Origin of the sequence: Mycobacterium sp. Aquia_216 (genome assembly GCF_026723865.1) — a bacterium.
Classification (GTDB): Bacteria; Actinomycetota; Actinomycetes; order Mycobacteriales; family Mycobacteriaceae; genus Mycobacterium.
The window spans coordinates 3,615,845-3,731,187 of record NZ_CP113529.1 but is presented as its reverse complement, the minus strand read 5'-3'; the positions used below and the strand labels follow the sequence as shown (position 1 = coordinate 3,731,187).

The 115,343-nt window shown below is 65.9% G+C and carries 95 protein-coding genes and 4 pseudogenes (2 of these 99 running past the window's edge); 55 read left to right on the top strand and 44 right to left on the bottom strand.

Features of this window, described 5'->3' with window-relative positions:
• Window positions 1-2,054, top strand: the 3' portion of a protein-coding gene (metH, locus tag OK015_RS17410) for a methionine synthase (RefSeq protein WP_268132837.1). The gene continues 1,630 nt to the left of window position 1, outside the view; the window shows 2,054 of its 3,684 coding nt (coding positions 1,631-3,684); the start codon falls outside the window, past its left edge; its stop codon occupies window positions 2,052-2,054.
• An 11-nt stretch (window positions 2,055-2,065) separates the two neighbouring features.
• On the opposite strand, the gene OK015_RS17405 is transcribed toward metH, so the two are convergent.
• From OK015_RS17405 to OK015_RS17355, 11 genes are all read right to left on the bottom strand, one after another.
• Window positions 2,066-2,965 carry a class I SAM-dependent methyltransferase gene (locus OK015_RS17405; protein ID WP_268124836.1) on the bottom strand — a complete coding sequence of 300 codons (900 nt, stop codon included), beginning with the start codon at window positions 2,963-2,965 and terminating at the stop codon, window positions 2,066-2,068.
• 85 nt (window positions 2,966-3,050) lie between these two features.
• Window positions 3,051-3,818, bottom strand: coding sequence for a mannan-binding family protein (locus OK015_RS17400; protein WP_268124834.1), 768 nt, complete (start codon window positions 3,816-3,818; stop codon window positions 3,051-3,053).
• The gene (locus OK015_RS17395; protein ID WP_442791125.1) at window positions 3,815-4,540 is read right to left on the bottom strand and encodes a tetratricopeptide repeat protein; all 726 of its coding nucleotides are present in this window, start codon (window positions 4,538-4,540) and stop codon (window positions 3,815-3,817) included. The genes OK015_RS17400 and OK015_RS17395 overlap by 4 nt, the downstream gene beginning before the upstream one ends.
• Window positions 4,541-4,569: 29 nt before the next feature.
• Window positions 4,570-5,820: an MlaD family protein gene (locus OK015_RS17390; protein ID WP_268124832.1), complete on the bottom strand. Its 1,251-nt coding sequence runs from the start codon at window positions 5,818-5,820 to the stop codon at window positions 4,570-4,572.
• A complete protein-coding gene (locus OK015_RS17385) occupies window positions 5,817-7,034 on the bottom strand; it encodes an MCE family protein (RefSeq protein ID WP_268124830.1) in 1,218 nt (405 codons plus the stop codon). Before OK015_RS17385 ends, OK015_RS17390 begins: the two co-directional genes overlap by 4 nt.
• Window positions 7,031-8,152, bottom strand: a complete 1,122-nt coding sequence (locus tag OK015_RS17380) for an MCE family protein (protein WP_268124828.1) — start codon at window positions 8,150-8,152, stop codon at window positions 7,031-7,033. The genes OK015_RS17385 and OK015_RS17380 overlap by 4 nt, the downstream gene beginning before the upstream one ends.
• Window positions 8,149-9,168 carry an MlaD family protein gene (locus OK015_RS17375; RefSeq protein WP_268132833.1) on the bottom strand — a complete coding sequence of 340 codons (1,020 nt, stop codon included), beginning with the start codon at window positions 9,166-9,168 and terminating at the stop codon, window positions 8,149-8,151. The genes OK015_RS17380 and OK015_RS17375 overlap by 4 nt, the downstream gene beginning before the upstream one ends.
• A 28-nt stretch (window positions 9,169-9,196) precedes the next feature.
• Window positions 9,197-10,252 carry an MCE family protein gene (locus tag OK015_RS17370; protein WP_268124826.1) on the bottom strand — a complete coding sequence of 352 codons (1,056 nt, stop codon included), beginning with the start codon at window positions 10,250-10,252 and terminating at the stop codon, window positions 9,197-9,199.
• Entirely contained in the window at window positions 10,249-11,835 is a 1,587-nt protein-coding gene (locus tag OK015_RS17365; RefSeq protein WP_268124824.1) for an MlaD family protein, read from the bottom strand. The genes OK015_RS17370 and OK015_RS17365 overlap by 4 nt, the downstream gene beginning before the upstream one ends.
• 4 nt (window positions 11,836-11,839) lie before the next feature.
• Window positions 11,840-12,703, bottom strand: a complete 864-nt coding sequence (locus OK015_RS17360) for an ABC transporter permease (protein ID WP_268124822.1) — start codon at window positions 12,701-12,703, stop codon at window positions 11,840-11,842.
• Window position 12,704: 1 nt separating this feature from the next.
• Window positions 12,705-13,544 (bottom strand): MlaE family ABC transporter permease, encoded by an 840-nt coding sequence (locus tag OK015_RS17355; RefSeq protein WP_268124820.1) that lies wholly within the window; start codon window positions 13,542-13,544, stop codon window positions 12,705-12,707.
• Between the two features lie 302 nt (window positions 13,545-13,846).
• On the opposite strand from OK015_RS17355, the gene OK015_RS17350 reads away from it, so the two are divergent.
• The 5 genes from OK015_RS17350 to OK015_RS17330 all read left to right on the top strand — a co-directional run bounded on the left by OK015_RS17350 (window position 13,847) and on the right by OK015_RS17330 (window position 17,679).
• Window positions 13,847-14,449, top strand: coding sequence for a TetR/AcrR family transcriptional regulator (locus tag OK015_RS17350; protein WP_268124818.1), 603 nt, complete (start codon window positions 13,847-13,849; stop codon window positions 14,447-14,449).
• 94 nt (window positions 14,450-14,543) lie between these two features.
• Window positions 14,544-14,825: a phosphoribosyl-ATP diphosphatase gene (locus OK015_RS17345; RefSeq protein WP_085220407.1), complete on the top strand. Its 282-nt coding sequence runs from the start codon at window positions 14,544-14,546 to the stop codon at window positions 14,823-14,825.
• Between the two features lie 2 nt (window positions 14,826-14,827).
• The gene (hisG, locus tag OK015_RS17340) at window positions 14,828-15,685 is read left to right on the top strand and encodes an ATP phosphoribosyltransferase (protein ID WP_268124813.1); all 858 of its coding nucleotides are present in this window, start codon (window positions 14,828-14,830) and stop codon (window positions 15,683-15,685) included.
• Window positions 15,686-15,799: 114 nt separating this feature from the next.
• Window positions 15,800-16,312, top strand: a complete 513-nt coding sequence (locus tag OK015_RS17335) for a DUF4126 domain-containing protein (RefSeq protein ID WP_268124811.1) — start codon at window positions 15,800-15,802, stop codon at window positions 16,310-16,312.
• Window positions 16,309-17,679 carry an FAD-containing oxidoreductase gene (locus tag OK015_RS17330; RefSeq protein ID WP_268124809.1) on the top strand — a complete coding sequence of 457 codons (1,371 nt, stop codon included), beginning with the start codon at window positions 16,309-16,311 and terminating at the stop codon, window positions 17,677-17,679. The genes OK015_RS17335 and OK015_RS17330 overlap by 4 nt, the downstream gene beginning before the upstream one ends.
• Before the next feature lie 12 nt (window positions 17,680-17,691).
• Here the strand turns inward: OK015_RS17330 and OK015_RS17325 are convergent, their stop codons facing one another.
• Both OK015_RS17325 and OK015_RS17320 read right to left on the bottom strand, forming a co-directional pair.
• A complete protein-coding gene (locus OK015_RS17325; RefSeq protein WP_268124807.1) occupies window positions 17,692-18,501 on the bottom strand; it encodes a thioesterase family protein in 810 nt (269 codons plus the stop codon).
• Window positions 18,498-19,376: a RecB family exonuclease gene (locus OK015_RS17320; RefSeq protein ID WP_268124805.1), complete on the bottom strand. Its 879-nt coding sequence runs from the start codon at window positions 19,374-19,376 to the stop codon at window positions 18,498-18,500. Before OK015_RS17320 ends, OK015_RS17325 begins: the two co-directional genes overlap by 4 nt.
• 73 nt (window positions 19,377-19,449) lie before the next feature.
• Here OK015_RS17320 and trmI point away from each other — a divergent pair, with 73 nt between their 5' ends.
• Window positions 19,450-20,292, top strand: a complete 843-nt coding sequence (gene trmI, locus OK015_RS17315) for a tRNA (adenine(58)-N(1))-methyltransferase TrmI (RefSeq protein WP_268124803.1) — start codon at window positions 19,450-19,452, stop codon at window positions 20,290-20,292.
• Here the strand turns inward: trmI and OK015_RS17310 are convergent.
• Window positions 20,289-20,588, bottom strand: a complete 300-nt coding sequence (locus OK015_RS17310; protein WP_268124801.1) for a DUF503 domain-containing protein — start codon at window positions 20,586-20,588, stop codon at window positions 20,289-20,291. The genes trmI and OK015_RS17310 overlap by 4 nt on opposite strands.
• A 188-nt stretch (window positions 20,589-20,776) precedes the next feature.
• Window positions 20,777-21,376: pseudogene (locus OK015_RS17305) on the bottom strand (hypothetical protein); the annotation flags it as partial.
• Window positions 21,377-21,687: 311 nt separating this feature from the next.
• Between OK015_RS17305 and arc the strand changes: the two are divergent.
• The gene (gene arc, locus OK015_RS17300; protein ID WP_268124798.1) at window positions 21,688-23,517 is read left to right on the top strand and encodes a proteasome ATPase; all 1,830 of its coding nucleotides are present in this window, start codon (window positions 21,688-21,690) and stop codon (window positions 23,515-23,517) included.
• A gap of 20 nt (window positions 23,518-23,537) precedes the next feature.
• Here arc and OK015_RS17295 read toward each other — a convergent pair.
• Window positions 23,538-23,927, bottom strand: a pseudogene (locus OK015_RS17295) (hypothetical protein); the annotation flags it as partial.
• A gap of 19 nt (window positions 23,928-23,946) precedes the next feature.
• A complete protein-coding gene (locus tag OK015_RS17290) occupies window positions 23,947-25,140 on the bottom strand; it encodes a hypothetical protein (protein ID WP_268124796.1) in 1,194 nt (397 codons plus the stop codon).
• Window positions 25,141-25,311: 171 nt separating this feature from the next.
• Here OK015_RS17290 and dop point away from each other — a divergent pair, with 171 nt between their 5' ends.
• The 5 genes from dop to pafA all read left to right on the top strand — a co-directional run bounded on the left by dop (window position 25,312) and on the right by pafA (window position 30,175).
• Window positions 25,312-26,820, top strand: coding sequence for a pup deamidase/depupylase (gene dop / locus OK015_RS17285; RefSeq protein WP_268124794.1), 1,509 nt, complete (start codon window positions 25,312-25,314; stop codon window positions 26,818-26,820).
• Between the two features lie 103 nt (window positions 26,821-26,923).
• Window positions 26,924-27,118, top strand: a complete 195-nt coding sequence (locus OK015_RS17280; RefSeq protein ID WP_066814536.1) for a ubiquitin-like protein Pup — start codon at window positions 26,924-26,926, stop codon at window positions 27,116-27,118.
• Window positions 27,115-27,996, top strand: a complete 882-nt coding sequence (gene prcB, locus OK015_RS17275; RefSeq protein WP_268124784.1) for a proteasome subunit beta — start codon at window positions 27,115-27,117, stop codon at window positions 27,994-27,996. Before OK015_RS17280 ends, prcB begins: the two co-directional genes overlap by 4 nt.
• A complete protein-coding gene (gene prcA, locus OK015_RS17270; protein ID WP_268124782.1) occupies window positions 27,993-28,760 on the top strand; it encodes a proteasome subunit alpha in 768 nt (255 codons plus the stop codon). Before prcB ends, prcA begins: the two co-directional genes overlap by 4 nt.
• 56 nt (window positions 28,761-28,816) lie before the next feature.
• A complete protein-coding gene (gene pafA / locus OK015_RS17265) occupies window positions 28,817-30,175 on the top strand; it encodes a Pup--protein ligase (RefSeq protein ID WP_268124780.1) in 1,359 nt (452 codons plus the stop codon).
• Window positions 30,176-30,181: 6 nt separating this feature from the next.
• On the opposite strand, the gene OK015_RS17260 is transcribed toward pafA, so the two are convergent.
• The 3 genes from OK015_RS17260 to OK015_RS17250 form a co-directional block, all read right to left on the bottom strand.
• Complete coding sequence (locus OK015_RS17260; protein WP_268124778.1) at window positions 30,182-31,123, bottom strand: ferritin-like domain-containing protein; 942 nt, start codon at window positions 31,121-31,123, stop codon at window positions 30,182-30,184.
• Window positions 31,124-31,209: 86 nt separating this feature from the next.
• Window positions 31,210-31,380, bottom strand: coding sequence for a CsbD family protein (locus OK015_RS17255; protein ID WP_268124776.1), 171 nt, complete (start codon window positions 31,378-31,380; stop codon window positions 31,210-31,212).
• A 67-nt stretch (window positions 31,381-31,447) separates the two neighbouring features.
• Complete coding sequence (locus OK015_RS17250; protein ID WP_268124774.1) at window positions 31,448-31,768, bottom strand: hypothetical protein; 321 nt, start codon at window positions 31,766-31,768, stop codon at window positions 31,448-31,450.
• A gap of 552 nt (window positions 31,769-32,320) precedes the next feature.
• On the opposite strand from OK015_RS17250, the gene OK015_RS17245 reads away from it, so the two are divergent.
• The 4 genes from OK015_RS17245 (at window position 32,321) to OK015_RS17230 (ending at window position 34,462) form a co-directional block, all read left to right on the top strand.
• Window positions 32,321-32,464, top strand: coding sequence for an alpha/beta fold hydrolase (locus OK015_RS17245; protein ID WP_268124772.1), 144 nt, complete (start codon window positions 32,321-32,323; stop codon window positions 32,462-32,464).
• Window positions 32,461-32,850, top strand: coding sequence for an alpha/beta fold hydrolase (locus tag OK015_RS17240; RefSeq protein WP_268124770.1), 390 nt, complete (start codon window positions 32,461-32,463; stop codon window positions 32,848-32,850). The genes OK015_RS17245 and OK015_RS17240 overlap by 4 nt, the downstream gene beginning before the upstream one ends.
• Window positions 32,851-32,928: 78 nt before the next feature.
• Window positions 32,929-33,636 carry a GAF and ANTAR domain-containing protein gene (locus tag OK015_RS17235; RefSeq protein WP_268132831.1) on the top strand — a complete coding sequence of 236 codons (708 nt, stop codon included), beginning with the start codon at window positions 32,929-32,931 and terminating at the stop codon, window positions 33,634-33,636.
• 70 nt (window positions 33,637-33,706) lie between these two features.
• A complete protein-coding gene (locus OK015_RS17230; protein WP_268124769.1) occupies window positions 33,707-34,462 on the top strand; it encodes a GAF and ANTAR domain-containing protein in 756 nt (251 codons plus the stop codon).
• Window positions 34,463-34,468: 6 nt separating this feature from the next.
• On the opposite strand, the gene OK015_RS17225 is transcribed toward OK015_RS17230, so the two are convergent.
• Window positions 34,469-35,281 (bottom strand): GAF and ANTAR domain-containing protein, encoded by an 813-nt coding sequence (locus OK015_RS17225; protein WP_326498551.1) that lies wholly within the window; start codon window positions 35,279-35,281, stop codon window positions 34,469-34,471.
• A gap of 103 nt (window positions 35,282-35,384) precedes the next feature.
• Here OK015_RS17225 and OK015_RS17220 point away from each other — a divergent pair, with 103 nt between their 5' ends.
• The 6 genes from OK015_RS17220 to OK015_RS17195 all read left to right on the top strand — a co-directional run bounded on the left by OK015_RS17220 (window position 35,385) and on the right by OK015_RS17195 (window position 42,337).
• A complete protein-coding gene (locus OK015_RS17220) occupies window positions 35,385-36,413 on the top strand; it encodes a helix-turn-helix transcriptional regulator (protein WP_268124765.1) in 1,029 nt (342 codons plus the stop codon).
• A complete protein-coding gene (locus OK015_RS17215) occupies window positions 36,410-37,381 on the top strand; it encodes a helix-turn-helix transcriptional regulator (RefSeq protein WP_268124763.1) in 972 nt (323 codons plus the stop codon). Before OK015_RS17220 ends, OK015_RS17215 begins: the two co-directional genes overlap by 4 nt.
• A 72-nt stretch (window positions 37,382-37,453) precedes the next feature.
• Complete coding sequence (tatA, locus tag OK015_RS17210) at window positions 37,454-37,720, top strand: Sec-independent protein translocase subunit TatA (RefSeq protein WP_268124761.1); 267 nt, start codon at window positions 37,454-37,456, stop codon at window positions 37,718-37,720.
• Window positions 37,721-37,762: 42 nt separating this feature from the next.
• The gene (tatC, locus tag OK015_RS17205; RefSeq protein ID WP_442791124.1) at window positions 37,763-38,719 is read left to right on the top strand and encodes a twin-arginine translocase subunit TatC; all 957 of its coding nucleotides are present in this window, start codon (window positions 37,763-37,765) and stop codon (window positions 38,717-38,719) included.
• Between the two features lie 23 nt (window positions 38,720-38,742).
• Entirely contained in the window at window positions 38,743-41,505 is a 2,763-nt protein-coding gene (locus OK015_RS17200) for a DEAD/DEAH box helicase (protein ID WP_268132829.1), read from the top strand.
• A 55-nt stretch (window positions 41,506-41,560) separates the two neighbouring features.
• Complete coding sequence (locus OK015_RS17195) at window positions 41,561-42,337, top strand: DUF4333 domain-containing protein (RefSeq protein WP_268124759.1); 777 nt, start codon at window positions 41,561-41,563, stop codon at window positions 42,335-42,337.
• A gap of 4 nt (window positions 42,338-42,341) precedes the next feature.
• Here the strand turns inward: OK015_RS17195 and OK015_RS17190 are convergent, their stop codons facing one another.
• On the bottom strand, window positions 42,342-43,298 hold the full coding sequence (locus OK015_RS17190) for a 5'-3' exonuclease (RefSeq protein WP_268124757.1): 957 nt from the start codon (window positions 43,296-43,298) through the stop codon (window positions 42,342-42,344).
• 47 nt (window positions 43,299-43,345) lie between these two features.
• On the opposite strand from OK015_RS17190, the gene OK015_RS17185 reads away from it, so the two are divergent.
• The 3 genes from OK015_RS17185 (at window position 43,346) to OK015_RS17175 (ending at window position 46,853) form a co-directional block, all read left to right on the top strand.
• The gene (locus tag OK015_RS17185) at window positions 43,346-44,473 is read left to right on the top strand and encodes a M24 family metallopeptidase (RefSeq protein ID WP_268124755.1); all 1,128 of its coding nucleotides are present in this window, start codon (window positions 43,346-43,348) and stop codon (window positions 44,471-44,473) included.
• A gap of 448 nt (window positions 44,474-44,921) precedes the next feature.
• Window positions 44,922-45,626 carry a sensor domain-containing protein gene (locus OK015_RS17180; protein WP_268124753.1) on the top strand — a complete coding sequence of 235 codons (705 nt, stop codon included), beginning with the start codon at window positions 44,922-44,924 and terminating at the stop codon, window positions 45,624-45,626.
• Between the two features lie 150 nt (window positions 45,627-45,776).
• Window positions 45,777-46,853: a DUF7373 family lipoprotein gene (locus OK015_RS17175; protein ID WP_268124751.1), complete on the top strand. Its 1,077-nt coding sequence runs from the start codon at window positions 45,777-45,779 to the stop codon at window positions 46,851-46,853.
• 18 nt (window positions 46,854-46,871) lie between these two features.
• On the opposite strand, the gene OK015_RS17170 is transcribed toward OK015_RS17175, so the two are convergent.
• From OK015_RS17170 to OK015_RS17150, 5 genes are all read right to left on the bottom strand, one after another.
• The gene (locus OK015_RS17170; protein WP_268124750.1) at window positions 46,872-47,186 is read right to left on the bottom strand and encodes a DUF2563 family protein; all 315 of its coding nucleotides are present in this window, start codon (window positions 47,184-47,186) and stop codon (window positions 46,872-46,874) included.
• Window positions 47,187-47,197: 11 nt separating this feature from the next.
• Window positions 47,198-49,045: a DUF5631 domain-containing protein gene (locus OK015_RS17165; protein ID WP_268124748.1), complete on the bottom strand. Its 1,848-nt coding sequence runs from the start codon at window positions 49,043-49,045 to the stop codon at window positions 47,198-47,200.
• A gap of 323 nt (window positions 49,046-49,368) precedes the next feature.
• On the bottom strand, window positions 49,369-49,821 hold the full coding sequence (locus OK015_RS17160) for a hypothetical protein (protein ID WP_268124746.1): 453 nt from the start codon (window positions 49,819-49,821) through the stop codon (window positions 49,369-49,371).
• A gap of 932 nt (window positions 49,822-50,753) precedes the next feature.
• Window positions 50,754-51,671, bottom strand: coding sequence for a hypothetical protein (locus OK015_RS17155; RefSeq protein WP_268124744.1), 918 nt, complete (start codon window positions 51,669-51,671; stop codon window positions 50,754-50,756).
• 278 nt (window positions 51,672-51,949) lie between these two features.
• Window positions 51,950-52,210, bottom strand: coding sequence for a hypothetical protein (locus OK015_RS17150; RefSeq protein ID WP_268124742.1), 261 nt, complete (start codon window positions 52,208-52,210; stop codon window positions 51,950-51,952).
• A 478-nt stretch (window positions 52,211-52,688) separates the two neighbouring features.
• Here OK015_RS17150 and OK015_RS17145 point away from each other — a divergent pair, with 478 nt between their 5' ends.
• The gene (locus OK015_RS17145) at window positions 52,689-55,247 is read left to right on the top strand and encodes a WXG100-like domain-containing protein (protein ID WP_268124741.1); all 2,559 of its coding nucleotides are present in this window, start codon (window positions 52,689-52,691) and stop codon (window positions 55,245-55,247) included.
• A gap of 12 nt (window positions 55,248-55,259) precedes the next feature.
• Window positions 55,260-55,523, top strand: coding sequence for a hypothetical protein (locus tag OK015_RS17140; protein WP_268124739.1), 264 nt, complete (start codon window positions 55,260-55,262; stop codon window positions 55,521-55,523).
• Window positions 55,524-55,758: 235 nt separating this feature from the next.
• Here OK015_RS17140 and OK015_RS17135 read toward each other — a convergent pair whose 3' ends face one another.
• The gene (locus OK015_RS17135) at window positions 55,759-56,169 is read right to left on the bottom strand and encodes a F420-dependent biliverdin reductase (RefSeq protein ID WP_268124737.1); all 411 of its coding nucleotides are present in this window, start codon (window positions 56,167-56,169) and stop codon (window positions 55,759-55,761) included.
• A 35-nt stretch (window positions 56,170-56,204) separates the two neighbouring features.
• Between OK015_RS17135 and OK015_RS17130 the strand changes: the two genes are divergently transcribed.
• The 4 genes from OK015_RS17130 to OK015_RS17115 are packed head-to-tail and all read left to right on the top strand — an operon-like array spanning window position 56,205 to window position 59,585.
• Window positions 56,205-56,954: an SDR family NAD(P)-dependent oxidoreductase gene (locus OK015_RS17130; protein ID WP_268124735.1), complete on the top strand. Its 750-nt coding sequence runs from the start codon at window positions 56,205-56,207 to the stop codon at window positions 56,952-56,954.
• Window positions 56,951-58,108: a precorrin-6y C5,15-methyltransferase (decarboxylating) subunit CbiE gene (cbiE, locus tag OK015_RS17125; RefSeq protein WP_268124733.1), complete on the top strand. Its 1,158-nt coding sequence runs from the start codon at window positions 56,951-56,953 to the stop codon at window positions 58,106-58,108. Before OK015_RS17130 ends, cbiE begins: the two co-directional genes overlap by 4 nt.
• Window positions 58,105-58,860, top strand: coding sequence for a precorrin-4 C(11)-methyltransferase (cobM, locus tag OK015_RS17120; RefSeq protein WP_268124731.1), 756 nt, complete (start codon window positions 58,105-58,107; stop codon window positions 58,858-58,860). The genes cbiE and cobM overlap by 4 nt, the downstream gene beginning before the upstream one ends.
• Window positions 58,860-59,585, top strand: coding sequence for a cobalt-precorrin-6A reductase (locus OK015_RS17115; protein ID WP_268124729.1), 726 nt, complete (start codon window positions 58,860-58,862; stop codon window positions 59,583-59,585). Before cobM ends, OK015_RS17115 begins: the two co-directional genes overlap by 1 nt.
• Here the strand turns inward: OK015_RS17115 and sigC are convergent.
• Both sigC and OK015_RS17105 read right to left on the bottom strand, forming a co-directional pair.
• Entirely contained in the window at window positions 59,582-60,136 is a 555-nt protein-coding gene (gene sigC / locus OK015_RS17110) for an RNA polymerase sigma factor SigC (RefSeq protein WP_268132827.1), read from the bottom strand. The two genes, OK015_RS17115 and sigC, sit on opposite strands and share 4 nt — an antisense overlap.
• Window positions 60,137-60,364: 228 nt before the next feature.
• Window positions 60,365-60,934, bottom strand: a pseudogene (locus OK015_RS17105) (DUF2275 domain-containing protein); the annotation flags it as partial.
• Window positions 60,935-61,106: 172 nt separating this feature from the next.
• Between OK015_RS17105 and OK015_RS17100 the strand changes: the two are divergent.
• The gene (locus OK015_RS17100; protein WP_268124727.1) at window positions 61,107-62,669 is read left to right on the top strand and encodes a PPE family protein; all 1,563 of its coding nucleotides are present in this window, start codon (window positions 61,107-61,109) and stop codon (window positions 62,667-62,669) included.
• A gap of 9 nt (window positions 62,670-62,678) precedes the next feature.
• Here OK015_RS17100 and OK015_RS17095 read toward each other — a convergent pair whose 3' ends face one another.
• From OK015_RS17095 to cobG, 3 genes are read right to left on the bottom strand one after another with little or no spacing between them, the layout of a single operon-like run.
• Window positions 62,679-64,166, bottom strand: coding sequence for a precorrin-2 C(20)-methyltransferase (locus OK015_RS17095; RefSeq protein ID WP_268124725.1), 1,488 nt, complete (start codon window positions 64,164-64,166; stop codon window positions 62,679-62,681).
• Entirely contained in the window at window positions 64,163-64,789 is a 627-nt protein-coding gene (locus tag OK015_RS17090) for a precorrin-8X methylmutase (protein ID WP_268124723.1), read from the bottom strand. The genes OK015_RS17095 and OK015_RS17090 overlap by 4 nt, the downstream gene beginning before the upstream one ends.
• A gap of 9 nt (window positions 64,790-64,798) precedes the next feature.
• Window positions 64,799-65,911, bottom strand: coding sequence for a precorrin-3B synthase (gene cobG / locus OK015_RS17085; protein ID WP_268124721.1), 1,113 nt, complete (start codon window positions 65,909-65,911; stop codon window positions 64,799-64,801).
• 120 nt (window positions 65,912-66,031) lie between these two features.
• Between cobG and OK015_RS17080 the strand changes: the two genes are divergently transcribed.
• Window positions 66,032-67,486: a flavin-containing monooxygenase gene (locus OK015_RS17080; RefSeq protein WP_268124719.1), complete on the top strand. Its 1,455-nt coding sequence runs from the start codon at window positions 66,032-66,034 to the stop codon at window positions 67,484-67,486.
• A 2-nt stretch (window positions 67,487-67,488) separates the two neighbouring features.
• On the opposite strand, the gene OK015_RS17075 is transcribed toward OK015_RS17080, so the two are convergent.
• Entirely contained in the window at window positions 67,489-68,943 is a 1,455-nt protein-coding gene (locus OK015_RS17075) for an HNH endonuclease signature motif containing protein (protein ID WP_268124718.1), read from the bottom strand.
• Between the two features lie 71 nt (window positions 68,944-69,014).
• Here OK015_RS17075 and OK015_RS17070 point away from each other — a divergent pair, with 71 nt between their 5' ends.
• Together OK015_RS17070 and cobN are read left to right on the top strand one after the other, a co-directional pair.
• Window positions 69,015-69,683, top strand: coding sequence for an alpha/beta hydrolase (locus OK015_RS17070; RefSeq protein WP_268124716.1), 669 nt, complete (start codon window positions 69,015-69,017; stop codon window positions 69,681-69,683).
• Window positions 69,684-69,686: 3 nt separating this feature from the next.
• Window positions 69,687-73,274 carry a cobaltochelatase subunit CobN gene (cobN, locus tag OK015_RS17065; protein WP_268124715.1) on the top strand — a complete coding sequence of 1,196 codons (3,588 nt, stop codon included), beginning with the start codon at window positions 69,687-69,689 and terminating at the stop codon, window positions 73,272-73,274.
• Between the two features lie 13 nt (window positions 73,275-73,287).
• Here the strand turns inward: cobN and OK015_RS17060 are convergent, their stop codons facing one another.
• From OK015_RS17060 to OK015_RS17045, 4 genes are read right to left on the bottom strand one after another with little or no spacing between them, the layout of a single operon-like run.
• Window positions 73,288-74,091, bottom strand: coding sequence for an SDR family NAD(P)-dependent oxidoreductase (locus OK015_RS17060; RefSeq protein WP_268124713.1), 804 nt, complete (start codon window positions 74,089-74,091; stop codon window positions 73,288-73,290).
• A gap of 11 nt (window positions 74,092-74,102) precedes the next feature.
• The gene (locus OK015_RS17055) at window positions 74,103-74,741 is read right to left on the bottom strand and encodes a TetR/AcrR family transcriptional regulator (protein WP_268124711.1); all 639 of its coding nucleotides are present in this window, start codon (window positions 74,739-74,741) and stop codon (window positions 74,103-74,105) included.
• The gene (locus OK015_RS17050) at window positions 74,738-75,883 is read right to left on the bottom strand and encodes a sulfotransferase family protein (protein ID WP_268124709.1); all 1,146 of its coding nucleotides are present in this window, start codon (window positions 75,881-75,883) and stop codon (window positions 74,738-74,740) included. The genes OK015_RS17055 and OK015_RS17050 overlap by 4 nt, the downstream gene beginning before the upstream one ends.
• Entirely contained in the window at window positions 75,883-77,091 is a 1,209-nt protein-coding gene (locus OK015_RS17045) for a DUF1214 domain-containing protein (protein WP_442791309.1), read from the bottom strand. Before OK015_RS17045 ends, OK015_RS17050 begins: the two co-directional genes overlap by 1 nt.
• A 121-nt stretch (window positions 77,092-77,212) precedes the next feature.
• On the opposite strand from OK015_RS17045, the gene OK015_RS17040 reads away from it, so the two are divergent.
• Window positions 77,213-77,608, top strand: coding sequence for a PPOX class F420-dependent oxidoreductase (locus OK015_RS17040; protein WP_268124705.1), 396 nt, complete (start codon window positions 77,213-77,215; stop codon window positions 77,606-77,608).
• Window positions 77,609-77,616: 8 nt separating this feature from the next.
• Window positions 77,617-78,474, top strand: a complete 858-nt coding sequence (locus OK015_RS17035) for a type 1 glutamine amidotransferase domain-containing protein (RefSeq protein WP_268124704.1) — start codon at window positions 77,617-77,619, stop codon at window positions 78,472-78,474.
• Between the two features lie 13 nt (window positions 78,475-78,487).
• On the opposite strand, the gene OK015_RS17030 is transcribed toward OK015_RS17035, so the two are convergent.
• Complete coding sequence (locus OK015_RS17030) at window positions 78,488-79,180, bottom strand: dienelactone hydrolase family protein (protein ID WP_268124703.1); 693 nt, start codon at window positions 79,178-79,180, stop codon at window positions 78,488-78,490.
• A gap of 73 nt (window positions 79,181-79,253) precedes the next feature.
• Between OK015_RS17030 and OK015_RS17025 the strand changes: the two genes are divergently transcribed.
• The 3 genes and pseudogenes from OK015_RS17025 (at window position 79,254) to lnt (ending at window position 84,282) form a co-directional block, all read left to right on the top strand.
• Window positions 79,254-79,799 carry an FxsA family protein gene (locus tag OK015_RS17025; protein WP_268124701.1) on the top strand — a complete coding sequence of 182 codons (546 nt, stop codon included), beginning with the start codon at window positions 79,254-79,256 and terminating at the stop codon, window positions 79,797-79,799.
• Between the two features lie 106 nt (window positions 79,800-79,905).
• Complete coding sequence (locus tag OK015_RS17020; protein WP_268132825.1) at window positions 79,906-81,438, top strand: amidohydrolase; 1,533 nt, start codon at window positions 79,906-79,908, stop codon at window positions 81,436-81,438.
• Window positions 81,431-84,282, top strand: a pseudogene (gene lnt, locus OK015_RS17015) (apolipoprotein N-acyltransferase). The gene OK015_RS17020 and the pseudogene lnt overlap by 8 nt, the downstream one beginning before the upstream one ends.
• Before the next feature lie 21 nt (window positions 84,283-84,303).
• On the opposite strand, the gene OK015_RS17010 reads toward lnt, so the two are convergent.
• Window positions 84,304-84,639 carry an RNA polymerase-binding protein RbpA gene (locus tag OK015_RS17010; protein ID WP_036469641.1) on the bottom strand — a complete coding sequence of 112 codons (336 nt, stop codon included), beginning with the start codon at window positions 84,637-84,639 and terminating at the stop codon, window positions 84,304-84,306.
• Window positions 84,640-84,809: 170 nt separating this feature from the next.
• Here OK015_RS17010 and OK015_RS17005 point away from each other — a divergent pair, with 170 nt between their 5' ends.
• From OK015_RS17005 to OK015_RS16995, 3 genes are all read left to right on the top strand, one after another.
• Window positions 84,810-85,160: a hypothetical protein gene (locus OK015_RS17005; RefSeq protein ID WP_268124693.1), complete on the top strand. Its 351-nt coding sequence runs from the start codon at window positions 84,810-84,812 to the stop codon at window positions 85,158-85,160.
• 315 nt (window positions 85,161-85,475) lie between these two features.
• On the top strand, window positions 85,476-98,006 hold the full coding sequence (locus OK015_RS17000) for a type I polyketide synthase (RefSeq protein ID WP_268124691.1): 12,531 nt from the start codon (window positions 85,476-85,478) through the stop codon (window positions 98,004-98,006).
• Window positions 98,007-98,025: 19 nt separating this feature from the next.
• Entirely contained in the window at window positions 98,026-100,614 is a 2,589-nt protein-coding gene (locus tag OK015_RS16995) for a sugar epimerase family protein (protein WP_268124689.1), read from the top strand.
• A 118-nt stretch (window positions 100,615-100,732) separates the two neighbouring features.
• Here the strand turns inward: OK015_RS16995 and OK015_RS16990 are convergent, their stop codons facing one another.
• Window positions 100,733-101,362, bottom strand: a complete 630-nt coding sequence (locus OK015_RS16990) for a TetR/AcrR family transcriptional regulator (protein ID WP_268124687.1) — start codon at window positions 101,360-101,362, stop codon at window positions 100,733-100,735.
• Between the two features lie 93 nt (window positions 101,363-101,455).
• Here OK015_RS16990 and OK015_RS16985 point away from each other — a divergent pair, with 93 nt between their 5' ends.
• A complete protein-coding gene (locus OK015_RS16985; RefSeq protein ID WP_268124685.1) occupies window positions 101,456-102,670 on the top strand; it encodes a cytochrome P450 in 1,215 nt (404 codons plus the stop codon).
• 141 nt (window positions 102,671-102,811) lie between these two features.
• On the opposite strand, the gene OK015_RS16980 is transcribed toward OK015_RS16985, so the two are convergent.
• Window positions 102,812-103,495 (bottom strand): hypothetical protein, encoded by a 684-nt coding sequence (locus OK015_RS16980; RefSeq protein WP_268124683.1) that lies wholly within the window; start codon window positions 103,493-103,495, stop codon window positions 102,812-102,814.
• A gap of 78 nt (window positions 103,496-103,573) precedes the next feature.
• Here OK015_RS16980 and OK015_RS16975 point away from each other — a divergent pair, with 78 nt between their 5' ends.
• From OK015_RS16975 to OK015_RS16965, 3 genes are read left to right on the top strand one after another with little or no spacing between them, the layout of a single operon-like run.
• Window positions 103,574-105,079, top strand: a complete 1,506-nt coding sequence (locus tag OK015_RS16975; protein WP_268124681.1) for a carboxylesterase/lipase family protein — start codon at window positions 103,574-103,576, stop codon at window positions 105,077-105,079.
• A gap of 54 nt (window positions 105,080-105,133) precedes the next feature.
• Window positions 105,134-107,128 carry a DUF7064 domain-containing protein gene (locus OK015_RS16970; protein WP_268124679.1) on the top strand — a complete coding sequence of 665 codons (1,995 nt, stop codon included), beginning with the start codon at window positions 105,134-105,136 and terminating at the stop codon, window positions 107,126-107,128.
• Window positions 107,129-107,166: 38 nt separating this feature from the next.
• Window positions 107,167-107,655: a gluconokinase gene (locus OK015_RS16965; RefSeq protein WP_268132823.1), complete on the top strand. Its 489-nt coding sequence runs from the start codon at window positions 107,167-107,169 to the stop codon at window positions 107,653-107,655.
• Between the two features lie 10 nt (window positions 107,656-107,665).
• On the opposite strand, the gene OK015_RS16960 is transcribed toward OK015_RS16965, so the two are convergent.
• Window positions 107,666-108,643: a DoxX family protein gene (locus OK015_RS16960; RefSeq protein WP_268124677.1), complete on the bottom strand. Its 978-nt coding sequence runs from the start codon at window positions 108,641-108,643 to the stop codon at window positions 107,666-107,668.
• Between the two features lie 78 nt (window positions 108,644-108,721).
• Between OK015_RS16960 and pncA the strand changes: the two genes are divergently transcribed.
• The 3 genes from pncA to OK015_RS16945 all read left to right on the top strand — a co-directional run bounded on the left by pncA (window position 108,722) and on the right by OK015_RS16945 (window position 110,872).
• The gene (gene pncA, locus OK015_RS16955; RefSeq protein WP_268124675.1) at window positions 108,722-109,282 is read left to right on the top strand and encodes a pyrazinamidase PncA; all 561 of its coding nucleotides are present in this window, start codon (window positions 108,722-108,724) and stop codon (window positions 109,280-109,282) included.
• Entirely contained in the window at window positions 109,282-110,082 is an 801-nt protein-coding gene (locus tag OK015_RS16950; protein WP_268124673.1) for a ketosteroid isomerase family protein, read from the top strand. The genes pncA and OK015_RS16950 overlap by 1 nt, the downstream gene beginning before the upstream one ends.
• Window positions 110,083-110,242: 160 nt before the next feature.
• Window positions 110,243-110,872, top strand: coding sequence for a hypothetical protein (locus OK015_RS16945; protein WP_268124671.1), 630 nt, complete (start codon window positions 110,243-110,245; stop codon window positions 110,870-110,872).
• On the opposite strand, the gene OK015_RS16940 is transcribed toward OK015_RS16945, so the two are convergent.
• Window positions 110,869-111,225 (bottom strand): DoxX family protein, encoded by a 357-nt coding sequence (locus OK015_RS16940; protein ID WP_268124669.1) that lies wholly within the window; start codon window positions 111,223-111,225, stop codon window positions 110,869-110,871. The genes OK015_RS16945 and OK015_RS16940 overlap by 4 nt on opposite strands.
• A 218-nt stretch (window positions 111,226-111,443) precedes the next feature.
• On the opposite strand from OK015_RS16940, the gene OK015_RS16935 reads away from it, so the two are divergent.
• From OK015_RS16935 to OK015_RS16920, 4 genes are all read left to right on the top strand, one after another.
• A complete protein-coding gene (locus OK015_RS16935; protein ID WP_268124667.1) occupies window positions 111,444-112,448 on the top strand; it encodes a sigma-70 family RNA polymerase sigma factor in 1,005 nt (334 codons plus the stop codon).
• Complete coding sequence (locus OK015_RS16930; RefSeq protein ID WP_268124665.1) at window positions 112,438-113,763, top strand: ABC transporter substrate-binding protein; 1,326 nt, start codon at window positions 112,438-112,440, stop codon at window positions 113,761-113,763. The genes OK015_RS16935 and OK015_RS16930 overlap by 11 nt, the downstream gene beginning before the upstream one ends.
• A gap of 95 nt (window positions 113,764-113,858) precedes the next feature.
• Window positions 113,859-114,722, top strand: a complete 864-nt coding sequence (locus OK015_RS16925) for a carbohydrate ABC transporter permease (protein ID WP_268132821.1) — start codon at window positions 113,859-113,861, stop codon at window positions 114,720-114,722.
• Window positions 114,709-115,343 carry the 5' portion of a carbohydrate ABC transporter permease gene (locus OK015_RS16920; RefSeq protein ID WP_268124663.1) on the top strand. 208 nt of this gene lie beyond the right edge of the window, so 635 of the gene's 843 nt are visible here — the first part of the coding sequence; it begins with the start codon at window positions 114,709-114,711; its stop codon lies beyond the right edge, outside the window. Before OK015_RS16925 ends, OK015_RS16920 begins: the two co-directional genes overlap by 14 nt.

Sequence of the window (115,343 nt, the reverse complement as noted above, 5' to 3'; positions counted from 1 at the left end):
TCTCGAACGTCTCGTTCTCGTTCCGCGGCAACAACCCCGTCCGCGAGGCGATCCACGCGGTGTTCCTGTACCACGCCATCAAGGCCGGCCTGGACATGGGCATCGTCAACGCCGGCGCGCTGGTGCCCTACGACTCGATCGACCCCGAGCTGCGGGACCGCATCGAGGACGTCGTCCTGAACCGCCGCGAGGACGCGGCCGAAAGGCTCCTGGAAATCGCGGAGCGGTTCAACAAGTCGGAGAAGACCGAGGACCCGAAGGCGGCCGAGTGGCGCAGCTTCCCGGTCCGCGAGCGGATCACGCACGCCCTCGTCAAGGGGATCGACGCCCACGTCGATGCCGACACCGAGGAATTGCGGGCCGAGATCGCCGCCGCGGGTGGTCGCCCGATCGAGGTGATCGAGGGCCCGCTGATGGACGGCATGAACGTCGTCGGCGATCTCTTCGGCTCGGGCAAGATGTTCCTGCCTCAGGTCGTGAAGTCGGCCCGGGTGATGAAGAAGGCCGTAGCGTACCTGCTGCCGTACATCGAGGCGGAGAAGGAAGAATCCGGTGCCTCCCAAGATGGAAAAGCCGGGAAGGACACCAACGGCACGATCATCATGGCGACCGTCAAGGGCGACGTCCACGACATCGGTAAGAACATCGTCGGGGTCGTCTTGCAGTGCAACAACTTCGAAGTGATCGACCTCGGTGTGATGGTGCCGGCCGAGAAGATTCTGGCCGCGGCGAAGGAACACGAGGCCGACATCATCGGGCTGTCCGGGCTGATCACCCCGTCGCTGGACGAGATGGTCAACTTTGCCGTCGAGATGGAACGCGAGGGGCTCGAGATCCCGCTGCTGATCGGCGGCGCGACTACCTCGCGGGCGCACACGGCGGTGAAGGTATCGCCGCGCCGTAGCGGTCCGGTGGTCTGGGTCAAGGACGCGTCCCGCTCGGTGCCGGTGGCTGCCGCGCTGCTCGACGACAAGCAGCGTCCAGCCCTATTGGAGGCCACCGAGAACGACTATGCAGCCCTGCGCGAGCGGCATGCCCAGAAGAACGAGCGGCCGATGCTGACGCTGGAGAAGGCCCGCGCGAACCGGACGCCGATCGAGTGGGACGGTTACACGCCGCCGGTGCCCGCGCAAGGTGTGGGCGTACGAGAATTTCATGATTACGACCTCGCCGAGCTGCGCGAGTACATCGACTGGCAGCCGTTCTTCAACGCCTGGGAGATGAAGGGCAGGTTCCCCGACATCCTCAACAACCCGGTGTCGGGCGAGACGGCCCGCAAGCTGTACGACGACGCCCAGGAGATGCTCGACACCCTGATCAAGGAGAAGTGGCTCACGGCCAACGGGGTGATCGGATTCTTCCCCGCTAACGCAGTGGGCTCAGGCGGTGAAGATATCGAGGTCTACACCGACGAGACCCGTAGCGAGGTGCTGACCACGCTGCACAACCTGCGCCAGCAGGGCGAGCACCGGGACGGCATCCCGAACCGGTCGCTGGGCGACTACATCGCGCCCAAGGACACGGGTCTGGCCGATTACGTCGGCGCCTTCGCCGTCACCGCAGGCCTCGGCAGCCAGGACAAGATCGCTGAGTTCAAGGCAGCCAATGACGACTACAGCGCGATCCTGCTGGAGTCGATCGCCGACCGGCTGGCAGAGGCTTTCGCCGAACGGATGCACCAGCGGGTCCGCAAGGAGTTCTGGGGATTCCAGCCGGACGAGCAGCTGGACAACGAGGCACTCATCAACGAGAAGTACAGGGGAATCCGCCCCGCCCCCGGCTACCCGGCCTGCCCGGAGCACACCGAGAAGGCGACGCTCTGGAAGTTGATGGACGTTCGGGAGCGCACCGGCATCGAGCTGACCGAGTCGATGGCGATGTGGCCCGGTGCCGCCGTCAGCGGCTGGTATTTCTCGCATCCGCAGTCGCAGTACTTCGTGGTCGGCCGGATGGCCCAGGACCAGGTCGCCGACTACGCGAAGCGCAAGGGCTGGACCCTGGCCGAAGCCGAGCGCTGGCTCGGCCCCAACCTCGGCTACAACCCGGAGGACTGAGGCAACCCGTTTCAGTCCAGCACTGCCGACAGGTAGCCCGAGGATCCACCGAACGAAGCCAGCTCGTCCTGGGGCACCTGAAAGCCGTTGGCGGCGAAGGCTTGCTCGGTGGTCCGGATGTCGACGCGCCAGCCGCGCTCGGTGAGGTACTCGCCGGCGGCATTGCGGTCTCCGGTGTAGAACAACTCGGCCAAATTGATCTCGGAGCCGATACGCCGCGACCTTTCGGTGAGCTTTTCCGCCCAATCCGCGGGAATGTTGCGGAAATCCATGTGCTCGCAGGCAATCCGGCTGCCCGGCGCCGACAGCGCAGCGACGCTGTCGAACAAGCGGTCCTGCGCCTCCGGCGGCAGGTAGACCAGCAGGCCTTCGGCGCTCCACGCGGTCGGCTTCGCGGGATCGAGTCCGGCGTCGACGAGTGCGGCGGGCCAGTCATCGCGCAAGTCGATCGCGACCGTGCGACGTTCTGCGGGGGGCTTCGCACCCAGGTCGGCCAGCGTGCGGGTCTTGAAGTCGATCACGCCGGGTTGGTCGATTTCGTAGACCACCGTGTCCGCCGGCCACGGTAGCCGGTAGGCCCGGGTGTCCAGGCCGGACGCCAGAATCACGGCCTGCCGGATGCCCGCATCGGCGGCTTGCAAGAAGAAGTCGTCGAAGAACCGGGTACGCACGGCAATCTGCTCGAGCACGGCCTGCCGCTTCAACACGGGATCGTCGGTGTCGCCGAGCTTTCCGTCGATCAGCTTGATGAAGGTGTCGCTGCCCACCGCACGCACCAGGGGATCGGCCCACGGGTCGTTCAGCAGCGCATCCGGCCCCTGCGAAGCCATCGCGCGCTGTGTCGCGACCGCGGTCGCGGTCGCGCCCACGCTGGACGCCAAATCCCAGGTGTCATTCTCGGTGCGCGCCATGCCGGGCCCCTTCTAGTCTCTGCGTTAGTTAGGTGGCTTAATTACTACCGCCACTGTACGCGGAGACCGGACGGGCCACCCGCGACTAGATGCGCAGGACCGAGCCCAGCGCGGAGAGCGGGATGTGCGCTTGCACGGTGCCGCCGTCCATGTACCACTGCGGGAGGCCGGGCGAGAAGTTGATCGGCTCGTCGTGGCCGACGGGGTAGTCCGGCATGTAGATGATCAATTCGTCGGGGGTCAGGGCCCACGCCTTGTACGCACCGGAGTAGACCTTGTCGGGGGTCCAGCGGTCCACCTGAAACGGATAGCTGCCCGGATCATGCGGCGGTGGTGCTTGATTGAGCGCGGTTTCGATGAAGGGTTGCGCCAGCGGCGGGATCGCGGTCAGCGGATTCGACGTCGTCAGATCCGACAGCTGCAGCCGCCTGCCGCTGGCCATGTCGAACGTGAAGGTGCGGTAGGCGTTGTTGGGCTGGGGCCCGTTGGCGTGGTAATCCTCGTGGAACACCGCGCTGAGCAGGTTGCCGTGCTGGAAGATCTGATAGTTCTCTTCGCCGTAGCTGTCGGCGGCCATGTGCGCATTAGCGTTGCGCCAGTTGTTGACCAGCGTGTGCAAGTAGTCGCGCACCACCCCGCTGGTGGTGAGGTTGTCGATGAGCTCGCCGGGCACCGCGACCTTGATGTCGCGCACGGCATTGCGTTCCGAGGTCGCCGACGTGTGGCAGTATTGACCGTCCCAGTCGCCACCGAGCTCGCCGCAGAAGGACGGGGCCGAGGCGCGCGCGTACGCAGCGTTGGGAATCGTTGCGGCGGAGGCTAATACGATCGCCGCGAGGAGCCTTCGGATCACAGTAGCTGCACCTTGCTGGCCCGCCAGCGACCGTCGACCTTCTCCATGGTCATCTTGATCCTGCTGCGGTCGATGCGCGGGTCGGGTGACGTGGAATTCGCTACCGTTTGGTCGATAAAGACCAGCACGACAACCTTATTCGTAGATTCGGACTGTATGGCCGAGTCCACCACCACCCCGTGTGCGCTGGCTTTGTTGTCGATCAAAAGTTGCCGAAGCTGGACGCTGGACTGGGTGTACATGTCCTTGAACTCGCCGGTCGCGCCGTCCAGTACCTGCCGGAAGTTCTCGTCGACCTTGTTCGAGTCGATGCTCGTCAGCACTTGTGCGTAGGCGATGGCCGCTTGCTGGGCCTGTTGGCCGGCTAGCTCGACTTGATGCTGTTGCCATAGCTTCCAGCCGAGGAAGCCGGAAACCGCAAGTGAGGCAACGAGTAACAGCGGCAGCGCGCTGCGGCGCAGATATCGCCCCCAGGGCCGATTGCGGAGCGAGGTCCTCTCGCGCTCCGGCTTCTTGGCTTGACGCCCGAACGGAATATCCTCGTCGTCTTCACCGTTCGCTTCGGTGTCCTCGGGGTCGGTGTCCCCGGAGTCGGCGTCGGTCTCCTTGGCATCCACGTCGTCGTCTTCGGCGTCGGTGCCGTCGACGTCGTCGGGTTCGGCTTCTGCGCCTGGCGCTTCGGGCATTTCGGCCTCGGCACCTTTCTCGGAGGTAGCGGTCACAAGCAACTCCTTCTGAGCTTAGATCGGTCCTAGTGCGGCGGTTCGATCGGCAGCGGGGGACCGCCGTAGGGTGTGGGAATTGTGAAGCGGCCCTTGGGGGTCGGATCGGTTCGGCGCCCCAGGTCCGCTCCGGCCGGTGGACCGGCGGTGTCGTCGCCGCCCGGCCGCGGCGCGTTCTTGGCTCCCCGGATTGAGACGGCGGGGTCGGTGTCGCGGCAGTAGGTGTACATGAACGGCTCGTAGTAGTCGGCGGCCGAGGGGGGATGGGCGGGCGTTCCGTAGTCACACACGTAGCGAGGGTAGAGGTCGGCGATCGCCCACACACCGTGGTCGTGAAACGCGCTGGACACGGCGTCGAGCACCGAGCCGCGGTAGTCGGGGAACAGCGCGTTGAGCGCCGGCACTCGCACGTACAGGAGCTGCGACAGCGTGGCCATGCTGCCCAGCAGCTGCACCATGGTGTCGGAATTGTCGGAGAACAAGTTGTCGACGGCCGACAGCGTGCGCGGTGTCTGTGCGGTGAGCCGCCGGTAGCCGGCCTGCATTCGGGCGACGCCGGACAGCGTGTGGTTGAGTTCGGTCGCGGTGGCGGCCAAGCCGGCGTCTTTATCGCTGGCCAGAGTGAGTACCACCCGGCTGGTCTTGATGATGCTGGTGGTCTGGGGCAGCACCGAATCAAGCGTCGACAGCAGGAAAGTGCCGCCGTCGACGATCGCCGCCAGCTTCGCCGGGCCCTCCTTGCTCAGGCTCAGTTCCTTCTTGATCAGCTCGACCTTGCGCGGGTCGACCTGCGCCAGCAGCCCGTCGGCGTCGCCGAGCAACTGCGCCAGGCTGACCGGCACGGTCGCATGGTCCAGCGCGATGCGGCTGCCGTCGTGCAGATACGGCCCGGCGTCGGATGCGGCTTCGAAGTTGATGTACTGCTCACCGGCCGGCGACAGCGCCGACACGTGCACGACGCTGTTCGCCGGGATCCGCACCGTCGACGAGATGCTGGCGACGGCGTTGATACCGGTGTCGGTGATGCGCAGCGATTCGACCCGTCCAATCCGCACGCCGCGCAACGCCACATCCTGATTGGGCAGCAAGCCGCCGGATTCCGGCAATTGCACGGTGACCCGGTAGGACGACGCGAACGGCGTGACCCGCAGTGCACCGATCAGCAGATAGGCGGTTCCCACCACCAGGGTCAGCACCAATCCGGCCACCGAGAGCCAGACCTGTTGGCGGTGACCGGCCCGCACCGCGCGGACCACCACGTTGGCGATGTCGGCGATCATGGCTGCGGTCCAGGAGGTGGTGGGCCCGGCGCCGGCGGGGGCGGACCGGGGGCGACATCGATTTGGCCCGGGATATTCGGGTCGGGAACAACGGGAACCTGCGCAGAATTCGGTCCCCTGCCGACCACCCGCTCCTGTAGACGCCACAGGGTGTACTTCAGGGTGCCGACGAGCAGGTTCATGTTGTAGTGGTGTGGTCCGTGCAGCCCGATGTCACCGGGATAGCCGATGTCGGGGAGCGATCCGAGGATCAGCTTGTCCACACCCACGTGCACCGATATCGCGCTTCCCGACGTCGATTTGACCAACGGAGGGATCAGTCGGTTGATTGCGTAGAAACTGGTATCCGGACTGACCGCAACGTCATTGGCGGCCCCGGCGATCGTGTTCAGGTCGCGGATGACGCTTCGGCCGCTGGTGTCGGTCCCGCCGATCGACGGGAACCTGGCCAGCAACCGTGAGGTGTCACCCACCTGCACGGCCAGGTTGGACAGCTCGGTGGTGTTGTCGGCCAGCGTTGCGGTGGCCGGCCTGGCCGCGCTCATCAGGTCGGTGATCGTGGCGTCCTTGGCGTCGAGTTGGTCTGCCAGGCGCGACAATTGGGTCAATGCGGCCGAGATCTGGTCGGACCTGGTGTCGAGCGTTCCGACCAGCTGGTTGGACTTGCGGATCAGCTCCCCGAACGCCTGCCCCTGGTCGCCGGTGGCCTTGCCGAAACCGTTGATGATGTTGGTGAAGTTGCGTACGGCTCCGCCGTTCACCAGGATGGCCGCCGAGCTCAGCACCGATTCGACAGTCGCCGCGGCCGCCGTCGAGTCCAGACCGATGGTGTCGCCGTTGCGCAGCACCGGATCGTCGGCGGGATCGTCAGCGGGTGGTTTCAGCGCCACGAACACGTCGCCAAGTGGTGTCGCGGTGCGCAATTCGGCGGTGCTGCCGCGCGGCAGTTGCACGCCGTTTCTGATTCGCAGCGTGGTGACCGCGGTGTAGTTGCGCGCGACCATCGCTTCGACCTGCCCGACATCGGCGCCGGCGAGTTTCACCTTGGCGTTCATCGGAAGGTTGAGCGCGTTGGAGAACACCGCCGTCAACGTGTATCCGCCGGATCCCAGCCCTGGAGCCGGAAGCGGAAGGCTGGCAAGGCCATTCGTGCCGCATCCCGCGGTGATCAACACCGCGCCGGCGATGGCGAGGCATGCCCTGATGGCCGTCATTTCTGCCCCATCGCGGCCATGCCGTCCAGCACGTAGGTCAGCCCGAAATCCGGCCCGAAGTCCTGGATCGTCCCCGTGCTGCATCCGAGCTGTCGAAGGCCCATCAAGTTGCAGATCTCTTTGGTGTACTGACTGTCGAAGACCAGTCGGTCGGTCAGGAAGCGTGCCCGCACGGCACCGTTCGCCCGGTCGATCATGTTGTAGGCGTTGTCGGCGAGCATCGGCGCCACATCAAGGAGTTCGGCGATGTCGCGGCGCTGGTCGGTCACCCGCTTCACGGTGGAGTTGCCGTTGAGCAGAGCCCGCTTGAGGACGTCCCGATTGGCGTCGAGCAGCTCACCGGCCCGTTGGATCAGCTGGTCGAATCGTCTTCCGGTGGTGCCGCTTCCGATGTCCTCGTCGGCCATGATCTGGCTGACTTGGTGGATGGTGGAGGCGAATTCGCGCAGCTTGCCGTCATTTGCCGCCACCGCGTCGAACAGCGTACTGATGTTCTTGACGATCGTGGTGATCTGCTCGCGGGTCTGGGCGCCGCCGTCGCTGGACAATCGTAGCGCCCTGGACAGTTCGTCAAGCGCCGATTTGATCTGGCCGCCGTTGCCCTCGACAACCTTGGTGCCGTTGTTGAGCACATCGGCGACGGGACCGCCGCCGTGGCCGTCTCCCTCGAGCGACTTGGTCACGCGATCGAGAACATTGAGCACGCGGCTGAATTCGACGGGGGTCTTGGTCCGGGTCAAGCCGATGGTGTCGTGGTTCTCCAGGACCGGGCCGCCGCGGTAGGGCGGCGTGAGCTCGATCTGCCGGTCGGTCAGGATCGACGTGGACACCGTGACGGCTTGCGCGGAGGCGGGGACCTTGACGCGGCGGTCGACGGTGAATTCGACGTCGACGTAGCCACCCTTGGCGTCGATCTTGGTGATCTTGCCCACCGGCATTCCCAACACGGCGACCACATTGCCCTCGTAAAGTCCCGAGGCGCTGTCGAATTGGGCCGTCACCGTAATGGTGTCGGCATCGGGCGCCAGACACCACCAGCCGGTGCCGACTGCCGCGGCGAGCACCACCAGAGCGGCTCCGATGGCCGCCGCCTTGGACCGCAGCTTCGATGCCCTCACTTGCAATCCTTGAAGTACTCGATCATCCCGAACTGCTTGGCACGGCCGCTGATTGCGCACATCCACGAATCGATGAGCGGTACGTTGTTGGCGTTGAAATTCACCGCGTTGCCCTCGCCGGTGAGGTTGGCCGCCTCACGGAAGAAGATCGGGCTGATCTGCAGCATGTTTCCCAGCAGGTCGTCGTGTTGGGCCATCATGCCGGTGAAATCGCGAATGTCGGCGATCAACGAGTCCAGACCTGACCGGTCGTTGACCACGATCTGGCTCATGGTGTCGACCAGGTTGGTCAGCGATCGCATCATGGCGTGGAAAACGGCTCGCCGCGCCACGAATTGGCCCAACAGATCCTGGCCCTGGTTGATGAGATTGCCGAGGCCGGCTTGCTGGCGGCGCAATGTGTTGGTCACCCGTTCGGTGCTGGTCAGCAGCCGGCCCAATTGGTCACGGCGCACCGCGATGATGGACGACAGCGAGTTGATGTTCTTCATGGCCTGGGGCACCACCGCGGGCAGGCCCTCGAGCTGCTTGCCCAGCACCGCAAGTGACTGCGCGAATCGGTCGGAGTCAACCTGCTCGAACGTCGTGGTGGCGTCCTGCAATGCCGATTGCAGATCGTAGGGAACCTCGGTGTGCGACAAGTCAAAGGTGTTGTCGGGCAGCGGCGCCGAGCCATCGGGCTGCAAAGCCAGATAGCGCGAACCCAGGATGGTGGTGACCTTGATCGTGGCGCGCGAATCCTTGCCGAGCAGGATGTTGTCCCGAATCTTTAGGCCGGCTTCGACGTGATCGCCAGCGAGCTTCATGCTGGTTACCTCGCCCACCGGAATGCCCGCGACGACCACCGGGTTCCCGGGGTGCAACGAGGCCGCTTGCAGAAACTCCGCGGTGTAATGCCGGTATCCGGCGCCGAAAGCGTGCACGGCCAGCATGGCCCCGATCAGCACCGCAACCACCGCGACGGCGATGAACCCGAGCCACGTCTTGTGGTAGCTCTCCAGCGGACGCTTCTTCATCGCCGAAAGTCGAAGCCATACCGACGAATCAGTCACCGGCCGTGCTCCTGCATCTCGGGGTGTGCCACATCTTGTTTCCCGGGGTGGCGGCGGCGACGATGATCGGCACGACATCGTTGAGGCCGGGGAAGAACCCCATGAAGTTCACGTCGCACACGTAGGCGTTACCGTAGGCGCCCTGATTGCCTACTCGGACAAGCCCTTTCAGCAGCAACGGGATGTTGTCGCCGAAGAACGCCACTTGCGGCTCGACGTCCATCAGGTGTCTGGCCACGCCGGGTTTGCGGTCGATGAGTTCGCGCAGCGCCGGGTATACATCGGTGGCCGAGGCGGATAGCCGCCCCATCACCCGGGACAGCGAACCCAACGATGAGACCAGCTCCGGACGACGCCGGTCGAGTTGATCAACCATCTCGCGGGTTCGGGTGATCACCCCGTCAAGATTGTCGTTCTGCTGAGCAAGGTTGCCGACCACTTTGTTGAGGTTCGTGATCACGTCGCCGAGAGCGTGGTCTCGTCCGGCGAATGTCTCTGTCAGCGTGGATGTTTGGCTAATGAGCGTGGTCAGCGATGAGGTATCGCCCTGCAGCGACGCGATGATGCCCTTGGTCAAGTTGTCGGCATCCTGTGGATTCAGCAGACTGAACAGCGGTTCGTAGCCGTTGAGCAGCGCGGTGACGTCGAAGGACGGTTCGGTGCGTTGCAGCGGGAGCACACTGCCTGGCGGGAGCAGGCCCTGATCGCCCTCCGGTCCCAAAGACAGCCCCAGGTAACGCTGCCCGACGATATTCTGGTAGGTCACGGAGGCGACGGTGTTGCCGTACAGGTGCTGATCGGTTTGCACCACGAACGCGACTTTCGCGAGTTTTCCGTCGAGCTCGACGCCTTCCACCCGGCCCACCCGCACCCCGGCCATCCGGACGTCGTCGCCCTCGCGCAGCCCGTAGACATCGGTGAACACCGCCGAATATCCGGCGGTGTCGCCGGCGACGTCACGTCGCAGGCTCACATACACCAGCCAGGTGAGGGTCAATGCCACGACCATGAACAGGGTGAGGCCGATCAACGGTGCCCGGAATCTCATTTCTGCTCTCCGGGTGAGGATTTCGGTCCCTGTTTCAAAGACACGGTGGTGCCGCGGGCAACCGGGCCCAGCAGCAATTCGGTGGCCGCGGTGGCGGGCAGGCCGGTGATCACGCTCAATACGTTCCGTTCGTATTGGCTGCCGACCGGTCCCACGTTGCCGCCGAACGACGACTGTGGGATCCAAGGCGCCTTCGGTGCCACCGGCGGAACCCACGGAGCGTTGGGTGCCGGCGTCGCCGGCGCCCCCGGTGACGGATTATCGGGGTTTGCGCTGCCTGGTACGGGCGGCGACGGCATAATCCCCGGGGCCAGTGGGGGATTGGGATCGATCAGATTGGGAGTCGGGTTGATCAGCGGCGGGCCGATCGCCACCAGGTTTCCGTCCGGGCCGATAATCGTTCCCGGCGGCGGGGCTAGATCCTTGGGCGGCTGATAGTTCTGCGGCAGCAGCACTTCCGGCATGTCGGGGCGCACCGGAATCAGCGGCGCGGTAAAACAGCTCGGTCCCTTCAGCTCGCCGTAATGCGGGCAGTCCGCGCGGGTGTAGGTGGAGCTAGGGGTAAAGCTCAGCATCGCGCGCATATTGCCGACGTCTCTTCCCGGCACCCAGACTTCCTCCATGAACCTGTTGGCCAGGTTGTCCAATTTGGTGACCGCGGGCACGAAGTTGTTCGACTTCATCGCCAGCACACCCAACACCGGCGTGAAATCGCTGGTGATCCGGATGAGCTGGTCGATGTGGTTGTCGAACGATGTCCGCGTTGTGCCAAGCGTGTAGTCGGCGCCGGAGAGCAGCGAGACCAGCTGCCCGCGCGTCTCGGCGAAGGTCTGCATCGGCTCGACCGCTTGGTGTAAGGCGTCGAGCAGATCGGGTGCAGTCTGCGCGAGGCCACGCGCCGCGTCGACGAGCGCCGACACGGTCGAGGGGCCGGTGTCGGTGCCGACAATCGAATTGAGTTGATCAAGAAGACGATTTAGCTGTGCCCCGGCGTTGAGCAGGGCTCCGCGCCGATGATCGGTGGCGGCGCCCAGGGCGGCCAGTATCCCGATGGACCGGTCGTCGCGGCCGCGTCCGGCGGCGGCGAGCAGGTCGCGCAGCTTGCTGACGGTCGTCTGGAACAGCACGGTCGGAAGCCGGGTGTCTTCCGGAATGTGGGCGCCCTGCCGGATCGTCGCCCCGGAATGCTCCCGGTTTGGGGAGCCCACCAGTTGCACCGACGACACGGCGAACACATTGCTGGGCACTACCCGCGCCGTCACGGACGCCGGAATCGACTCGGCGAACTCGGGTTTCAGGTCGATGTGGACGTAGTTGGGCTTTCCGTCGGAGGCCGGAATCACGTCGTCGACCATTCCGACGAGCACGCCGTGATACTTCACGTCGGACTTCTGCGGCAGCCCGTCGCCGACGTTGACCAGGTCGGCGACCACTCGGACGTAGTCGTTGAGCCTGCCGGTGGACTTGACCACCATCGCGACGGTGAGCAGGGCCGCGACCACCAGCACGGCCGCGCCGATCGCAAGCAGCTGCCGATCCGAGGGCCCGCGGCCGTCCAGCTCAAGGGAATTCGGCTTACCCATCTGCCTAACCACCGAACCTCGCGCCGGCGTCTACCCCCCACAAAGCCATGGTGAGCAACATGTTCACGATGATCACCACGGTGATGCTGGCCCGCATGCCGTGCCCGGCGGCCACGCCGACACCCTCGGGCCCGCCGGTCGCGTAAAAGCCGTAGTAGCACTGGATCGTGGACGCGATCCACACGAAGATGACAGCCTTGATCAACGAGTAGACGATGTCTTGGCCGGCCAACATCAGCGTGAAGTAATGCAGGTACGAGCCGGTCGAGCCGCCGCTGCTAATCCCGACCACGACCTGCGTGGTCAGATAGCCGATCGCCAGGCAGGCCACATACAGCGGGACGATGGCCGCCACCGAGGCGATCAGCCGCGTTGTCACCAGATACGGGATCGGGCGGATCGCGATCGATTCCAATGCGTCGATTTCCTCCGCGATGCGCATCGAACCCAGCTGCGCGGTGAAGCGGCAGCCGCCCTGCATGGCGAAAGACAGTGACGCCATCAGCGGTGCCAGCTCGCGGGTATTGACCAACGAGGAGACGAAGCCGGTGGCCGGGCCGAGCCCAAGCAAGTCAAGGAAGTTGTAGCCTTCGATACCGACCAGCGCGCCGACGGTCATCCCGAGTACCACGGCGACGCCGGCGGTGCCACCGCCGACCACGATCGAGCCGTTACCCCAGGTGATGTTCGACAACAGCCGCAGGAACTCGCCGCGGTACTGGCGCAAGGCGAGCGGCACGGCGGCCAGCGCCCGGATGAAGAAGACCAGCAGGTGGCCGAGCCGAATGATCGGTACGGTGCCCCTGCGGTACTGCCGGATGACCGGAACGGTCAGCATTGCAAATGGTCGGTAGGCAGAAACCGCCATGTCATAGCCCCGTCCTGGGCGAGAGCATGATGTAGAGCTGGCTGATCGCGACGTTGACGATCATCAGCAGCAGAATCGCCTCGACAACGGCCGCGTTGACCGAGTTCGCGACACCCGTGGGGCCGCCGACGGTGGATAAGCCTTTCTGTGCCGACACGACGGCCACGATGGCCCCGAAGATGACCGCCTTCACCAGCGCCAAAATCATGTCGTCCGTCGTCGCGAACGAGGCGAACGTCGAGACGAAGCTGCCGGGTGCGCCGTTCTGGAAGTACACGTTGAACATGTAGCTCGCGAAAAATCCGACGAAGCAGACGACACCGGTGAGGGCGACGCCGATCATGATTGCCGCGGCGAAACGCGGAACCACCAGCCGCCGGATCACCGAGACGCCCATGACCTCCATCGCGTCGGTTTCTTCACGCATGGTCCGCGAACCCAGATCGGCGGTGATCGCCGATCCGACCGCCGACGCCATCAGCACGGCAGCGACGAGCGAGGCGCCCTGACGAATGACCGCGAGTCCACTGGCCGCGCCGGCCAGCGAGGTGGCGCCGACCTGCCCGGCGAGCAGGGCGAACTGAATGGACAGGGTGACGCTGATCGGCAGTGACACCAGAATCGTCGGCAACACGGCCGTGCCGGCCATAAACGCGCCCTGGCGAACAAATTCCTGCCATTGAAATCGGCCGGCCACCAGATCGACAAAGAAGTATTGAATGGTGCGCACGCCGAGCACGAACTGTTCGCCGACCGTTGTCAGTGCGGCAAGCGGATGACGTTTGACGTATCCGACAGACCAGTCCTGGACGGCGATGACGCCATCTTGTTGTGCCGTCATTGAAGCGCAGCCGGCAGTCCGTCTAGCAAACTTCGGCTACCGATCATGGCGCACCAGCTACCGCCTCCATTGGCGCTCCCCCCACCAATAAATGCACGAGTGCAGAACAAGAGGAGTCGGGTGCCGTGCTGCGCATCTGCATTACGGTAGTGTCACCAGGCTCTGTGAACTGCGGTTCTCGGTGTGTGCTGTATCACAGTAGTCCACTTGATAGGCGCTTTCAATAGTGTAGAGTCACTCACCTGAGATCGTCACCGGACGATACCGACGCGTTGGAATGTCAGCTCGACGAAGGTAATGGCATGCCCTCAGCAAACACTGGTTCGCTCCGGGACCGGCGCCGCGCGGAGTTACTCTCCCAGATCCAGGGCACCGCATATCAGCTTTTCGCCGAACGCGGATTCGATGCGGTGACGACCGAGGACATTGCCGCCGCCGCCGGAATCTCCATCAGTACCTATTTCCGGCACGCACCCACCAAAGAAGGCCTGCTGGCTGACCCCGTCCGCGGGGCGATCGCTGAGATCGTGGGTTCGTACAACGCGCGCCCGCCGGACGAGTCGGCGGTCGAGGCGTTGCTTCATGTGTTTGTCACGCGTGCCCGCGACGCCGACGAACTCGACAATCTCGATACCTGGCGCCATGCGATCGCCACCGCGCCCCACCTGTTGAGCAAGACGGCGCTGGTCAACGAAACCGACCACGACAAGTTCATTGAGCAAGTCGCCTCCCGCATGGGTGTCGATGCGACGGCCGACCTGCGCCCCGCGCTGTTGGTTCACACGAGTTTGGCCACAGTCAAATTCGTCCTCGATCGTTGGCTGACCTCGGATATGCCCGCGAGCCTGCCATTTCACCGTCAGTTGGAGGGCGCGCTGCGCACCACCCTGGCCGGGTTCGACTAGGGGTTGCCGTCACTGCGAAACAGCCTGTGGGGCTTCAGGATCGCATCTACCCATCGTCACCGGGCTAAACCGCCGTGACTTTGCTCGCTGCCTCGTGAAACAATCGCTGGCCGTGAAGACATTCGAGGATCTGTTCGCCGAGCTCGGTGACCGCGCCCGCACCCGGCCGGCCGGCAGTGCCACGGTTGCCGCGCTGGACGGTGGGATCCACGGTCTGGGCAAGAAGATCCTGGAGGAGGCCGGCGAGGTGTGGCTGGCCGCCGAACACGAATCAGACGACGCATTGGCCGAGGAGATCAGTCAGTTGCTGTACTGGGCGCAGGTGCTGATGATCGCGCGCGGACTTTCCCTCGACGACGTCTACCGGAAGCTGTGAACATGTTGCGGGTCGCGGTTCCCAACAAGGGCACGCTGAGCGAGCCGGCCAGCGAGATCCTCTCCGAGGCGGGCTACCGGCGGCGCACCGATTCCAAGGACCTCACCGTCATCGACCGCGTCAATCACGTCGAGTTCTTTTTCTTGCGGCCCAAAGACATCGCCATCTACGTCGGTTCGGGGCAGCTCGATTTCGGCATCACCGGACGCGACCTGGTGCTCGATTCGGATGCGCCGGTGCGCGAATGCCTGGCGCTGGGTTTCGGGTCGTCCAGCTTCCGCTATGCGGGGCCTGCCGGGCGTGACTGGACGACGGCCGATCTGGCCGGCAAGCGGATCGCCACCGCCTACCCGAATCTGGTGCGAAAAGATCTGGCAGACAGAGGAATTGAGGCGACCGTCATCAGGCTCGACGGTGCCGTGGAGATCTCGGTGCAACTCGGAGTGGCCGATGCGATTGCCGACGTGGTGGGATCCGGCCGCACCCTGAGCCTGCACGATCTGGTGGCCTTCGGTGAGCCACTGTGTGATTCGGAGGCGGTGCTGATCGAGCGCGCCGACCATGGCGGCCAGGACGCGGCGAGAGCTCCGCGCGACCAGCTGGTCGCACGGATTCAGGGCGTGGTGTTCGGGCAGCAGTATCTGATGCTGGACTACGATTGCCCGCGCTCGGTGCTGGACCAGGCTACGTCGATCACGCCGGGGCTCGAGTCGCCGACCATCGCCCCGCTCGCCGACCCGGACTGGGTCGCGATCCGCGCGCTGGTGCCGCGTCGGGGAGTCAACGAGATCATGGACGAGCTCGCGGCCATCGGTGCCAAAGCGATTCTGGCTTCCGATATCAGGTTCTGTCGGTTCTGATCGCTCCGGCCCGGCCCTCGCTGTGTTAGCGTCCGGCTAGGGGAGGGGGCCCGCCGGGCTGTCCTCCTCTTATCGTCTCGTCGTTGCCGCGCTGTTCATTCTCAGGAGGTCGCCGTGACACACGTCCTTGTTCTATTGCTGGCTTTGCTGATTGGTGTTGTCGCCGGTTCGCGTTCGTTGACGGCGCCCGCCGTGGTCGCGTGGGGCGCGTACCTGGGTTGGATCGATCTGCACGGCACCTGGGCATCCTGGATGGCCAACATCATCACGGTCGTTGTATTCACCGTTCTCGCCATCGGCGAATTGGTCAACGACAAGCTGCCCAAGACGCCGCCTCGCACGGCGCCGCCGATCTTCGCTGCCCGGCTCGTCACTGGCGGGTTTGCGGGCGCTGTGCTCGGCGCGTGGCCGCACTGGACGTTCAGCGCGCTCGGGGCGGGCATCATCGGCGCGGTGCTCGGCACCCTCGGCTTCTATCAGGCACGCAAGCGGCTGGTGGCGGCGATCGGTGGGCGGGACCTGCCGATCGCGCTGCTGGAGGATGCCGTCGCGGTCTTGGGCGGACTCGCCGTCGTTGCCTTGACGGGTCACGTGGTGACGGAATATCTGCTCACGGCCGTGAAGTGACCGCGCATTTCGACGCGATCATTGTCGGGGCCGGCCAAGCCGGGCCGCCGCTTGCCGGACGGTTGACGGCTGCCGGGCAGCGCGTCGCGATCGTCGAGCGCAAACTGATCGGCGGCACCTGCGTCAACAACGGATGTATCCCGACCAAGACGCTGGTGGCCAGTGCGCACGCCGCTCATCTGGCCCACCGCAGCGGCGAATTCGGTGTCGCGACCGGATCGGTCAGCGTGGACATGGCCAAGGTCAAGGCGCGCAAAGACGGCATCATGCTCGCCGACCGCAAGGGTGTCGAGGACTGGCTGGAGGGCATGGACGGCTGCACGGTCTTTCGGGGCCACGCCCGTTTCGCCGATCCGCATACTCTGCGCGTCGGTGATGACGAGCTGCACGCCGACCGGATCTTCCTCAATGTCGGTGGCCGCGCGGTCGTGCCCAATATCCCCGGCCTCGATGATGTCGAGTTCCTCACCAACGTCTCCATTCTCGAAATCGATACGCTGCCAGCACATCTCGTCATCGTCGGCGGCAGCTACATCGCGCTGGAGTTCGCTCAGATGTACCGGCGTTTCGGGGCGGCGGTCACCGTCGTGGAGCGGGGCCCGCGATTGGCCTCCCGCGAGGACGAGGATGTCTCGGCCACCATCAAGGAAATCCTGGAGGCCGAAGGCATCGAGATCGTCCTTGGAGCTGACGACGTACGAATCGTTAAGAGCGATAACGGATTCAAGCTCACCGCCCGCGCCGGCGCCGACCCCATCGTAGGCAGTCATCTGTTGTTGGCGGTGGGCCGCCGGCCCAACACCGACGACCTGGGGCTGGAGGCCGCCGGTGTGCAGACGGATGCCCGCGGTTACATCGAGGTCGACGATCAGCTCAAGACCAACGTCGATCACATCTGGGCAATGGGCGATTGCAACGGCAAGGGCGCATTCACCCACACTTCGTACAACGATTTCGAGATCGTGGCTGCCAACCTGCTCGACGACGACCCGCGCCGGGTGAGCGACCGCATCCCCACCTACGCGCTCTACATCGATCCGCCGCTGGGCCGTGCCGGGATGACCGTCGCCGAGGTCCGCGCGTCGGGTCGCAAGGCGCTGTTCGGGAAGCGTCCGATGACCAGGGTCGGTCGGGCCGTGGAAAAGGGTGAGACGCAAGGCTTTATGCAGGTCGTCGTCGACGCCGATACACAGCAGATTCTCGGGGCCGCCATCCTCGGGGTCGGCGGCGACGAGGCGATCCACGCGATTCTGGACGTCATGTCGGCCAAGGCGCCCTACACCACGCTGTCGCGCACGATGCATATCCACCCGACCGTCAGCGAGCTGATTCCCACGATGCTGCAGGAGATGTCACCGCTCGACTAGGTGTACTCGGACTCAGCGGCGCTGGACCAAGATCGTCTGCGCCGACGTCCCGATGAAGCCGGCCCGGTCGAAGATTTCGGCCGTTGTCACCCCGACGCCGTCGGGTCCGATCGACGCGCGTGCCCGCAGTGCGAAGTCGCTGCCGTCCGGAAGCCGGTGCAAATGAACGACGGTGTCGGTGTTCATGAAGGCGAACCGGTCGGGATCGAGAACCTTGCCGACGCCGTTGGCACAATCGACCACGCTGGCAAGCCGCTGCAGCGCCGTCGTGGGTTCGGCGTCGACGACGTGCACCAGCGGGGTGAGCCAGGCGACCGCGGCCTCTCCGTCGCCGTGCTGCTGGCGCCAGTCGGTCGCGTCGAAGTAACCGCCCGCGTCGGTGAACGGAGCCGGTGCTGATCGTCCTTCCACCAGCGCGGGGTGGCGGTCGGATGCCACGTCGGTCGTGTCGCTGATCGCCAGCAGCCAGGCGCTGACCCGGGCCACGGCGCGGGGTTTGCCGCCGTCGCGGTCGGCATGGGCGTACCTCCCGCTTGCGGGGGAGAGCTCGGCGACGATCATGCTGATCCGCGAACCTCGACGTTCCACCCAGGCGTGGGCCCGCAGCGGTTGCACCGGGATCGCCCCCAGGATGTCGAGGGTGAGGCGTCCGATCCGCAGACCCGAGCCCGCCTCCTGCTCCTCGATCAGCTTCGTCAGCAGCGCCAGCGGTGGCGAGCCGTGCTGCAGTTCGGGGCTCCAGTTGCTGCGGGTGTGGTCGGTCGCGCTGAAGACTTGGAACCGACCCTCGGTGGGCAGCCGCCGGTAGAAGCAGCCGATCATGCCGCCGGTTCGGTCGGATGCGAAATAGCCTGCGCCCGAACGTGATCTGGCCAGCCTGGATACGGCGGCGGGGTGCCGCCGAAAACCGGGCAGTACTCGTGGTGGGGACACCAGTCGCACAACCGTGACCGGCTGGCGCGGAAATCTCCCGTTTCACCAGCGGATTGGATGGCGCGCCAGATCGCCATCAATGTCTTCTCGAAGCGCAGCAACTCGTCGAGCTCGGGCGAATAGTCGAGCACCTGGCCGTCGGCGAGGTAGATGAGTCGCAGCCGGGTGGGCGGCACCCCGCGGGTCCGCAGCAGCGCGACCGCGTAGAACTTCATCTGGAACATCGCCTTGAACTCGGCCAGCGCTCGTGCGGCCGGCGGCGCCTTGCCGGTCTTGTAGTCGACCACCCGCAGCTCACCCGTGGCGGCCACGTCGATCCGGTCGATGAAGCCACGCAGCAGGGTGCCGTCGGCGAGCTCCACCTCCACCCGCTGCTCGCAGCACTGCGGGTCGAATCGGGTCGGGTCTTCCAGCCGGTAGTAGCCGGACAGCAGTGCGCGAGCTTCCTCCAGCACCTGGGTCCGCTGGACGGAGTCCAGCTCGCCGACTCGGTCGGGCTCGGCGGCGACCACCTGCTCCCACGCCGGCTCCACGAGCGAGATCGCGGTCTGTAGTCCACGCGATGCCGCCGGCATGCCGTAGAGCTGTTCCAGCGCGGCGTGCACCACCGAGCCGCGGATCTGCGCCGTCGACGGGGGCTCGGGCAGCCGGTCGATCGCCCGGAACCGGTACAGCAGCGGGCACTGCTTGAAATCCGCAGCCCGCGACGGCGACAGGGCCGGCCTGGAAGGCGGCCGTGCCAGGTCCTGTGGCTGGTCGGTCATAGTCGCAGCCTAGGACGCAGCGCCGACAACCCCGAACATCGACAACGGCGAGTCGGCTGGCACGCTGAACGGCGTGTCCATCACCGGCCCGTTCACCGTCGGCGAGCGCGTGCAGCTCACCGACGCCAAGGGCCGTCACTACACGATGGAGCTCACCGAAGGCGCCGAGTTCCACACGCACCGCGGCGCGATTCCCCACGACACGATCATCGGGCTGGAGCAGGGCAGCGTGGTCAAATCCAGTAACGGCACGCCCTACCTGGTGCTGCGCCCCCTGCTGGTCGACTACATCATGTCGATGCCGCGGGGGCCTCAGGTCATCTATCCCAAGGACGCCGCCCAGATCGTGCACGAGGGCGACATTTTTCCGGGCGCCCGAGTGCTGGAGGCCGGAGCCGGATCCGGTGCGTTGACCTGTTCACTGCTGCGCGCGGCGGGGCCCGACGGGCGGGTGGTCTCCTATGAAGTGCGGGCCGATCACGCCGAACACGCGCGGCGCAACGTCTCCGTCTTCTTCGGCGAGGCGCCGCCCAACTGGGAGCTGATCGTCGGCGATGTCGTCGACTCAGGGCTGCCCGACGATTCCTTCGACCGGGCCGTGCTGGACATGCTCTCCCCGTGGGAGGTGCTGGACGCGGTCTCGCGGCTCGTGGCCGCCGGCGGGGTGCTGGTGATCTACGTGGCCACGGTCACCCAACTGTCGAAGGTGGTGGAGGCGCTGCGGGCCCAGCAGTGCTGGACCGAACCGCGGGCGTGGGAGACCATGCAGCGTGGTTGGCATGCTGTCGGCCTGGCGGTGCGGCCGCAGCACACGATGCGCGGGCACACCGCGTTCTTGGTGGCGTCGCGGCGGCTCGCGCCGGGCACCGTCGCCCCGATGCCGTTGGGCCGCAAGCGTCCGGGCCGGGACGGCTAGGGGTAATCCTCGCTGCGCGACAGCGAGCGTCGCACCGACAGCAGCTCGAACTCGGGATGCGCAGCGACCAGACGTTCGGCCGCGTCAAGAACGTCGACGGCGTGCCCACGGTCACCCGACACCACGGCCACCCCGATGCCCGCCCTCCGATGCAGGTCCTGCGAACCGGTCTCGGCGGCCGAGACACTGAACTTGCGGCGCAGCTCGGACACAACGGGACGGATCACCGACCGCTTCTGCTTGAGCGATCGCACGTCGCCCAGCAACACGTCGAATTCGAGCCAGGCGATCCACATCAGCCGGGCGGAGGTTCCGCGGGGGCGGGTTCGGGAGGTGGCGCCGGCGCGGGGGCGGGTTCGGGAGGTGGCGCCGGCGCGGGAGCGGGTTCGGGCGGCGGTGCCGGCGGCGGAGGTGGTGGCGCTGGTGGTGGCGGTGGTGGTGCCGGCGCTGGTGGTGGTGGTGCCGGCGCTGGTGAGGGTGGCGGAGCCGGTGGTGGCGGAGCCGGTGGCGGGACGGGCTCCGGTGGCGGCGGCGGGGGAAGAGTCGGGCTGGTCGGCGCCGTAGGACCCGGCGAGTTGCCCAGTGCCAACAACATTTCCGCTGTTCGCCGGGAAAGCTGCCAGCCGCCCTGGAACGGCGCGAACTCCATCGGGAAGGTGAACGAGCCGTTGCTTCCCTTGGCGGTGTTCACGCCGACGGTGACCACCACGTTGGACGGATTCTTGTCCGACCACGCGACGTTGCTCGCCACGAACGACATCGGAAGATAGCCGTTGTCTCGCAACGCGACGATGAACTTGTCCAGCGTGGCGGCGCTCTCCGGCGTTGCGCCTTCGACGAGATTGACTTTGTTGACCCCCGGAACATTCGGGTCGACAAGCCGGTTCAGCACCTCGACCAGAGCCTCGGGCACGGGCAGGGGAGCCGTCGGGGGACTCGCGACGATCAACGGACTGGACGTGGGTGCTGCCACCCCCGAACTGGTCGACGGCAGCACCTTGGGTTCGCTGTGCGAGCACCCCGCGAGCCCGAAGGCCGCCACCGCGGTGGCGGCACTCAGCGCTACGGACAGGTGTCGGTGCATCCCTCGAGTCGGCCGGGCTATTCGGCCACGCCTGATTCTTGGAGGGCGGCGATAGCTGCGGTCGGGTCAACTGGTGCAATGGAAGTCACAGTTGGAAACATTGCGTTGATGACCGCGGCCACGGCGACGCCTGTGGCGAGGGGTTTTGCGGTCAAGGGGTGTCCTCTCGGTGGTCCCAAATCGACGCCGAGGTTACCAGCGGGAGTAAAGACGCGACTTTTGATGGCTTTTGAGTTCACGCACGAACAGCCAATCGCCGGTAGCGTTGTAAGAATCCACCGCATCAATTCGGGGCGGGAAAGGAGCGCAACATGGGTGACTCAGAGCGTTCTGAAGCATTCGGGATCAATCACGAATCCGACATATCCAGCGGCGATGCTGCCGAATTGGAACAGTTGCGGCGCGAGGCGGCGGTGCTGCGCGAGCAACTCGAGCAAGCCGCCGCAGCACCGGGCGGCACGCGCTCCGCGCGTGATGTGCATCAACTCGAAGCTCGCATCGACTCGCTTGCCGCCCGCAATTCCAAATTAATGGAAACTCTTAAAGAGGCCCGGCAACAACTGTTGGCGCTGCGGGAAGAGGTCGACCGCCTCGGTCAGCCGCCCAGCGGCTACGGCGTTCTGCTCTCCGCCCACGAGGACGAAACGGTCGACGTTTTCACCTCGGGTCGCAAGATGCGGCTGACCTGCTCACCCAACATCGATGTGGCGTCGTTGCGCAAGGGCCAGACGGTCCGGCTCAACGAAGCCCTGACCGTCGTCGAAGCCGGGACGTACGAATCCGTCGGCGAGATCTCGACCCTGCGTGAGGTGCTCAACGACGGGCACCGGGCATTGGTCGTGGGCCACGCCGACGAGGAACGGATCGTGTGGCTTGCGGAGCCGCTGGTCGCCGAGGACTTGCCGGAAGGGCACCCCGACGCACTCAATGACGACACCAGGCCGCGCAAGTTGCGGCCTGGCGATTCTCTGCTGGTCGACACGAAAGCCGGTTACGCGTTCGAGCGCATCCCCAAGGCCGAGGTCGAGGACCTGGTGCTGGAAGAGGTGCCCGATGTCAGCTACCTGGACATCGGCGGACTGACCCGCCAGATCGAGCAGATTCGCGACGCCGTCGAACTGCCGTTCCTGCACAAGGAGCTGTATCGCGAGTACGCGCTGCGCCCACCCAAGGGTGTGCTGCTGTACGGGCCGCCCGGTTGCGGTAAGACGCTGATCGCCAAGGCGGTCGCGAATTCGCTGGCCAAGAAGATGGCCGAGGTGCGTGGCGACGACGCTCGCGAGGCCAAGTCCTACTTCCTGAACATCAAGGGCCCCGAGCTGCTGAACAAGTTCGTCGGCGAGACCGAGCGGCACATCCGGCTGATCTTCCAGCGTGCCCGTGAGAAGGCGTCGGAAGGAACACCGGTGATCGTGTTCTTCGACGAGATGGACTCGATCTTCCGCACCCGTGGCACCGGTGTCTCCTCGGACGTCGAGACCACGGTGGTCCCGCAGCTGCTGAGCGAGATCGATGGTGTGGAGGGGCTCGAGAACGTCATCGTGATCGGCGCCTCCAACCGCGAGGACATGATCGACCCCGCGATCCTGCGGCCCGGGCGTCTCGACGTGAAGATCAAGATCGAGCGGCCCGATGCCGAAGCGGCACAGGACATTTTCTCAAAGTATCTCGTCACGACGCTGCCGGTGCATGCCGACGACCTCGCGGAGTTCGACGGCGACCGATCGGCGTGCATCGAGGCGATGATCGAGAAGGTGGTCGAGCGGATGTACGCCGAGATCGACGACAACCGGTTCCTGGAGGTCACCTATGCCAACGGTGACAAGGAAGTCATGTACTTCAAGGACTTCAACTCCGGGGCGATGATCCAGAACGTGGTTGACCGGGCGAAGAAGAACGCGATCAAGTCGGTGCTCGAGACCGGACAACCGGGCTTGCGCATTCAGCATCTGCTCGACTCGATCGTCGACGAGTTCGCCGAGAACGAGGACCTGCCCAACACCACCAACCCCGATGACTGGGCGCGGATCTCGGGCAAGAAGGGCGAGCGGATCGTCTACATCCGCACCCTGGTCACCGGCAAGTCGTCGAGCGCGTCGCGTGCCATCGACACCGAATCGAACCTCGGCCAGTACCTCTAGGGATCCAATCCCTAATCGGCTCAGTCGAATTCGAACGAGTAGCTGTTCGTCAGGTCGTCCTGCGTCACTCGGGCGGGGCGAGTCGTCGTGTCCACTCGCAGTGTCTCGGTGAGCATGCGCGGCCGGTAGCTCCACCCCTCGGGCAGCTTCAGCCGATCGGCCAGCCCGGCCAGGTCAGTGCGCGACAGGCTGGGGTCGGCGACCTGACTGAAGGTCTGCATGACTGTTTTCCGTCGGGGTCGATGAGCTCGTAGACCTCTTCGCCGGCGTTGAAGACGAAGACGGTATTGCGGGTCACTTCGTTGACGGTGTACGGGGGCGGGGTCCATCGACGACAGCTGCACGGTGGCTTGCGGACCGGATTCGCCGACCTCGACGAGAAGTACTTCGCCGTAACGCTTCCCGGACAGGTCGGACATCAGGCTGAAGCTAATCGGGGACCTTGGCGACGTCAACAACGTGCAGGCTTTCGGACTCGTCGGCGATGTTGCCGAGGTAACGGTTGCGCGCCGCGAGTGCCGTGTGCAGGTCGTCGATCAGCGGGTCGAGGAACATGCCCCGGTACTCGTCGTCGTCGACCGCACGCGCGCTGATGTACATGAACGTCAGCGCGCCAAGGAACAGGCACATGTGGATCAGCGAATCCGGCGCCGGAAAGGTCACGCCCAACACCGTCGTGGTCATGTCCTGGTGGTGTGTCCACTCCTTGAGCAGCGGTGGCGTGAGAATGATGACGCCGAGAATGAGGTACATGGTGGCGCCGACGCCGGCCACCACCAGAATCTCGATCAGTTGCGAGGTCGCTAGCAAGAAGACCACATTGAGGCGCTCGGACCGCTTGAGAGGTGAGCCAGCCGCAGGGCCTGCCATGGTCGCGAAGGGTGTGTCGACGAGGCTCTGGCTGCCTTCGGGCAACGACGCCGTCGACTTGAGCAGCGGCCTGACCCGTTCCACCGTCTTGGACACCACGAACGCCCCCGCAATGGCCATCAGGAAAACAATGGCCAGCGCCAGCCGCTTCCCATCGATGTTCGCGGCCATCAGCCAGACGTAGGTGTTGAAGAACACCAAAGCGGTCAGCAGCACAATCGGCAGGGCCCGGATCGCCAGCGTGCCGACCGTGGACAGGTGCTCGACCGTCATGCGCACCGCCCAGGCGAGCACCGACCCGACGCCGCACCCGGTCAGCAACAGCACCAGGCCCAGGATGATCGCGTCCCGGGTCAATTGGATCAGGCCGGATTCGATGATCCCGCAGGCGACCGCGAAAGCCAGCGCCGCCGTCGCGACAGCCGCGCGGATGCGCCCGCTCGAGATCCGGGACACCAGCCAGCCGGACAGGGCGGCCAGCGGGAGCGCGACCGCCAACAACGCCAGGATCGCCCACTGGCGGGTTGTGGGTGTCCCCTCGATGAAGACCTCGTTGCCGTCGCTGATGAAAAAGACACCCAGCAGGCAGGCTTCGACCGCCGCCCATACGGCCAGCATCGGAGCGCACCGCGGCCAGAGCCGTCGCCATCGGCCCCGATGGGTCAGCACCGACGGCAGGCCGCGCTCCAGGAACCACCGTTCAGCCGCTGCCGCTTTTCGGCTGTCCGGCGTGCGGCGCAGGGTCGGGTCCACACCGGGTCACCCTAGTGGCGCAGCAACCCGCGCGCTGGCCGTTTTCACGCAGGTCAGCATTTGTTCGGGCGAGGGTATTTCAACGATTCGCGGCCCCCCGTCGCCCGCGGTCACCTTGCCCCAGCGCGGGGCACTCCGAGTGCTTGCGGCCGACCGGCCTAGGCTTGGCACATGCAACGGATTATCGGGACGGAGGTCGAGTACGGCATCTCCTCGCCGTCCGACCCGACCGCCAACCCGATCCTCACTTCGACTCAGGCGGTATTGGCCTATGCGGCCGCCGCCGGCATTCAGCGCGCCAAGCGCACCCGCTGGGACTACGAGGTGGAGTCGCCGCTGCGCGACGCCCGCGGTTTCGACCTCAGCCGCGCGGCCGGTCCGCCGCCGGTGGTCGACGCCGACGAGGTCGGCGCGGCCAACATGATCCTGACCAACGGGGCGCGGCTCTACGTCGACCACGCGCACCCCGAATACTCGGCGCCGGAATGCACCGACCCGTTGGATGCCGTGATCTGGGACAAGGCCGGCGAGCGTGTCATGGAGGCCGCGGCCCGCCATGTCGCCAGCGTTCCCGGAGCCGCCAAACTACAGCTCTACAAGAACAACGTCGACGGCAAAGGCGCCTCCTACGGGTCGCACGAGAATTACCTGATGAGCCGCCAGACGCCGTTTTCGTCCATCATCGCCGGGCTGACGCCGTTTCTGGTGTCGCGGCAGGTGGTCACCGGCTCCGGGCGGGTCGGCATCGGGCCCTCCGGCGACGAGCCCGGCTTCCAGCTGTCGCAGCGCTCCGACTACATCGAGGTCGAGGTCGGGCTGGAGACCACGCTGAAGCGCGGCATCATCAACACGCGCGACGAACCGCATGCCGACGCCGACCGGTATCGCCGGCTGCACGTCATCATCGGCGACGCCAACCTCGCCGAGACGTCGACTTACCTGAAGCTGGGCACCACGGCGCTGGTCTTGGACCTGATCGAAGAAGGCCCACAGCACGGGATAGATCTCAGCGACCTCGCGCTGGCCCGCCCGGTGCATGCGGTGCATGCGATCAGTCGCGATCCGTCGTTGCGCGTTGCGGTGGCCCTGGCCGACGGCAGGGAACTGACCGCTCTTGCGCTGCAACGGATCTATCTCGATCGGGTGGCCAAACTGGTCGACGGCCGCGACCCCGATCCCAGGGCATCCGACGTCGTGGAAACCTGGGCACACGTCCTCGACCAACTCGAGCGCGACCCGATGGAATGCGCTGAGCTTTTGGATTGGCCGGCCAAGCTGCGGCTGCTCGAGGGTTTCCGGCAGCGGGAAAACCTGAACTGGTCGGCGCCCCGCCTGCACCTCGTCGACCTGCAATATTCCGATGTCCGGCTGGACAAGGGCCTGTACAACCGGCTGGTCGCGCGTGGTTCGATGAAACGTCTGGTCAGCGAACACCAGGTGATTGAGGCGGTGGACAACCCGCCGACCGACACCCGCGCGTATTTCCGCGGCGAATGCTTGCGTAGGTTCGGGGCCGATATCGCCGCGGCCAGTTGGGACTCGGTGATTTTCGATCTGGGTGGTGATTCCCTGGTGCGCATCCCGACGCTGGAGCCGCTGCGGGGCAGTAAGGCGCACGTCGGAGCGCTGCTGGACTCGGTCAACAGTGCCGTCGAACTGGTGGAGCAACTGACGAGCTGAGCCTGGTTAACCGAAGAACATCGGGGATGACCGGTAGGGTAGAGATACCAGCGGGCATGCTTAAGCGGCCAGTGAGCAAGCCCAGACAAAGCAGGAGGCGGCGATGGCGCAGGAGCAAACAAAGCGCGGCGGTGGCGGCGGCGACGACGATGACGTCGTTGGCACCACGGCCGCGGGCCAGGAGCGTCGCGAGAAACTCACCGAGGAAACCGACGATCTGCTCGACGAGATTGACGACGTCCTGGAGGAAAACGCGGAGGACTTCGTCCGCGCGTATGTCCAAAAGGGCGGACAGTGACCTGGCCTTTTCCTGATCGCCTGCCCACTAACTCGGCTCTACCCGGATTTTCTGCTGTAAATACGTCTTCTTTCGCTGACCTGTTGCGCCGCCAGGCCCCGGAGTTGCTACCGGCGGTTCTCGGTGGCGGCGGCGGCCAATCTGGTGGTGACGCCCGTCATCTGCCGCATGGCACCACGATCGTCGCCCTGAAATACCCCGGCGGCGTGCTCATCGCCGGAGACCGGCGTTCCACCCAGGGCAATATGATCGCCGGCCGGGACGTCAAGAAGGTGTACATCACCGACGACTACACCGCGACCGGCATCGCCGGTACCGCGGCGATCGCCGTCGAGTTCGCCCGCCTATACGCCGTGGAACTCGAGCACTACGAGAAGCTGGAAGGCGTACCGCTTACGTTCGCCGGCAAAGTCAACCGGCTCGCGATCATGGTGCGCGGCAACCTGGCCGCCGCGATGCAGGGCCTGGTCGCCCTGCCGCTGCTGGCCGGTTACGACATCCACGCGGCCGATCCGGAAAGTGCCGGTCGAATCGTTTCGTTCGACGCGGCGGGCGGTTGGAACATCGAGGAAGAGGGCTATCAGTCGGTGGGGTCGGGGTCGATTTTCGCCAAGTCCTCGATCAAGAAGTTGTATTCCCGCGTCATGGACGCCGATTCGGCGTTGCGGGTCGCCGTGGAGGCGCTGTATGACGCCGCCGACGACGATTCCGCCACCGGCGGACCCGATCTGGTTCGCGGCATCTTCCCGACGGCGGTCACCATCGGCGCGGAGGGCGCGGCCGACGTGACCGAGAGCCGCATCGCCGAGCTGGCCCGGGAGGTCATCCAAAGCCGGTCGCGCGCCGACACTTTCGGCCCGGACGGCGGTGAGAAGTGAGCTTCCCGTATTTCATCTCGCCTGAGCAGGCGATGCGTGAGCGCAGCGAGCTCGCGCGCAAGGGCATCGCACGGGGCCGCAGCGTGGTCGCGCTGGCCTACGCCGGCGGCGTGCTGTTCGTCGCGGAGAACCCGTCGCGGTCCCTGCAGAAGATCAGCGAACTGTATGACCGCGTGGGCTTTGCGGCCGCGGGCAAGTTCAACGAATTCGACAATCTGCGGCGCGGCGGCATCCAGTTCGCCGACACCCGCGGTTACGCCTACGACCGCCGCGACGTCACCGGCCGGCAGCTGGCCAACGTCTACGCGCAGACCCTCGGCACCATCTTCACCGAGCAGGCCAAACCCTACGAGGTCGAGTTGTGCGTCGCCGAGGTCGCGCACTACGGCGAAACCCGAGCGCCTGAGATGTACCGGATCACCTACGACGGTTCCATCAATGACGAGCCGCATTTCGTGGTGATGGGCGGTACTACCGAGCCGATCGCGACCGCGCTCAAGGACTCGTACGCCGAGAATGCCGATCTACGCGACGCTTTGGGGATCGCGGTCGAGGCGTTGCGGGCCGGTAGTGCCAACGGCAGCGACGAACCCAGCCTGGATGTGGCCAGCCTCGAGGTCGCCATCCTGGACGCCAACCGGCCGCGCCGGGCGTTCCGCCGGATCGGCCGATCCACGCTGGAAAATCTGCTGCAGGAAGCCGATCTGAACGGCTCGAAATCGGATTCGGAGCCGTCGGATTCCGACGGCGAATCCTCGGATTAGACCCGCTGGCGCGGCTTGCTGACCGTCGCCCTCAGAGAACCAGTACCCTCGATGTTGTGCAGCGACGAATCATGGGCATCGAGACCGAGTTCGGTGTCACCTGCACGTTCCACGGCCATCGCCGCCTGTCCCCGGACGAGGTAGCCCGCTACCTTTTCCGCCGGGTGGTGTCGTGGGGCCGCAGCTCCAATGTCTTTTTGCGTAACGGCGCCCGTCTGTACCTCGACGTGGGCAGCCACCCCGAGTACGCCACCGCCGAGTGCGACAGCCTGGTGCAGCTGGTCACCCACGATCGGGCTGGGGAATGGGTGCTGGAAGACCTGCTGGTCGACGCCGAGCAGCGGCTCGCCGACGAAGGCATCGGCGGCGACATCTACCTGTTCAAGAACAACACCGATTCGGCGGGCAACTCCTACGGCTGTCACGAGAACTACTTGATCGTCCGGGCCGGCGAGTTCTCCCGGATCTCCGATGTGTTGTTGCCGTTCCTGGTCACCCGGCAGTTGATCTGCGGGGCCGGCAAGGTGCTGCAGACGCCCAAGGCAGCGACATTCTGTCTGTCCCAGCGGGCCGAGCACATCTGGGAAGGCGTCTCGTCGGCGACCACCCGCAGCCGTCCGATCATTAACACCCGCGACGAGCCGCATGCTGACGCCGAGAAATACCGGCGGCTGCATGTCATCGTCGGCGACTCGAACATGTGCGAGACCACCACCATGCTCAAGGTGGGTACCGCCGCGCTGGTGCTGGAGATGATCGAAGCCGGCGTGCCGTTCCGCGACTTTTCGCTGGACAACCCCATCCGCGCTATCCGCGAGGTCAGCCACGATGTCACCGGTCGCCGGCCGGTGCGGCTGGCCGGCGGGCGCCAGGCCAGCGCGCTGGACATCCAGCGGGAGTACTACAGCCGCGCGGTCGAGCACCTGCAGACCCGGGAGCCCAACGCGCAGATCGAGCAGGTCGTCGACCTGTGGGGTCGGCAGCTCGACGCCGTCGAAAGCCAGGACTTCGCCAAGGTCGATACCGAGATCGACTGGGTGATCAAGCGCAAGCTGTTCCAGCGTTATCAGGACCGCTACAACATGGAGCTGGCCGACCCGAAGATCGCCCAGCTGGACTTGGCCTATCACGACATCAAGCGCGGTCGCGGTGTCTTCGACCTGTTGCAGCGCAAGGGTCTGGCGACGCGCGTCACCACCGACGAGGACATCGCCGAGGCCGTGGACAACCCGCCCCAGACCACCCGCGCCAGGCTGCGCGGCGAATTCATCAGCGCCGCGCAGGCGGCTGGCCGCGACTTCACCGTCGACTGGGTTCACCTCAAGCTCAACGACCAGGCGCAGCGCACTGTGCTGTGCAAGGACCCATTCCGGGCGGTCGACGAGCGAGTCAAACGGCTGATCGCGAGTATGTAGGCTAGGTCAGTTTCTGGCGCTCTCCTGCGCTCTGACCGCGACCAGCTGGTTCTTGATCGCAGTGGATGCACCGGCCCGGTCTTTGTGGTTCTGCTCGTAGCGCAGCAGCGCGGCCAATGCGCCGGAGTCGGTGAGTCGTTGAACCTCGGATTCGACCTCGCCCACGGTGAGGCCGTCGTAGTTGTCGACGGGCAGCTCGTTTTCACTCAGTCCGCCGGCGAGTACACGGGTTCGGTGCAGAGCGGACGCGATACCGCTTGCTCCCCGCCGAGTGGCGATCCGCTCTGCTTGGTGCAAGCCGGCGTCGCGACCCGTGGTCAAGGAATCGACGGCGGCGTCGGTGACGGTAGCGACCCGCGAGCGGGTGCGGGCGACGGCCTCGGCAGTCGCGTTGATCCGCGCGGCAGTCCAGCGGGTCGGGTAGTTGGCGACCCTGGCGAGTCGACCTACTGCCTTCTGTACCGGCGTGGGGCGCACGGCAGTCGCCTTTCCGGCGGCTTCTTGGGCAAGCACCGAGTTGATCCACTCGATGGTTTCTTGGTGCGCAGCCTGCAGCCGTCGCGCAAGCAGTTGGGTATCGAGATCCTCGGCCGCATGGGCGAGAGCCTCGAGATAGGTTGCGCGGTCAAGCAATTGATGTTCCAGGGCGAGGTCGCCGAATAGCGCCGCCGTCAATGGCTGCCCCTGTTCGACCACGGCCTTGAGTAGTGCGGTGGCGCGGCCCAGTGCAGGGGTGACCACGTCAGGAACGCCGCCGAGGTCGCGCAGCGTCGCCGCGATCAGTCCCGCGCGTTCTTGCGCATTCGCCGCGTTCGTCGTGAATTGTTCGCGCACAGCGTCGTTACGGGCCTGCGCTACCCGCGTTTGCGCGATCTGAATCTCGGTGTTGGTTAGATGATGCAGTATGCGAAGTTGGCCGACGAGCTTGGCGGTGTTGGTGTCAGTCATGCTTTCTCCTGAAGAGTCGGGGTTTACCTAGTGACGGAAGCGGTGTGGCCTGCCGTCCTATGGACGGCAGGCCACACCAATAACGCTTACTTGAATACGTCCTTGACGTTCTCGCCGGCCTTCTTCACGCTGGACTTGGTTTGGTCCTTCTTGCCTTCGCCCTCGGTGTCCTTGTCGCCAGTGATCTTGCCGGCCTGTTCCTTGGCCTTACCTGCGACGTCCTCAGCGGCGTTCTTGATCTTGTCGGTCATTCCCATGGGTGTTTCCCTTCTGTGGTGATCGGCCGCGAAAGCGGCTGACCGTAATTCCCTTGTGCTGCAAGGATTAAGCGTCGTTGTGGTGACGGCTGCCCGACTTCGCCAGCCCGCGGCTGACCATGTAGCCGATGCTCAGCAGCACGACGTAGAACCACGCCCGATCGGCCGTGAAGTAGTCGGCATGCCCGTCGGTGGCCTTGACTAAGTACGACGCGAGTAACACACCGACAACCGCGACGACAAACACCGCGAACTCCGACGTCTTGAACGATGCCTTCGTCTCGTGTCCGGCCCGCGAACGGACTCGATTGACGTCGGCGCCCTCGGTCCTATAGGCGGTCGGTGCCGTGGTGCGATGCTGTGCGTCGGTGGGGTTAGTGATAGCCATTTGTATTCCTAAGCTTGGGTAAGCCTGTCGAACGTCCGACCGATTGTCGGACTCATGCCTCGACAGGGGTTTCGTGAAAGCCATTGGCAACAACGCTATTTCGCGTTGCAATCAAAAGATTGTGTTGGTTCAGAAGCGCTGCCTTAAATGCGCCCAGTCGCGTCGGACGGCGCGCTACGGCGCCACCGGAATCGACCGTTTTGTTAGAGGTTCGGCTTGAGCAGATGCTTGCGGCTGATACTTAACCGCACCGAACTAGAAGAGAACCAACAAAGCAAACGCTACGCGGTGCTAGGCGATTTAGCCAGTCCAGCAATCGGATACGGCTTCGCGATTCGGATCTGGAAAACCGGGTATTCCCTAACTCGGTTGACACGCCAGCCAGCCAGTCCGCCTCGTCCTCTGTGCGGCATATCGCGGGTGCCGTATTCGACGCCGGACAGACCTGGTATTTCGCTGATCTACGGCTTGGAGCTGGTAGTCATGGAATCTTTTTCTTCGCTGCTGAGCAGACGAAGGACCGCGCCCGAAGTGCAAATTCACGATAATCGCATGCGACTCGCCGGGTGCGTGGTCGCCTTCACCCAGGCCGGGTCCGGACCCCCGTTGCTGCTCATCCACGGGCTGGGCGGCAACCGTCATACCTGGCGGGCCCTGCTTCCCCGCCTCGCGCGCTGCCCGGTGCCGACGCAGTGATTGTCGCGCTCGCAGCGCTTCCCACGGGTCTGACGAAGCGCGTTCTCGCCTTCGTTCCCTCGCTGGTGTCCCGCTTCGACGCAGAGTTGATCGTCGATGCGCCGCGCGGGCTCCGGGCCGAACGACAACGAAAAAGCCAACTCGCGTTTGCTGAGCGGGTACCGCACGCGGTGATGGTCGAGATCGCCGATGCCGGCCACTACCCGCACCAGACCGCTGCCGCTCAGCTGCTTCCCGCCATGGAGAAGTTTCTCAGCTCGACGCGGCCCTTCCGGTACTCCGAGAGCCGTTGGGTGCAACAGCTCACCGGGGCAGCCGAACACAACCGCTATGCGGCGGCCAATGGCGAACTCGATGCCCCGCGTGTCTCGCCGTTGAGTGTCTAGTGAATGGTGGACCGATGATCCCGGCAACGAACTTTCAGGTCAGTCACGCTGACTCGGCCGATGGGTGTCCGGATCACTGTGACAATCCGTGAGCAACTGCTGGCCGCGGTCGGTGGTGGGCGGCGACTAGAAGCCGGAGATCGGCTGTGCCGGGCCTGCGTGAACCTGCTCGACGTCGATGCCGCGGCAATCTCGTTGGTCTTCGATGGTGCCAATGCCGCAACGCTGGGGTCGAGCAGTCGGCTGGCGCGGGCTTATGACGAGCTGCAGTTCACTATGGGTGAGGGGCCGTGCTTGGAATCGGTGGCCGTTCGGGCTCCGGTCCTGGTACTCGATCTGGCCGACCCGCAGGACGTTCGGTGGCCGGCATACGGGGCCGCGATGCTCGATTACCAGATTCGAGGCGTGTACGCGCTGCCGGTTCTGGTTGCCGGTGAATACGTCGGAGCGTTAGACCTGTTTCGTGCCCGGCCGGGTCCGTTGGGCGCCGAGCAACTCACCGGTGCGGTTGCCGCCGCCGAATTGGCGGCCATCCCGGTACTCGATCTGATGAGCACAGACCTGCAGGCCGCGGTGTCCGATCCGAGCAGCGATGCGTGGGCCGAGCTGAATGCCCTGTCGCGTGCGGAGGTCAGCCAGGCCACCGGCATGCTCATGGCCCAGCTCGATATCGACGCCGCGGAGGCGCTGGTACGACTGCGGGCACACGCCTTTGCCACTGACCGCAGCGCCATGGACGTCGCGCGCGACATTCTGGACCGTCGACTGATGCTGGAGGACGATTGATGTGGTCATCGTCTGAAGTGGCAGGCCCCGTTTGCGCGTCACGCGGGGACCGTCCGAGAAGGAGCCGAAGATGACCGAAGAGACCCGTGAAACTCGAGTTTTGGATGCTGTCGTAACGCTCGTCGACAGTCTCCTGGACGATTTCGATGTGGTCGATCTGCTGACCGAACTCACCGAGCGCTGCGCGGACCTACTCGATATTGCCGCCGCCGGGTTCCTGCTGGCCGACCCGTTGCAGAGTCTGCATCTGTTGGCGGCGACCTCGGAGAAGGCGCGCGATTTGGAGCTATTCCAACTCCAGACAGACGAAGGACCCTGTCTGGACTGTTATGCGAGTGGACAACCGATATCGGTGGCGGATCTAGCGGCAGAGGCGCCGCGCTGGCCGCGATTCGTCCCGGCGGCCGTTGATGCCGGTTTCGCCTCGGTGCATGCGGTGCCGATGCGCGCGGCTGGAATGGTGTTGGGCGCCTTGGGGTTGTTCGGTACACATTCGGGCGAACTGAACGACGCAGACCTGCTGGTCGGCCAAAGCCTGGCGCACATCGCGTGCGTGGCGCTCGTGCAGGAACGCGCTCCAACGTCGTCCGCGGTGGTGCCACGGTTGCGCAACGCGCTGGCTGGTCGCATCACGATCGAGCAGGCCAAGGGATTTGTCCGCGAAAGACTCGATGTGTCAGTGGAAGACGCGTTCACATTGCTACGCCGATACGCGCGCTCTAACGACATTCATCTAACGGATGTTGCCCGACAACTGATCGCATCGCCCGAGTCCCGTCCTGCGATACTTGCCGTGATGGCGATGATGAATTCCTCACCGCCGTAGACACTTTCAGGAGAGATTGTGGCGGGCGCGGGCGCGCCGCACAGATATCTCGACGAGTCGCTCGGCGACGAGATGCAGCTTGACGTTCTCCTCTTGGCTGATCTTGATCAGCCGACCGAAGGCCTCTTCGGCACTTGCCCCGGACCGGGCGCGAATGATTCCGACCGCCTGGTCGATGACCGACCGGCTATCCAGCGCCTGGTGCAACTGCTCCGCCCGCAGCTGAGCCGCCATCAGCAATCGCGCGTTGTGGACCGTCACGGCGGCCGGCCCCGCGAACTTTGTGCCTATCGCCACCGCGTGTTCGGCGAAGGCGTCGAGGGTGTAGGCGTAGGCGTTGATGACGCCGATCACTTGCTTACGGAGGATTAGCGGCAGGGATAACGCCGAATTCACGCCCAGGCGTACCATCGCGCCGCCGAGGCGGGGCCAACGAGTGTCGTCACTGATGGACCCACTAACGCAAGGGCGTGCGGTGTGCATAGAAGTAATGCATGGGCCCTCCCCGTGACGCTCGTACTGAAGTGTGTCGACCTTGCGGACGAACTCGGCAGTCACGGCCCACGACTGGATCCGCGGTGGCATCGCAGACGGGTGGGCCGCAGTCACGCCGGCACCGTCGGCGCCGGGGATCGCGTGGACCGCGAATTCGGCGATCTGGGTGAGCGACTCGTCCAGCGTGGACGCGTCGACGACGATCGCGGCCAATCCGCTCAGCCCCGCCTGCAAATCCTCTTGGTCGGCGTCATGTTGCTCCTGCGTGAGCTCAGGCTCGGGCGGGGAAATCCGGCCCGGCTGGCTGTCGTACTCGGCCAACACCGCGCTCCTTCCCCAGCTGCGTGAGCCAGCCGCCTCGACAATCACCAGTGGGTTTCCTGCGCCCGGGTTAATGAAACACCTCTGCACCCCTAAGCTGCTATGCGTGGCGACCTCGAAAGTCGAACGGCTGGTCAATCTGGTCATCGCCCTGCTGTCCACTCGCGGCTACATCACCGCGGAAAAGATCCGATCCAACGTGGCGGGTTATTCGGAAAGCCCCAGCCTCGAGGCCTTCTCCCGCATGTTCGAGCGCGACAAGAACGAACTGCGCGACCTCGGCATCCCGCTCGAGGTCGGCCGGGTGTCGGCGCTGGACCCCGCCGAGGGCTACCGCATCAACCGGGACGCGTACGCGCTGCCACCGGTCGAGCTGACCGCGGATGAGGCGGCGGCGGTCGCCGTCGCCACGCAGCTGTGGGAGTCACCCGAACTGATCACCGCTACCCAGGGCGCCCTGCTCAAGCTGCGTGCGGCCGGTGTTGATGTCGATCCCTCGGAGGACGGGGCCCCGGTGGCGATTGCCTCCCCGGAGGGCGTGCCGGGGCTGCGCGGGTCCGAAGAAGTTCTCGGAATCCTGTTGTCCGCCATCGATTCCCGGCAGGCCGTGCAGTTCCCGCACCGGCCGTCGCGTGCCGAGCCCTACACGACGCGCACGGTCGAGCCATGGGGCGTGGTCACCGAGAAGGGTCGGTGGTATCTCGTCGGCCATGACCGTGATCGCGACGCCACCCGCACCTTCCGGCTCTCCCGCATCGGCGCCGAGGTCGAGCCGATCGGCGCAGCCGGCGCCGTCACCGTCCCCGATGGCGTCGACCTGCGTCGGATCGTCGCGCAGACGGTCGCGGAGACACCGACCGGCGCGCAGGCACTGGTGTGGGTCGCCGACGGGCGGGCCACCGCGTTGCGTCGCGCCGGACGATCCACCGGCGCGCGGCAACTGGGCGGCCGCGACGGCGAGGCGATCGAGCTCGAGATCAGCTCCACCGACCGGCTGGCCCGCGAAATCGCCGGATATGGGGCCGATGCCGTGGTGCTCGAGCCGCAATCGCTGCGCGACGACGTGCTGGCCCGGTTGCGCGCCCAGGCGGAGGTGGGGGCACCTCCCGCTTGCGGGGGAGAGCGGCGCCGATGACCCCCGTGTCCACCCGTCTGGTCCGGCTGCTCAACATGGTGCCGTATTTCCAGGCCAATCCGCGGATCACCCGCGCCGAGGCCGCGGCAAAGCTGGGGGTGTCCGCCAAGCAGCTGGAAGAGGACCTCAACCAGCTGTGGATGTGCGGGCTTCCCGGATACTTCCCGGGTGATCTCATCGATTTCCAGTTCGCCGGCGACACCATTGAGGTGACGTTCTCGGCGGGCATCGACCGGCCGCTCAAGCTCACCTCGCCGGAGGCCACCGGCTTGCTGGTGGCGCTGCGGGCGCTGGCCGACATTCCGGGCGTGGTCGATCCGGAGGCGGCGCGCAGCGCGATCGCCAAGATCGCCGCCGCGGCCGGTGCCGCCGGTCATGACGCGACGAGTTCGGTGACGGCGATCGACGAGCCGGCGCCTATCGAGAACCGGGCCGCGGCCGTCGTGCGCACGGCGGTGCAGTACAAACACGCGTTGTCCATTGACTACTACTCCGCCTCACACGACACCCTGACCAGCCGGATCGTCGACCCGATCCGGGTCTTGTTGATCGGCGGACACAGCTACCTGGAGGCGTGGTCTCGCGAGGCCGAAGGGGTGCGCCTGTTCCGCTTCGACCGGATCGTCGAGGCCAGCGAGCTGGGCGAACCGGCCGCCCCACCCGAGCCGGTGCTGCAGGCGCCGCCGGACACATCACTGTTCGACGGTGATCCGTCCCTGCCGTCGGCCACGCTGCGGGTGGCGCCGTCGGCGTCGTGGATGTTCGAGTACTACCCGATGCGCGACGTGCGCGAATTGCCGGACGGAGCGTGTGAGGCGGTCATGACCTATGCCTCCGAGGCTTGGATGACCCGACTGGTGCTTGGATTCGGGCCGGACGTGCGGGTGGTTGAACCGCAGTCGCTCGCGCAGCGCGTACGAGACGCCGCGGCGGCGGCCCTGGAGTCCTACCAGGCAGTGACCTCCTGAGCCCTCGGCGCGGGCACACCGGCAGTTGGCTCTGCTGCGGTAACATCGGGTGGACGTCTGGAGGTAATGAAAGTGGGCAGTCTTAGTCCGTGGCACTGGGCGATCCTGGCGGTCGTCGTAATCCTGCTGTTCGGTGCCAAGAAGCTCCCGGACGCAGCGCGTTCGCTGGGCAAATCGATGCGCATCTTCAAGTCCGAGCTGCGCGAAATGCAGACGGAGAGCAAGTCCGACGCGCCTTCCATCGAAACTCCTGCGGCGGCTCCCCAGTCCGTGCAGTCGCAGCGGGTCGACCCCTCGCCGGCTTCCGAGCAGGGCCACACCGAAGCGCGCCCCGCTTAGCCGGGCATCGGCCGCGGTGCCTGAGCGCACTGACCGAGCGTCGTGAAAGCATTCAAGACTTCAGCGCGCACTGCTGCGTTCCTGAAGCATCTCAACCCGCGCAATAGGCGTAGTCGGACCAATCCCGACGCGACGATGTCGCTGGTCGACCACCTGACCGAGCTCCGCACCCGGCTGCTGATCTCGCTGGGCGCGATCCTGGTCACGACGATCCTGGGATTTGTGTGGTACGGGCATCCGCTGTTCGGGCTGGAGAGCCTGGGCGAGTGGCTACGCCATCCCTACTGCGCGCTGCCGCAGTCCGCGCGCGCGAGCATCAGCGCCGACGGGCAGTGCCGGTTGCTGGCCACCGCACCGTTCGACCAATTCATGCTCCGGCTCAAGGTCGGGATGACGGCCGGGATCGTGCTGGCCTGCCCGGTGTGGTTCTACGAGCTGTGGGCGTTCATCACGCCCGGGCTCTACCAAAAAGAGCGCCGCTTCGCGATCGGGTTCGTGATCCCCGCTGCGGTGCTGTTCATCGGCGGTGCGGTGCTGGCCTATTTCGTGCTGTCCCAGGCGCTGGGCTTCCTGTTGACCGTCGGCAGCGACGTGCAGGTGACTGCGTTGTCCGGGGACAGATATTTCGGCTTCCTGATCAATCTTCTGGTGGTGTTCGGCGTCAGCTTCGAATTCCCGTTGCTGATCGTCATGCTCAACATGGCGGGCATCCTCACGTATCAAAAACTCAAGGCATGGCGGCGTGGGCTGATCTTCGCGATGTTCGTGTTCGCGGCGATATTCACGCCCGGCTCCGACCCGTTTTCGATGACGGCGCTGGGGATCGCGTTGTCCGTGCTGCAAGAGCTGGCCATTCAAATCGCTCGCATCCACGACAAGCGAAAAGCCAAGCGCGAAGCCCAAACCGCGATCCCCGACGACGAAGCGTCGGTCATCGAGCCGCCCTCACCGGCGCCCGAGCCGTCGTTCGTCACCGGGCAACATGACGACGTCACGTAATGTCGCCGGCACCTGACGGCGGCGTGACCGAGTTGACCGAGCTGCCTCGGTTTGCCGCGGAACTGCCTTTCTCGCTCGACGATTTTCAGACGCGGGCCTGCGCGGCGCTCGAACGTGGACACGGTGTGTTGGTTTGTGCGCCAACGGGTGCCGGCAAGACGGTGGTCGGCGAATTCGCGGTGCATCTGGCGCTGGCCGCCGGCGGCAAATGCTTCTACACCACCCCGCTCAAGGCGCTGAGCAACCAGAAGCACACCGACCTGACGGCGCGGTACGGCCGCGACCGGATCGGGCTGTTGACCGGCGACATGTCCGTCAATGCCGATGCGCCGGTGGTGGTCATGACCACCGAAGTGCTGCGTAACATGCTATACGCTGATTCAGCTGCGCTGCAAGGGCTTTCGCATGTGGTGATGGATGAAGTGCATTTCCTTGCCGACCGGATGCGGGGTCCGGTGTGGGAGGAGGTGATCCTGCATCTGCCCGACGAGGTCCGACTGGTCAGCCTGTCGGCGACGGTGAGTAACGCCGAGGAGTTCGGCGGCTGGATCCAGACCGTACGCGGCGACACGACGGTAGTGGTCGACGAACACCGGCCGGTGCCGCTATGGCAACACGTTCTGGTCGGCAAGCGCCTGCTGGACCTGTTCGACTACGAGAACGAGAAACCGGCCGCCGATCGTCATCCGCGCGTGAATCCAGAACTGCTGCGCCACATCGCGCACCGTCGCGAGGCGGATCGGATGGGCGATTGGCAGCCCCGCCGGCAAGCGGGGAGGGGAGGCGGTGGGCGGCCCGCCCGGCCGCGCTTCTACCGGCCGCCCGCGCGGCCGGACGTGATCGCGACGCTGGACTCCGAAGGGCTGTTGCCGGCGATCACGTTCGTGTTCTCCCGGGCCGGCTGCGACGCCGCGGTGCAGCAGTGCCTGCGCTCGCCGCTGCGCCTCACCACCGAGGAGGAGCGCGCTCAGATCGCCGAGGTGATCGAGCACCGGTGTGGAGATCTCGCGGAGGGCGACCTCGCGGTGCTCGGCTACTACGAGTGGCGCGAGGGATTGCTGCGCGGTTTGGCCGCCCACCACGCCGGGATGTTGCCGGCTTTCCGGCACACGGTCGAGGAGCTGTTCACCGCCGGGCTGGTCAGGGCGGTGTTCGCCACCGAAACCTTGGCGCTGGGCATCAACATGCCCGCGCGCACGGTGGTGCTCGAACGGCTGGTGAAATTCAACGGCGAGGCGCACGTGCCGCTGACGCCGGGGGAGTACACACAGCTGACCGGGCGGGCCGGCCGGCGCGGCATCGATGTCGAGGGTCACGCGGTGGTGCTCTGGCACCCCGGCGAGGAGACGTCCGAACCGTCGGCGGTGGCCGGGCTGGCGTCCACCCGGACGTTCCCGCTGCGCAGCTCGTTCGCGCCGTCGTACAACATGACCATCAACCTGGTGCAGCACATGGGCCCGGAGCAGGCGCATCAGCTGCTGGAGCAGTCGTTCGCCCAGTATCAGGCCGACCGCTCCGTCGTCGGCTTGGTGCGCGGCATCGACCGCGGCAAACGGCTGCAAGAAGAGATCGCCGCCGAACTCGGTGGGGACGAGGCGTCGATCCTGGAATACGCCCGTTTGCGCGCGCGGATTTCGGAGATGGAAAAGGCGCAGTCCCGGGCGTCACGGCTGCACCGCAGGCAGGCGGCCAACGATGCGCTGGCCGGGCTGCGCCGCGGCGACATCATCACGATCACCAATGGCCGGCACAGCGGCCTCGCGGTGGTGCTGGAATCGGCGCGCGACGGCGACGACCCCCGGCCGCTGGTACTCACCGAACACCGTTGGGCGGGCCGGATTTCATCGGCCGACTACTCGGGTGCTTCGGCGCCGCTGGGATCGATGCCGTTGGCCAAGCGGGTCGAACACCGTCAGCCGAGGGTCCGTCGCGATGTCGCCTCGGCGCTGCGGTCGGCTGCCGCCGCGCTGGACGTTCCGTCGCGACGTCGGGCCGCGGATCCCGACGGCGGCTTCCACGACCCGGAGCTGGCGTCGTTGCGGCAGGAGCTGCGCCGCCACCCGGCACACAACAGCCCGGGCGTCGAGGCGCAAGTGCGTGAGGCCGAGCGCTACCTGCGCATCGAACGCGACAACGCGCAGCTGGAAAAGAAGGTCGCCGCCGCCACCAATTCGCTGGCCCGCACGTTCGACCGTATCGTCGGGCTGCTCACCGAACGCGAATTCATCCAAGGCACCGCCACCGATCCGCGAGTCAGCGACGACGGCCGCTTGTTGGCCAGGATCTACAGCGAGAGCGACCTGCTGGTCGCCGAATGCCTGCGCAGCGGCGCATGGGCGGACCTGAAGCCGGCCGAGTTGGCCGCCGTCGTCTCCTCGGTGCTCTACGAGACCCGCGGCGGTGACGGCCCCGGCGGTCCTTTTGCGGCCGAGGCGCCCACACCGCGATTGCGCCAGGCCTTGCAGCAGACAGCGAAGTTGTCGTTCGCCCTGCGCGCCGACGAGCAAACACACCGCATCGCGCCGAGCCGCGAACCCGACGACGGCTTCGTCACCGTGATCTACCGCTGGGCCAGGACCGGCGACCTGGCCGCCTCGCTGGCCGCGGCCGACGCGACCGGCAGCGGTTCGCCGTTGTTGGCAGGGGATTTCGTACGGTGGTGCCGCCAGGTGCTCGATCTGTTGGACCAGGTGCGCAACGCCGCGCCGGATGCTGAGGTGCGGGCGACGGCGAAGCGCGCTATCAACGATGTTCGGCGCGGCGTCGTCGCAGTTGACGCCGGGTAGGCTGGGCCCGGGCTACCGTTACAGGGCTAGAGAACAAGGCGATTGAGGAGAAACGATGAGCGCACCGCACGGATCGGACCCGGGCCAGCAGTGGCAACCGCCCGGCGAGGGTGGCGATCGCTCCCAGGAACCGACTCAGGTGGGTCAGGTGGGCTCGCCCTGGCAACACCAGCAGCAACCGCCAGCCCAGGACCCGACGTGGCAGGCCCCGGCGTACACGCCGCCAGCCGACTACCCGCAGTACCAACAGCCGTACCCCCCGCAACAGCAGCCGGGATACGGGCAACCCGACCAGCAGCAGTACGGTCAGCCCGGCCAGTACGGTCAGCCGGGGCAATACGGCCAGCCCGGGCAGTATGCGCAACCGGGTCAATACGGTCAGCCCGGCCAGGCGGGCCAGTACGGCCAACCGGGTCAGTACGGTCAGCCCGGCCAATACGGTCAGCCCGGCCAGTACCCGCAGCAGTACCCGGGCTACGAGCAACCGAAAAAGAAGCGTTCGCTCGCGCTGATCGGTGGCATCGGCGGGGCGATCGCCTTTCTGCTGATCGCGGTGGTGTTGGTGCTCGGCTTCTGGGAGCCCGGCTTTTTCGTCACCACCAAGCTGGACGTCAACAAGGCGCAGAGCGGTGTGCAGCAGGTCCTGACCGACGAAACCAACGGCTATGGCGCCAAGAACGTCCAGAACGTCAAGTGCAACAACGGCACCGACCCCGTCGTCAAGAAGGGCGGATCCTTCGACTGCGCCGTCAGCATCGACGGCGCGCAGAAGAAGGTGACCGTGACCTTCCAGGACGACAAGGGCACCTACGAGGTCGGGCGCCCGCAGTAACGCGTCACTGCGGCAGCGAGTCGAGCGCTTTCTGCAGGCGTGCAATTGAGGACCCAACGCCGAGTTCGGTCGCCAGCGCCGCGGCGCGTTGCGGGTCGGCGGCCACCAGCGGTAGCTCGTCGGTCGGTGCCGACAGCGTGATGGGTGCGTCGGTGGCGACGCGCACCACCTGCCCGGCGGCCTCGATGTAGTCGGTCGCGCCCAGCAGTTTCGCCCGCAATCCCTTGGCAATCTTGGATTTCGGGTCGTGTGCGGCGGCCAGGATCTGATCCAGCGAGCCGTGCTGCGCGAGCAGGGTGGCGGCCGTTTTCTCGCCGACGCCCGGCACGCCCGGCAAGCCGTCGGACGGGTCGCCGCGCAGCAGCGCGAGTTCGGCGTAGGCGGGCCCGGCTCGCTCGATTGGCACGCCGTACTGCTCGGCGACTTCTTTCGGGCCGAACAGGGTGGCTTTGGCCAGCCCGCGGCCCAGGTAGAGCACCCGGACCCGGACGGGATCGTCGGCAACCACCTGCAGCAGGTCACGGTCACCGCTGACCACGACGACCGGGTCGTCGCGTTCCTGGGCGGCGAGTGTGCCCAGCACGTCGTCGGCCTCGAACCCCTCGGCGCCTGCCGTCGCGATTCCGAACGCGTCCAGGAGTTGCATGATCATGTCGACTTGCGGTGTGAGGTCGTCGGGCACTTCCTCGACGTCGGGGGTGCCTTCGGGTTCCGGCTCGGCCACGCGGTGTGCCTTGTATGACGGGATGAGGTCCACCCGGAACTGCGGGCGCCAATCCAGGTCGAGGCAGACCGCGAGTCTTTTCGGCCGCTGCTGGGAGATGACCACGGCCACCGAGTCGACGAATCCGCGGACGGCGTTGACCGGCCGGCCGTCGGGAGCGGTGATCGACGACGGCACCCCGAAATACGAGCGGAACCACATGCTGGCGCCGTCGAGCAGCAACAGAGGTGCAGGCATGCGGGCTATCCTGCCAGCGCGGCCGCAACGCGGTTAGCCTGGCTGCCATGGACTCTCACCGATTCGACGCGCAGGTCTATGCGCGCAGGCTCGCAGCGGCCGCCGCAGCGACCGCCGATGCCGGACTCGACGGCCTGGTGATCACCCCGGGATACGACCTGCGCTATCTCAGCGGGTCGCGGGCTCAGACGTTCGAGCGGTTGACGGCACTGGTGGTTTCGGCGTCCGGTGCTGCGACCATCGTGGTGCCGCGGCTGGAGCTGGCCTCACTCAAGGGATCGGCCATCGCGGAACTGGGTTTGGCGGTGCGCGATTGGGTCGACGGCGACGACCCCTACCGATTGGTTCTTGCTGCGTTGGGCGGCGGTCGGTTGGCGACGGCTGTCACCGATTCGATGCCGGCGCTGCACCTGGTGCCGTTGTCCGGGGTGCTGGGCGTGTCACCGGTGTTGGCCACCGACATCCTGCGCACGCTGCGGATGGTCAAAGAGGAGTGCGAGATCGACGCGCTGCGCAAGGCGGGTTCGGCCATCGACCGGGTACACGCCCGGGTGCCGGAATTTCTGGTCCCGGGCCGCACCGAGGCCGACGTTGCTGCTGACATCGCCGAAGCCATTGTCGCCGAAGGGCATTCGGATGTGTCCTTCATCATCGTCGGTTCCGGCCCGCATGGTGCCGACCCGCACCACAGTTATTCGGATCGCGAACTGCAGGCCGGTGACATTGTCGTCGTCGACATCGGGGGAGCCTACGAGCCCGGATACCACTCCGACTCGACGCGAACCTACAGCATCGGAGAGCCCAGCCCCGATGTCGCGCAACAGTATTCGCTGTTGCAGCGGGCCCAGCAAGCGGCGCTGGATGTGGTTCGTCCTGGGGTGACCGCCGAGCAGGTCGACGCCGCCGCCCGCGACGTGCTCGCCGAGGCCGGTCTCGCGGAGTTCTTCGTGCACCGCACCGGCCACGGCATCGGGCTTTCGGTGCACGAGGAGCCTTACATTGTCAGCGGCAACGATCTGCCTTTGACTGCGGGGATGGCCTTTTCGATCGAACCGGGCATCTACTTTCCGGGTCGCTGGGGCGCCCGCATCGAAGACATCGTCATCGTGACCGAGGACGGCGCGCTGCCCGTCAACAACCGGCCGCACGAGCTGGTCGTGGTGCCGGTGGCCTAGGTAGCACGTTAGCCCGGGGGTCGCCATGTAACGGTTGCGCCCGCGCGAGCACCGACGTGGCTACCGTGATCCGCCATTCGTGTGTAAACAAGTACCAGGGATTTCTTCTGTTACCGGTCGTTCTACCTCCGGTACGTTTGTTTTATCGCATTTTGCACTTCGAAATGGGGCGGTTGTGAACGAAGATGCAGCGGGTGGTGGGCGGCCACCCAATTACCAAGTGCCGCGCGGATCTACTGAGCCGCCACGTTTACACTTTGGCCCGCCGTTTCCACCGGGAGGACATCCGCCGCCAGCTGATGCGACTTGGCGCGAGAACGGGCTAAATCTGGGGCCGCCTGCGATGGGCATTGGGACGCCACCGGGCTACGGAGGTTGGGTACCGGCCGGCAAACCTCGTCGTACACGGCGATGGTGGCTGCTCGGCGGCCTGGCGATATTTGTCGTTGTGGCCGTAGTAGCTGGCCTTGTTATCGCCCGATTTTCGGGCAATTCTGATAACCGGCAGGCGACCATGAACAGCACCGCGCCGTCGACCTCGTCTATGCCGCCAGTTCCAATAACTGCGCTTGACGGCATGCTGGCAAGCCCAGCTGATGTCGCTGCTGCATTGTCGGCACCCCCGTTGGTCTCTCTCACAAAACCCGCGGATTCTCATGCGTTTTTCGGTGACGAGATCGCCGACAATAACTGTGTCGGCGTGATTTTGGCGGTGGTCCAGTCGTTTTATGACGGTACTGGTTGGGTCTCCATGCGCAGGCAAGAGTTAGCGGACGCGCCAGACAGCGCTGCAATAAAGTATTCCGTGGTCGAAGCGGTGGTCGCCTATCAGGATGCTGGTGCTGCGGCCAAGTTCTACCAGCGAGCGGCGGATAGATTCCATCAGTGCGCAAATCGGACCCTCAACGTCCGCGAGGTTAACGTGCCTAATTCCTCAGCAGCGTTCGAGATGGTCGGCCAAGTGTCCGAGAAAGACGGGATTGTCTCCACTTCGCTGCTGTGGGAGGGCGGCGACGGCAGGAACTGTCAACGTGGTGTATCTGTGCGCAACAACGTCGTTATTGACGTTTCCGACTGCGGGTACAACGTGCCCGATGCTGTTGTACCGGCTCTGATCAAACCGATTGCGGCCAAGATCGATACGGCGCGATGATGATCGACGTGATGTTGGTGGCACGGCGAGCCGATTGCTGACCGTCAAGTGATGCGAGCGCGAGTTCTGTTCTGCGTCGCCGCAGTGTGTATAGCAGCATCCGGCTGCGCAGACACCGTGGGCGGCTCCGCCAGGACGGTGCACCAAGTCGTGGGCGGCATCGACTCGGGGGCGCTCGTCACCGGTAATTTTCCAACCGTTGCACAGCCGCCGTTCGGCCGTGCCGGTACCGTTCATGCCGGTGTCTTGCTGGAAGCGCGCCGATTGGCTAGCAATGTAGTTCCGCCCTTTCAGGTGGATCCAAGTCTTTCCGATCGGACGACGACGCTTGCTAACCCACTGCAAAGCGCTGACGCGGTGAGTTTGGCTTTGCCCGAACCGATTCCGGGGGGTGCCGCGAATCATAACTTCATCACAGGGTTTGCTACCGCCCGCAGGGCGATGACAAAGGAGCTCATAAATGTGGTGTTGCGCTTCGGCGCACCAGAAGACGCGATGGCCGCCGCCACCGATATGAGCGCAAAGAGCGCGAGTATTCAAACGAGGTACAGTGGGTCGCAGTCGACTCATCCCATTCCGATTCCTCGCCATTCGGGCACTGCTGCCTTTATGTATGAGGTCCCTTCGCAAGTAAACGTTTTCGCATACACCGCACACGGACCCTACGTGCTGTGCCAACATGCCAGCGGCACCGAGGGAGCCGATGCGCTCATCAACATGGTGGCTACGACGCTTGATCTCCAAGGGCCGCTAATTGACCAGTTCTCACCGACGCCGGTCGAGCAGCTTCCTGAATTGCAAATCGACCCCTCAGGGCTCTGGGCGAGTACCTTGTCTGCGGAAGAAACGCCAACCGTCGACGAAGGCGTCTACGACGCGCGCGCGATATTGCATTTTCAGGAGAACCCGCCGCGTTCGAAGCAGCTGTTCGATTCCGTTGGGTTGCAATACGGTTCAATTAGTAGAGACAATGTCTACCAGATGCCTGATGCCGCAGCGGCGGCGCGGGCTATGGACGGTCTCGTAGCGGACGCGGAAGCTCACGGCACCGGGGCCGCAGGGGTTCGGGGGCTGCCTGCCGCCAGATGTTTCAAGCTTAAGGACGCAGCGTCGCAAAATTTTTACTGCTTGGCGCAGGCCGACAGGTATGCGATCGAGGCGTCAGACTCCGATCCCGAGGTTCGCGAGAAGGTGGCAGCGCAGTACCTGGTGTTGACCGAGAAATGAGTTCACTGCCGTAGATGCCTACGTCGCGGTGTTGCCGCGCACGGCCCGCAAGTCGGCGGTGTTCTGCTGTTCCATGTCGGTGAAGCTCGCGGCGGCCTTATAGGCCTTACTGCCGATATCGGTCAGCGTTTCCCCGTGGGCCTGAAGGCTTTTCACGTGCTTCCCGTGAGCCACGCTCACCGCTTCGTGGAACTGTTCCGCGGCGTCGAAGTCACCGAACATTCCCGACATCAGCGGTCCCCGCGACAGGCGATCGGCCGCGTCGTGGGCGTGCCCGCCCGCGCGGTGAGACTGACTTCCCCCCGAGTGCAGTAATCCGGTGTCGACGAACACGGCCACCCCTCTTATTGGCTAATCGTGGTGCTGCAGGCCTGGAACCAGGCGAGGTGATAGTTCGCGGCCGACTTGTCGCCGGCCACGAGTGCGTCGATGGCGGCCAGTAGCTGCCAGTTACCGACCTCGTGGAAGTCGACGTGCTCGGGGTAGCTGTCCAGAACACGGGTGCTGACCTCGCGCAGATGCGTCTGCAGCAGTTCGACCTCTTTGTCCAGCACCCCGGTACCGCCCGTGGCGGCCTTGGCTAGCGTGTGGGCCAGTCGCGGTAGGCCGTCGCGCCACTGGGTTGCTTGGTTGAGTTCCCAACCGAGTTCGTCGATCTCGGGCAGGCGCCGCGGGCGTGGCGACGTGCGGACCGGTTCGTCCTCTTCGGGAACGTGGTGGATTGGGGTATAGCCGGCGGCGACGGTGACTTCGCCGAGCAGAGTTTCCAGGTCGCCGCGGCGTCGTTCGGGGGACAGCAGCGTTACCGCGGCCGGGAGCTCGATGCCCGGGGGGATCCAGCCGCTGGCGAGATCGGTTGTCAGCACAGTGATGTCGTCGGTACGGTCTCCGGCCGCCCAGGCCAGCCGGGGCTGTTGGCGGGCGACTGCGGAGACGAGTCGTTGGAGGCGCGCTCGCGCGGCGGCGTTGGCCGAAGCGGCTCCGGCGACCGCTCCGGTAGCGGTGGCCGCGACGGCCTCGGTGCCCAGACTCGACGGCGACGCTGGAGGTGCCGGTGGGGGCGTCGGACGCACGACCGTCGGCCCGGCGGGGCTACCTTGCCCGGCCGAGGGATGCACCGGTGCAGAGCTGGCCATCGCCGACGGCGGTGGGCTCGATGGGACGACGGGGGTGGAGGCCGTGGGAATGGTCGGCCGTATGTCGGAGGCGTATGCGGGCAGCGAGCCCGCGGGTGGGGGCGCGGCGGGGGCAGCGGCGGCGGATGATCCCGCGACGACCTGTGGTGCCGGGGTCGCATCAGGGGCGGCCGCATGTGCGACCGGCGCTGGAGCATCGTATGTCGGCGCGTTTACCGGGACGCTGCCCGTTCCCGCGGTTGGAGTCGTCGGCGGGCCCTGCGGCTCTGGCGGTTGAGGTGGCGGCATCGCCCCTGCGGTCGCCGAGAGTGGTGTCCCGGCCTGCACGCCCTTGTCGAAGCTGTGCATCAAATCGGCCGGAGTGACCGGCTGTACCGGGCTCGCAGGCGCGGTCGGCGCGCCGGCGAGGGGTGACGCCGGAGACGCAGGCAGATGTGAGCCGCCGCCCGGCGCCGTTATGCCCGGGCTCGACACCATCGGTGCGCCAGGCAAGCGCGGCGACGTGGAAGGTGCTGGCGGCGCCGGGGCGGGGATCGATTGTGCTGGTGCCTTTAGGTTCGTACTGACGATGTTCGACGGTGCCGCCGGTGCGGTGGCGGGGGGTTGCGTGCCGACTGGGCCACCCGTCCTGAGATTGCTGGCGCCAACTGTTGTAAGGCCACCGGTCACTTGTCCGGTGGGCTCGGTGGTGGTTGGGGGCTTGGGAAGCTCGTCCACCCGCGAATGCAAGTTGCTGTTCACGATGTTTGTCTGCGAACCGGGCGGCTTATTCAGCGACTGGCGAACCTGGTCGGTAAGACCCTTTTCATCGCCACATGGCTTGAACATCTGGCCGACATCTAAACCATGGGCCCGTGCGAACTGGCGCGCGGACATGCCGGTCCCCTCTGCGTCGAGGACCCGCTGCATCGCGTCTAGGACGTTGCCGGAGTACTTCGCCGCAGTGATGCTGGCCAGCGCCCGATACTGTTGTATCGCGGCGATGATCTGCGGGACCTTGGCTTCCACGGGCTGATTGGACTGCTTGATCTCTTCGATCCGTTGATTACCTTCCAAGGCTAAACTCGTCAGGTCCTGCCGGAGGCTTATCATGCTGTCGTAAGAGGTGCCGTATGCTCCCTCTTTAATGCCATTCTTTTCGGCGACCTGCCGTGCCTGTTGTTCACCCTGTCGGAAGGAGTCGCGGAGATCGTCGGCCGTAAATCCGCGCTGGTCCGCGAGTGGCCCGGTTTGGGCGCTCCGGAGCATGTTCTCAAAATTTGTAAATCCAGTCCTAATGTTTCTCCGGTTGGTCCGGCTGTGTAAAAGGGTCATCAGATCTTGGTCATCTACCCATTGGTTGCCGACGATGGCCATCGACCATTCCCCAGGGGGTAACATTATTTACACAGACCTTGAATAGTTAAAGTTAATTGGTCCGACGTGCGCAACAGAGGGTCCAGTTCCGCATCGCTGACTTCAGCCAAATAGTCGACGGTAAGTTCCTGGAATGTGTTCGCAAGTTTGTGGATTGCCGCTGCGAGATCAGGCGGCGTCGCCGGCTGCTGAGCCAGTGTGGTCAACAGATAATCACCGCCAACGTCTAACGCCTGCCGCCCGCTGGTCGCTAAAGCGAGGTGCAGCGTGGGGTCGTCGCTGCTTCTCGCCGAAGTTAAACCCACGGCGTGGTGCACCTTGTCATGGGCGGCGCACACCTTCGCCTTCGCGTCCGCCGTCTGTTGAGCGGTGTATGTCGGAGGCGATGGAGGTTTGGGCTGTACAGGTCGGAACCATCCGACGATCGCGACACCGAGTGTCAATAGCAGGGCGATGACGAAGAACGCGAACATCATCCACGGCTGCCTGGGTGGGGACGGCTGTGGTACTGGCCAGGGGGGTGGCACGGGCGACGTAGCAGGAGGTGGTCCGAAGTTCGACACAAGCTCAATCGTATCGTCCCGCCCGAATATTGGTAGTCACCTTATGCTTGGTGGCCGAAAGGCATTTCTGCGATTCCTTGGTCGCAGTGGTTGCGAGTTTAATCGACTCGTGTATTCAACATCCACAGGAATGCAGTTTTACTTGCAAATTCCGTAGATAATCGCGTTGGGCTGGTCGCCAGCATGCAACGATGAATCGATTCCAGACTGACTCACTTCTGCCATGTAATTCACTGCAAGTTGTTGATATGAATTCACCAGTTTTGCCGAACTGCCGTCGCGAGATCGGGAGGGGTCGCGGGTTGTTCCGCTAAGGCCTTGAGTAGATATTCGCCTCCGTCATACAACGCAAGCCTCGCATTAGCAGCCACACCGAGTAGCGCGATAGGGTCAGTACCCCCGCTCCTACCTGTGTTAGTGAGGACGGCTTGATGTACTTTGTCGTATGTCGCACATACTTTCGCCTTGGCCTCGGTGTTTTGTTGTTCCGGGAAAGCAGGCGGGATGGAGCCGAGGGCGGTTTGTTGTCAGGAATAGGACGAAACCAGCTGCCGATTGCTACGGCGACTGCCACGAGCGCACTCGCGAACGAAGTTATCGCAAGGGACCGCGACCGGTGCACAGGCACTGTAGGCGGCCGCGCGGGCCACGGAGGAGGGGCAGCTGACGGCGGCGGGGGAGGCTGGTGCGACACGCTGGGAGCGTATCTCTCCAGCACGATTGAGAAGCCTCCGTTGCACTGGCCGCATTCGAGACTTTAAGAGGCCACTGCTTGACATCAATGCCATGGGTAGGAAGCCGAAAACCATTTCCGCGCAGTTGGTCTGGCTGCTAGTCGACGACGATTAGCTACTCGCATCCTTATCATCGTCATCGCGCTTTTGGTCGGGCAAGATGATGCGTCGACTCGCAACCGGTTTGCCCTCAACACGTTTGACGACCTCAGGTCCCGGCGGGGGTGTGCTGATACGGCCCTGGACTGGGGCGCCGTTCTTGACTGACGGCGCGACAATGCGTTTGGTGTCGGGCTTCCCGTCCTTGCCCCCACTGCCCGCGCCGTGCATGGCCCCGGGGGGCATCATCGGCATCGCGCCCATCCCGCCCCTGGATGCGTTCGTTGGCGCCGACGCACCCGGTGGCGGGACCGAGCCGGTTCGCGATGACGCTGGCTCCGTACCGGCTGACGGAGCGGGAAGCGGATTAAGGCTCCCTGTCGGCGTGGTGGCGCCGAGCCCGCCCGCTCCGCCACCGCCGCTGCCCAATCCGCCGGCGCCGCTCGTGGATCCCGTCAATTCACCGGGAATGGCCGCTGCTTCTCCCGCGCCGTGCTGCATTGCGCCCATTCCGGCTTGCATCATCTGCTGTCCGATCTGAGCAGCCTGCTGCGGAAGCTGGCTCAACGGTTGGAGCAAACCGCCCATCGCGCCCGAGATACCGCCCGCGAGGCCAGAGATCATCTGCGGAATCTGCTGCGCCATCTCAGCTGGACTGCCGACCTTCGCGGCCGACTCTGCCTCATTTGCAGGGAACTTGGCCATGGCGTCAGCGGTTTTCTCGCCGCGTTCCGCGTATCCGGCTTGGGCGTCGCCCATGTCGCGTGGATCTCCGCCATTCGCCGCAAGACCAAGCGCTTTCAGCAGCTGGCTCAAAGGAGCAGTTCCCGTAGCCAGTTGATCGGGTGTGATCCCCGGCGGCAGTGGACCCCCACTCAACTTGGCCAGGTGTTCGAGGATTATTCGGATTTCATCGTCGCCGCCACTCATGACAACCCCCTGCGCAGCGCCGGGATGAAGGGCGCACCGCCGAAGCGAACCCGCGCAGCACGACTGGTTCGCTTAAGCGAACCAGTCCCGATCGACATCTCCACCCCTGACCATTTGTGTCCCTTGGCCCTGATGGCGAGGCTAACCACGGTATCTGTGCCGGTCAATTCACTGTCGGCGGTCAAGCGCCCCCGGCAGGTAGCGTGCCCGGACGGGAGAGCTTGTCGCACCTCCTGAGCAGCAGCACGAAAGTCCCGACGGATCCGACGCTCCGCCTCCTATAGCCAGTACAAAATCGTGAACAGCGCGTCGAAGGTAAAGACGCCAAAAAAGCCGTGAAGGCGCCCAACGGAGAATGCCGTGGTGCGCCGGAAAGCCATCGTCGCTCCGCAAAGCATCAGCGGAGAGATAGGCGCGAAGAACCAGAGGTAACCAAACGTCAGCAAAGTCGACATGATGCCAGTAAATAAACCGGCGACGAGTTGAACCGGACGCTGCCGGGCGTACTCGAAGGGGCCGTCGGCGGTGGCGGATGCCACGTCAGTGCGTCCACTGTGAGGGGACGGCGACAGTCGCGGTGACGAACAATAGGATCGACCACCCGGTCAGGGGAGCAATGATAATATGTAAAGGTCCCGCGTGGCCGGATGTTCATGCCCAATGACAGACAGCGCTTTCACCATGGTCGCCCAGAGCGTGCCGCCCGAGATTGCGCCGGTAAACACCGCTCGTATCCAGTCCACCGGTTGTTTCATGTTGGCTTAACCAGCAAGGGTGTAGGCCCACCCGCGCGTTTGGATCGGTTTGCTGTGTGGAGCGCCGATCCTATTTCGCGGAACACTGTCAGCCTCCTCGACTGTTCGCTGCGATCGCCCCAACTGCGGGTGACGGTAGCGACGAAGAGCAACGCGGGTCAATTCACCATCGTTCATCGCTGCTCGTGAAGACTCGCGCAGAATAGCTCGGCGCCCCTCGGGTGAATACCGGCTGCGGACGGTCTGAGCGACAATTCCGCGCATGCCCATCCTCGCGGTAGACCCGGAGGCGTTGTTCGCCGCGGGCAACGCCGTGATTGCAGCGGGCGACGGCATGGGCGCGGCCATAACTGTGTTGACAGCGGGTTTCGGCGCCAACACGGGTTTGGATGTTGCCGGTGAGGTGTTTGGGCTGTCGTATCAATCGACAGCGGAGTCGTTGTTGAACGCTGCGGCGGCAGCGATCAACGCGTGCCGGCGCAACGGGGTCATGATCCAAGTCGACGCGTCGAACTGGTCGAAGGCCGAAGCTGCCTCGCGGCTGGGTGGTGGTGCCAGTGTGTTGCAGGCGCCAGCGGAACCGGCGAAGATCGGCGCCCCAGGGCCGCCGGGAACATTGGGGCCAGGAGAGCCCCCTCCGCTGCTTTGGGCGGTGGTGCAGTCGTTCGTTGACGACGTGTGGCCCAACGGCGATGTGACGGCGATACATGCCGCGGCTGGGTGTTGGCGCGCGTTCAGCTCGGCGGTGAGCGGAATGCAAGGTGCGCTCAATGGATCGAGGACGCTGGTCGGTACGCAGCAGATCCCCGAGGGCGAAAAAATTGATCACGTTTTGTCGCAAATCGGCGTCGCGATGGACAAGTTGGAGGCGGGGTGCCGGGCGATGGCCGTCACCCTCGACGATTTCGCCAACCGAGTTGCCAAGGCCCAAAACGATATCCGAAATCTGTTGCACCGCTTGGAGTCGCTGACTGACATCTGGCACGACGTGGTCTCGGTACTTGACGGCGATGCATTCGAAGAGATCAAAAAGATTGCGCGGGACGTTAACGCCGTATTGCACGACTTGGGCCGGGAGGCAAGGGCTTTCGAGGACGGCATAAAGCTGCTGATGCAGCTCGCCGACGGGTTGGTCGTCGACATGGAGAAGTTCATGCGCGGTCAGTTTACCCACTTTCTGGGTGATGCAGTTGGAAACCAAGTTGCCACTGTTTTCGACACTTTCGTCAACGCGAACGAGGGAGTTGTCAAAGGGGCCGCCGAGGCGGTCCTGGGCCTAGCGGATCTGAGCACGCCATGGTTGCTCCTTGATCCGAAGGGGGCGGAAGCTACCTGGAAAGACATGGTGCAGGGCCAGTTCAAAGCAGGCACGCTCAATCAGATTCTTCATCCACGCGAGGGCTCAGCAGCCAACATGCAGATGTGGAAATCGCTTCTACACCTTAAGGATTGGAGTACGGCTCGACCAGGATTGGGATTCGGAGAGAACCTGTTCGACGGTGCGACGTTCTTTCTTCCTGGACTCGGAGAAGCCGGCGCGGGGGCGAAAGCAGGGTCTGCGGCTGCACGTGGCGCCGAGGAAGCCGCAGAAGGTGCTGGCGCCGCGGCGCGTGCCGGGGAGCTTGGGGAGTTTGCCTCGACGACCGGTGCGCTGAGCGACATCGGCAAAGTCGGCACCAACCTGACGAAGGACCTCGACAGCCTCAAACTGGATCTGCCCAAGACGGATCTTCCGGCCGGCGGTCGTCCGGTCAGTGCGCCACCGGCCGAGGCTCCAAGTGGGCCGCAGCCGCGACCCGTGGAACCGGCGCCGCCAGGTACGCCAGCACATCATTCGCCGACCACGCCGGGCGATCTACCACCCCCCGGACATCCCAATGCCCCCGTCGCACCGCACGATCCCGTTTCCCAAACCGAGCCGCGGCCATCCGGAGGCCCGCCGGGAGGTCCTCACGAGCCGGTGCCCGCGCGAGTCGGCGGTCCGCAAGAACGGGCGTCATTGCCGTCGGAACCCGCCCATCAATTGCCGTCGGCCAAACTGCAACCGGCTGCACCTGCGCACGTACCCTCTGGCGGATCTCCCATTGAGCCTGCACCCGTTGCCGGGGGCCGGCCGCACGAATTGCAAGGGCCCGGCGGCCCGGGCCGGCACCAGCCAGCCGAAGGCGGTCCCCACGAGGCGCCGCAAAACGGCGGTAGGAGCCGCGGTCCCGGTGACGGAGACTCGTCAGGTGGAGGCCGACACAGCGCGCCATCGGACGCCCCGCCAAGATCTCCCGGTGATGGCACGCCCGACCCGTCTGGCGACATTGGCGGCCACGGTGACGACGTGTCCTCCGAAGGACTCAGTGCCCAGCAACGCGACGAAATCATCGCCACACCCAAGGGGAGTCGTCCCGACCCGTCGGAGTATCTATCCCAGGAATACATTCGGAGCCATCTCAATAAATTCACCGAGGGTGCAAGTCGGTTTATGCCAGAAACCAATCTCGAGAAGTATGGGATTGCTCAACGCGACGGTACATCGTTCGTGATGCCAAAAATCGAAGCTGACGCAATGATCCAGGCGGCTGGAGGCGATCTTCGCGCAATGGAAAATCAACTCGGCCTGCCTGAGGGCTTCCTTGAGTCAAACAAAATTATGCGGATCGATATAGCTGATCCTGGGGACTTCAATCTGAGAATTCCTTCGGGCAACGAGGCGGGAGCGAATGAACAGTGGATGCCTGGGGGTCGTCTCCCCAACGGAGCATCTGAGGCCGTAATCGACGGCGGACGCATACCGCCGGACGACTACACTGTGACAGACATCTTCAACTAGAGGCCATACCTGATGAAATTTGAGGACACGTTTTTCTCAAGCGAAGACCGGTATTCCATTGGCGTCGAATCGACTTCGGGTCGGTACTACGCCTCGATACCGGTTAGCAACGGCATCGTCGACTATGAGGAATATTACGAGCTCACGCAGGATCAATATTCCGAGTTTCTACGCGACAGCACGGCCGCAATTGCGTTCGTAGAGGCATGTCGTAGGCGAGAACATGATGACCTCCTGTTGCAAAGACCGGGCAGCAATCGGGGAACCCCGGTATGAGTAGGAAAATTGGTGGAAGAATTTTCTCCACGCTGGAAGAGGCGGGTCTTGCCGCGCCGACTGAGGCCGAGCTGACGCGCGCTCGTCGGATGTTTGACGAACTCCAGCAGCGAATAGACGCCGTACGACCAGAAGATCGGGCGACAGAGGTATCCCCTAAGTTCTGGGATGACACCTCAGGGACGGAGTTCGAGCGCCGCGACCCCGAATAAGCCGCGACAAGTCAGTGCGAAAGCTACTCGCCGCGGTCGAGAAGATCCGACGACCCCAGCACCCGCTCTATTTGAACTTCGATGACCACGCGTCGGGGATTGGGCCGGGGCGTGCGGTAGCGCTGCGCATACCGCAGCTCCGCGTCGCGCACGGCATCGGCATCGTTGTTCACCTTGGACTGGCCCTCAAGCGAGAGCCACCTCGCGCCGTCGACCTGGCTGAGCACTGCCACCCCGGCGCGATCGGCGTTGACGGCCTTCTGCGAACCGCCAGACGTGATCACCCGCGCGATGTGGGTCACGGGGTCGAAGGTGAACCCGACGGCCACCACATGCGGCGAGTTGTCCGCGCGAAGGGTGGTCAGCATCGCCAGATGACGTTCGGACAGAAAGGCCAAAGCGTCGTTGGTGAGCCGTGTCGTGGTGTTCGCCATCACTGCTCACGCTAGCGCAGGTGATAATCGCAGCCGTGGACGACACGGGCGCAGGTCCTGTTCTGATTCTGGGCGGACGCAGCGAGATCGGCATTGAGCTCGCGCGACTGCTGGCGAATGGCGCCACGGTGGTGCTGGCCGCCCGCCGGGCCGATCAGCTCGACGAGCAGGTCGAGACCCTGAAACTAGCCGGTGCGAAGGCGGTCCACACCAGGGAGTTCGACGCCGACGACCTGGCCTCACACGGCCCCTTGGTCGCAGAAGTCATCGCCGAGCACGGCCCGATCGGCACCGCGGTGCTGGCCTTCGGCATCCTCGGAGACCAGGCCCGCGCCGAGGCCGACGCATCCCACGCCGTCGCTGTGGTGCACACCGACTACGTCGCCCAGGTCAATATGCTGACCCTCCTCGCGACAGCCATGCGCACGGCCGGCCGGGGATCGCTGGTGGTGTTCTCCTCGATCGCCGGCTGGCGGGTGCGTCGCGCCAACTATGTCTACGGCTCGGCGAAGGCTGGCCTGGACGGCTTCGCCGGCGGCTTGGCCGACGCGCTGCACGGCACGGGGGTGCGTTTGCTCATCTCACGCCCCGGATTCGTCGTCGGGCGTATGACGGAGGGCATGTCGCCGGCGCCGCTGTCCAGCACCCCGGAGCAGGTGGCCGCGGCGACGGCTCGCGCGCTGGCGAAGGGCCGTCGCACGGTATGGATCCCGTGGTCGCTGGGGCCTGCGGCCGCCGCGATGCGATTGCTGCCGCCGTTCCTCTGGCGCAGGATGCCGCGATGATCGTGGTGGTCGGGATTGGCGCCGACGGCATGGCGGGTCTTGCCGAAAAGTCGCAGCATGAATTACAAACGGCCACAGTCGTTTACGGGGCGCCACGACAGCTCGGGCTGCTCGACGATACCGTGAGCGCCGAGCGCCGAGAGTGGCCGTCGCCGATGCTGCCCGCCCTGCAGGCGTTGCCCATCAACGACGACATCCACGTCGTCGCGAGTGGCGACCCGCTTATGCACGGCATCGGTGGCACCCTGATCCGTCTCTACGGCGCGGAAAAAGTCAGAGTGCTGCCGCATGTGTCGGCGGTGACGCTGGCGTGCGCCCGGATGGGGTGGAACGTCCACGACACTGAGGTGATCAGCCTGGTCACCGCTGCGCCGAGCACCGCGGTGCGCCGCGGCGGCCAGGCGATCGTGCTGTCGAAAGACCGGTGCACGCCGAAAGCGTTGGCCGAGCTGCTCACCACGCACGGCCGGGGTGAGTCCGAATTCAGCGTGCTCGAACAACTCGGCGGCCCGGCCGAACGCCGCCGCGACGGAACCGCCCGCCACTGGCCCGAACAAGACATCGACGATCTCAACGTGATCGCCGTCCGCTACCTGCCCGACGAGCGCGTCACGCCACTGCCCGACGATGTGTTCGTCCACGACGGGCAGATCACCAAGCACGGCGTCCGGGCGCTGACCTTGGCGGCCTTAAAGCCACGACCGGGCGAGCGGTTGTGGGACGTCGGCTCGGGCTCGGGCAGCATCGCCGTCGAATGGTGTCGAAGTTGGCGGGGCTGCAACGCTGTGGCCTTCGAACAAGACGAACAGCGCCGCCGCAACATCGAAGTCAACGCCGAAGCGTTCGGCGTCAACATCGACGTGCGCGGGGGAGCGCCCGAGCAGTTCGACGGCGCCGCAGAGCCTGACGCCATCTTCATCGGCGGCGGCGTGACCCATCCCGGCCTGCTAGACACCTGCTACGAGCAGCTTCCAACGGGTGGGCGCCTGGTCGCCAACGTGGTCACGGTAGAGTCTGAATCGGTTCTACTGCAAGCATATTCACGACTCGGCGGCGAGCTGCGACGCTTCCAGCTCTACCGTGGCGAACCGCTGGGCGCCTTTACGGGTTGGCGCCCACAGCACCCGGTCACCCAGTGGGCGGTGACGAAGTGACCGTCTATTTCATCGGCGCGGGTCCGGGAGCCGCCGACCTGATCACCGTCCGCGGTCAGCGACTACTCCAGCGATGCAAGACGTGCTTGTATGCGGGTTCGATCATGCCCGACGACCTGCTGGCCCTCTGCCCACCCGGCGCGAAAGTCGTTGACACCGGACCGCTCACGCTCGAACAGATCGTCGCCGAACTCGCCGCCGCCGATGCCGCCGGCCATGATGTAGCCCGGCTGCATTCCGGCGATCCATCGTTGTACAGCGCGCTTGCCGAGCAATGCCGCCGCCTCGACACGCTCGGCGTCGGCTATGAAATCGTCCCTGGCGTACCGGCTTTCGCTGCGGCAGCCGCAGCCTTAAACAGAGAGCTCACCGTTCCCGGCGTGGCGCAGACCGTGACGCTGACCCGTGTATCGACGCTGTCGACACCGATGCCGCCCGGCGAAGACCTGCAAACCGTTGCCCAATCCGGCGGCACCCTGGTGCTGCACCTGGCCGCCGCTCAGATCGACGCCATCGTTCCACAGCTGCTCGCCAACGGCTACCGGCCCGAAACACCGTCAGCGGTAGTGGCTTTCGCGAGCTGGGCGCAGCAGACGGTCCTGCGCGGCACACTGGCCGACATCGCCGACCAGATGCACGAGGCCAACATCACCAAGACCGCCGTCATCATCGTCGGCGAAGTGCTTGCCGCCGAGGGTTTCACCGACAGCTACCTGTACTCGACCGGGCGAGCCCGGGGGAGCCGACACTGATGCGGGTGCTGCTACTCGGCGGCACCGCCGAGGGGCGCGCACTCGCCAAAGCCCTGCACCCCGATGTCGACGTGATCAGCTCGCTGGCCGGGCGGGTGCCGGATCCGGCGCTGCCGGTTGGTCGGGTGCGCATTGGCGGATTCGGCGGTGTCGATGGGCTGCGGAGCTGGCTGCAAGACGCGAGCATCGACGCCGTCGTCGACGCAACCCACCCGTTCGCGTCGACCATGACCGCGCACGCCGCCGAAGCATGTGGCTTGGCTGAAATTCCGCATCTGGTGCTGGCCCGCCCGGCCTGGGACCCCGGCACCGCCGTCGTCGTCGGATCGGACATCGAAGCTGCGGAAACCGTGGAAAACCACAGGTACGAAAGGGTATTTCTGACCACGGGCCGTTCGGGAAGCAGAGCCTTCGCGGGCAGCGACGCGTGGTTTTTGATTCGCGCGGTCACCGAACCGGACGTTGCCTCGTTACCACGCCATCACCAGCTGCTGTTGTCCCGCGGGCCGTACCACTACGACGACGAGACGGCCATCATGAGTGAGCACCGGATCGATGCCTTGGTGACCAAGAACAGCGGCGGCGATATGACCCGGGCGAAGCTGGATGCCGCTGCGGCGCTGGACATTCCGGTGGTGATGGTGAAGCGCCCTCAGTTGCCGCCGGGGGTGAACGCGGTGGGCAGTGTGCAGGAGGCCCTGAATTGGGTTGCTGGACTGGGCTAACCAGTACGGTCGTCGCGCTCCGCGTCGGCCAGCAGTGCATCGCGAGCGCGGGCGACACGAGACCGGATGGTGCCCACCGGGCAGCCACACACCGCGGCGGCGTCGGCATAGGGCAGCCCGAGCAGCTGGGTCAGCAACAAGGCCTCGCGTTGTTCAGGGGAGAGGCTGGCGATCATCGTCGTCACCTCGACCAAGTCTTCGAATCCGCGCGCGTGGCGGTCGCCGTTCAGCATCTGCTCGGGGTTGGCACCCGGGGCGGTGCGCGGCCGCGATTGGACGTGGCGAATGTGGTCGGCGACGACGCGGCGTGCGATGGACAGCAGCCAGGTGCGGGCGCTGGAGCGGCCGGAGAATCGCTCGATCGCACCAATTGCCCGCAGAAAGGTTTCTTGAGTCAGATCGTCCGCGGTCCCCGCGTCGGACAGGTAGGTGACGAACCGCCACACGTCTTGCTGAGTGGCCTTGATGAACGCCTCAAGAGCTCGCTCGTTCCCGCGTGCGGCTGCCAAGGCCAACTCGGTTACGGCCTTGTCGTCGCTTGACGCGGTCATGGCCAACCACCTTAATTGCGCGGGTTCGCTGAGTCTACGACAGGCTGTCGTAGAGTTCGCGGTGGGGCTCAAAGACCGGTTGATCGGCCGCAAATGACCGCGCCGCCGACCGACGACTGGCCCGGTGGGCAGCCCGGCATCGGAAGTGTCGAAATCGAACTCCGCGGGCCGGTACCCTCCCGATCGTTCGCGCGCCACCAACACCGCGAACGCCAGGCCCAGCAGCACCGGCACGTGACTGGCGACGCGTGTCGCCGTCACCTGTCCGTTGAGGGCGTCGGCGGCCACATAACCCATCAGCGCCAGCGAATAAGCACCGGCGATCGCCGCGACGCCGGTCGCCAATAGGGGCCAGATGCCAGCGGCGATCATCGCCAAACCCAACGCGAGCAACCAGGCCGTGGACTCGTGCAGCAGGTGTTCGCCGGACATCGCTCCGTGCATGTGGTGAGACACCATGCCGAAGTTGACTCCGCCGATTTGAGCAGCGGCGAGAGCCACCTGGAATCCGCCCACGGCGATCAGTCCCCACCGCGCGTAGCGCGACCGCACCGCGCGCATCCAGCCGTGATGTGCGGTGGGATCCTCGTCGATACTCGCCATGATTTGGGCGACCAGGTCCGGCCCTTCGCCGGGCTCAATCGAGGCCAGTCGCCGGGTCTGCGCGGCCGCACCGATCAGCCAGGTGCGACACCCGCGGCACGTCTCCAGGTGGGCATCGATCTGCTGTGCGAGCACTTCTGTCCGCTCGCCGTCCAACCGAGCGGAAAGCGCCTCACGCGCAACATCACACCGCATCCCTGCATCGTTGCGCATGCGTGCGAAACGTGCAAAGGCCTGGGCAAGAAAGCCGGTGGGAACTAAACCGCCCGGTGTAACGACCACTGAAGACAAGAACCGCCAGCCCACTCGTCACCAGGTTTACCGAAGAGGTATTCGTGTCGCCGTTCGCCCCGCAAGGCCCGCTTCAATGACCGCGCCGATCTGGCTCGCTTTTCCACCAGAGGTGCACTCGACCCTGCTGAGCAGCGGGCCCGGCCCCGGGCCGCTGCTGGCGGCTGCCGGCGCGTGGTCAGCGTTGAGCACCGAATACGCCGATGCCGCCGATGAACTCACCGGGCTGTTGGGCGCGGTGCAGGCCGGCGAATGGCAGGGCCCCAGCGCGGCGCAGTACGTCGCGGCCCACGTCCCGTATCTGAGCTGGCTGCTGGTCAGCTCCGCGGATAGCGCGGCCGCGGCCGCACTGCACGAGACGGCGGCCGGCGCCTACACGGCCGCGCTGGCTGCGATGCCCACGCTGGGCGAGCTCGCCGCGAATCACGCTATTCACGGCGCCCTGGTCGCGACCAACTTCTTCGGCATGAACACCATCCCGATCGCCGTGAACGAGGCTGACTACGCACGGATGTGGGTGCAAGCGGCCACGACGATGAGCACGTACGAAGCGGTCAGTGAGTCCGCGCTTGCCGCGGTCCCGCCGTCCACGCCGGCGCCGCAGATCATGGTCGCGGGCGCGGAGGCGAACAACGCGACGACCGCGGCAGCCCAAACATATCCGTCCTGGATGGATCAGCTCGCCCAATGGCTGCAGCAGTACACCAGCGGCTTCGCGTGGCCGGTGTCGAAGTGGCTCAACCCCGGTGGCTGGCCCTTCCCAGCGGCGCCGTGGGTCAACAACCTCGCCGCTTTCTTCGGGCAGCTGGGACTGTCGCCGGCCCTGTCGAGCGCGCTTGGCTGGGCCATCTTCCACACCCTGATGATCTTCTGGCCGTTCATTCAGGTCGCGGTTCAGCTGGCCGTCGTCGCCATCCCGGCCATGATGGTCATCGCCGCCGCGGCGGGCGCCGGGGCAGCAGCCGGCGCGGCGGCGATCGCGGTGGGCACCGCGGTTCCCCTGTCGATCCAGCCGCCGTTGCCCGCAATGGCACCGGCGCCGATGCCTACCGCGCCGGCCGCGGCGGGCTTTGGCAATGTGCCGACTTCCTCAAGCGCCAGCGCACCCGCGCCCGCTCCCGCGACGGCGACTGCGGCGTCCGCCAGCGGAGCCCCACCGGCCGGTGCCCCTCCCGGAGTTGGCTTCGGTCCGACCAGTACGAGCGGACTCGGCGCGGGTTTGTCGGACGCGCTGTACGCCGTCGGTCTGTCGGGATTGTCGGGAAGCAGCAGCGCGAAGAATCGCTCACGCCGCAAGTCCGAGGAGCCCGCGCCGGACGAGGCCGACGCCCCCGCCGCGGCCGCGGCGGCATCCGCCAAGGAGAAGTTGAAGGCCCGGCGCCGGCGCGGGGCAACCGTGCAGGATAAGGCCTACCGATACGAGTACATGGATCTCGAGGACGCGGCTCCCGGCCCGGACGACGAGCCCGCTGCGTCGGTCGGGGAATCCGGCCAGGCGGCGGGACCACTCGGATTTGCCGGGGCCGCAGCAAGATCCGGTGCGGACCACGCCGCAGGGCTCACGACGCTGCGCGGCGATGGGCTGAACGACGGTCCGGCCGTGCCGATGCTGCCGAGCAGCTGGGGCCACGACAAGTAACGGCCGCGTTCAGGTCGGGTAACGCCGGGGAGTGAACACCGTGTCTCCGGAATCGCCTGTATACCACTGGGTTTGAGACGATCCGACGATCAGCAGGCAGCGCATGTCGATATCGGCGGGGTTCAGGTCGGCCAACCGCACCACGCGGACGTCCTCGTCGGGCCCAGACACGTTGCGGCCGATCACCACTGGCGTTCCGGGTTCGCGATGGATCAGCAAGACGTCGCGCATCGCGCCGACCTGCCAGGTACGGCTCTTGGAGGCGGGGTTGTAGATGGCCAGCACCAAGTCCGCCGCGGCCGCGGCCGCCAGGCGCGCCTCGATCACGTCCCACGGCTTGAGCCGGTCCGACAACGAGATCACCGCGTAGTCGTGACCCAGCGGCGCGCCCACCCGGCTGGCGACGGCCTGGGCGGCGGTCATCGCCGGGATCACGCGGACCTGCACCCCGGGCCATTGTTTGGCCTCTTCGAGGACGGCGGTGGCCATCGCGAAGACTCCAGGGTCGCCCGACGACACCACCGCGACGGCACGGCCCTGTTCGGCCAGCGCGCAGGCCAGTCGCGCCCGTGCGGGTTCGTCGGTGTTATCGCTGGGATGACGTTGCTGACCGTCCCGAACCGGGACACGATCCAGGTAGTTGGCGTAGCCGATCAGGTCGGTCGCGCCCGCCAGCTCACGTCGGCTCTGCGGGGTCATCCAGTCGTTGTCGCCGGGGCCCAGGCCCACCACCGCGACGGCCCCGGCCGGCGAGTGTTCGAACCGCCGTCCGCCCGGAAGCATGGCCAGTGAGAAGTACGGCACAGTGGCCTCGTCGACCTCCGAGGCCGGCAAGATCCGTTGTGTGGGGGTACTGGCCCGCTCCACGTAGAACGCTTCGTCCAGCCGCCCGGATGCCGAAAGTGCTTTCCGGACAGCGTGATACGAACGCCCCAGTTTGAGCACCACGGCGGCGTCGGCGTCGGCGAGCCGACGGGCCAACTCGGCGACCGGCAATGTTCCCGGCAGCACCGACAGCACCTCGTCACCGGCCACCAGTGGCGTCGCGACGGCTGCCGAGGCGGCGCTCACCGACGTCACGCCCGGCACGATGACGGCGTCGAACCGCTGCGTCAGCCGGGTGTGCAGATGCATGTAGGAGCTGTAGAACAACGGATCGCCCTCGGCCAGCAGCGCCACATTGCGTCCAGCGTCCAGGTGCGCGGCGATGCGCTGGGCGGCCTCGACATAGAAGTCCTCGATCGCACCGGCGTAGCCGCCGGGATGATCGGTCACCTCGGTGGTCACCGGATAGACCAGGTGCTCCTCGATCTGGTCAGGCCGCAGATAGGGCTCAGCGATGCCGCGGGCGATACTGCGGCCGTGCCGGGCGCTGTGGTAGGCCACCACGTCGGCCTCGCCGATCACCCGGGCGGCCTTGACGGTGACCAGCTCCGGGTCTCCGGGTCCGAGCCCGACGCCCCACAGCGTGCCTCGCTGGTTGCTGGGCCCCGTCATTCGGCGTCACTCGCGATCGCGTTGACTGCGGCGGCGGCCATCGCACTGCCGCCGCGGCGGCCCCGCACCACCAGGTATGACATGCCGCGGGGGCGATCGATGAGCTCCTGCTTGGACTGCGCTGAGCCGACGAATCCCACCGGCCCGCCCAGGACCGCCGCCGGCGCCACGGCTCCCTCGTCGATCAGTTCGAGCAGCCGAAACAGCGCGGTGGGCGCGTTGCCGATCGCCAGCACCGCGCCGTCGAGCCGTTCGACCCACAGCTCCACGCCCGCCGCCGAGCGGGTGGTCTGCCGGCGTGCGGCCAGCTCGGGGGCGCGTGGATCGGCCACCAACGACACGACCTCGTTTCCGGCGGGCAGTCGGGCGGCGGTGATCCCGGCGGCCACCATCGACGAATCGCACAGCACGGGGGCGCCGTTTTGCAGCGCGGCGCTGGCCCGCGCCACCACGTCGTCGGTGAAGGCGACGTGCTCGGCAACGTCGACCTGCCCGCAGGTGTGGATCAACCGCACCACGACCGGTGCCACGTCGACGGGAAATCGTGCCAAGTCGGCTTCGGCGCGGATGGTCGCGAACGACTGGCGATAGATCTCCGCCGCATCGCGGATGTAGTCGAGCACCTGCTCACCCTAGCTACGGAGCAGCCGGTATCCGTCGCCGGTGGCGACGAGTACCTGACCGGTCGGCGGGCTGCCGCAGGCGCGTTCGCAGCCGACGTAGTGGCGACGCACCGCGGATTCCGTCCCGACGAGCTGGGCCGCGTCCGCCCGCACGTCGGCGGCTGAGTGCGCGCAGCCGGGACGTCCGGTGCATGCGCTGACGTCGAGCCACGGGGAGTTCTCGTCGAACACCAAGCCCAACGGCGCCAGCACCCGCAGCGCGGCGTCGGCGACACCCTCGTCGAGGTCGCACACCAGCACCGAGCGCCACGGCGTGATCACCATCGGCGCTTCGATCACGGCGAGGTACTCCGCGACCTGCGCGGGCAGGACACCCAGCGGTACCGCGGCCCCCAACGCAACCCGGCCTTCCTGGCCGGGCCAGTCCTGGGCTATCCAACCCACCGGCGGTTTGGCGACGGTCGCAACGGGGGTGGCGCTGAGATCGGCACCGGGCAGCAGTCTTTCTAAGTCAGCTAATTCGCTGATACGCCATGCCTTTTCGCGCACTTCGGCGAACCGGACGGCGACTCCGACCAGTGTCGTGACGACATCGTCGGCGGCCATTCGCAGACCGGTGTCGCGCCCCATCAGCAGCAGCGCGAATCCGTCTTCGCAGACATGCACCCCGACGTCGGAGCCCAGGCCGGACACGTCGGCGCGGCCGTCATCGATGCTGAACCAGAACCTGCCGCCCAGTTCCACTAATTTGGGCTCGGCGCAGATCGCGGCGTCCAACGCGTGCACCCAGCCCCGCACGTCCGCGCGTCCGCCGGCGCGGCCGGACAACGGCGAAGCGACGATGTTGCGTACGCGCTCGTGCATCGCCGACGGCAGCAGCCCGGCGTTGGCAATGCCCTCTGCCACCGCCGTCACGTCGGTGATCGCCCGCAGTTGCACGTTGCCGCGGGCGGTCAGCTCCAAGGTCCCCGAGCCAAAGCCTCTCGACAGGCCGCAGAGCGCCGCCAGTTGTACGGCGGTGATCATCCCGCCGGGCAGTCGGACGCGGACCAGCGCGCCGTCGGCCGCCTGATGCACCTGCAGGGCACCCGGGCAAGCGTCGGTGTCGCGGGTTCGGGCCACGTGTCCACGGTAGAGCAGAACGCAGCACCGAAAACGCCAATTGTCTGGCCCGTTCTCGAGCCCACAGCGGGGTGCTGCGTCATTACCGTCGGGCTTATACGAGGGAAGTTGGTGGTTGTGATGGCGCCGAGGCGTCAGTTGAGAGTCGCGATAATCGGTGCCGGGATGTCGGGCCTCTGCATGGCGGTCAAGTTGCAGGACGCCGGCATCGACTCGTACACCATTTTCGAAAAAGCCGACGAGGTCGGAGGCACCTGGCGCGATAACACGTATCCGGGTTTGACCTGCGATGTTCCGTCGCGGTTCTACTCCTACTCGTTTGCGCCCAACCCGAAGTGGTCACATTTGCTGTCGCCCGGGCCGGAGTTGCTGGCGTACTTCCGGCGGGTGGCCGACGAACGTGGCGTCCGGCGTCACATCCGTTTTGGCTGCGACGTCACCAGAGCCGAATACGACGACGGGACATGGCGCCTCACCACGACATTCGGCGAAGAGACGTTCGATGTGGTGATCACCGCAACCGGAGTACTACGGATACCTCGCTATCCGGACATCCCCGGCCGAGAGACGTTCGCCGGCCCGGCCTTTCACTCGTCACGATGGGACCACTCGGTTTCCCTGCCGGACAAGCGAATCGGCTTGATCGGAAACGGCTCGAGCGGTGTGCAGATCGTTGCGGAGCTCGGCGACAAAGTACGCCAGTTGACCCTGTTTCAGCGCACCGCGCAGTGGGTCTTGCCGCTACCCAACCCGAGGTATTCGCAGCTGACCCGGCAGGTATTGTCGCGCTTGCCGGTGCTCAACGCGATGAGCCGGTGCTTTTGGGGGGCCTTCGCCACGCAGTTCTTAGGCCGCGCCCCAATCCGTCCGGGATTGCGCCGCAGTCTGGTCCAGGCCAGCTGTCGATGGAACCTGCGGTCGGTGCGCGACCCGGAACTGCGGGCGAAACTCACCCCGGCCTACGAGCCGATGTGCAAGCGGCTGGTGATGTCGCGACGTTTCTACCGTTCCGTGCAGCATCCCACCGTCGACGTGGTCACCGATCGGGTCGACCGCATCGAGCCCCGGGGCATCGTGACCGCAGACGGCACGCTGCACGAACTCGATCTGCTGGTCTACGCCACCGGGTTTGACGCCAGGGCGTACGTGAGACCGATGGAGGTGATCGGCGAGGGCGGGATCACCCTGGACGAGGCATGGGCCGATGGTCCGATCGCATATCGGTCGGTCGCGGTGCCACGGTTTCCCAACCTGTTCATGCTGTTAGGTCCGCATTCGCCGATCGGGAACCAGTCGTTTATGGCAATCGCCGAGGACCAAGCCGACTACGCGATCTGGTGGATCAATCAGCTCCGCGCCGGGTTGGTGCGCGCCGCCGCGCCGAAGGAAGCCGCGACCAAGGAATACAATGAACTCATGAAAGCCGCTATACCACAGACTATTTGGGCGTCAGGCTGCAACAGTTGGTACGTGGGCAAAGATGGTCTGCCCGAGGTGTTCCCGTGGACACCGGAAACCCACCGCAAGCTCTTGCGCCAACCCGATCTCGCGGACTTCGACGTGCGCACCGCCTGATCTCAGAACGGCGGCGCCTGGTTTCGTGCGGCGACATGAGCGGCGTTGAGTGAACGCTCGGCATTGATGCGGTAGATGCGGTCTTGTTCGCGGGTGCGCGGTCGCTTGGGCATCATCACGCCGCGTCCGACGGCCGGTGGACTAACCCTTGGCGCAGTGCGTAATTCACCGGTGGAGGCGCACAGCGTGGGGAAGAGAAGTCGGCTACCGGGCCGGGTGGTGTACGTGTGGCCGCCCGGAGACGTCCAGGTAACGGCACCGTCGGGCCGCTGCTCGTCGCGCCAGGCCGTCCAGAAAGTCTTGAGCAGGTGATGTTTTCGGCACAGGCACTTGAGATTCGACGGATGGGTTGGGCCGAACGGGTAGGGAATCGTATGGTCGATGTCGCAAATCTCGGCGGGACGATCGCAATGGGGGAAGCGACATGTCAGATCGCGGCACCGCACAAACGTGTCGAGCGCCGTCGAGGGACGGTAGCCCGGCTCCGGTGCGCTGTCGTTGGCGGGATGCCGCACCGGCCGCAACTGCGCGCCATTGCGAATCAATTCCGCCAGCCGTGGCGCGGGTACCGTTCCACCACCGGGGATCAATGCGGAGGGCCGGTTGGCGCCCGGCGTGTCGGGCGGCTCCGACACGACCGCCGAGGACTCGGCGACAACGTGGATGACGACACCGGCTGCCCGCTCGTCGCTCTCCAAGCGCCCCGGGCATTCGCCGTTGCTGCAGCCGCAGGCGAGCCGCTGGCCACCCGCTGCCAGTACGCCCAACGCGTCGGCACGGCGTTGCGCAAGTGTCCGTGGGTCGTCGTCGCAGACGTCGTGCGCCATCTGCTGTAGCCGTCGGTCCAGAGCGGCTGCATCGGTGGAGTACAGCCGGCCCCACAGCGTGGCGGTGCCCGACTCGTCATTGGCCAGGTCGATCACCACGTCACGGCTGCGCGCGGCAGCCCGACCGCGCCGCAGCGCCCCGGGGTCATAGCGATCCACTATCGCGTCGATGGCTTGTGCTGTCTTGTTTACCGACAGTGGCCCATATCGGACCGCATCTTTGGCCAGCGCCGCATCCACCAGCCGAAGCGTCTCCTCGTCCTTGATCAGATCCGTGTGCCACACAATGGTCGCGGTCAGCCGCGCGCTTATCGCGCCGTCGGCGAAAAGTGCTGCCACGTGGGGTAACCGATCACGCAGTGCGACGGCCAGATACATCTGCCCGGACGCCATGCTGTGGCTGATACCGTGCACCGCCGAGACTTCGGCGGCCATCGCGTCCCAGTTGTCGCACGACCACATGGCATGGTCGACGGGGCCCATCGCGCGGCGGCGCACCAGTTCGGCAATCGCGGCCAGCCGGCGCGACGAGGCGGCGGCCTCGGCACGTGCCCACCCGGCGATGGCCGCCACCACGGTCGCATCGTCGGCGCGCACCAGTGCCTCCGCGCCCTGCAAGTCATCGAACATACTTTCGATTATAGGGACGAGGCCCGACACGTTCGGCGATTGCATCGTGGCGCGATGGGCACTCTGTTGCGGTGCAGACGATGGAGTACGCCGCGGGACGTTCGGTCGATGTATACGGTGATCCGGCTCGACCGGCCATCTTGCTATGGCATGGCATGCAGGCCAGAGCCCGCGTCGTACTGCGGCCCCTGGCGAACCTGCTCGCCGACCGCGGCGCCACCGTCGTGGTGCCCGATTGGGATTCCCACGCCGACGACGGCGGCCGTGCGGCCCTGTCACAATCGCTCGAGTTCATGCAAAAGCGCTGTGAAGGAAGGGGTTTCGTGCTCGTCGGGTGGTCGATGGGAGGTCTCGCCGCGGCAGGTCTGACACTGGCCCGCCGCGATGTCCCGCTGACCCACACGGTCTGTCTGGCCGGTTTGTTCACGGTGCCCGATCCGATTACGGGCCGCATCCCTTGCGAGGGACTGACTCTTGAGGAGATCGGCGCACCGTTCACCTTGCTGCACGGCTTGGCCGACGACGTGGTTCCTGCGACAGGCAGCCGCGACTTCGCCGCTCGGCTTGAACGGGTCGGGTGGCCGGTGGACCTCTTCGAGTTGGCGGCCGATCACGGCTCGATCGCCGGCGCCGAGTACGACCCGGCCGCGGATCGTTATCACGCGGCAGACGGCGGACGGGCACTCGACGTGGCCGCTGAGGTCGCCGGGCGCATCGCGGCGACGCTACGGTACGAATGAGGGGTGGCTGAGCCAACCATCGTCCTGCTGTCGACATCCGATACCGACCTGATCAGCGCCCGTGCCAGTGGGAAAAACTATCGATGGGCCAATCCCGCCCGGCTGTCCGACCCCCTGACTGACACAGAATTGCCCGACCTGCTTGCCGACGCTGCGATCGTGGTCGTCCGGATCCTCGGTGGTTATCGCGCCTGGCAAAACGGCATCGACACCGTGATCGCCAGTGGTATTCCGACGGTGTTGGTCAGCGGTGAGCAAGCCGCCGACGCCGAGTTGACCGGACTGTCCACGCTCGCCGCCGGGATTGCCGTGCAGGCTCACATCTACCTGGCGCACGGCGGCGTGGAGAACCTGCGGCAACTGCATTCGTTCCTGTCCGACACGGTGCTGATGACCGGCGCCGGCTTCACCGAGCCGGTGGTGACGCCGACGTGGGGTGAACTGGAACGGCCCCGAGCGCAGCACACCGGTGGGCCGACGATCGCGGTGCTGTACTACCGTGCGCAGCATCTGGCCGGCAACACCTCGTACATCGAATCGCTATGCGCGGCTATCGAAGACGCTGGTGGACGAGCGCTGCCCGTCTACTGCGCGTCGCTGCGCACCGCCGAACCCGAACTGCTGCAACGGCTCGGCGAGGCCGACGCGATGGTGGTCACCGTGCTGGCCGCCGGGGGACTGAAGCCCGCGACCGCGTCAGCGGGCGGGGAGGACGATAGCTGGAATGTGGAACACCTTGCCGCCCTGGATGTTCCGATCTTGCAGGGTCTGTGCCTGACGAGCTCGCGCGATCAGTGGTGTGAAAACGATGACGGCCTGTCCCCGCTGGATGTCGCCAGTCAGGTGGCGGTGCCCGAGTTCGACGGGCGCATCATCACCGTCCCGTTCTCCTTCAAGGAGATCGATGACGACGGGCTGATCTCCTATGTCGCCGACCCGGAACGCTGTGCACGGGTCGCCGGCCTGGCCATCCGGCACGCACAGTTGCGGTATGTCGCCCCGGCCGACAAGCGGGTGGCCCTGGTGTTCTCGGCATATCCCACCAAGCATGCCCGCATCGGCAACGCCGTCGGATTGGACACCCCGGCCAGCGCGGTGGCCCTGGTGCGGGCGATGCGTGACGTCGGTTATCGGGTGGGCGATCTGCCCGGGGTCGATGCCAACGACGGTGATGCCCTGATACACGCGCTGATCGAACGCGGCGGGCAGGACCCCGACTGGCTCACCCAAGAACAACTGGCCGGCAATCCGATCAGGGTGTCCGCCGAAGATTACCGCGACTGGTTCGCCACCTTGCCAGAGGAATTCCGCGAGGCCGTCGAAACCCATTGGGGTCCAGCGCCCGGCGAGCTCTTCGTCGACCGTACGGCGGATCCCGAGGGCGAGATAGTCATCGCCGCAATGCAATCCGAGAACCTGGTGCTGCTGGTGCAGCCGCCCCGCGGGTTCGGCGAGAATCCGGTTGCCATCTATCACGATCCTGACCTGCCGCCCAGCCATCACTACCTGGCCGCCTACCACTGGCTGGATACCGGATTCGGATCCCACGCCGTGGTGCACCTGGGCAAGCACGGCAACCTGGAATGGCTTCCCGGCAAGACGCTGGGGATGTCGGCGGCCTGCGGATCCGACGCCGCGCTGGGCAACCTGCCGCTGATCTATCCGTTCCTGGTCAACGACCCCGGCGAGGGCACTCAGGCCAAGAGGCGGGCGCACGCCGTGCTCGTCGATCATCTGATCCCACCGATGGCCCGCGCCGAAAGCTACGGCGACATCGCACGTTTGGAGCAGCTGCTCGATGAGCACGCCAACGTCGCCGCCCTGGATCCGGGCAAGCTGCCCGCCATCCGTCAGCAGATCTGGACGCTGATCCGCGCCGCCAAGATGGACCACGATCTGGGCCTGACCGAGCAGCCTGAAGAAGACACGTTCGACGACATGATCCTGCACGTCGATGGCTGGCTATGCGAAATCAAGGATGTCCAGATCCGCGACGGCCTGCACATCCTCGGGCAAAAGCCCACGGGGGAAGCAGAACTCGACCTGGTGCTGGCCATCCTGCGGGCCCGCCAGCTGTTCGCCGGCGAGCATGCGCTACCCGGCTTGCGACAAGCACTCGGTCTCGCCGAAGACGGCACCGACGAGCGGACCAAGGTCGATCAAACCGAGGCCCTGGCACGCGGCTTGGTCGCGTCGCTGCAAGCCACCGGCTGGGATCCGGCGGCCGTGGACAGGATTACCGACAATGCCGAGGTGGCCGCGGTGCTGCGGTTCGCGGCCACTGAGGTAGTGCCCCGGCTGAGCGGTACCGCCGCCGAAATCGACCAGGTGCTCCGGGCACTGGACGGCCGGTTCATTCCGGCCGGTCCGTCTGGGTCGCCGTTGCGCGGCCTGGTCAACGTGCTGCCCACCGGCCGCAACTTCTACTCCGTCGACCCCAAGGCGATACCATCCCGGCTGGCCTGGGAAGCCGGTGTCGCGCTTGCAGATTCACTGCTGACCCGGTACCGGGACGACCATGGGGAATGGCCGCAATCGGTCGGGCTGTCGGTGTGGGGTACCTCGGCTATGCGCACCGCCGGCGACGACATCGCCGAGGTCCTTGCGCTGCTCGGCGTTCGGCCGGTGTGGGACGACGCGTCACGTCGCGTCGTCGGTCTGACGCCGATTTCGCTGGCCGAACTGGGGCGTCCGCGGATCGACGTAACGGTGCGGATCTCGGGATTCTTCCGGGACGCATTCCCGCACGTCGTAACGATGCTCGACGACGCGGTGCGCTTGGTCGCCGAACTCGACGAGCCCGCCGACGGTAACTACGTCCGCGCCCACGCGCAGGCCGACCTGGCCCAGCATGGCGACGAAAGGCGTTCTACCACAAGAATTTTCGGATCGAAGCCGGGCACGTATGGTGCCGGGCTGCTGCAGCTGATCGACAGCCGGAACTGGCGCGACGACGCCGATCTCGCGCAGGTGTACACGGCCTGGGGTGGGTTCGCCTACGGGCGCGACCTGGACGGCCGTGAAGCGGTCGAGGACATGAACCGGCAGTACCGGCGGATTGCGGTGGCGGCCAAGAACACCGATACCCGCGAGCACGACATCGCCGATTCCGACGACTACTTCCAATACCACGGCGGCATGGTCGCGACGGTGCGGGCGCTGACCGGCAAGGCGCCGGCCGCCTACATCGGCGACAACACCCGACCCGACGCGATCCGCACCCGCACGCTGTCCGAGGAGACCACTCGGGTATTTCGCGCCCGGGTGGTCAATCCCCGCTGGATGACCGCGATGCGCCGGCACGGCTACAAGGGTGCATTCGAGATGGCAGCGACCGTCGACTACCTCTTCGGTTACGACGCGACTGCCGGGGTCATGGCCGACTGGATGTATGAACAGCTGACCGAGCGCTACGTGCTGGACCCGGAGAACCGAAAGTTCATGACGGAATCCAATCCGTGGGCGTTGCACGGCATGGCCGAACGGCTGCTGGAGGCGGCCGGGCGCGGCATGTGGGCCGAGCCGACGCCGGAAACCCTCGACGGGCTGCGCCAGGCGCTGCTGGAAACCGAAGGTGACCTGGAGGGTTAGGCAGCGGCAGCCCCTAGATGAAGTCCGACCCGCCGTCGACGTTCACGGTGGCTCCGGTGACGTAGCCGTTGCGCCGAGACACTAAGTAGGCGGTGATGGATGCGACCTCTTCGGGCAACCCGGCGCGACCGAGGTCACAGGGTTGATGGAAGTTGTTGTCGATCCAGGTCATAACGTCGTGCGGGTCGGTGGCATCCAGGCCATCGGCTGCCAGGATGTCCTTGAGGTTCTCGGTGAAGCTGGCTGTCACGATCGTCCCCGGACACACGCAGTTGACCAAGATACCGTCCTTCGCAAGGCTTTTGGAGAGATTCTTGGTGACGCTGGCCAATGCCGCCTTGGCGGCCGTGTAGGCCACGATGCGCGGGTTCTGCCGTTGAATGGAGTGCGCCGACAGCGCCACAATGCGGGCCCACTCCGCCGAGCGCAGCAGTGGCAACGAGGCGCGGATCGACCGCACGCCCGACATGGTGCCCAGCGCGAACGCATCCTCCCATTGCGTGTCGTCCATCTGCTCGAAGTAGCCGTCGCCCGGCCCGATCGTGTGAACCAAGCTATTGAGTTGCCCCCAGCGCTCGGAGATCGTCGCGAAGCCGTTCGCGATGGACTCCGCGTCGGTCATATCCACGCTGATCCCCACGGCGTCGGGAGCGCCTGCTTTCAGCAGTGATTCCACCGCGGTATCGAGTGCTTGTCTGCCGCGAGCCATTACCGCGACGCTGGAACCTTCGGTCGCCAGGGTTTCGGCGATGGCCAGCCCCATCCCTTTGCTCCCACCGGTGACCACGGCCGTCGATCCGGCGAAACCCAGGTCCATGGATACTCCTCTCACATCTGATCGATTGTTTCGGGTGCCACACCCAGTGCGCGCAGGCAGAAACGAAGCGCGTTTTCGCGGACTTCGGCGCGATCGCAATCGCCCGTGTGCCATTGCCGGTTGGTGCTCGCCCACACCACGCCGTGGATGAATTCCGCGTCGGTCACCGGGTCGATGTGGTGGAACACCCCGCGCCGCAGGCCGCGCTGCAGGGCCTCGCTGAGCGGCTTGAGCATTTCGACGTATGCGGGCTGGACCAGACCGGGGGAGGCGAAGGTCTGCGATTGGGCTTCCAGCGACAGCCGCCGCAAATCGGATTTCACGTGGTCGTCGAACGCCAAGTCGAGCCGTCCGTCAATCCACGCCGCTACCGCTTCGATCTCCGTATCGGCGGCCGACATCCGGCGCTGCAGCCGTCGCCTCTCCGCGCGCGCGGTCTCCAGGAAGACCGCGGCGACCAATTCATCTTTGGAATCGAAATGCCGATAGAAGGCGCGGGTGCTCAACTTGGCGCGGTCCAGCACCGCGGCAATGCTCAATCCGCGAACTCCGTGCTCGCGCAAGGTTGCCGATGCGGCCGTAAGAATCTCGCGGCGCACCGCCGGGTCCGGCTCGAGCTTGTCGCGCCGTCGCGTCCGAGGAGCACTCATCCGGTTGCATCGTAGGCGGTGAGGTAGTCCACGAACCGTTCACGAACCCCCTCCGACGTCAAGCCGTACTCGGCCAGGTCATAGTCGTGTATCCCACGAGAGCCGGGTCTGTGCCCTTCGGCCCACTGCCTGACCGAGTACGAGGTGGCCTCGGTAAAGCTCAATCCCAGTCGCTCGTAGCCGGTTTGCAGCGTGCGCACGGGATCAGTTTGCAGGTCGGCGAAGGAGACGTCGGCGAACCGGTCGTCACCCATCCGGGCACGGAAATCCATTGCCCGCCGGACGGCTTCGACCCAGCTGCCGACTTGCTCGGCGCCCAACTCCTTGGGATCGTCGTGGTCGCTGCTCCAGCTGCGGACATACCGGATCAGGCTGCACACCGAACCCATCACCCTGGCCGGATCGCGGTGGCTCCACAGGAATCTGGCATTCGGGTACGCCTCGACGAGCGCGTCGAGGGCGAACATGTGCACCGGTGTCTTGAGATGCCACAGCACTGGCGGGCAATGCCACTGCAGCAGTTTGAGCACCTTGCGGTGAAAGCTGTACGTCTCGCGCATGTCGCAGTCCAGCAGCCACGCCAGATAGCCGGGAGCACGCACCGCGCCGTCAAAGTGAAAGGTACGGAAGCTCATCCCCATCAGGTCCTGGCATTCGGTCGCGGCAGTGGCCTCGGAGTTGTGCATCGTTTTCATCAACGGGAACATGTCGTCGAGCATCTTCAGGCCGGCCTCGGCCTGCGCGATCCGCGGATCGGTGTGCTGGGTGGCGGCCTCCGGCGGCGGTGTGGGGGCTTGGGATTCCCACATCCGCAGCGACCGGAACTGCGGATCGGCGGCTACCAGTTGGCTCAATGCAGTGGTCCCGGTGCGGGGTAGCCCGATCACAAAGACAGGGCCGCCGACCACCTCATCGTCGATCTCGGGATGCTGTCGGTACGCGTCCTCGATCTTGAGGCGCTGGATCAGCGCGTTGCTGATGGTCGCGTGCTGGATGACCTGGCCGATTTCGTTGAGGTCGGCCTCGGTGTTCAGCGTGTCGACGATGCGATCGAGTCCCTCGCGGTAGTACGAGGACCCGAAATCATCGAGACCTGTTGCAGCGCAAGCGCCGCTCTGCAACTCATCGGCGTCAAATGTCATCAGGCGAACCTCTCGCGCACGGCCTTGCGGCGCGCCGCAATGACGGACGCCCGCTGCTGCGCGGTGACCGTCGCGGTGTCCGATGGCAAGTGAGCATGGATCTTGTCGAACGGCACAACCCGCGTCGACGGCGTCGGCGCCGTCTTCGTTCGCACACAGCGCAGGATGATGGGTCCATTGCTGTAGCCCGCGGTGTCAAGCCAATTCGCGACACCCGGGTCCTCGGGACACAGCACCACCCGCACCAGGCCGTCGGAATCCACCACCGCTTGCCGGGCATTGAGGCTGGACTGGTGGCGCCCGTAATGAATCGTCTCCCACCATGGGTTGCCGAGGGAGAAGCTCCAGTAAATCCCTTCGGGCGGTTCCATTTCCACGATGAGTGCCTCGCCCGGGCCCAGCTCCCACCGACCGATCACCGGCCGGTTCTCGGCGGCCGCACCGATATCGGAGCGGTCGATCGGCGGCAGGAATCCATTCGTCGGCGCCGCGGCACCGAATTGGAGAAAGAACTCCAGGTTGCCCTGGACAAAGTCGCCAAGGGCGACCAACTGCCGCGATATTGCCACGGCCGGATCGATCGGACGGACTTCGGTGCTAGTCGCATCGCCGAGGCGCTCAATGCGCAGCGACGATGGCACTTCGTTGTCCCAGTCGTAGAAGAAGTGCCGGACCGTCAGCGTCGGGTTTTCGCCTTCGAGCCGCATCCAATTACCGGCTCGCCCCGTCTGCTCGGATGCCGACAGCAGCACCTCGAAGTTCCCGTCGGCATCCATCTCGAGCTCGTCGACGAGCTCGTTAGCCGTTGCGGCGATGCCGTTCATCGTCTGCAGCCCGACATAGCGTGCGGTGCCTCGATTACCGAACAGCCGGTAACTTTCCCCGCCGCGCAGCACGGCACGGGTGTAGATGCAGTCTGGACATTCCATTCCCCACGTCACCAGGTCGTCGGTGCTGGTGGCTTGAACACTCAGGACCGGATCGGTGTCGAATCGCAGCACCTCATCGATCCCGGCGGTGAGCAGCACCAACAGATGCCGCATGCCCGCGGCGAGATCGACGCGATTTCGGTTGGCCGGGTCCGATTGGACGAGCTGCGCTGCGTTGTGCAGTCGTCCTTGCAAATACGACCACGCCTGGGAGAGGTCTGCGCCGTCGTCAGATCCCGCCAGCGCTGCCTCGGCGATCGAGAACGGTAGCCACGCCATCGGGTTCTTCGGATCGCCCACGCGTTTCCCCGCTCCGATGCTTAAACGAAAACATTATTTTCATTTAACACCATCGCAGCCGAGTGCTGTGAATGTCAACGTTCACGAGTAGGTTGAGACCGTGACGCCCACCTTCGCCGATCTCGCCAAGGCGCAATACATCCTGCTGACCACCTTCACCAAGGACGGCCGACCCAAGCCGACGCCGATCTGGACTGCCCCGGACCAGGAATGCGGCGACCGGCTGCTGGTGATCACGCAGGGAAACTCGTGGAAGGTCAAGCGGATTCGCAATACACCCCGCGTCACGATGGCCACCTGCACGATGCGCGGTCGTCCGACGAGCGAGGCTGTCGCGGGCACCGCGGCCCTGCTCGACAAATCGGACACGGGCACTGTGTACGACGCGATCGGCAGGCGTTACGGCATTGTCGGCGCGGTCTTCAACTTTTTCAGCAAGCTGCGCGGCGGCATGGAAAACAACATCGGCCTCGAACTCCGAGTGGCCCAAGGCTAGAACGCGCGATGGCCACGGTGCTGGTTCCGATTCCGGACCGTGACTTCGACCCGACCGAGGTCGCGGTCAGCTGGCGGGTCCTGACCGACAACGGTCACCGGGTGGTCTTCGCGACCGAAAGCGGAACGTCCGGTGTGGCCGACGACATCATGGTGACCGGTCGAGGTCTGGATATCTGGTCCGCGTTACCGGTATTGGGGTCCTTCCCGCTCGTCGGCCTGGTGTTGCGCGCCAACACGAGGGGTCGCGACGCCTATGCCGCCATGGTGCGCTCGCAGGAGTACCGGCACCCCGTGAGCTGGCGGCGAGCCACGCTCGACGGCATCGACGCGTTGCTGCTGCCCGGCGGTCACCGCGCCCGCGGAATGCGCAGCTACATCGACAGCGACATCTTGCAGCGCCTGGTCGTCGAAGCCTTCGGCCGCGACATGATCGTGGCCGCGATCTGTCACGGTGTGCTGCTGGCCGCGCGCAGCATCGACCCCGGCACGGGCCGCTCGGTGCTCTACGGTCGCAAGACCACGGCGCTCACCTGGGCCATGGAGCGACTGGCCTGGCGGCTCACGCGGATCACCCGATTCTGGGATCCCGACTACTACCGGACCTACTCCGAGCAGCCCGGTCAGCCGGGCGGCTACATGTCGGTGCAGTCGGAAGTCACCCGCGCGCTTGCAGACCCGTCGGATTTTCGCGACGTCGAGCGCGGCACGCCGCACTGGCGACTCAAATCGTCCGGGATGGCGCGCGACACGGCGACCGACTCGCGACCGGCATTCGTCGTCGACGACGGCAACTACGTCTCGGCGCGCTGGCCCGGCGACACGCACACCTTCGCGGGTGTCGTGTCAGACAAATTGCGGCCCTAGGACTACCGAAGTACTAGCGCAGGTGCTCACCGAAGAACGAGAAGACACGACTCCAGGCGTCTTCGGTAGCGGCGTGGTCATAGCCGAAACCCGCAATCCGGAGCAGTGGCTGGGCGGGAAGGGTGTTCGCGAAGCTGTGTCCGGCGCCCGGGTAGGCTTTGATGTCATTGGTGATCTGTTTGGCCGCAACCACTTCGCGCAACTTCTCGGGTGCGCCCCTGCCCAGCGGGTCACGCGCACCGAAGCTCGCCACGATCGGGCATGCCCCCTGCAGCGTGTCGCTCAGGTGGCGTGGCAGAGGAGTGCCGTAGAACGGAGCGGAAGCGCCAAAACCTTTGGGCGACATGACAAGGGCAAACTGGCCGCCCATGCAGAAGCCGGCGATCCCGACCTTCCCGGTACCGTCCGGCCGGGCTTGCAAGTGATCGCGGGCAGCAAGGATGTCGTCGAGGGCGCGGCCGCGTTGCGTCATCAGCTCACGCATGACCCGGGTGATACAGCGGATGCGGCCGCCCCGGGCGTACAGGTTCGGAGTCAGCGCCACATAGCCTGCCTGCGCGATGCGGTCGTTGATCGACTGCTTGTCCGGGCCGTAGCCGACGGCGTCGTGGATCACCACCACACCGGGCCAGGGGCCGCTGCCGGGTGGAACGCTCAGCAGCGCATCGATCGGTCCGTCGGGGGTATCGATCTCAATCGTGGTCATATCATCATCTAACTGCAGCCGCGATGCGAGCCGGCACGGGAACTTCAATGCAATGCACACTCGTTGGCCTCACATGGTGAGCCGGTTGTTACTCGTCTACGCCGTCGTCGAGCTGGCGGCGATCTTCGCGTTGGTATGGACGGTCGGGTGGGGTTGGACCCTGCTGAGTCTGCTGGTCACGTTCGTCCTCGGCTGGGGCCTGCTGGCCCCGATAGCGGGGTCGCAGCTGATTCGCGACATCGGGCAGATGCGTTCCGGTCTGAAGGAACCGCGCAGCACCCTGGGGGACGGCGCGGTGGTGACGGTGGCGACGGCGCTGGTCCTCGTTCCCGGATTCGTCACCACGGCTCTGGGGACCTTGCTGCTGCTTCAGCCGGTGCGGTCGGCCGCCGGGCCCGGATTGAGCGGCATCGCGCTGCGCGGTTTGCAGCGCCGCGCACCGCTGGTCAGCTACAGCACGGCTTTCACCGACTTCCGTCCTCATCCCACGGGCGATGGCCGCGACTACATCGACGGCGAGGTCCTCGACGTCCACGATGCCGAGCCAGCCGTATTGCCGAAGGACCGGATCGCCGATCAGCACTGGGGCGGCCCCCGATTTCGGTCCGGCCCGGACTGATTGCCGTTGGCACCGCTGCACGTAGTTTTGCGGTGTGACCCCGATTTCGACCACGCTGCTGCTGAACGGGCGGGTGCATAGCCCCACCCATCCCGACGCGACCGCGATGGCGGTGCGCGGCGACGTCGTTGCGTGGCTGGGCAGCGACGCGGTAGGCCGCCGACAGTTTCCCGACGCCGAGGTGCTGGACCTCAAGGGTGGTTTCGTGGCGCCGGGATTCGTGGACAGCCACATTCATGTGACGGCGACCGGACTCACGCTGAGCGGACTCGACTTGCGGGCGGCCCGCTCGCGCGGGCACTGCCTACAGCTGATCGCCGACTATGCCGCAGCCCTCCCCGGCCAGGCGGTGTGGGGGCACGGCTGGGACGAGTCGTCGTGGCCCGAGAACAGCCCGCCGTCCACCGCCGATCTCGACGCGGCGCTCGGCGACCGGCCGGCCTACCTGGCGCGCGTCGACGTCCACTCGGCGCTGGCCTCGACGGGGCTGCGCCGGCTGGTTCCGGATCTCGCGGCGGCGCGCGGCTTCGCCGCTGACCGGCCGCTGGCCGGCGACGCACACCATCTGGTCCGGGCCGTCGCGCGCGGGTCGCTGACCGCTGCGCAGCTGGAGGAAGCCAGGTCAGCTGCGCTGGGAGCCGCGGCCGCGGCCGGCATCGTCGCGGTACACGAATGCGCGGGACCCGAAATCGGTGGCCTCGATGACTGGCTGCAGCTACGGGCCTTCGATCACGGCGTCGAGGTGATCGGCTACTGGGGTGAGGCGGTGACCACCGCCGAGCAGGTCCGTGTGCTGATGGAGCAGACCGGAGCCCGCGGGCTGGCCGGTGACCTGTTCGTCGACGGGGCCCTCGGGTCACACACCGCCTGGCTGCACGAGCCTTACACCGACGCACCCGACCGCGTCGGCACCTGCTACCTCGACGCCGGCGTCATCGAAGCGCATCTGCGGGCATGCACCGCGGCGCAGGTGACGGCCGGTTTTCACGTCATCGGCGATGCCGCGGTCTCGGCGGCCGTCGACGCGTTCGAACGTGTCGTCGCCGACCTCGGGGTGGTCGCGGTCGCCCGCTGCGGGCACCGGCTGGAGCACCTGGAAATGGTTACCGCCGATCAAGCCGCCAAACTGGGCGCGTGGGGTGTCATCGCCAGCGTGCAGCCCAATTTTGATGCGCTCTGGGGCGGCCGCGACGGTATGTACGCCGACCGCCTCGGCGCTGAACGAGGCAGCCGGCTCAATCCGCTTGCGCTGTTAGCATCCCAAGGCGTGCCCCTCGCGCTAGGTTCCGACGCCCCGGTGACGGGGATTGACCCGTGGGCAAGCGTGCGCGCGGCGGTTCATCACCACACTCCGGGCAATGGCGTATCGGCCCGGGCCGCGTTCGCCGGGGCGACTCGCGGTGGCTGGCGCGCATGCGGCGTCCGGGACGAAAACATGGGTGCCCTGGTGCCCGGCGCACCCGCGTCCTACGCGGTGTGGGACGCCGGAGACCTCGATGTCCACGCCCCTGACGACAGCGTCCAGCGCTGGTCCACCGATCCTCGCTCCCGTGTTCCCGCGTTGCCCCGGTTGGGGCTGACCGATGAGCTGCCGCGATGCCGGCGAACCGTGCACCGAGGTGCTGTCATCCATGGCTGAGGAAAGGCCTGGTCGAGACGAATACCCCGACGAGCCGAGCGAGGTCGATCCGGACGCCGCGCTGCAGGCCGCCGAAACCGAGCCTGACGAGGAGGAGTCCGCGCCGCAGGACGAGGCCTCCGAGCCCGACGAGCACACCCCCAGCGAGCCGCAGCGGCCCGGCTTCGCCGGTCGGGTGGCCAGCGGCACAAGCCACGCAATAGCGCGATTGGGTAGGGGGGCAACCGGGCGGTTGCCCGGCATCGGCGCCGCGCTGCTGCCTCGCCTCTCGCGGCTGGCGGCCAGCGTCGGGGGCGGACTGCTGCTCTGCGCCAGCTTCCCCTCGGTGAACTGGTGGTGGGCCGCCGTCGTCGCCGCCGCGCTGCTCGCCTGGGTGCTCAAGCACCCCGCCACGACGCCGGCCGGTGGTTTCGGCTACGGATTCCTGTTCGGGCTCGCGTTTTACGCGCCACTGCTGCCGTGGATCAGCCTGCTGGTGGGCGCCATCCCGTGGCTGGCATTGGCCACGATGTGCGCGCTGTTCCCCGCCCTCTTTGGTTTCTTCGCCGTGGTCGTGCGTCGACTGCCCGGCTGGCCGATCTGGTTCGCAGTGCTGTGGACGGCCCAGGAATGGCTGAAATCGAATTTCCCGTTCGGCGGCTTTCCGTGGGGCTCGGTCGCCTACGGCCAGGCCGAAGGTCCACTGCTGCCGTTGGTCCAGCTCGGCGGCGTGGCCCTGCTGTCGATGGGGGTCGTGCTGCTGGGCTTCAGCGTGACCGCAATCGCGCTGGAAATCGCCACCTGGTGGCGAACCGGTAGCCGGCTGCGTCGTGACATCTCGGCGGAGGCCGCCGAAGAGGAAGTCGCGGATGCCGGACCACCGCCGCCCGCGGTGGTCCTTCCCGGCGTCTGTGTCTGTCTGGTGTTGCTCGCCGCAGTCGTCGTCTGGCCGCAGGTGCGGCACTCCGGTGCCGGATCGGGTGGTGAACCGACGGTCACCGTCGCTTCCGTGCAAGGCAATGTGCCCCGGCTCGGTCTGGACTTCAACGCGCAACGTCGAGCGGTACTGGACAACCACGTCGAAGAGACGCTGCGGCTGGCCGAGGATGTGCGAGCCGGGGCTGCCCCGCAACCGCAGTTCGTTATTTGGCCGGAGGATTCTTCCGACATCGACCCATTCGTCAACGCCGACGCCGCCCAACGAATCGCGGAGGCAGCCCATGCGATCAACGCGCCGATCCTGATCGGCGCGGTGCTCGCCGTTCCGGGCAGCGAGCAAGGGCCCGTCCAGTACACCAACACCGCCATTGTGTGGAATCCCGTCACCGGACCGGCCGACCGGCACGACAAAACGATCGTCCAGCCGTTCGGCGAATACCTGCCCATGGCGTGGCTGTTCAAATATCTGTCGAGCTATGCCGACCGGGCCGGCAATTTCATCCCCGGTCAAGGCACCGACGTCGTGCAGATCGCCGGAGTGCCCGTCGGCGTGGCCACCTGCTGGGAGGTGATCTTCGACCGGGTGCCGCGAACAGCCGTCCTCAACGGTGCCCAGCTGCTGGCGGTACCCGCCAACAACGCCACCTTCAACAAGCGCATGAGCGAGCAACAGCTGGCGTTCGCCAAGGTTCGGGCCGTCGAGCACGACCGATACGTCGTGGTCGCCGGTACCACCGGGATCAGTTCCGTGATCGCGCCCGATGGCGCCGAGCTGGTCCGCACCGACTTCTTCCAGCCCGCCTACCTGGACATCCAGGTGCGCCTCAAGACGAAGCTGACGCCGGCGACTCAATGGTCCCCGATCGTGCAGTGGGTGCTGGTCGCGGCGGCCGGAGCGGTCATTCTGGCCGGAATACGGCACAATAGGATCTTCCCGCGTTCGATTCGGCTGCGGTCCAGGCCTTCGGCTGAATCGGCGGACAGTGGGGCGACTCCGGACGAACCCCGGCCCGACGAGGAAGTCCCGACGACCGCGCACGACGCTCCGCCGGACACAGGCGGTGACTACACTCCGCTCCACCAAAAGGGCGGCCCACAACCGCGTTATCTCGGGCGACATAGAGGAGATCAATGACCACCGGCGAGCAGGCGACCCGGGCCCCGGGTAATCGTCCCAGCCAGCGTGTCCTGGTTATCATCCCGACCTTCAACGAGCGGGAGAACCTGCCGCTGATTCATCGGCGGCTGCAGGACGCCTGCCCCGATGTGCACGTACTGATCGTGGACGACGGCAGCCCCGATGGGACCGGCGATCTCGCCGATGAGCTGGCCGCGGCCGACGGCGGTCGCACCCACGTCATGCATCGCACGGCCAAGGATGGCCTGGGCGCCGCCTACCTCGCGGGTTTCGGCTGGGGTTTGAGTCGGGACTACGCGGTACTCGTCGAGATGGACGCCGACGGCAGTCATGCTCCGGAGCAGCTGCGCCGACTCCTGGACGCCGTGGACTCCGGCGCCGACCTGGCCATCGGTTCGCGCTATGTCGACGGGGGAGCGGTGCGAAATTGGCCGAAGCGGCGCTGGGCCCTGTCCTGGACAGCCAATACCTATGCCCGAGTGGCGCTCGACATCGACATTCACGACATCACCGCCGGCTACCGCGCCTACCGCCGCGAAGTCCTGGAAGCGATCGATCTCGACGGCGTGGACTCCAAGGGCTATTGCTTCCAGATCGATCTGACCCGGCGCACCCTCGACAACGGCTTCATCGTCGTCGAGGTGCCGATCACTTTCACCGAGCGCGAGCTCGGCGTATCCAAAATGAGCGGATCCAACATTCGCGAAGCGCTGGTCAAGGTCGCGAAATGGGGCGTCGAGAGTCGCAGGAACGGCGCTCGGGCCGCCCGCGCAGCCGACAGAACGTAGTCGAGCGGGCGCGAAGCCCGGTCAGCCGCGGCGCTTCGACCGGATCAGTTCGAGGCGCTCCTTGAGCAGTTCTTCGAGTTCTTCGACGGTACGTCGTTCCAGCAGCATGTCCCAGTGCGTGCGGGGTGGCTTGACCTTCTTCGGCTCGGGCAGGTCGCCCTCGATGAGGGTGCCTTCCATGCCGTTGCGGCACAGCCAGGTGCCGGGGATATCGGCGTCGTCGGCGAACGGAACCTCGAATTCCTCGCCGTTCTCGGTACGGTACTTCGCGAGCTGACGCGGAGCCAGATCATGGTTGCGGTCGGTCTCGTAGCTCACGGCTCCGAGGCGACTGCCCCTCAGTACACGATCAGCCATGGCTGCTACTCCTTTAAATCCTCTGAGCTCTTAAGCTCCGGTGCCGCGATTCTATTCGCATAGCAAACGTCAGGACGTTCTGCGTAGTTCCCGAGTCGACACGCGACGTACGCGACTCGACCGTCAATGATACCGGGATCGCGACGCGCGGCCGACTAAAGTCGGCATGCGTGAGCCGCCGTTCCCACCCACAGCCATGCCGCTGGTGCGGTCGAGACGTGACGGAAGTCGGCATGGGTCGGCGTCGTCAATACTGTCGGCAGTCGTGCCGGCAGCGGGCTTACGAGCAGCGGGCTTCGATCAACCGGGGTGAGATGACGGCCCTGCCGGCCGACGCTGTGGTGCTGTCGGCGGACGACGCGTCCGACCTGTCGGATCGCGTCTACCAGGTCCGATGCGCCGCCGAGGATGTCGCCACGGCGCTCGATGAAGGCGCCGAGGCAACCGAGCTGCGCGAGTTGTGCGACGCGCTGATCCGCGCCGCCCAGGCCGCCGACGGCTGGCGTCGAGCATCCGTCTGAAGGCGTCGACCACGACCGATGGTGAGCCGGGTACAGTCGCGCCATGGACGGGGTACCAGGCGTAGGGCGCGGTCAGCGGGACCGCAGCGGCGCCGGGCGTGCCCATATCCGCCCGGACACGGCGTTCCACACGTCGAATCCGATCCTCCTTTAGGCACCGGGAGCATCGGACGTTTTGAAATCCCGTCGGAGTTGACCATACTCACCAGCGACGTTCTTGGGTCGGAGAGCAGCACGACGTCTCTTCGTGCAGCAACTGCCGTGACTCGGCATCCGGTGGTTGAAATCGGCCAATGTTAGGCAAGGGGTACTGAGGTGGATCAACTCCAGCATGCGACCGAGGCGCTGCGGAAAGCGCTGGTCCAGGTTGAACGCCTGAAGCGCACCAACCGCGCGCTGCTGGAGCGCGCGAGCGAGCCGATCGCGATCGTCGGCATGTCCTGTCGCTTCCCGGGCGGGGTGGATACGCCCGAGAGTCTGTGGCAAATGGTGGCCGACGGCCGCGACGTGATCTCGGAGTTTCCGGCCGATCGTGGCTGGGATCTGGCCGGGCTGTTCGACCCGGATCCCGATGCGCGCCACAAGACATACGCTCGCACCGGTGGCTTCGTCGACGATGTCGCCGACTTCGACCCCGCCTTCTTCGGCATCGCACCCACCGAGGCGCTCGCGATGGACCCCCAGCATCGAATGCTGCTGGAATTGTCGTGGGAGGCATTGGAGCGGGGCGGGATCGACCCCAGCGCGCTGCGCGGCAGCGCGACCGGAGTGTTTGCCGGCCTCATCGTCCAGGGCTACGGCATGCTCGCCGAGGAGATCGAGGGCTACCGCCTGACCGGCATGACCTCCAGCGTCGCCTCGGGGCGGGTTTCCTATGTGCTGGGGCTCGAGGGTCCGGCGGTGTCGGTGGACACGGCGTGCTCCTCGTCGCTGGTGGCGTTGCATATGGCGGTGCAGTCGCTGCGGTCCGGCGAGTGCGACCTGGCTCTGGCCGGCGGCGCGACCGTCAACGCCACGCCAACGGTTTTCATCGAGTTCAGCCGGCACCGGGGGCTCGCACCCGACGGCCGGTCCAAGGCCTACGCGGGCGCGGCCGACGGGGTGGGCTGGTCCGAGGGCGGCGCCATGCTGGTCGTGGAGCGGTTGTCGGACGCGCGCCGGTTGGGTCATCCGGTGTTGGCGGTGGTGCGGGGTTCGGCGGTCAATCAGGATGGCGCCTCCAACGGCCTGACCGCGCCCAACGGCCCCTCGCAACAGCGGGTGGTGCGCGCGGCGCTGGCCAGCGCCGGGTTGTCGGCGGCCGAGGTCGACGTGGTGGAAGGCCACGGCACCGGCACCACATTGGGTGATCCGATTGAGGCGCAGGCGTTGTTGGCGACCTACGGCCAGGATCGCACCGAGCCGCTGTGGCTGGGGTCGATCAAGTCGAATATGGGTCACACGCAGGCCGCCGCCGGGGTCGCCGGTGTGATCAAGATGGTGCTTGCGATGCGTCACGAGCTGCTGCCGGCGACGTTGCATGTGGATCAGCCCAGCCCGCATGTGGATTGGTCGGCGGGTGCGGTGTCGTTGCTGACCGAGGCGCGGCCCTGGCCGGTCAAGGAACACGCCCGCCGCGCGGGCATCTCGTCGTTCGGGATCAGTGGCACCAACGCCCACGTGATCGTCGAATCCGCCCCGACCGAGCCGCGGGAGGCCGTCCCGACGCCCGCGGTGGTTCCGTGGGTCCTGTCAGCAAAATCGTTGCCGGCGTTGGCGTCTCAGGCCGCCCGGCTGTCCGCACACGTAGCTGCCGATGATGAACTCGGCATTGCCGATGTCGCGTGGTCGTTGGCGGGCCGGGCGACCTTCGAGCATCGGGCCGTCGTCGTCGGCGATGACCGGGATCAATTGCTGGCCGGGCTCGCGGAATTGGCCGCCGACGACCCGGGCGGCTCCATCGTTCGGGGTACCGCCCTGCCCGCGGGCAAGCACATCTTCGTTTTTCCCGGCCAAGGTTCCCAATGGGTGGGCATGGGCATCGAATTGCTGGATACCGCACCGGTATTCGCGCAGCAGATCGAGGAGTGCGCCCAGGCGTTCGCGGAATTCGTCGACTGGTCACTGATCGACGTCCTGCGTGGTGCGCCGGGCGCTCCGGGGATGGATCGCGTGGACGTGGTGCAGCCGGTGCTGTTCGCGGTGATGGTGTCGCTGGCCGAACTGTGGAAGTCGGTCGGAGTCAACCCGGACGCGGTGATCGGCCACTCGCAAGGCGAAATCGCCGCGGCCTACGTGGCCGGTGCGCTGTCGTTGCAGGATGCCGCACGGGTGGTGACGTTGCGCAGCAAACTGCTGCGGTCGCTGGCCCACCCCGGCGGCATGGTCTCCATCGCGTGCAGTACCGAACGCGCGCGGGAATTGCTGGCTCCGTACGGCAATCGGATCAGCATCGCCGCCGTCAATGGCCCGTCGGCGGTCGTGGTCTCCGGTGAGGTCGCCGCGCTGGAGGAGCTCATCGGCTTCTGCGCCGACCTGGATCTGCGGACCCGCCGGATTGACGTGGACTACGCGTCGCATTCGGTTGAGGTCGAGGCGATTCGTGACGAGCTGACCGAGGTGTTGGCCGGCATCGAGCCCCGGTCCTCGCGGGTGGCCTTCTTTTCGACGGTGACCGGAAGCCGTTTGGACGCAGCTGGTTTGGACGCCGCCTACTGGTACCGCAACATCCGTCAGACCGTGCAGTTCGACCAGGCGGTGCGCACGGCATGCGAACACGGATACCGGACATTCATCGAATCCAGTCCGCATCCCGCGTTGATCGCCGGAATCGAGGGCACTTTCAACGACAGCAATGCCGCCGGCGACACCGAGGCCATCGTTGTTCCCACCCTGGGCCGTGATGACGGTGGGCTGGAGCGGTTCCTGCTGTCGGCCGCCGCCGCGTACGTGGCGGGCGTGAACGTGAACTGGCGCGGGGTATTGGACGGCGCCGGCTTCGTCGAGCTACCGACGTATGCCTTTGACCGACGCAGGTTTTGGCTGGCCGGCGAGGGTGTCGGGGCGGACGTCACGGGCTTGGGACTGGGAATCAGCGGGCATGCGTTGCTCAGCGCGGTGGTCGGACTGCCGGCTTCGGGTGGGGTGGCGCTGACGGGGCGTTTGTCGCCGAGCTTGCAGGGATGGCTGGCCGATCACGCCGTATCCGGCACCGTAGTGTTCCCGGGCGCGGGGTTTGTGGAGCTGGCCATCCGCGCGGGCGACGAGGTCGGTTGTTCGACGGTCGACGAGCTGACGCTGCAGGCGCCGTTGATGTTGCCCGTCACCGAATCCGGCTACGGTTCGGTGCCCGTACACGTCGTGGTGGGCGCCGCCGAAGAATCGGGCCAGCGCAGCGTCGCAATTTTTTCGCGCGTCGACGCCGACGCCGCGTGGGTGTGCCACGCCGAGGGCATATTGAGTTCCGCGCCGGTCGAGCCGAACGCCGATTTGTCGGTGTGGCCACCGGCGGGCGCGGTTGCGGTGGACGTGGCCGACGGCTACGAGAAGTTGGCGGCGCGCGGATACGGGTATGGCGCGGCGTTCCAGGGACTGACCGCCACCTGGGTCCGCGGCGACGAGGTGTTCGCCGAGGTCCGGCTGCCGGATGCGGCCGGGAGCAACAACGGGTTCGGGGTGCACCCCGCATTGCTCGATGCGGCAATGCATTCCATGGTGATGGCGCACCAGGCCACCGGCCAAGCCACCGACGTGGTATTGCCGTTCGTCTGGCAGCGCGTCTCGTTACATGCCGCGGGGGCATCGGCGGTACGCGCGCGCATCGCGCCGGCGGGCCCTCCCCCGCAAGCGGGGGGTGCGCCCGCGGGAGTCTCGATCGAGCTGGCCGACGGGCTGGGGTTGCCGGTGCTCTCGGTGGGCACGATGGTCGCCCGCCCGGTCAACGAACAGCAACTGCGCGCGGCACTCTCCAGCTCGGGCCCGGACCGGCTGTTCGAGGTGGTGTGGTCACCGGCGCCGGCAGCCACCGGTGCCAGCCCGGTTCCATCCCATCAGCTGTTCGAATCTGTTGCCACGGAACATGATCCGGTATCGGCTACTCATCGGCGTACGCACCAGGCACTGACGGCCGTGCAGTCGTGGCTAACCGAGCGTGACTCGGGGGTCCTGGTGGTGGCCACGCGCGGTGCCATGGGATTGCCGGGGGAGGACATCACCGATTTGGCGGGCGCCGCGGTGTGGGGCCTGGTGCGATCCGCGCAGACCGAACATCCCGGCCGCATCATGCTGGTGGATTCCGACGCGCCCCTTGACGACGACTCCACGGCCGCCGTTCTAGCAGCCGGTGAGCCTCAGGTATTGCTCCGCGGCGCAACGATCTACACCGCACGGGTAAGCGGTAGCCGTGCGGTCGACGGCATTCTGGCGCCTCCCGCCGATGGGCCCTGGCGCCTGGGTATCAGCAGCGCGGGAACTTTCGAAAACTTGCAACTGGAACCGGTTCCCAACGCCGAGGCGCCGCTGGAGCCGGGCCAGGTTCGGGTGGCGCTGCGCGCCATCGCCACCAACTTCCGCGACGTCATGATCACCCTGGGCATGTTCACCCACGATGCACTGCTCGGCGGCGAAGGTGCGGGTGTGGTCGTCGAAGTCGGGCCGGGCGTCACCGAGTTCGCGGTCGGCGATTCGGTCTACGGGTTCTTCCCCGACGGCAGTGGCACCGTGGTTCCCGGCGATATACGCCTGTTGCTCCCCAAGCCCGCCGACTGGTCCTACGCCGAAGCCGCCGCCATCTCAGCGGTTTTCACCACCGCATACATGGCGTTCCTGCACCTAGCCGAGGTCAAGCCGGGCCAGCGGGTGTTGGTGCACGCCGCCGCCGGCGGCGTCGGGATGGCCGCGGTGCAGCTGGCCCGGCATCTCGGTCTCGAGGTGTTCGGGACGGCGAGCCGCGGCAAGTGGGACACCTTGCGGGCCATGGGCTTTGACGACGACCATATCGGTGACTCGCGCACCCTGGAATTCGAGGAAAAATTCCGCGCGGTCACCGGCGGGCGCGGCATGGACGTGGTGCTGGACTCACTGGCCGGTGAATTCGTCGATGCGTCCCTGCGTCTGGTCGCCCCCGGCGGGATGTTCTTGGAGATGGGCAAGACCGACATCCGCGACCCCGGCGTCATCGCCCGGGAATACCCCGGTGTCCGATACCGCGCCTTCGACCTTTTCGAACCGGGCCGTCCCCGGATGCACCAGTGGATGCTCGAGCTAGCCGAACTGTTTGACACCGGCGTGCTGCGGCCCCTGCCGGTGACGACTTTCGATGTGCGACGGGCCCGTACGGCGTTGCGCTACTTGAGTCAGGCACGCCACGTCGGCAAGGTCGTCCTCACGTTGCCCGCCGCATGGGCGGCAGGCACCGTGTTGATCACCGGGGGCACCGGGATGGCGGGCTCGACGCTGGCGCGCCACCTGGTGGCGCAGCACGGCGTGCAGAACTTGGTGCTGCTGAGTCGCCGCGGCCCTGCAGCGGCCGGGACCGCCGAGTTGGTCGCCGAATTGGAGGCGGCCGGAGCCCGGGCGAGGGTGGTCGCCTGCGACGCGGCCGACCGGGCGTCCTTGGCCGCAGTCGTCGCGGATATTCCGGCGCGGCGTCCGTTATCGGGAGTCATTCACGCCGCCGGCGTGCTCGACGACGCGGTGGTCACCTCGCTCACACCCGAGCGGATGGATGCGGTGCTGCGGGCCAAGGTGGATGCGGCATGGAACCTGCATGAGCTGACCCGCGAGCTGGATGTGTCTGCGTTCGTGATGTTTTCGTCGATGGCCGGCTTGGTGGGTTCCTCGGGCCAAGCCAACTACGCGGCGGCCAACACTTTCCTCGACGGGCTGGCCGTGCATCGGCGCGCACACGGGTTGCCGGCCATCTCGCTGGGGTGGGGGCTGTGGGACCAGGCCAGCGCCATGACCGGCGGACTCGGCGCCGCGGATCTCGCCCGGCTGGGCCGCGACGGGATCTTGGCGCTGTCGTCGGACGAAGCGATGGAACTATTCGACACCGCGCTGATTGTCGACCAGCCGTTCGTCGCGCCCGCCCGTATCGACCTGGCCGCGCTACGTGCGCATGCGGCCGCGGTGCCGCCGATGTTCGCCGACCTCCTCAATGCACCGGCACGGCGACAGGTCGACGACTCACTGGCCGCCGCGAAATCGAAATCTGCTCTGGCGCACCGTCTGCACGGGCTCCCCGAGCCCGAACAGCACGCCGTGCTACTGGACCTGGTCCGCTCGCACATCGCGACCGTGCTGGGCAATACGACCGCCGAGGCGATCGACCCGGACAAGGCGTTCCAGGATCTGGGCTTCGACTCGCTGACCGCGGTCGAAATGCGCAACCGGCTGAAAACCGCCACCGGACTGGCGCTGTCGCCCACCCTGATCTTCGACTACCCGACGCCGAACGGACTGGTCGGCTACATCCGTAGCGAGCTCGCCGGCGTCCCGCAGGAAATCGCACCTACCCCGGTCGTGCAGGCCAGCGGCGATGACCCGATCGTGATCGTCGGCATGTCCTGCCGCTATCCGGGCGGGGTGACTTCTCCGGAGGATCTGTGGGAGATGCTGACCGCCGGCCGTGACGTGCTGTCGGAGTTCCCGAGTGACCGCGGTTGGGATTTGGCCGGCGTGTACAACCCGGATCCCGATGTCCCGGGCACCTGCTACACCCGGACCGGCGGCTTCGTGGACGGCGTCGCGGACTTCGACCCCGCCTTCTTCGGCATCACGCCGAGCGAGGCGCTCGCGATGGACCCGCAGCAGCGAATGTTCCTCGAACTGTCCTGGGAAGCCTTGGAGCGAGCAGGGATCGAACCCGGCGCGTTGCGTGGCAGTGCGACGGGCATGTTCGCCGGGGTGTACACCCAGGGGTACGGCATGGGCGCCGCACCGACCGCCGAGGGTTTCCGGCTGACCGGCCAATCCTCGAGTGTGGCGTCGGGCCGGGTGTCCTATGTGCTGGGGCTGGAGGGTCCGGCGGTGTCGGTGGACACGGCGTGCTCCTCGTCGTTGGTCGCGTTGCACATGGCGGCGCAGTCGCTGCGTTCGGGCGAGTGCGACCTGGCCCTGTCCGGCGGCGTCACGGTCAACGCCACACCGGACATCTTCGTCGAGTTCAGCCGGATGCGGGGCTTGTCAGTGGATGGCCGGTGCAAGGCGTACGCAGGAGCGGCGGACGGCACCGGGTTCTCCGAGGGCGGCGGCATGCTCGTCGTCGAACGGCTCTCGGATGCACGTCGGTTGGGTCATCCGGTGCTGGCGGTGGTGCGGGGTTCGGCGGTCAATCAGGATGGCGCCTCCAACGGGTTGACCGCGCCCAACGGTCCGTCCCAGCAGCGGGTGGTGCGCGCCGCATTGGCCAGCGCCGGGTTGTCGGCGGCCGAGGTCGACGTGGTGGAAGGACACGGCACCGGCACCACATTGGGTGATCCGATTGAGGCGCAGGCGTTGTTGGCGACCTACGGCCAGGATCGCACCGAGCCGCTGTGGTTGGGGTCGATCAAGTCGAATATGGGTCACACGCAGGCCGCCGCCGGGGTGGCCGGTGTGATCAAGATGGTGCTTGCGATGCGTCACGAGCTGCTGCCGGCGACGTTGCATGTGGATCAGCCCAGCCCGCATGTGGATTGGTCGGCGGGTGCGGTGTCGTTGCTGACCGAGGCGCGGCGGTGGCCGGCGGATCACCCACGCCGGGCGGGGGTTTCGTCGTTCGGCATCTCCGGCACCAACGCCCACGTGATCATCGAGGCCATCCCGGTCGAGCAGCCCGTCGAAGCCGGCCACGTCGTCGACCGTCCCACGGCGCCGGTACTGCCGTGGGTGGTGTCGGCAAAGTCTCTGTCGGCATTGGGTTCTCACGCGTCCAGGCTGGCCGCACATCTTCGCGCGGCCGGCGAGCTCGACCTCGCCGATGTGGCATGGTCCCTGGCTGGCCGGTCGAACTTCGAGCATCGCGCCGTCATCACCGGTATCGACCGCGACCGGTTGCTGACCGGCCTCGACGAATTGGCCGGCGGTGAGGCCGTCACGGTCATCCGCGGCGCCGTGACACCAGGCGGCAAGACCGTCTTTGTCTTCCCGGGCCAGGGCTCCCAGATTCTGGGCATGGGGATGGGACTGCACGCCGGTTATCCGGTATTCGCCGAGGCGTTCAACGCCGCTGTCGCGGAACTGGACCGGCACCTGCTGCGCCCTTTGCGCGAAGTCATCTGGGGTCACGACGAAGACTTGTTGAACACCACCGAATTCGCCCAACCGGCATTGTTCGCGGTGGAAGTCGCCCTGTTCCGGCTGCTCGAATCTTGGGGTGTGCGACCAGACTTCGTGATGGGTCACTCGATCGGCGAGTTGGCTGCCGCGCACGTCGCCGGTGTCTTGTCGCTGGAGAATGCCGCGGTACTGGTGGCCGCCCGGGGCCGCTTCATGCAGGCGCTGCCGGCGGGCGGGGCGATGATCGCGGTGCAGGCCACCGAATCCGAGGTGCGCCCGCTCCTGGTCCCCGAGGTCGGCATCGCGGCGGTCAACGGGCCGGGCTCGGTGGTGATTTCGGGCGATGAAGACAAGGTGACCACAATCGCCGACCGGCTGCGTGCCGACGGCCGACGCGTACACCGACTGGCCGTCTCGCATGCCTTCCACTCTCCGTTGATGGATCCGATGATTGACGAATTCGGAACGGTCGCTGCCGGACTCGCCATCGGCAAGCCCACCATCCCGATCGTGTCGAACGTGACCGGGCAGCTGGCCGGGGACGACTACGCCACGGCGGCCTATTGGAAGCGGCATGTGCGCGAGGCGGTGAGATTCGCCGACAGTGTCCGTTTCGTGCACTCCGCCGGCGCAACCCGCTTCCTCGAGGTCGGGCCCAGCAGTGGGCTGGCGGCAGCTATCGAGGAATCGCTCGCCGATGCACCGGTCATCACGATGTCCGCGTTGCGCAAGGACCGTCCGGAGCCGGAAACCCTGATCAACGCGATCGCGCACGGGTTTGTTGCCGGGATGGACGTGGACTGGCGCGGCGCGGTCGGGCGAGCCAATTTCGTCGAGCTGCCCACCTATGCCTTTGAGCGGCGGCGGTTTTGGCTCGCCGGCGACGGCGCCCCGGCCGATGCGGCCGGTCTGGGCCTGGCGGCCACCGAACACCCGTTGGTGGGCGCGGTGGTCGAGCTGCCGGCGTCGGGTGGAGTGGTGCTGACGGGCCGGTTGTCGCCCAGCGTGCAGACCTGGTTGTCCGATCACGCCGTGGGCGGAGTCGTGCTGTTTCCCGGAGCGGGGTTCGTCGAACTGGCGATCCGCGCCGGAGACGAGGTGGGCTGCGGAGTCGTCGACGAGCTGAATCTTGCGACGCCCCTGGTGCTTCCGGCCGGTGGGTCGGTCGCGGTCCAGGTGGTGGTCGGCGGTGCTGATGAAACGGGTGCCCGTAACGTGTCGGTCTTCTCCCGGGCCGAGGCCGGGTCCGGCTGGTCGTTGCACGCCGAGGGCATGTTGCGAGTGGGGTCGGCCGAGCCGAGCGCGGACCTGTCGGCATGGCCGCCGGTCGGTGCGGTCCCGGTCGACGTCGGCGATGGCTATGAGCGGCTGGCCGAGCGCGGTTACGGCTACGGCCCCGCGTTTCGCGGCCTGACCTCGATGTGGCGTCGCGGCGACGAAGTCTTCGCCGAAGTCACGCTGCCCGCGGATGCCGGGGTGTCCGTGGCCGGGTTCGGTGTCCATCCGGTGATGCTCGACGCCGCACTACACGCGGTGATCCTGGCATCCGAGGGCGACGAGATTGCCAAAGGCTCGATGATGGTGCCGTTCTCCTGGCAGCGGGTGTCTCTGCATGCCGCGGGCGCGGCGGCGGTGCGGGCGCGGATCGTCCCGGTGGGCGATCAGGCGGTGTCGATCGAGCTCGCCGATGGCCTTGGGCTGCCGGTTCTTTCGGTGGCGTCGATGGTGGCCCGCCCCGTGACCGATCAGCAATTGTTGGCCGCGGTGTCGAACTCCGGACCGGACCGGCTCTTCGAAGTCGTCTGGTCCGCGCAGCCGTCGTCTTCGGTGCAGCCGGTATCGGTGTCCCCCTGGGGGGCAACGGAATTGGACGTCGACGAGGGCCGGCGATCGGCGGTGGTATTCGAGTCTGCGCCGGTCGCCGACGACGTCCTGGCGGGAGTGTATGCGGCCACCCGTGCGGTGCTGCCGGTACTGCAGTCGTGGCTGGCCCGCGAGGGCGCAGGGACTTTGGTGGTGGCGACCCGGGGTGCAATGACGCTGCCGGGGGAGGACATCACCGATCTGGCCGGCGCCGCGGTGTGGGGTTTGGTGCGTTCGGCGCAGACCGAGCATCCCGGCCGGATTGTGCTGGTCGATACCGACGGGCCGCTTGACGACGACGCAGTGGCGGCGATTCTGGCGGCCGCCGAGCCGCAGGTGTTGGTCCGTGGTGCAAAGGTATACCTCGCGCGCGTGCACGGCAGTCGCGCCGTCGGCGGTCTGTTGGTGCCGCCGGGTGATGGTCCGTGGCGGCTCGGCATGAGCAGTCGCGGCACCTTCGAGAACCTGCGACTGGAGCGAATCCCCGACGTCGACGCGCCCTTGGGTCCCGGTCAGGTTCGGGTAGCCCTGTCGGCCATCGCGGCCAACTTCCGCGACGTGATGATCGCGCTGGGTCTCTACCCCGACCCGGATGCGGTGATGGGTATCGAGGCGTCCGGTGTCGTCTTAGAGACGGGGCCGGAAAGTGCTTCGCAGGATTGCCGTTTCGCGATCGGCGACCGCGTCATGGGCCTGTTCCCCGACGGAACCGGAACGGTCGCCACCACCGACCAGCGACTGCTGGCCAAGCTGCCGGCCGGGTGGTCGCATACCGCCGCCGCGACCACCACCGTGGTGTTCGCCACCGCGTACTACGCACTGACGGATCTGGCCGCGGCAAAGCCCGGTCAGCGAGTTCTGGTGCACGCCGCTGCCGGCGGCGTCGGGATGGCCGCGGTGCAGCTGGCCCGGCACCTGGGCCTGGAGGTTTTCGCAACAGCCAGCCGCGGTAAGTGGGACACGTTGCGGGCCATGGGCTTTGACGACGATCACATTTCCGATTCGCGCAGCCTGGAATTCGAGGACAGGTTCCGGGCGGTCACCGCTGGACGCGGCATGGATGTGGTGCTGGATTCGCTGGCCGGTGATTTCGTCGACGCTTCGCTGCGACTGGTCGCCCCCGGCGGGATCTTCCTGGAGATGGGCAAGACCGACATCCGCGAGCCCGCAGAGATCGCCCGGCAACACCCGGGTGTGCGGTACCGAGCTTTTGATCTCTTCGAAGCGGGGCCGGAGCGCATTCAGCAGATCCTCGACGAGCTGGCCGCGCTGTTCGGCGACGACGTGCTACGCCCGTTGCCGGTGACCAGATTTGACGTTCGCCGCGCACCCGCGGCGTTGCGGTACTTGAGTCAGGCCCGTCATGTGGGCAAGGTCGTGATGACTCTGCCTTCTGGCCCGGGTAGCGGGCTGGCTGCCGGCACCGTGCTGATCACCGGCGGGACCGGGATGGCCGGTTCGGCGCTGGCCCGCCATGTGGTGTCGCGCCACGATGCGCGCAACGTCGTGCTGGTGAGCCGGCGCGGCCTGGATGCGCCGGGTGCCGCGGAGCTGGTGACCGAGCTCAGTGCGAACGGGGCCCAGGTTCAGGTGGTGGCCTGCGATGTCGCTGATCGCGAGGCATTGGCCAAGGTGATCGCCGATATCCCGGTGCAACGCCCCCTTTCCGGCGTCATACACGCCGCCGGGATGCTCGACGACGCCGTGATTTCCTCGTTGACCCCGGAACGGGTTGATGCGGTGCTGCGGGCCAAGGTCGATGGGGCCTGGAACCTGCACGAGTTGACCCGCGACCTCGATGTGTCTGCCTTCGTCCTGTTTTCGTCGATGGCCGGGCTGGCGGGCGCCTCGGGTCAGGCGAACTACGCGGCCGCCAACTCGTTCCTGGACGGGTTGGCCGTGCACCGGCGTTCCTCCGGGTTGCCTGCGATGTCGCTGGGCTGGGGATTATGGGACCAGGCCAGTGCCATGACCGGTGCGCTGGGCGCCGCCGATCGTGCCCGGTTCGGCCGGGACGGCATTGTGGCGATGTCCTCCGATCAGGCACTGGACTTGATGGACACCGCGCTGATTGTCGACGAACCGTTCCTCTTGCCTGCCCACATCGACCTTGCGGCGCTGCGGGTCAAGTTCGACGGGGGGACCTTGCCGCCGATGTTCGTTGATCTCATCAACGCGCCGACCCGTCGCCAGGTTGACGATTCGCTGGCCGCGGCGAAGTCGAAATCAGCTCTGCTGCAACGCCTCGAGGGCCTGCCCGAGGACGAGCAACACGCTGTGCTGCTGGACCTGGTCCGCTCCAACATCGCCACGGTGCTGGGCAACGCGAGTCCGGAGTCCATCGATCCGGATCGGGCGTTCCAGGAGCTCGGCTTCGACTCGTTGACCGCGGTCGAGATGCGCAACAGGTTGAAGTCCGCCACGGGTCTTGCACTATCGCCCACGCTGATCTTCGATTACCCGAACTGCGCCGCCCTGGCCGGCTACATGCACTCCGAGCTCATCGGGACTTCCGAGCAAAGCACTCCGACGGCCGCGCCCGGAGAAGCGGACATCCAGCGTGTGGTGGGCTCGATACCGGTCAAGCGACTCCGGCAGGCGGGGGTGCTCGAGTTGTTGCTCGCATTGGCAACCGAGGACGGCACCGCGCAGGCGGCGACCGCGGGGGTGAGCACGGAAAAGGACATCGCGGACATGGACCTCGAGGCTTTGGTCAACGCCGCGCTGATGGACGACGACGAATGACCCTGTGGGACGGCACTCCGTGAGAATCGCGGTTACCGGGGCCAGCGGTGTGCTCGGCCGCGGTCTTACCGCCCGATTGCTCAGCCAGGGCCACGAGGTGGTAGGGATCGCCCGGCACCGCCCGCAAAGCTGGTCGAGTGCTGCCGATTTCATCGAGGCGGACATCCGGGACGCGGCCGCGGTCAAACGTGGCATCGCCGGTGCGGATGTCGTCGCGCACTTCGCGTGGGCACGAAGCACCGACGAGCGTATCGGCCACGAGGTCAACGTCGGTGGCACGGTGAACGTTTTGGACGCGATGGCCGAGAACGGTTCCAAGCGCATAGTTTTCGCGTCGTCGGCCCACGTCTACGGCCCCGCAGGCAGGCCGAAAGCCGAACACGAGCCGATGACCCCTGTGCTGGCCGACGGCCTGTACCGGGCCCGCGTCGAAGACCTGCTCGGCGCATCGAACCCCGAATGGATCGCGATCCGCTGCGCGCTCATCGTCGGTCGCAACGTCGACAATTGGGTGCGCCGCCTGCTGGCATCGCCGGCGTTCCCGGACCTGTCCGCCGATGCGCGCATGCAAGTCGTCCACCTCGACGATGCGCTTCGGCTATTCGGCCGCGCCGTCGTGGATGCCGAAATCAGCAGCGGCCCAATTAATCTCGCAGCTCCGGGGGCGCGGACGTTTCGTCAGATCGCGGCCGGGCTCGGTCGGCGGGTCATGCGGTTCAGCGGCCCGCTAACCGGTTCGCGGCGACGCGGTGAGCTGGAGCTGCTGCAACACGCGCCGCTGATGGATACGTCACGGCTGCGTGAGCAGTGGGAATTTCAGCCGGCATGGGACTGCGACGAATGTATCGAAGACTTCGCGCTGGCGGTGCGCGGCCGCATCGCGCTGGGCAACCGGGTCCTGTCGTTGCCGTGGCGGCTGGCCCATATCACGGATCTTCCTGCCGTCGATGCGGCGGCAGATGATGGGGTAGTCCCTAGATTAGCTGGCCCACAAGGAGTTAACGGCGAGTTCGACACGCCGATCGACCCGCGTTTTCCCACCTTCCTGGCCACCAACCTGTCCGAGGCGCTGCCGGGCCCGTTCTCGCCCTCGTCTGCGTCGGCGACCGTTCGCGGGTTGCGCGCCGGCGGCGTCACCATTGCGGAGCGGCTGCGGCCGGGCGGAATGGTCCAGCGCGAAATCGCCATGCGGACCGTCGCGGTATTCGCCCATCGGCTGTACGGCGCCATCACATCCGCGCACTTCATGGCCGAGACCGTGCCGTTCGCCAAGCCGTCGATGATCGTCAGCAACAGCGGTTTCTTCGGCCCCAGCATGGCTTCGCTCCCGATCTTCGGTGAGCAGCGTCCTACCGAAATCAGCTGGACTCGAAGGCAGCTGCGCAACGGCCGCAATATCGGGGTGTTTGGCGGCAATCTGGTGGGGCTGAGTTCTGGCGCGTCGCGTGACACCCGCGACTTCATCGCCGATGTCGATCGCCTGGAGCGGCTGGCCGACGATGCGACCCAACTCGACGATCGCCGGCTTGGGAGCCTGATCGTGTTGGCACGTGACCACGTGGTGCACGGCTGGGTGCTGGCCTCGGCGTCGTTCATGCTGTGTGCTGCGTTCAATGTGTTGCTGCGCGGCTTGTGCGGGCGAGACACCTTCGGGCCGGCGGGGCCGGAACTGGTCAGTGCGCGTTCGGTCGAGGCCATGCAGCGTTTGGTGGTTGCGGCACAGCGTGATCCGAACGTGGCTCGGCTGCTGACCGAACCGGGCGAGCGGCTGGACAAGCTAGCTGCCGACGCGCCGGCGTTTCACGCCGCGGTGCTGGCCGAGCTGGCGTTGATTGGTCACCGTGGCCCGGCGGAGCTCGAGATGTTGTCCACCAGCTACGCCGACGACCCCGAGCTCCTGGTCCGGATGGTCGCCAGAGCAATGAGCGCACCCTCATCGTCACAGCCGCTTTATCCTCGAATTCCGTTGCGGGCCAGGCCTATAGCGCTACTGGCAGCGAGTCAGCTCCGCGACCGAGAAGCGCGTCGCGACAAAGTGGTGCGGGCCAACTGGGTGCTGCGCGGTCTGCTGCGCGAGTATGGGCGCAGGCTTGTCGACGCCGGGATCTTTCACACTGCCGACGATGTGTTCTATCTGCTGGTTGACGAACTCGACGCCCTGCCCGACGACGTTGCGGGCTTGGTGGCGCGCCGCCGGGCCGAACAGCGCAGGCTGGCGACCATCGCCCCGCCGACGGTATTCAGTGGCAACTGGGAGCCGTCGATCACCTCGTCGCCGGTTCTTTCCAGCGGAGACACCCTGCGCGGTGTCGGCGTGTGCGGGGGCCGGGTGCGCGGCCGGGTGCGGATCGTGCGGCCCGAGACCATCGACGACCTGCAGCCCGGCGAGATCCTTGTCGCGGAGGTCACCGATGTCGGGTACACCGCGGCTTTCTGCTACGCCGCGGCCGTGGTGACAGAACTCGGCGGCCCGATGTCACACGCCGCCGTTGTCGCGCGTGAATTTGGCTTCCCGTGTGTGGTCGACGTCCACGGAGCAACCAAGTCGTTGCCGCCGGGCGCTCTGATCGAGGTCGACGGCACGTCGGGCGAAATCCATTTGCTCTAGCTTGCTCTTGGAGAGGACACAGCGCACTAGGTTAGCTCCGCCGCAGCGCCATATCGGAATCCCGTTTTCGAAAACCAGCGACCATGCGCGGTGCGATGTGCAGCCAGCGCGGTAGAGCCTACAGCGGCCAGTTGTCCGGCTCGGGTGCGTGGAAAGCGGCGGCCGGCGGCAGAGGTCGTCGTTCGCCCGTCGATATCGCATCGAGAATCAGGGCCACGTAGCGTCGCCAGCCGTCGCTGCCCGGTGCCATCGTGGACAGCACGCTGTAAAGCATGCCGATCAGACGAAGTAAGTCCTCGGCGACAAGGTCAGCGCGGATGACACCGGCGTGCTGACCTCGACGGACAAGCTCGGTGAGCGCGTCAATCAGCGAGTCGGAGATATCGGAGGTCAACGACCCAGCCCGTTGTGCGGCGATCAAGAGGTTCTGTTCACGCGAGCCGAGCGATATCGCTGCTTCGATCAACTGGGTGAGGCCGCGCAGCGGGTCTTTATGCTGGCGGGCTTTCCCGATCGCCGGCGTGAGTTGTTCGGCGATGCCCTGATCCAGCGCCGCCCGAACCAGGTCGGCCTTGGCGGGGAAGCGGCGATAGAGGGTTCGTTCGCCGACTCCGGCGCGCCGTGCGACCGCCTCTGCGGGGGCATCGGGTCCCAACTCGCCGTAGACATCCCGTGCGGCGCGAAGAATGCGCTCGACGTTGCGGGCCGCGTCCGCCCGCAACTGCTGCCGGTCTTCAACAGCTGTCATGGTGACAGCGTAACTGACAGTTGACTGCCAACGGCGCGCCCTTTAGGCTCGTGTAAATGGCAGCCAGCTGACACTTGTAGGGAAACATCGCTTATGTCAACAACTTCCGAAGTCCGTTCTGACGCCGATCTTCCCGCGTTGCCGCTCCCGCGAGCGGCGCACTGCCCGCTTGCACCCCCGGCCGTGTTCGCGGAATGGCGCGATGAGCCCGGGTTACGCCAAGCGATGTTCCAGGGCAACCCGGTCTGGGTGATCAGTCGCTACCAGGACATCAGGACCGCGCTGGTCGATCCGCGCTTGTCCGCGAAGACCATTCCGGATTCGATCATGCCCAAGGACGCCGACAACAAAGTCCCGGTGATGTTCGCGCGGACCGATGATCCCGAGCATCAACGATTGCGGCGGATGATGACCAGCAACTTCACCTTCCGACGTTGTGAATCGATGCGACCGCAGATCCAGGAAACGGTCGACCATTATCTCGGCCAGATGATCGGCAATGGTGCGCCCGCCGATCTGGTGCTTGAATTCGCCTTACCGGTGCCATCATTGGTGATCGCGCTGCTGCTCGGGGTGCCGCCCGAAGATCTCGGGCTCTTCCAGCACTACACCACGCTGGGGTTGGACCAGAGCTCCTCCGACGAGGTGAAGGGCCAAGCCTTCGGGGCGATGTATGCCTATATCGAAGAGTTGGTCCAGCGCAAGACACGCGAACCCGGCGATGATCTGATCAGCCGCCTCGTCACCGAATACGTGGCGACGGGCCAACTCGACCACGCCACCACGGCCATGAACGGTGTGATCATGATGCAGGCCGGCCACGAAACCACCGCCAACATGGTCTCGCTGGGAACGGTTGCGCTGCTGGAACATCGCGACGTATTCGAGCGTCTCGGACAAACCGACGATCCCGCTGTCATTGCGAATATCGTCGAAGAGCTGATGCGCTACCTGACCATCGTGCACAGCCAGGTCGATCGCGTGGCGACCGAAGATCTCGTGATCGGTGGTCAGCTGATTCGCGCCGGGGAGTTCGTCATCATGAATCTGCCCGCCGGGAACTGGGACGCCGAATACGCACACAATCCCGAAAGCTTCGACGTCGACCGAAACACTCGCGGGCACTTGGGATTCGGATACGGCGCGCACCAATGCATCGGAGCGAACCTGGCCCGCGTCGAGATGCAGGTCGCTTTCGCTACGCTGGCGCGGCGGCTGCCCGGGCTCAAATTGGCGGTGTCGCCCGAGGAGCTGAAATTCAAGGAAGCCAATATCTATGGCATGAAAGAACTTCCAGTGAGTTGGTGACGATGTCGCCTAGCGAGCGGCGCTACGACGACCAGCTCGACGCGATCCACGACGAGCCGGGCTATACCTAGCCCGGAGTCGGAGCCCTGCCGACGAGATGAGCGAGCTGTCGGCGACGATCCTGTCTTCCTGAGCTTGAGATCAGCAGCCGAACGCTACCCCCACGCCGTCGGGCGGCGGCACCGAACGCAGGCAGCCGAACTGTTGGATTCCGGCTCCGCTGAACCCTGCGGCCGATTGGTGCGCGTAGTTCACGCAGAACAGGCCAGCCGGGTCGGCGCGACAGCGGTAGTCGTCATAGGACAACGTGTCCCCGCCCACCAGCTCGGCCCCATTTCCATTGACGAACGGGCCCGGATCCGCGCGGGCGGCCCCGACTTGCAGGTTCGCTCCGTCGAAGGTGACCCAACCGCCTTTCCATTCGCCGTAGGCCGTGTCCGGCCGGGGCGGGGGACCGGCCAGATCGACCAGACAGGTCAGCGCGCCGCCGGTGTGCGCGGAGTCCGTCGTACATGCGACTTTTGCGGCCGGGACGCTGAAGGCGATGTCGTTGCCGAGCTGCGTGGTCACGCCGTCGCGCGTGACGGCGTGATAGCGGACCGGATCGGCAGGATGACCTGCTTCGATCCACGCAATGACGTCCGAGATCGGCGCACCCGCCGCTGGTAGGGCCGACGGTTTGCTCGCCGGCGAGACCGTGGTGGCCGGGGAAGAGCCAGGGACCGCTGTCGTGTTCGGGCCCTGGCTCTGCGCCGACTGGCCGCCGCCGCTGTGCGAGCATCCGGCCAGCAGCACCGAGACTGTGACCAACGCGGCCATTCGCATCCCGACAGGCTAACCGTCACACCGTGGATTTAGGCGCTCCGCGCGCCCTACATACGTAGTGTCGGCTACCGTCGGCGTATGCACGAGCGCACTATCCGCGCACGCACCGCCAACGGCATCGTCGAAGGCTTCAGCCGCGATGGCGTCAACCGCTGGCGATCCATCCCGTATGCCCGGCCGCCGGTCGGGCGGCTGCGCTTCAGGGCGCCGCAGCCCGCCCAGCCCTGGTCGGGCGTGCGTCATTGTCACGGCTTCACCAACTGCGCGCCCCAGCAGCGTCGGTACACGTTGCTCGGTGTCGGCAAATACCAGCCCATGAGTGAGGACTGTCTCACCCTCAATGTCGTCGCGCCGGAATCCGGCCATGACGGACCGCTGCCCGTCATGGTGTTCGTTCACGGCGGCGGATACATCCTGGGCAGCTCGGCGGTCCCGCTCTACGACGGCGCGGCGCTGGCCCGCCGCGGTTGTGTGTACGTATCGGTGAACTACCGGCTGGGTGCGCTGGGATGTCTTGACTTATCGTCACTGTCCACCCCGGACAACGCCATCGACAGCAACCTGTACCTGCGCGACTTGGTGCTCGCATTGCAATGGGTGCGCGACAACATCGCGGGATTCGGTGGGGATCCGGGCAATGTCACCATCTTCGGCGAAAGCGCGGGCGCGTGCATCACCGCCACATTGTTGGCCGTGCCCGCCGCCGAAGGCCTGTTTGCTCAGGCGATCTCGGAAAGTCCGGCCTCCGGCCTGGTGCGGTCGAAGGAGATTTCGGCCCAGTTCGCGACGCGGTTCGCCAACCTGCTGGGCGCGCGCCCCGAGGATGCCGCCAGCGCGCTGATGCAAGCACCCGCGGCCCAGCTCGTGGAACTACAACAGCAACTGATCGATCAAGGCATGGAGAACAGGCTGGGCGCATTCCCGATCGGCCCGGTGATCGGCGACGACATGCTGCCCATCGACCCCGTTGAAGCGATGCAATGCGGTCGGGCGCATCGCGTCCCGCTCATCGTCGGCACCAACGCCGAAGAAGGCCGGCTGTTCACCCGCTTCCTGCGCATGCTGCCCACCAACCAAACGATGATCGAAGAGATGCTGGCCGACGCGGAACCGGCTGCCCGCGAACGCATTACCGCCGCCTACCCGGACTATCCGTCGTCCTCGGCATGCATCCAGCTCGGCGGTGACTTCGCCTTCAGCTCGGCGGCCTGGCAGATCGCCGAGGCGCACAGCAGCCACGCGCCCACCTACCTGTATCGGTACGACTACGCACCGCGGATGCTGCGCTGGTCGGGTCTGGGAGCTACCCACGCGACCGAGTTGCTAGCCGTCTTCGATTTCTACCGCACCCGGCTCGGTGCGTTCTTGACCGCCGCGGCCGACCAGCGCGCCGCGCTCCGGGTCAGTAACGAGGTGCAACGTCGTTGGCGGGCGTTCAGTCGCAGCGGGGTGCCGGGTGACGACTGGCCGGCCTACACCGTCGACGACCGCGCCGTGATGGTCTTCGACCGCAAGTGGCGTATCGAGTTCGATCCGCACCCGCATCGCAGGATGGCGTGGGCCGGCTTCTCATTGGCGCAGTGACCTGGCACGCTGACGGGGCACGCTAAACCGTCAGTAATTCGGCAGAGGACGTCAATGAAGACCCAGCCAGTCGAACGACCCGGTGACCTCACGGCTTCGTGGTTGACCGCCGTGATCGGCGCCGGAGAGGTCGCCGGCTTCCAAGTGGAGCGCATCGGCACCGGCCAGATGAGTGAGTGCTACCGCGTCAGGCTCGGCTACTCCAATGGCGCCGCGGGACCCGAGTCGGTGGTGTTGAAGGTCGCGGCCAGCGATGCGGTGAGCCGGCAAACCGGATCGGCGCTGGGCCTCTACGAGCGCGAAGTTCGTTTTTACACGGACATCGCCCCGCGCCTGGGTGGACCGATAGCACCCTGCTATCACGCGGCGATCGACACTTCGACGGGGGTTTTCGACCTACTGCTCGGCGATGCCGGTCCGGCGGTCGTCGGCGACGAAATCGCCGGCGCCACAATCGAACAGGCCACACTCGGTGTAGTTGAGTTGGGTCGGCTGCACGGCCCGCTGCTCGGCGACACGGCACTGGCCGACGCGCCGTGGCTGAACCGCGAGGCTCCGCTCAACCAGGCAATGATCACGCCGCTGTACGCCGGCTTCCTCGACCGTTATGGCGACCAGATCGCGCCGGCGCACCGGCTGGTGTGCGAACGCCTGGTCGGCGCGTTCGACGCCTACCTGGCTGCTGAAGGGGAGCGCAACGCGATCCAGGGCCTGGTGCATGGCGACTATCGCCTGGACAACATGTTGTTCGGCCTTGACGGAGCTGACCGCCCGCTGACCGTCGTCGATTGGCAAACCGTCTCCTGGGGCCCGGCGCTGACCGACCTGGCCTACTACCTGGGGTGCGCACTGCCGACGGAAGATCGCCGGGCGCACTATGACGAGTTGCTGCGGGCCTACCACGAGGCGCTCGGCCCGCAAGCGCCGATCACGCTTGCCGAGATCGCCGAAGGTGTTCGGCGGCAAGGCTTTTTCGGTGTGATGATGGCGATCGTTTCGTCGATGCTGGTGGAACGCACCGAGCGCGGCGACCGAATGTTCATGACGATGCTGCAACGGCACTGCGATCATGTGCTCGACACCGACGCCTTGGCGACACTGCCGGATGCGGCAGCGCCGGAGCCGTTGCGGCCATCGGACGACGACGAACTCGCACACAGCCCGAGCGACGAACCGCTCTGGAGCGAGAGCTGGTATGCCGACTTCGTCGATCCGGCACAGGGATTCGGTGGCTGGTTTCGCATCGGTCTGGTCGCAAACCAACGGGCGGCGTGGGTCCAGGTGCTGCTGTGCGGACCTGACCTACCGACCGTCGCCGTTCTCGATTACGAGGTTCCGTTGCCCGCAAACCCGTGGGTGTTGCGCACCGACGCCTTCGAAATCAGCCACTCCGCCGGCACGCCGCTACAAACCTATCGGGTCGACGTGCGGGCGCGGGGTCAGTCCTATTCGGACCCGTCGGCGTTATTGCGCGGCGAACCGGGAACTCCCGTGGACATGACGATGAGTTTGGCGTGGACCACGGACGGCGCTCCTTACAAGTACCGGGTGACGACACGCTACGAAATCCCTTGCACGGTAACGGGAACCGTCACCGTCAATGACAGTAGCTATCGCATGGATTCCGTTGCGGGACAACGTGACCACTCGTGGGGCGTCCGCGACTGGTGGGGCATGGACTGGATGTGGAGCGCGCTGCACCTGGGCGACGGCACCCACTTGCACGGTTTGGAGCTCAACATTCCGAACCTGCCCCCGGTGGGTATCGGCTACATCCAAGACGCCGACCGAAACGTCACCGAGCTCCACACTGTGACCAACCCGCGGGCCTTCGGCGCCGACGGGCTACCCACCAAGATGAGCCTGAGCCTCGATCCCGGTGGGATCAGCGGCGACGTCGACATCCGTGGCCACGCGCCGGTGCGGCTGACCGGCCCCGACGGACAAGTAAGCGAGTTCGCGCGCGCCTGGGTCAGCATCGACACCGCGGACGGTCGTGCCGGCGTCGGCTGGATGGAATGGAACCGTAACCTCGCGCGTCAGGCATAGCCGCGGTGCCAACCGCGGCGGCATCGCCCATCGTGGTGATGGGGGTCTCCGGATCGGGCAAGTCGACGGTGGGTTCCGCACTCGCACAACGATTGCGAGTGCCCTTCGTGGACGCCGACAGTCTCCATCCAGCGGCCAATGTCGCCAAGATGAGCGCCGGTCATCCGCTCGACGACGACGATCGTTCTCCGTGGCTGGACAGGGTCGGGGCGTGGCTGGCGGACCATCGTGACGGCGGGGTCGCGAGTTGTTCGGCGCTCAAACGCGCATACCGGGACCAACTGCGCGCACACTGCTCGCGCCTCGAATTCTTATATCTGCGCGGCTCTCCGGACACGATCCGCGCGCGATTGGCAGCCAGGTCAGACCATTTCATGCCAACCGCACTGTCGCAATCGCAATTCGACGCATTGCAGCCCCTGGGGGCCGACGAGCCTGGAGTCACCGTCGATATCGATCACGACGTCGACACCATCATCGACATATTCTTGGCCGGCCTGAACGCGAGGGCGCGGCGGCAGCGTTGAGGCGCGGCGGCTACCAGGGCAGCCTGCGGCGACGGGTCTTGACCGGCGCACCGACTCGTTCGCGTGCGGCATCGGCAAACTGGCTACCGTGCGCACGGGCGGTGTCGGCCAGCTCCTCGCCGCGCTTGCGTGCCTTTTTCGCCAGTGGAGCGGCTTTCTCCGCCGCCTCATCCGCTAGCTTTTCGCTGCGTTTGCGTGCCTTTTCGGCTTTTTCGGCCAGCTCGTCGGCCAGCTTCTCACCGCGCTTGCGTGCCTTTTTCGCCAGTGGCGCGCTGCGTTCGGCGGCGGCGCTGGCGAGCTCTCGGCCCCGGTCCAGCGCGATCTCCGCGTACGGCGCGCCCCGTTCGGCCGCCGTGCTGGCCAATTCGCGGCCCCGGTCCAGGGCGGCTTCCGCATACGGGGCGCCTCGTTCGGCTGCGGTGCTGGCCAATTCGCGGCCGCGTTCGGCGCTGACCTGCAGGCCGTGAGCGATCTTTTCGCCGAGCTCACCGAAATCGGTGTCGTCGGATCCGGGTAGCGCCGAGGACACCCGCTCGGAAAGACGCTCGGCTGCCCGGCGGCCGCGCCATCCGAGCGACGGCTTGCCCGCGGTATCGGCGGACGCGATCAGCAATCCGCCCACCAGGCTCAGGTCTTTGAGGAACCCGCGACGCAGCTCGGCTTTGCGCTCCGGATCCGTCTCGTTCCAGAACGAGTAGGTGCCGAAGTTCGCCGGTAGCACCGTCAGCGCCAGTACGGCCGAGGCGACGCGGGGCAGTTTGCCGGTCGCGAGCAACAGCCCGCCTCCGATCTGAACACCCGCGGTTATCTGGGCGAACGTCTGGGGATCGGTCGGAATGTTGCGGGAAACCTGATCCGGTAACGCCTGCAGACCGTCGACTGCAGGCGCTGCGGCTTCCGCGGCGCTCTTGGGATTGAGCAGCGATTCGACTCCTTGCCCGATAAAGGCAACCGACAACAAGGGACGCGCGATTTTCCGGATGACCATGGCAGGGGGATTACCCGGGGAGTCGGCAAACAAACCGACCTCTCCATCGCCGCAGCTGACGGCGATATGGTGGAGCGCGTGCGAGCGCTGATCATCGTCGACGTGCAAAACGACTTTTGCGCGGGCGGCTCGCTGCCCGTCTCCGGCGGGGCCGCTCTGGCCGGCGCCATCAACGACTACCTGGCCCGCGAGCCCGGCTACGAACACGTCGTGGCGACCAAGGACTTCCATATCGACCCGGGCGACCATTTCTCCGATCACCCGGACTATTCGTCGTCCTGGCCGCCGCACTGTCTTGCCGGAAGTTCCGGCGCGGATTTTCGGCCCGACCTCGACAACGGTCCGATCGAGGCGGTATTCCGCAAGGGTGCCCACGCCGCGGCGTACAGCGGCTTCGAGGGCGCCGACGAGAACGGGACGTCGCTACTCGAGTGGTTGCGGCGGCGCGGCGTCGACGAGGTCGACATCGTGGGCATTGCCACCGACCAGTGCGTCCGCAGGACGGCCGAGGACGCGGTACGCAACGGTTTGAGCACCCGGGTGCTGGTCGACCTCACGGCGGCGGTCGCGCCACGTTCGGTCGCGCGAGTCCTGGCCGAGATGCGAAGTGCTGGAGTCGAATTGATTGAGACCGTCTGATGGTGGTGCCGCTGGATCGAGAGTCCCTGCTGGCCGCGGTGGAACGGTCACCACGGGCGGCCGCCGCGCACGACCGCGCCGGATGGGTGGGGTTGTTCACCGACGACGCCCGCATCGAAGACCCGGTCGGCGCGCGACCGCACGTGGGCCATCTACAGATCGGGAACTTCTACGACACCTTCATCGGTCCGCGCGAGATCACCTTCCATCGCGACCTCGACATCGTCTTCGGCACTGCCGTACTGCGCGATCTCGAGCTCGAAGTGACGATGGGTTCGTCGCTCACGATGTACATCCCCGCGTTCCTGCGCTACGACCTCCGAGAAGCCAACGGACAGTGGCAGATTGCTCATCTGCGCGCGTACTGGGAGCTACCCGCGATGATGCTGCAGTTCCTGCGAACCGGGTCGCGAGCGGTGTCGCCTGCCGTGGCCCTGTCGCGCGATCTGCTGGGCAATCAAAGGCTAGCGGGAACCGTGGGCTTCATGCGCGGGTTCCGCCGGGCGGGTGCGCGGCACCAGCAGCTGGTACAGACATTTCTGGGCGCCGTTTCGCGCGGCGATACGTTTGCCGCCGCGCGTGCGCTGTCACCGTCGGCCGCAATCACGTTAGGCGACAAGGACCCGCTCGACATCGCCGAACTCGCCGACGAGCTCGGTGGGGCGAACTGGACCAAGATGAATGGTGCGGGGTCCACGGTCACCGTCTCTATCAATTCCAGTCACGGGCGTGGCATTTTGTTCGTCGACGTGGGCTGGCGAGGCAAAGTCATCAATAAGATCAGTTACTTTCCTGCCTGACCACGAGTCCTGATTCGGTCTCCACCAGCACCCGCCGCGGCGACACCCGAGCCTGCAGGTCACCGCCGCTTCGCCCGGCACCGCGTATCGCATGGTCGCATGTATTGCCGAGGACGTGATGGGTGCCGTAGAAATAGCTGTCATGAAACGGAGGCAAACGATGAGTGTGATACGAACCGTCGGTGTTGGGGTGGCGATCACCGCTCTGCTGACCGTCACAACAGGCTGTGGCAAAGACGAAAAACCATCTTCCTCCTCGTCCTCGTCCTCGTCGACATCCGCGGCGTCGTCGAGCTCGGCAGCATCGTCGTCCGCGTCAAGCGCGGCTCCGTCGGGGACCGCGCCACTGGGCGACTACTCCAACTTGCTGATCACGGCCGCGGATATCGGCGCCGACACGACATTGGGTCCGCCGCAACAGAACCCGGGTGGCGTGGCCGGGGTGGCGGTGACATTCAGCAACACCTCCAAAACTCATACCATCGACGACCTCCTCGTGGTCTTCACCGATGCGGCTTCCGCGAACCAGGGCGCCAAAGACCGCCCGGCCTCGCTGGCTAAGTACGTCACCGGTGAACCCCAGCCGTTCTCGGTCGGGACGAACGGGATCATCGTCGTCGGCCCATCGCCCGACAACACCAAATCGGTGACCTACGTCGTGTTCGCCGAGGGCAAGGTCGTCGTCGACCTGGAGTTCGACAGCGGGCCCAACGACGCCGCTCCGCAGGACTTCGTGCTTGATGTCGCCAAGAAGCAGGATGACGCCGTCAAGACTCGCGTGACCAGCTAGTAGCGCTCACCGATCAGCAGCGCCAACGACGCTGCCGACAGGCACAGGAACGCGCCGGGAAAAGCGATGTTGTACAGCACATGTGCCCGCAGGTGCGTCAGCACCGCACCGGCGAAGTAGAGGACCAGGCCGGTCGCGGCCGCGATAGCCAAAGCCGGTAGGCCCACGAGCCCGGCGAGCAGTCCAACGGCCCCGGCTAGCTTGGTCGCTCCCAGCGCCGGTAACCACGAACGGGGTACTCCGACCTCGGCCGAGTTTGCCAGGACGAATTTCGCGGGAACGAAATCGGGTACGGCGATCCCGGCGGTGATGATCGCCGTGAGCAGCGTGATCACGAGGCTTGCGGTATGCATTCGATCGGGTCCTTTTTCGTCGTTCAATCCGTTTTCGTCGTTCAATCCGTTTTCGTCGTTCAATCCGTTGTGGTGCAGCTATTTCCGCACGGGCGAGCCGCGTGGCTGCTGCGCGCGCTGCGGCGCACAATCGGTAGGGTCATGGTGGTCTCCTTGCGGCACAGAGTCGATCGATGTGGTCATCGTCTTGACGACTCCCGTGCCGAAAAGGTGACCTCATGAGCGCGACCAAAAATCTGATGAACCTGGCGGATCTGGCACAACGCTTCGACGCCGACCGTCAGCACCTGCGGGCGGTGGCGTTTCGCCTGCTCGGCTCGATGGCCGATGCCGACGACGCGGTGCAGTCGGCATGGCTGAAAGCCAGCCGTGCAGACGGCATCGGCGACGTCGCCAACCTGACCGGCTGGTTCACGACAATTACCGCGCACACGGCGTTCGACCAGCTTCGGGCCCGCACGCGCCGTGCCGAGCAACCGCTGGCCGACGCGGGAGAATTCGACCGGTTGGCCTCCGGCGCGGGTGGCCCTGCGGACGAGAATGTGCTGCTGGCCGAATCGGTCGGCAGCGCGATGCTGGTGGTGCTGGATCGCCTGTCGCCCGCGCAGCGCGTCGCGTTCGTCCTGCACGACGTGTTCGCGGTGCCCTTCGAGACGATTGCCGCCGTGTTGGACCGGTCGCCGGCGGCCGCGAAGAAGCTGGCGAGCCGAGCGCGTGCGCGTCTGCACGACGACTCGTCCGCCCAACCCGGTCGGGTGGCCCAGCACCTCGAGGTCGTGGACGCGTTTTTGGCGGCGTCCCGCGGCGGTGACATCGCCACCTTGCTCGAGCTGCTGGCTCCTGACGTGGTGCGCAGGGTCGATCGGGTGCTGGTTCCCGAGGACGTGCCGGCCGAGTTGCACGGGGCCCGCGAGATCGCCGAGGAAACCCGTCGATTCGCCCAGCGCGCGCGGGCCGGTGTCGTCATGCTGATCGACGGTGTTCCCGGCATCGTGATCGCCCCGCAGGGGCGCGCGCGGATCCTGTTGCGGCTCGGCATCGGCGCGGACAACCGCATCCACGCGATCGACATCGCCGAGGCCGACCGCCCGCGCCGGGCCGTGCTCGCGCTGCCGCGACGGCCGTCTCAGGCAGATTCCAGCCTCATCGGGTACCAAGGACATGGGAATCGGCCGGCGCGGTCGCCGGCCATGGGGCGAGAACGGGAGCAGGATGCTCGGTAAGCCGTTCGGACGGCGGAGCTTGATGCGCGGCGCCGGTGTACTCGCCGCCGCGGCGGTGGCCCCGTGGGCCGGTGGGTGTGCGTCCGACGACGACGCGTTGACGTTCTTTTTCGCGGCCAACCCGGATGAGGCGGCGGCCAGGGTGCGCGTCGTCAACGAATTCCGGCGCCGACATCCCGACATCAAGGTTCGGGCGGTGTTGTCCGGGCCGGGTGTGATGCAGCAGCTGTCGACCTTCTGCGCGGGCGGCAAATGCCCAGATGTACTGCAGACCTGGGATTTAAGTTACGCCGAACTGGCCGAGCGGGGGGTGTTGCTGGACCTCAACGACGCGTTGGCCCGCGACCCCGGATTCGGTGCGCAGTTGAAAGCGGACAGTGTCGGGCCCCTATACGACACGTTCGCCTACAACGGGGGGCAATACGCCTTTCCGGAGCAATGGTCCGGAAACTTCTTGTTCTACAACAGGCGGCTTTTTGCCGACGCCAAGGTGCCGGCTCCGCCGACGGCCTGGGACAAGACGTGGACTTTCGCCGAATTCTTGGAAGCGGCCAAGGCGTTGACCAAGCGCGACGGTTCGGGACGAGTCTCGCAGTGGGGCTTCGTCAACACGTTTGTTTCCTACTACTCGGCCGGGTTGTTCGCCTTGAACAACGGCGTGTCGTGGTCTTCGCCGAGGAGGAATCCGACCCATTTCAATTTCGATGATCCCGCGTTCATGGAGGCGGTGCAGTTCTATGCCGACCTGTCTAACAAGCACAAGGTAGCGCCCAATGCATCCGAGGTGCAGTCGATGTCCACGCCTGATCTGTTCGCATCGGGCAAAGCAGCGATGGCGCTTGGTGGCCACTGGCGGTACCAGACCTTTATACAAGCGCCGGGTTTAGATTTCGACGTCACGACTTTGCCGGTGGGGCCGTCGCTGCCCAGGGGGCGGGGCGCCTGTTCCAATATCGGCACCACCGGACTGTCGATCTCGGCGAGCAGCCAGCGTAAGGACCAGGCATGGCAGTTCGTCAAGTTCGCCACCGGTCCCGTCGGTCAGGCGATCATCGCCGAATCCTGCCTCTTTGTGCCGGTGTTACGGTCCGTGCTGGACTCGGACGGATTTGCCAAGTCCCACCGCAGGATTCGCAATCTAGCCGTGCTCACCGAAGGACCGTCCCACTCCGAAGGCCTGCCCGTCACGCCGGCGTGGGAGAAGATCGTTGCCCTGATGGACCGCAACATGGGACCCGTATTGCGGGGGTCACGCCCAGCGACGTCGCTGACCGGACTGTCACATGCCGTCGACGAGGTGCTAAATAACCCATGACGTTGGTGAAGGAATCCGGCGGACTCACACCGGCCACCGCGAAACGCCGCCCGAAGGGACCGTATCCGTCGCGGCGGCGGGCGTGGGCGGGACGCATGTTCGTCGCACCGAACGTGGCCGCGGTCGCGGTCTTCATGCTCTTTCCGCTCGGGTTTTCGCTGTACATGAGCTTCCAGCAGTGGGACGTGTTCCGACCGCCGAAGTTCGTGGGCCTGAAAAACTTCGAAGACCTCTTCACCTCTGACCCGTTGTTCCTGATCGCCATCCGCAATACCGTGGTCTTCACTCTCGGAACGGTCATACCCACCGTCGTCGTCAGCCTCGTCGTCGCTGCGGTACTGAACCGGAAAGCCAAGGGCATCACCATCGTTCGGACGATCATTTTTATGCCGCTGGCCATCTCGTCGGTGGTGCTGGCCGTCGTCTGGCAGTTTGTCTTCAATACCGACAACGGGCTGCTCAACATCATGCTCGCATGGGTCGGGATCGGCCCGATCCCATGGCTGGTCGACCCCAATTGGGCGATGGCCTCGCTCTGCGTGGTCGCCGTGTGGCGGAGTGTGCCGTTCGCAACCATCATCTTGCTGGCTGCGATGCAAGGAGTGCCGGAAACCGTCTACGAGGCAGCCAAAATCGACGGTGCCGGCGAGGTGCGGCAGTTCCTGTCCATTACGGTCCCGCTGATCCGCGGCTCGGTGTCGTTTGTCGTCGTCATTTCAATCATCCACGCGTTCCAGGCGTTTGACATCGTCTATGTTCTCAACGGTTCGAACGGCGGTCCGGAGACGTCGACATATGTGCTGGGCATCATGCTGTTCCAACACGCCTTCTCTTTCCTGGAGTTTGGGTACGCATCGGCGCTGGCGTGGGTGATGTTCGCGATTCTGCTGGTATTGACCCTGGTGCAGTTGCGCCTTACGCATCGGCGATCTTGGGAGGCTTCCCGTGGCCTTAGCTGAAGGAGTGTTCAAGCGCAGTGCTTTTCGTGCCGTTGTGGTCTACACCGCGCTGATCGCGATCGCCTGGTGCTGGCTCTTCCCGGTCGCCTGGGCGGTGTTGGGCTCCCTGAAGCGAGAAGGCGAGATCAGCGAGCCGAAGCTACTGCCGGCCCACCCGCGGTGGTCGAACTACACCGAGGTGTTCACGTTGATGCCCTTCTGGCGAATGTTTTTCAACACCGTGCTGTATGCCGGATGCGTTACCGCCGGGCAGGTCTTCTTCTGCTCGCTGGCCGGGTATGCCTTCGCGCGACTGCAATTCCGCGGCCGCGACACTTTGTTCGTGTTGTACCTGGGGACGCTGATGGTGCCGCTGACCGTAACGGTGATCCCGCAGTTCATTCTGATGCGTACGGTGGGTTGGGTGGACACGCCGTGGGCGATGATCGTGCCCGGCTTGTTCGGCAGTGCGTTCGGCACCTACCTGATGCGGCAGTTCTTCCAAACGCTGCCAAGCGATCTCGAGGAAGCCGCGATTCTCGACGGTTGTTCGCCGTGGCAGATCTATTGGAGGGTTCTACTTCCTCATGCCAGGCCCGCCGTGATGGTGCTTGCCGTACTCACCTGGGTCAACGTCTGGAA

What these genes read in the sequence shown, in the direction of transcription:
- OK015_RS17405 (WP_268124836.1), bottom strand. Translation starts at nt 2,965, where the DNA reads ATGGCGCGCACCGAGAATGACACCTGGGATTTGGCGTCCAGCGTGGGC.
- OK015_RS17390 (WP_268124832.1), bottom strand. Translation starts at nt 5,820, where the DNA reads ATGATCGCCGACATCGCCAACGTGGTGGTCCGCGCGGTGCGGGCCGGT.
- OK015_RS17385 (WP_268124830.1), bottom strand. Translation starts at nt 7,034, where the DNA reads ATGACGGCCATCAGGGCATGCCTCGCCATCGCCGGCGCGGTGTTGATC.
- OK015_RS17375 (WP_268132833.1), bottom strand. Translation starts at nt 9,168, where the DNA reads ATGAAGAAGCGTCCGCTGGAGAGCTACCACAAGACGTGGCTCGGGTTC.
- OK015_RS17370 (WP_268124826.1), bottom strand. Translation starts at nt 10,252, where the DNA reads ATGAGATTCCGGGCACCGTTGATCGGCCTCACCCTGTTCATGGTCGTG.
- OK015_RS17365 (WP_268124824.1), bottom strand. Translation starts at nt 11,835, where the DNA reads ATGGGTAAGCCGAATTCCCTTGAGCTGGACGGCCGCGGGCCCTCGGAT.
- OK015_RS17360 (WP_268124822.1), bottom strand. Translation starts at nt 12,703, where the DNA reads ATGGCGGTTTCTGCCTACCGACCATTTGCAATGCTGACCGTTCCGGTC.
- OK015_RS17355 (WP_268124820.1), bottom strand. Translation starts at nt 13,544, where the DNA reads ATGACGGCACAACAAGATGGCGTCATCGCCGTCCAGGACTGGTCTGTC.
- OK015_RS17350 (WP_268124818.1), top strand. Translation starts at nt 13,847, where the DNA reads ATGCCCTCAGCAAACACTGGTTCGCTCCGGGACCGGCGCCGCGCGGAG.
- hisG (WP_268124813.1), top strand. Translation starts at nt 14,828, where the DNA reads ATGTTGCGGGTCGCGGTTCCCAACAAGGGCACGCTGAGCGAGCCGGCC.
- OK015_RS17325 (WP_268124807.1), bottom strand. Translation starts at nt 18,501, where the DNA reads ATGATCGGCTGCTTCTACCGGCGGCTGCCCACCGAGGGTCGGTTCCAA.
- OK015_RS17320 (WP_268124805.1), bottom strand. Translation starts at nt 19,376, where the DNA reads ATGACCGACCAGCCACAGGACCTGGCACGGCCGCCTTCCAGGCCGGCC.
- OK015_RS17310 (WP_268124801.1), bottom strand. Translation starts at nt 20,588, where the DNA reads ATGTGGATCGCCTGGCTCGAATTCGACGTGTTGCTGGGCGACGTGCGA.
- arc (WP_268124798.1), top strand. Translation starts at nt 21,688, where the DNA reads ATGGGTGACTCAGAGCGTTCTGAAGCATTCGGGATCAATCACGAATCC.
- dop (WP_268124794.1), top strand. Translation starts at nt 25,312, where the DNA reads ATGCAACGGATTATCGGGACGGAGGTCGAGTACGGCATCTCCTCGCCG.
- OK015_RS17280 (WP_066814536.1), top strand. Translation starts at nt 26,924, where the DNA reads ATGGCGCAGGAGCAAACAAAGCGCGGCGGTGGCGGCGGCGACGACGAT.
- OK015_RS17260 (WP_268124778.1), bottom strand. Translation starts at nt 31,123, where the DNA reads ATGACTGACACCAACACCGCCAAGCTCGTCGGCCAACTTCGCATACTG.
- OK015_RS17255 (WP_268124776.1), bottom strand. Translation starts at nt 31,380, where the DNA reads ATGGGAATGACCGACAAGATCAAGAACGCCGCTGAGGACGTCGCAGGT.
- OK015_RS17250 (WP_268124774.1), bottom strand. Translation starts at nt 31,768, where the DNA reads ATGGCTATCACTAACCCCACCGACGCACAGCATCGCACCACGGCACCG.
- OK015_RS17245 (WP_268124772.1), top strand. Translation starts at nt 32,321, where the DNA reads ATGCGACTCGCCGGGTGCGTGGTCGCCTTCACCCAGGCCGGGTCCGGA.
- OK015_RS17230 (WP_268124769.1), top strand. Translation starts at nt 33,707, where the DNA reads ATGACCGAAGAGACCCGTGAAACTCGAGTTTTGGATGCTGTCGTAACG.
- OK015_RS17215 (WP_268124763.1), top strand. Translation starts at nt 36,410, where the DNA reads ATGACCCCCGTGTCCACCCGTCTGGTCCGGCTGCTCAACATGGTGCCG.
- OK015_RS17195 (WP_268124759.1), top strand. Translation starts at nt 41,561, where the DNA reads ATGAGCGCACCGCACGGATCGGACCCGGGCCAGCAGTGGCAACCGCCC.
- OK015_RS17190 (WP_268124757.1), bottom strand. Translation starts at nt 43,298, where the DNA reads ATGCCTGCACCTCTGTTGCTGCTCGACGGCGCCAGCATGTGGTTCCGC.
- OK015_RS17185 (WP_268124755.1), top strand. Translation starts at nt 43,346, where the DNA reads ATGGACTCTCACCGATTCGACGCGCAGGTCTATGCGCGCAGGCTCGCA.
- OK015_RS17160 (WP_268124746.1), bottom strand. Translation starts at nt 49,821, where the DNA reads ATGATGTTCGCGTTCTTCGTCATCGCCCTGCTATTGACACTCGGTGTC.
- OK015_RS17155 (WP_268124744.1), bottom strand. Translation starts at nt 51,671, where the DNA reads ATGAGTGGCGGCGACGATGAAATCCGAATAATCCTCGAACACCTGGCC.
- OK015_RS17145 (WP_268124741.1), top strand. Translation starts at nt 52,689, where the DNA reads ATGCCCATCCTCGCGGTAGACCCGGAGGCGTTGTTCGCCGCGGGCAAC.
- OK015_RS17140 (WP_268124739.1), top strand. Translation starts at nt 55,260, where the DNA reads ATGAAATTTGAGGACACGTTTTTCTCAAGCGAAGACCGGTATTCCATT.
- OK015_RS17135 (WP_268124737.1), bottom strand. Translation starts at nt 56,169, where the DNA reads ATGGCGAACACCACGACACGGCTCACCAACGACGCTTTGGCCTTTCTG.
- cbiE (WP_268124733.1), top strand. Translation starts at nt 56,951, where the DNA reads ATGATCGTGGTGGTCGGGATTGGCGCCGACGGCATGGCGGGTCTTGCC.
- OK015_RS17115 (WP_268124729.1), top strand. Translation starts at nt 58,860, where the DNA reads ATGCGGGTGCTGCTACTCGGCGGCACCGCCGAGGGGCGCGCACTCGCC.
- sigC (WP_268132827.1), bottom strand. Translation starts at nt 60,136, where the DNA reads ATGACCGCGTCAAGCGACGACAAGGCCGTAACCGAGTTGGCCTTGGCA.
- OK015_RS17100 (WP_268124727.1), top strand. Translation starts at nt 61,107, where the DNA reads ATGACCGCGCCGATCTGGCTCGCTTTTCCACCAGAGGTGCACTCGACC.
- OK015_RS17095 (WP_268124725.1), bottom strand. Translation starts at nt 64,166, where the DNA reads ATGACGGGGCCCAGCAACCAGCGAGGCACGCTGTGGGGCGTCGGGCTC.
- OK015_RS17080 (WP_268124719.1), top strand. Translation starts at nt 66,032, where the DNA reads ATGGCGCCGAGGCGTCAGTTGAGAGTCGCGATAATCGGTGCCGGGATG.
- OK015_RS17075 (WP_268124718.1), bottom strand. Translation starts at nt 68,943, where the DNA reads ATGTTCGATGACTTGCAGGGCGCGGAGGCACTGGTGCGCGCCGACGAT.
- OK015_RS17060 (WP_268124713.1), bottom strand. Translation starts at nt 74,091, where the DNA reads ATGGACCTGGGTTTCGCCGGATCGACGGCCGTGGTCACCGGTGGGAGC.
- OK015_RS17055 (WP_268124711.1), bottom strand. Translation starts at nt 74,741, where the DNA reads ATGAGTGCTCCTCGGACGCGACGGCGCGACAAGCTCGAGCCGGACCCG.
- OK015_RS17050 (WP_268124709.1), bottom strand. Translation starts at nt 75,883, where the DNA reads ATGACATTTGACGCCGATGAGTTGCAGAGCGGCGCTTGCGCTGCAACA.
- OK015_RS17045 (WP_442791309.1), bottom strand. Translation starts at nt 77,091, where the DNA reads ATGGCGTGGCTACCGTTCTCGATCGCCGAGGCAGCGCTGGCGGGATCT.
- OK015_RS17035 (WP_268124704.1), top strand. Translation starts at nt 77,617, where the DNA reads ATGGCCACGGTGCTGGTTCCGATTCCGGACCGTGACTTCGACCCGACC.
- OK015_RS17030 (WP_268124703.1), bottom strand. Translation starts at nt 79,180, where the DNA reads ATGACCACGATTGAGATCGATACCCCCGACGGACCGATCGATGCGCTG.
- OK015_RS17025 (WP_268124701.1), top strand. Translation starts at nt 79,254, where the DNA reads ATGGTGAGCCGGTTGTTACTCGTCTACGCCGTCGTCGAGCTGGCGGCG.
- OK015_RS17020 (WP_268132825.1), top strand. Translation starts at nt 79,906, where the DNA reads ATGGCGGTGCGCGGCGACGTCGTTGCGTGGCTGGGCAGCGACGCGGTA.
- OK015_RS17010 (WP_036469641.1), bottom strand. Translation starts at nt 84,639, where the DNA reads ATGGCTGATCGTGTACTGAGGGGCAGTCGCCTCGGAGCCGTGAGCTAC.
- OK015_RS16990 (WP_268124687.1), bottom strand. Translation starts at nt 101,362, where the DNA reads ATGACAGCTGTTGAAGACCGGCAGCAGTTGCGGGCGGACGCGGCCCGC.
- OK015_RS16985 (WP_268124685.1), top strand. Translation starts at nt 101,456, where the DNA reads ATGTCAACAACTTCCGAAGTCCGTTCTGACGCCGATCTTCCCGCGTTG.
- OK015_RS16980 (WP_268124683.1), bottom strand. Translation starts at nt 103,495, where the DNA reads ATGCGAATGGCCGCGTTGGTCACAGTCTCGGTGCTGCTGGCCGGATGC.
- OK015_RS16975 (WP_268124681.1), top strand. Translation starts at nt 103,574, where the DNA reads ATGCACGAGCGCACTATCCGCGCACGCACCGCCAACGGCATCGTCGAA.
- OK015_RS16970 (WP_268124679.1), top strand. Translation starts at nt 105,134, where the DNA reads ATGAAGACCCAGCCAGTCGAACGACCCGGTGACCTCACGGCTTCGTGG.
- OK015_RS16965 (WP_268132823.1), top strand. Translation starts at nt 107,167, where the DNA reads ATGGGGGTCTCCGGATCGGGCAAGTCGACGGTGGGTTCCGCACTCGCA.
- OK015_RS16960 (WP_268124677.1), bottom strand. Translation starts at nt 108,643, where the DNA reads ATGGTCATCCGGAAAATCGCGCGTCCCTTGTTGTCGGTTGCCTTTATC.
- OK015_RS16950 (WP_268124673.1), top strand. Translation starts at nt 109,282, where the DNA reads ATGGTGGTGCCGCTGGATCGAGAGTCCCTGCTGGCCGCGGTGGAACGG.
- OK015_RS16945 (WP_268124671.1), top strand. Translation starts at nt 110,243, where the DNA reads ATGAGTGTGATACGAACCGTCGGTGTTGGGGTGGCGATCACCGCTCTG.
- OK015_RS16940 (WP_268124669.1), bottom strand. Translation starts at nt 111,225, where the DNA reads ATGCATACCGCAAGCCTCGTGATCACGCTGCTCACGGCGATCATCACC.
- OK015_RS16935 (WP_268124667.1), top strand. Translation starts at nt 111,444, where the DNA reads ATGAGCGCGACCAAAAATCTGATGAACCTGGCGGATCTGGCACAACGC.
- OK015_RS16930 (WP_268124665.1), top strand. Translation starts at nt 112,438, where the DNA reads ATGCTCGGTAAGCCGTTCGGACGGCGGAGCTTGATGCGCGGCGCCGGT.
- OK015_RS16925 (WP_268132821.1), top strand. Translation starts at nt 113,859, where the DNA reads ATGTTCGTCGCACCGAACGTGGCCGCGGTCGCGGTCTTCATGCTCTTT.